The organism is Enterobacter cloacae complex sp. OE43NF (genome assembly GCF_023544405.1).
Taxonomy (GTDB): domain Bacteria; phylum Pseudomonadota; class Gammaproteobacteria; order Enterobacterales; family Enterobacteriaceae; genus Enterobacter; species Enterobacter cloacae.
The window spans coordinates 56116-144110 of record NZ_JAMJFW010000003.1 but is presented as its reverse complement, the minus strand read 5'-3'; the positions used below and the strand labels follow the sequence as shown (position 1 = coordinate 144110).

The window sequence follows — 87995 nt, the reverse complement described above, 5'->3', positions numbered from 1 at the left end:
CCGGGGTGAGGGCACCAGACCGCACCTAACCCTTAATCGGTGAGTTGCGGCGCTTGCGCGGTGGGTGGAAGTGCCGCCAGTGTGGATCCTGCGCTGCGGCCAGCAGTTCGTGGTCGCCACGGGTATCCCCCCAGGCGCGCAGGTGGTACTCGTTCAGATTGCCATACACCTTTTCCAGTCTGGCGACTTTCTGGGCGCAGCGGCAGTTGTTGCCGGTAATGCGCCCGGTCAGCTTACCGTCTTTCACTTCCAGTTGTGTGCCAATCAGCTTGATGCCAAGCTTGTCAGCCCACGGCTGGAGCACCAGTGCCGGAGAGGCGGAACAGATGGTCACTTCCGCGCCAGAGTTCACCTCCGCCGCCACCGCCAGCACCCCCTCGGGGCGCATCAGCTTGTTCCAGTATTTTTCGCAAAACGCTTCCGCCTGCTGACGTAACCAGTGTTCATCCACCCCCGTCAGGAACGTTTTGATCAGCACCTCTTTTAGCTCATCACGCGTTAGCTTGCGGCGTACGCAGTGGAGCGTCGGCAATGCCATACGCACCAGTCGTCCCGCGAAGTAACGTTTCCCGAAGGCAAAACGCAGGAAAGGGATGAAGCTGTCGTGGTGTGTTAACGTTCCATCAAAGTCGAAGACAGAGAGCACGTTAGATTTGGCCACGGTCTCGTCGGCAATCATATTGGTCATAAATACGTCTTAGCTGAAATACACATTCTGCTCGTTAGTTTACCTGCTTTGGCGCCACAGTCCTTAAACCTCACGCTTTTTTTCTCATTCTTGCGGCCTGAGCCACTCAGATAATGTCATCCACCACGCCACCGTCAACGCGCAACGCCGCGCCAGACGTGGCGGAGGCCTGCGCTGAGCAGACATAGACCACCATATTGGCGACCTCTTCAACCGTGGCCGCTCGCTGGATCACCGAGCTGGGGCGGTTGGCCATCACAAACTCTTTTGCCAGCTGTTCCAGCGACTTACCGGTCTTCTCGATCTCGTCTTTCATCATCTCTGCGAATCCGTCAGACATCGTCGGCCCCGGCAATACGCTGTTGACCGTCACGCCGCTACCCGCCACGAACTTCGCCAGTCCGCGTGCCAGCGAGAGCTGTGCCGTTTTGGTCACGCCGTAGTGGATCATGTCCGCCGGGATATTGCAGGCCGACTCGGAGGAGATAAATACCACGCGGCCCCAGCCTTTCTTCACCATGCCGGGAAGCAGCGCGCGGGAGAGACGCACGCCGGACATCACGTTGGTCTGCCAGTAACGTTCCCAGGTGTCATCGTCGGTGGCATAGAAATCCTGCGGCCCGTAAATCCCGGCATTGTTGACCAGAATGTCCACGTTATTCGCCACCTTCAGCAGCGACTCGACCCCTTCCGGCGTGCTGAGATCGGCTATCGCGGCACGCACCTGCACGCCCGGCACTACCTGCTGCAGCTGCTGAATACCTTTATTCACCGACTCGGTACTGCGGCCATTGACGATCACTTCCGCACCGCTTTCTGCCAGCCCTCTGGCAATGGCGAAGCCAATTCCACCCGTTGAGGCGGTGACCAGCGCCACTTTCCCCGTAAAGTCGATTTTCATCATCTGCTCCTTATCGTTTTAACGTTCGGACCTTAAAGCGTAGCAGGTGACGATGACGGCTCCTGGCTAAAAAGGCGCAATAGCGACTCAACCTGTTCGTCCAGCGGGCTAAGCGAGCGCTTCACAATCAGGTGCAGCGGCGTGGCTCGCCGCACGCCATGGCTGAGCGGCAGCATCTTCAGTACCCCTTGTTCCAGCTGAGTCTGAATGCGCTCCTCCGGCAGCCAGCCGTAACCCACCTGCGACATCACCGCCTCAATGGCCGCGTCAATGGTGGAAAAGGTCCACGAGCCACTGGCGGAGTGCGCCGCGGTCTGGTTGTCCGCAATTTTAATCAGCGGCCACGGGCGGAGCATGTCGTCGTTCAGCGGCGCGTCGAGCTGAAAGAGCGGATGCTGATGATGGGCCACGGCAACAAAGTCGATATTCATCAGCCATTCGCCAAGCCCGGTCATATCCTGGCGGCGGGTTAAGACCATCACATCGGCTTCATCATTGATGGCATCGGCGCGGGTATTTTCCAGCACTTCGGTGAGACGGACCTGAGTCTGCGGATACTGCTGCTGGAACTGACGCAGGATGGCAAACAGACGACGGCGGGGAAAGATATTGTCCACCACCAGATCCAGTCGCGTGCGCATTCCGTTACGCAGGGTAAGCGCGCGTGTCTCAACGTACGCGAAGGCTTTCAGCAGCGGTTTGACCTGGTTGAGCAGCAGTTCCCCGGCAGGGGTCAACACCGCCCGACGGCCTTCCTGCACCAGAAGCGCCACCCCCAGCCGTTCCTGCAGTAGCGCCAGGTTATAGCTGACGGAAGACTGGCTGCGGTGCGTCTCTTCCGCGGCTCTGGCAAAACTGCCTGCATCCACTACCTTCTCCAGCAAGGACCATTGTTCGAGCGTCGTCTTGTGCATAATCAATCTAAAATTTGGATGAATTTGATTCAAACATAGCGTTATTCATTCATTTTTTGAAGGGGTAGGATCGTCTCATCAAAACAAAGGAGACATTATATGAGCACCTTCGACAAACACGACTTAAGCGGCTTCATCGGCAAACATCTGGTTTATACCTACGATAATGGCTGGAACTACGAGATTTATATCAAAAATGAAAATACCATCGACTACCGTATTCACAGCGGCCTGGTGGGGAATCGTTGGGTAAAAGATCAGCAGGTGTATGTTGTTCGCGTAGGTGAGAGTATTTATAAAATTTCCTGGACTGAACCCACCGGCACCGACGTTAGCCTGATTGTGAACCTTGGGGACAAACTGTTCCATGGCACTATCTTCTTCCCGCGTTGGGTCATGAACAACCCGGAAAAAACCGTCTGCTTCCAGAACGATCACATTCCACTGATGAACAGCTATCGCGATGCAGGTCCGGCCTATCCAACAGAAGTGATTGATGAATTTGCCACCATTACCTTCGTGCGCGACTGTGGGGCCAACGATGACAGCGTAATTGCGTGTGCGGCCAGTGAATTGCCCGCTGACTTCCCAAATAATTTAAAATAAGCGCGACAATTAACTAAAAAGAAAAGTTCCCGGTTATTTCTGTTTTTAAAGAAATAACCGGGATTTTTTTTGTTTGTTGAGCTTTGGTTTAAACGTTACATTTTGAAAAAATTGAGTGCTGTCACAAAATAAATAATTCATAATTTTATAACTTTATGTTTTTAAAGATATTTATATTCATGTGAAAACATTTTAATTCCCTCTCTTAATTTTTCCCTAAGAAATGAGCGCTACCTTGATATGAGTTTATGAACCGTTGAAATAAACGGTCCGCTAATTGGTTAATATCAAAAGCATGCCATTCTTATTGCAAGGAAATTAATGATGAGTGATTTTTTGCCTTTTTCCCGCCCCTCAATGGGTAATGAGGAAATCGCGGCGTTGCAGGAGGTATTAACCTCTGGCTGGATCACGACCGGGCCGAAAAATCAGGCGCTTGAAGAGGCATTTTGTCAGCTGACCGGGAATCACCACGCCATTGCCGTCAGTTCGGCAACGGCCGGGATGCACGTCACCCTGATGGCGCTGGGTATTGGCCCTGGCGATGACGTCATCACCCCCTCCCTGACCTGGGTCTCCACGCTGAATATGATCGTTCTGCTGGGGGCAAACCCGGTGATGATCGATGTGGACAAAGATACCCTGATGGTCACCCCGGACGCGGTAGACGCCGCGATTACGCCGCGTACCAAAGCGATTATCCCGGTGCATTACGCCGGTGCGCCGTGTGATATCGATGCTATCCGCGCGGTGGGGGAGCGTCACGGTATTCCGGTGATCGAAGACGCGGCACACGCCGCGGGCACGTACTACAAAGACCGCCACGTGGGCTGGCAGGGCACGGCAATTTTCTCCTTCCACGCCATTAAAAACATGACCTGCGCCGAGGGCGGTCTGGTGGTGACGGATGACGAACAGCTGGCACAAAAAATCCGCAGCCTGAAATTCCACGGTCTGGGCGTCGATGCCTATGACCGCCAGACCCACGGCCGCGCGCCGCAGGCCGAAGTGATCGTGCCCGGCTTTAAATACAACCTCGCGGATATCAACGCCGCGCTGGCGCTGGTGCAGTTGGGCAAACTGAAACAGGCCAATAAACGCCGTCAGGACATCGCCGAACGCTACCTGCGCGAGCTGGCCGACACGCCGTTCCAGCCGCTCACTATTCCATCATGGCCGCATGTGCACGCCTGGCACCTGTTTATTATTCGCGTGGATGAAGCCCGCTGCGGGATCTCCCGCGATAACCTGATGGCGGCCCTGAAGGAGAAGGGTATCGGCACTGGCCTGCATTTCCGCGCGGCACACACCCAAAAATACTACCGCGAGCGTTTTCCTGATGTATCGCTCCCGCATTCTGAATGGAACAGCGCGCGTATTTGTTCTCTCCCACTTTTCCCGGACATGACTCATGACGACACAACCCGCGTCATTACCGCGCTCCATCAGCTTGCAGGACATTGATATGTTCAGTGCGCCGCCTGTACAAAAAGTTTCTGTGGTGATCCCCGTTTATAACGAGCAGGAGAGCCTGCCCGAACTGATCCGCCGCACCACCGCCGCCTGCGAGACGCTGGGCAAAGCCTACGAAATCCTGCTGGTGGATGACGGCAGCAGCGATAACTCCGCCCTGACGTTGACCGAGGCTGCGCAGGCCGAAGGCAGCCATATCGTCGCGGTGCTGCTTAACCGCAACTATGGCCAGCACTCGGCCATTATGGCCGGGTTCAGCCACGTGACGGGGGATTTGGTCATCACGCTGGATGCCGATCTGCAAAACCCGCCGGAGGAGATCCCCCGGCTGGTCGCCAAAGCCGACGAAGGGTACGACGTGGTGGGTACGGTACGGCAGAATCGTCAGGATAGCCTGTTCCGCAAGCTGGCTTCCCGCACCATCAACCGCCTGATCCAGCGCACCACCGGCAAAGCGATGGGCGATTACGGCTGCATGCTGCGCGCCTATCGCCGCCATATTGTCGACGCCATGCTGCACTGCCATGAACGCAGCACCTTCATTCCGATTCTGGCGAATACCTTTGCCCGTAAGGCGACGGAGATCCCGGTGCTGCACGCCGAGCGTGAGCACGGGGAGTCGAAGTACAGCTTTATGCGTCTTATCAACCTGATGTACGACCTCATCACCTGCCTGACCACCACGCCGCTGCGCCTGCTGAGCGTCTTTGGCAGCATTATCGCGCTGGCCGGGTTCACGCTTTCCGTTTTGCTGGTCGTCCTGCGTCTGGTCTTTGGCCCCCAGTGGGCGGCGGAAGGGGTGTTCATGCTCTTTGCCGTGCTGTTCATGTTCATCGGCGCCCAGTTTGTCGGGATGGGCCTGCTCGGTGAGTACATTGGCCGTATCTATAACGATGTTCGCGCACGTCCGCGCTACTTTATTCAACGTGTTGTCCGCCAGGAACACAAAGTCTCTCAAGAGGAAAAACACCCATGAAAGCTGTTGTCTTTGCCTATCACGATATGGGGTGCGCGGGCCTGCTTGCCCTGCTTGAAGCGGGTTATGATATCGCTGCCATCTTCACGCATCCGGACGCCGCAGGCGAGAATAACTTCTTTGGCTCCGTGGCGCGTATCGCCGCCGAGCGCGGCATTCCGGTCTACGCGCCGGACGATATCAACCACCCGCTGTGGGTGGATCGCATTCGCGACACCGCCCCGGATGTCATCTTCTCGTTCTACTACCGCAACCTGATTTGCGACGATATTTTACGTCTGGCGACGAAAGGGGCATTTAACCTTCACGGCTCATTGCTGCCCGCCTACCGTGGCCGCGCGCCGCTGAACTGGGTGCTGGTGAATGGCGAAACTGAAACCGGCGTGACCCTGCACCGCATGGTGCACCGCGCGGATGCGGGCGCCATCATTGCGCAGCAGCGTGTTGCCATTGATGCGGATGAGACGGCGCTGCAGCTTCATCAGAAACTCTGCTCGGTGGCGCAAAGCCTGCTGCGCGATGCCCTGCCAACCATCCTGAACGGCACCTTCAGCGAGACCGCTCAGGACGAGAGCAAGGCGAGTTGTTTTGGCCGCCGCACGCCGGAAGACGGCCGTCTGGACTGGAACAAGCCCGCCCGCCAGCTGCACAACCTGGTACGCGCGGTGACCGACCCCTGGCCGGGGGCGTATAGCTTTGCCGGCGTCAGCAAATTCATCGTCTGGAAATCCCGCGTGCGCGACGATGTCCCGGCCGCGAAACCGGGCACTATCGTCTCTGTCTCTCCGCTGATTGTTAGCTGCGGCGAGCAGGCGCTGGAGATCGTGACCGGTCAGACCGACAACGGCGTTTATGTGCAGGGCGCGCAGCTGGCGCAGTCTCTGGGGCTGGTTCCCGGCGCCTTGATCACCAGCGCCCCGGTGGTGGCAATTAAGCGCCGCACCCGCGTGCTGATCCTCGGCGTGAACGGTTTTATTGGTAACCACCTGACCGAGCGTCTGCTGAAAGACGATAACTACGAAATTTATGGCCTCGACATTGGCTCCGATGCCATCAGCCGTTTCCTTGATTGCCCGCGCTTCCATTTCGTGGAAGGGGATATCAGCATCCACTCCGAGTGGATCGAGTACCACATCAAAAAATGCGACGTGGTGCTGCCGCTGGTCGCCATTGCCACGCCGATTGAGTACACCCGCAACCCGCTGCGTGTGTTCGAGCTGGACTTTGAAGAGAACCTGAAGATTATCCGCGACTGCGTGAAATACGATAAGCGCATCATCTTCCCGTCCACCTCCGAAGTGTACGGCATGTGTACCGATAAAAACTTCGATGAAGATACCTCTAACCTGGTGGTCGGGCCGATCAACAAGCAGCGCTGGATTTACTCCGTCTCTAAACAGCTGCTGGACCGCGTAATTTGGGCCTACGGCGAGAAAGAAGGGCTGCGCTTTACCCTGTTCCGGCCGTTCAACTGGATGGGGCCACGTCTGGATAACCTGAACGCGGCGCGCATTGGTAGCTCCCGCGCCATTACCCAGCTGATCCTGAACCTGGTGGAAGGCTCGCCCATTAAGCTCATTGAAGGCGGTAAACAAAAACGCTGCTTCACCGACATCAGCGACGGCATCGAAGCCCTGTTCCGCATCATTGAAAACAAGGATGGCCGCTGCAACGGGGAGATCATCAACATCGGCAACCCGGATAACGAAGCGAGCATTCGTGAACTGGCCGAAATGCTGTTGGCAAGCTTCGAGCGCCATCCGCTGCGTAACCAGTTCCCGCCGTTTGCAGGATTCCGCGAAGTGGAAAGCAGCAGCTACTATGGCAAAGGCTACCAGGACGTTGAGCACCGCAAGCCGAGCATTCGCAATGCGAAGCGCTGCCTGAACTGGACGCCAACGGTGAAGATGGAGCAGACCATTGATGAGACGCTCGATTTCTTCCTGCGCACCGTGGAGCTGTCGGAACAGGCCTCATGAAAAAAGTCGGTTTACGCATTGATGTCGATACCTTCAGGGGAACGCGTGACGGCGTTCCCGGACTGCTGAGGCTGCTGAGCAAGCACGATGTGCGTGCCAGCATCTTCTTCAGCGTGGGGCCAGACAACATGGGACGTCATTTATGGCGTCTGGTTAAACCGGCATTTCTGTTCAAAATGCTGCGCTCGCGCGCAGCATCGCTCTACGGCTGGGATATTTTGCTGGCCGGTACCGCATGGCCCGGCAGGCGTATCGGCGCGGGTAACGAAGCCATCATCCGTGAAGCGGCGCAGCACCATGAGGTCGGCCTGCATGCCTGGGATCACCATGCCTGGCAGGCCCGGGCGGGCGTCTGGGACATTCCTCGCCTGGCCCGGGAAATCGAGCGTGGTCTGCGGGAGCTGGAGGCCATTATCGGTCAGTCGGTGCGCTGCTCCGCCGTGGCCGGATGGCGTGCGGATCAACGCGTCGTGAAAGCCAAAGAGCCGTTCGCGTTTCGCTACAACAGCGATTGCCGGGGCAGCGGACCATTTTTACCGCAGCTCGGTGAAAACCGCGTTGGCACGGTGCAAATCCCGGTCACACTGCCCACCTGGGATGAAGTGGTGGGGCGCGAGGTGACCGCCGACGGCTTCAACCGCTACATTCTGGACCGTATACATCGCGACACTGGCACGCCGGTCTACACCATCCACGCCGAGGTGGAAGGGATTGCGTATCAGCATGATTTCGATGCGCTGTTGACGCTGGCGGCGCAGGAGGGGATTCAGTTCTGCCCGTTGATCGACCTGCTGCCAGACGATCTCAGTACGCTGCCCGTCGGCAAAATTGTGCGAAGTGAAATGGCTGGCCGGGAAGGCTGGCTTGGCTATCAACAAACCGTGAGTCCGGTACCATGAAAGTCGCCCGTTATGGCTTAGGGCTTTTCGCCCTGTTTATTGTTTACTATCTCATTCCGGTTGATATCCGTCTGTTATGGCAGCCTGATGAAACGCGCTATGCGGAAATCAGCCGTGAAATGCTCGCCTCCGGCAACTGGATTGTGCCGCATTTTCTGGGGCTGCGTTACTTTGAAAAGCCGATTGCTGGCTACTGGGTCAACAGCCTCGGGCAACTGCTGTTTGGCCATACAAACTTTGCCGTGCGCGCCGGGGCCATCTTTTCCACCGGCCTGACGGCGCTACTGGTTATCTGGATGGCCTGGCAACTCTGGCGCGATAAACGCGTTGCCCTGTTCTCCGGCCTTATCTTCCTGACGCTGTTTCTGGTCTATGGCATTGGCACCTATGCCGTGCTCGACCCCATCATCTCCCTGTGGCTGGCGGCGGCGATGTGCAGTTTCTGGCTGGCCTCGCAGGCGCAGACCCTGGCTGGCAAAGCGGGGGGCTACATCATGTTGGGGCTGGCCTGCGGCATGGGGGTGATGACCAAAGGCTTTCTCGCTCTGGCGGTGCCGGTCCTTGGCGTCCTGCCGTGGGTGATTGCCCAAAAGCGCTGGAAAGAGGTGCTGATTTTTGGCGGGCTTGCGATCCTGAGCTGCGTGCTTATTGTCTTGCCCTGGGGGCTGGCGATTGCCCAGCGTGAACCCGATTTCTGGCGCTACTTCTTCTGGGTTGAACACATTCAGCGTTTTGCCCAGAGCGACGCCCAGCACAAAGCCCCGTTCTGGTATTACCTGCCATTCCTGGTCGCGGGCAGTCTGCCTTGGCTGGCGCTGTTGCCCGGTGCGCTGCGTCTGGGCTGGCGTGAAAAACATCCGGCAGGCGGCGGGCTTTATCTGCTCGGTTGGGTGGTGATGCCGCTTTTATTCTTCAGCATTGCCAAAGGCAAGCTGCCTACCTACATCCTGCCGTGTTTTGCCCCGCTGGCGATCCTGATGGCGCGCTATGCCTGCCTCGCTGCGGAAAAGGGGGCCAGCGTGTTACGTATCAATGCCGGGATCAACCTGGCGTTCGGTACCCTCGGTGTCATCGCGGCGTTAGTCGTGTCGCCGTGGGGGCTGGCTAAGCACCCGGTCTGGACGTCGGTCGAGCTGTATAAAGTCTTCTGCGCGGTGGTGGCCTTCCTCGTCTGGGCCGTGGTGGGCTGGTTTAGCTTCAGACGGAGCCAGCAGCGCTGGTGGATGGCGGCGCTGTGCCCTGCCGGGCTGGCGTTGCTGATTGGTTTTGCCATTCCCAACCTGGTGGTGGACTCCAAACAGCCACAGTCGCTGGTGGATACCGTGCGCGACCCGCTCCAGCAGAGCCGGTTCGTGCTGGCCGATAACGTCGGCGTGGCGGCAGGGCTGGCGTGGGAGCTTAAACGTAATGACATCATCATGTTTGGTCAGAGCGGTGAGCTGCGTTACGGGCTGGATTATCCGGACGTGAAAGACCGCTTTATCACTAAAGATGACTTTGCGCAGTGGCTGGCGAGGCATCGCCAGCAGGGGAGCGTGTCGCTGGTGATCCTGCTGTCGAAGAACGACGATCTGAACCGGGATAACCTGCCAAAGCCGGACTACCTGTATATCCAGGGGCGGCTGGCTTACCTGCAGTATTTGCCGCAATGATGACCTGGCTTTGGCTGGTGCTGGCAAGCCTGCTGACCTGCGCGGGACAGCTCTGTCAGAAGCAAGCGACCCGTCCGGTGAAAACCGGGCGGCGTGGCGCGCATATTGTGCTCTGGCTGGGGCTCGCCTTGCTGGCGCTGGGCTGCGGCATGCTGGTCTGGCTGGTGGTATTGCAGCGTCTTCCCGTCGGGGTCGCCTATCCCATGCTGAGCCTTAATTTTGTCTGGGTGACGCTGGCGGCGAAATGGCTCTGGCATGAGAAGGTGGCCCGACATCACTGGCTGGGCGTAGGGTTGATTATGATCGGGATTGTTCTGCTGGGAGGAAGCCTGTGAAAGGGGCGTGCTGGGCGTTATGCAGCGTGGCGTTAGTCAGTGCCGCGCAGCTGCTGCTGCGCAGCGCCATGCAGGCGCTTCCGCCCGTCGGCGAGGCGCTGGCATTTTTCAGGGCTCTCTGGCATTTTTCGTCCGGTACCGGCGCGCTGCTGCTGGGGCTGATGGGCTATGTGGCCTCTATGGGCTGCTGGTATCTGGCGCTGCATCGCATGGCGCTCAGCAAAGCGTACGCCTTGCTGAGCCTCAGTTATATTCTGGTGTGGGGCGCGGCGATCCTGCTGCCCGGCTGGGATGAGTCGTTCTCGTGGCAGGGGCTGGCGGGTGTCGGGTTGATTATGCTGGGCGTGCTGGTTATTTTTCGGCCAGCTCAGCGTGTACAGAATGGATCAGAGACGCCGTAATCTCAAAGGGCGTGGTGGTGCAAACGGCGAGGCTCAGCAAACCTGTCCGGCACTGGCTCGTTGAGTGCAGCGCGGCACTGCTGTCAATGCTGACCATTTGCCAGGAATGACCACCGCGTTGTTTAAGGATGGCCTTTTTTAGGGTCCAGATACGCCAGAATGTGCTGAGTTTGTTTTCGAATGTTTCCTTTTCCAGCGCGTCATGCTCGGCATTGCTAAATACGGCATTGGCGAGCGTAGGCCAGTTTTCCTGCGGACGGATATGCTCCAGCGAACAGCCTACGTCACCTTCATCGCTGATAATTAACGCAATATCATCTTCCGAGTGACTCACGCTGAACCACAGAGGATACTCGTCGGCAAACACGGGTTTGCCCTGTTCACGGTAGACAATCTCCGGTAAAGGCTGTGGCGCCAGCACACGCGACAGTAGCCCTCGACCCGCCAGCCAACGGGCGCGTTGAGCACCCTGCGGAGCGTATTGGGAGAGGGCTTGCGCCCACTGGTCTGTGCTCAGCGAGGAGATTTTTCCCAGCAAAACCTGGTACATATAACGTCTGGCCTTCAGTCAAAAACGCGATAGCTGTAAAGTTGCGCGGCGAAACCATTACTATAATCCATTGACCTCAACAATGGCTAATCAGTAACGGAAAATCACCCGGGAAGCCGACTCTTGGGTCGGCCCGGCCCCAGCAGTATCGCCAGTTTGCTGCCGCCTTTGGTGGTCTCCATCCAGATTTTACAGACGCTGGTGAGCGGTACCGACAGCAGCATCCCAACCGGGCCCAGCAGCCATCCCCAAATCAGTAAGGATAAGAACACCACCAGCGTCGACATGCCCAGCCGGTGGCCCATCATCCGTGGTTCAAGAATATTCCCCAGCACCATATGCACCACGAGGAACAGCGCCCCCACCAGCATGCACTCATAGAAGCCATTAAACAGAAACGCCTGAATCATGGGCGGCACGGCGGAGAGTACCGCGCCAATGTTGGGCACGTATAGTTCAGCAAAAACGCCAGCACTCCCCACATCAGCGCGAACTGCACGCCCATCAGCATCAGCCCCAGCCAGACAATCACGCCGGTCCAGACGCTCAACAGGGTTTTTAAGGCCAGATATTTGGAGACGCCCTTTAACGCGCGGTGTAAACCGGCGATGTGAATTTGCGGATTATTCAGCGCGAAACGCAGCTTATAGGGCACGTGGCGCACTTCGAACAGCATAAACACCACCGTCATGACCAGCAGCAAAATGCTGGCCATGGCGCCGGACAGGCCGGTCATCAGCGTGGTGGCGTAGGTCATGATTTTTTCGGAATCCATCCGGCGCAACATCCGTTCCGGCGAAATATGCAGATTCAGAAACGGCATCATCTCCTGAAGCGCCACGATCTTGCGCGTCAGCTCTTTGTTGTATTGCGGCAGCATCGTGGAGAATTCGCTCAGCGAGGCGGCCAGCACGCCGAAAAGGGCGGTGAGGGCAATCAGCATCACGATAACCACAATGGTTATGGCCACCGGGCGGCTGATACCCCGGCGCAAAAACCAGGTCACCAGCGGGTTAAGCACAATGGCAAAAAAGAGCGCCAGCAGAAGCTGGACAATAATATCGGCGGCAGCATGGATACCGGCGAGGATCACCACCAGAGAGGCGAGTTTTAACAGGATGTGGAGTCCTGCTTTGTCGGGCGGGTTAGGGGTCATTCGTGTTCCTTAATGTGATTGCCCGTTAAGTGTAGTGCGCGGGTTCCGCTTCGTCTGGCACCGTTAATCTGAAAGTCGCTGCTGATTTTCTGCTGGCGTCGTGGTAATAGTGAAACACTGTTGCAAAAATCCAGGTAAAACCTCATGCCCGAACCCGCCGCCGAACCGGCATTAAGCGGATTACGCCTTAATCTGCGCATTGTCTCCGTTGTGATTTTTAACTTTGCCAGTTATCTGACGATTGGCCTGCCGCTGGCGGTGTTGCCGGGCTACGTTCATGACGTGATGGGGTTTAGCGCATTCTGGGCGGGGCTGGTGATTAGCCTGCAGTACTTCGCCACGCTGTTGAGTCGCCCGCATGCGGGTCGCTACGCGGATCTGTTCGGGCCGAAGAGCATTGTGATCACAGGATTATGCGGCTGTTTTCTCAGTGGCCTGAGTTACCTGCTGGCGGCAACGACCAGCCACTGGCCGTTGGTCAGCCTGGTGCTGCTGTGCCTGGGCCGGGTGATCCTCGGTATTGGGCAAAGCCTGGCAGGAACCGGCTCGTCGCTGTGGGGCGTAGGCGTGGTCGGGGCACCGCACATTGGCCGGGTGATCTCCTGGAACGGCATTGTCACCTACGGGGCAATGGCGCTTGGCGCCCCGCTTGGGGTGATGTGCTATGCGTATGGCGGACTGTACGGGCTGGCGGGCACCATTATGGTGGTCGCGCTGGTGGCGATCCTGTTTGCCCTGCCGCGCCCGAAAGTGAAGGCCAGCAAAGGTAAACCGCTGCCGTTCCGGGCAGTGCTGGGGCGCGTCTGGCCGTATGGTATGGCACTGGCGCTGGCAACTACCGGCTTTGGGGTGATCGCCACCTTTATCACGCTGTTTTATGACGCCAAAGGCTGGGATGGGGCGGCCTTTGCGTTAACCCTGTTCAGCTGTGCGTTTGTGGGTGCCCGTTTGCTCTTCCCGAACGGTATTAACCGCCTGGGCGGGCTGAATGTGGCGATGATCTGCTTTGCGGTTGAGATTGTCGGGCTGCTGCTGACCGGTATAGCGACCGCGCCGTGGATGGCAAAAGTTGGCGTGTTCTTCGCCGGAGCCGGTTTTTCGCTGGTCTTCCCGGCGCTGGGTGTGGTGGCGGTGAAAGCCGTGCCGCCGCAGAATCAGGGGGCGGCGCTGGCAACCTACACGGTGTTTATGGATATGTCGTTGGGCATTACCGGGCCGCTGGCAGGGCTGGTCATGGCCTGGGCAGGCGTGCCGGTTATCTATCTTGCGGCTGCGGGTCTGGTGGTGATGGCCCTGATGCTCACGTGGCGGCTAAAAAAATGGCCCCCGGTGCAGGCACCGGAGGCCACGTCATCATCCTGACGTGTTACTGAATCACGATGGTGTTGATGATGTTTTCAGCGGCAGTCTGCGCTTTCTGCTGATCTTCCGCTGGCAGGGTGATCTGCAGGGTCAGCAGTTTGTTATCAACCTTACCCAGCACCACGGAAGAGTAAGCTGTCTGACCTTTTGCAGAGATAATGCTGTCCAGCTGCTGCAGCGTGTGGCCTTTCAGTTCGATGGACTTGTTCGTCACCACCTGCAGCTGCGGGTCGCGGCTGCGCTGCTGATCTTCCAGACGTTTGGACAGCACGGCCAGGTCTTCGCTGGTGTCGTCGCCCACAATCACAATCACCGCTTTCTGCCCGGTTGCATCGGAATAGACGTGCATGTTGTTCGCCTGGGTACCCAGCTTGCCGCTCTGGTCAGTCATATCCGCTGGCAGAGAAAAGCTGAGTTTACCGTCCAGCAGGTTCACCGGCTGACCGGTTGCGTTGCTCTCTGCAGACGCGCCCTGAGCAGGCGTTTTCGTGTCGCTGTTATCACAGGCTGCAAGGCCGACAACCAGCAGGCCAATCCCGACATATTTAACCAGATTGCGCATTGACTTCTTCCTTTCGATAAACGGCCATAACGGCTCATTTGTCCATCTTATCACAACTGATAAAGCGAACCCTTAACCAGCCTGCAATGCTGTGATTTCAGATTTATCTGCCAGTCTTTTCAGCAGCATATTCAGCAGCACGCCGTACATCGGCAGGAAGAAGACAATGCTGATAAGCACCTTGAAGCAGTAGTCCACCAGCGCAATTTCCATCCAGTGTTCGGCCATAAACGCATCCGGGCTGTGCCAGAAGGCAATGAAGAAGAAGGCCAGCGTATCGCTGACGTTGCCGAATAGCGTCGAGGCGGTGGGGGCCATCCACCAGCGGTGATTCTGACGCAGGCGGTTAAATACGTGCACGTCGAGGATCTGCCCCAGCGCATAGGCCATAAAGCTTGCAGTAGCGATTCGGGCAACAAACAGGTTGAAGTGGGTTAACGCCTCAAAGCCCTGCCAGCTTCCCATGTAAAACAGGGAGGAAATAACGTACGACACGAACAGCGCCGGCAGCATGACCGCAAAAATAATGCGGCGAGCCAGCGGTGCGCCAAAAATACGCACGGTCAGATCGGTGGCGAGAAAAATAAACGGGAAGCTGAACGCGCCCCAGGTGGTATGGAAACCAAAGATGGCAATCGGCAGCTGCACCAGATAGTTACTGGAGGTGATCACCAGCAGATGAAAAAGCGAAAGCCAGAACAACGCTTTTACGCGCTGCGATTCAGAAAACGGCGTCATATTGTGACCTTTTTATACGTTGGGGTGAGGGAACCCAATAAAAACCGCAGCATGATACTGCTTTGGCAGGACAATGCAATGGTTAGTTTTTACGCAACCGTTAACCTGGTTTGCATTGCTGGCTACGGGGCGTAAACTACAGCCGTTTTTATCTGACCGAGAACACTATGACCGATCTGTTTTCCACTCCAGACCACACCCTTGATGCGCAGGGCCTCCGCTGCCCTGAGCCGGTAATGATGGTGCGCAAAACCGTGCGCAATATGCAAACCGGCGAAACGCTGCTGATCATCGCTGACGATCCGGCAACCACCCGCGATATCCCCGGTTTTTGTACCTTTATGGAGCATGAACTGGTGGCACAGCAGACCGAAGCGCTGCCGTACCGGTATTTGATCCGCAAGGGGTAACCCCCTTACTGCATGCCTAACAATCCCGGCAGCCACAGCGAAATCGCCGGGATGTACGTTATCATTCCCAGCACCAGCAGCAGCATGCCGTAAAACGGTAGCATCGCGCGCACCACATGTTCGATTTTCTGCTTGCTTACCGCACTGGCCACAAACAGCACCGAACCCACTGGCGGCGTGATAAGCCCGATCCCCAGATTCACCATCATGATCATCCCGAAATGGACCGGGTCGATCCCAAGCGACTGGGTCACCGGCAACAGCACCGGCGTCAGGATCAGAATGATCGGCGCCATATCCATCAGGGTGCCAATCAGCAGCAGCATGATGTTGAGGTACATCAGGATCACGTACTTGTTATCCGAGAGCGAGGTGAAGAACGCCGTGATGCGCACAGGTAACTGCATGTAGGTCATCACCGCGCCAAACGCCGCCGCAAAACCAATCAAGATCATCACGATAGTGACCATTTTGACCGTCCGGCACATCAGCTTCGGCAGTTCGCTCCACGTGTAGTCGCGATAGATGAACATGGTGACAAAGAATGCCCACAGACAGGCGACCGCCGCGGATTCGGTGGCGGTGAATATCCCGGACATGATCCCGCCGAGGATAATTACCACCGTCATCAGCCCCCAGAGAGCGTCCAGCAAAATCTTCAGCGCCTGTTTAAAGGGGATCTTTTCGCCTTTTGGATAGCCGCGCTTATGGGCAAAGCACAGACACAGCGTCATCAGGCACAGTCCCAGCAGCAGCCCCGGCAGCACGCCTGCGATAAACAGCGTGGCAATGGAGACCGTACCGCCTGCGGCCAGCGAGTAGATCACCGAGTTGTGGCTGGGCGGGATTAAAATCGCCTGCACCGACCCGCTGGCGGTGACCGCCGCCGCATACTCGCGGGGATACCCCTTTCTCTCCATCTCCGGGATCATCACGCTGCCGATGGAGGCCGTATCCGCCACCGATGAACCGGAAATCGCGCCGAAAAAGGTGGAGGCCACGATATTCACCAGCGACAGTCCGCCGCGAATAAAACCGACAAAAACATACGCGAAATTCACCAGCCGTCGGGCGATGCCGCCTTCCGCCATGATCGCCCCCGCCAGGATGAAAAACGGGATCGCCAGCAGGGTAAATTTGTTAACCCCGCTGGTGATCTGGATCATCAGCGCTTCGAGCGGCAACTCGATCCACAACGCGCCCGCGACGGCGCTTAAGCCGACGGCAAACGCCACCGGCATACCCAGCGCCAGCAAAATGGCGAGGGTGAATAACAAAACGAATGCATCCATTGTTCACCCCTTAACTGTGGTTGCCGATCAGCACCACAGGACGGTTTTCCTGTGAGCCAAACAGCAGACGTTCAATGACAAACAGGATCAGCACCGCAGAACCAATCGGCAGCGGCAGATAACTCTCCCCTGACGTCAGGATCGGAAACTCGGCGACCGGCTGCTCCCAGAGCTCGACACACAGCCAGTAGCTGTACCAGAACATAATCAGCGAGGTCAGCAGCATCAGCAGATCCACCACGCGCGCACACGCTGTTTTCAGCATGTCTGGCAGTCGGTCGGTCAGCATGTTCACCGCGATGTGTGACCCGGCACGGTAGCTCACCGCCGCGCCGATAAACGTAAAGGTCACCATGCAGATGATGGCAATCGGCTCCGGCCAGGATTCACCGCGATTCAGCACATAGCGCGAGAAGATGCCAATCGGGATCACCACCGTCATGACCAGCAGCGCGCATCCCGCTACGCCCATGGCGAGCAGATACAGCCGGTCCATCCACTTCAGGTAGAGTTCGGACATACGTTCTCCGTTTACTGAACGTCAGCAATGGCTTTCATCAGGTCCTGATGCTTTTCGCCATACTGCGCGCGCACCGGCTCTGTGGCTTTGATAAATACCGATTTGTCGATCTCGTGGAACTGCACGCCACCGGCTTTCATCTTCGCCAGCGCCTCGGCGTTATAGGCCTGCCACAGCTTGCGCTGTTCGAACTGCGCTTCGCGCGCCAGGGTCAGGATTTTCTGCTGTTCGTCTGCGCTGAGCTTGTCCCATTTCACTTTTGAGTAGAGCAGCATTTCCGGGGTAATGAAGTGGCCGCTGAGGGTATAGTTTTTGGCGATCGGCATATAGTTATGGGCGATGAAGGTCGGCGGATTATTCTCAGCGCCATCGATTACGCCGGTCTGCATGCCGCTGTAAACCTCACTGACCCCCATCGCCACCGAGTTAGCCCCCATGTCTTTCAGTGTCGCCAGCGCCACCGGGCTTCCCTGAACGCGGATTTTTTTGCCTTTCAGATCCTCCGGTTTGACGATCGGCGTTTTGGTGATCAGGTTGCGGGTGCCGGAATCCATCCAGCCGAGAAACACCAGCCGCGATTTGGGGTTGGCGGTCAGTTTGTCGCCAATCTGCTTGCCGATATCGCCGTCGATGACTTTGTGCATGTGGTCTTCATCGCGGAACACATAGGGCAGGGTAAAGACTTCGATATCGGGCAGGATCGCCGCCACCGGAGCCATGGAGACACGGATCATGTCGATCGCCCCCATCTGCGCCTGTTCAATCATTTGCTTTTCATCCCCGAGCACGCCGCCGGGAAAGACCTTGATCTCCAGCTTGCCGTCGGTTTGTTGTTTGAGTTTCTCCCCCATGTGCTGTACGGCTACCACGTTCGGGTAGCCTTCAGGATGCACATCGGCGGCTTTAATGGTTTGCGCAGAAACGGAGCAGGCAAAAGCAGACAGACACAGAGCGGCCAGTAACGGCTTGAGGGTCGTTTTCATCAAGTCAACTCCAGGGTAGTGAGGTAAGTGTTAAAACGGTGTTTTAGTTTTGTACGTTTAAAAATTACACTATGGCCTGGAAAACGGAGGTGAAGCGCCTCACAAAAGCGTGAATTTCTGAAACGCTGGTTTAGATTTTTGAGAAGGGAAGGCCGGGTTGCCGTTACGCTTTACCCGGCCAGGCGTGCATTGCGTGTTATTTGCGTCGCAGTAAGCGGAGCGCGTTGGCCGTCACCAGCACCGTCGCGCCGGTATCCGCCAGCACCGCCAGCCACAGCCCGGTGATGCCGAGCAGGGTGGTGACGAGGAAAATCCCTTTCAGCCCCAGGGCGATGCTGATGTTCTGGCGAATATTGGCGCGCGTGGCGCGTGCCAGGGAAATCATCTGCGCCAGCCCGGTCAGGCGGTTATGGGTGAGCGCGGCATCGGCGGTTTCCAGCGCCACGTCGGTACCGCTGCCCATGGCAATCCCGATGGTGGATGCTTTCATCGCTGGCGCATCGTTGATTCCGTCGCCGATCATCGCCAGCGGAGCATGGCTGTTCAGCTCCGTCACGGCACTGACCTTGTCCGCAGGCAGTAATCCGGCCTTAAAGTCCAGCCCCAGCTCTCCGGCAATCGCGGCGGCGGCACGCGGGTTATCGCCGGTGAGGATCACACCCTGGATGCCCAGCTGATGGAGCGCTGCGACGGCCTCTTTCGCATCATCACGCAGGGTATCGCGCAGTGCCAGCATGCCTTTGGCGACGCCGTCCTGCATGACGGTTACCACAGTTTGTCCGGTCTGTTCTAACGCCTCAACCTCTGAGTTAGAAGACTTACCCGCCGCGACAATCAGCACCTTTTTACCGTCGATGTCGGCCTCAATCCCGGACCCAACCAGCGCCCGCTGCGCCGTTGCCGCCGGAATGGCCAGCCCGCGCGACTGCGCTTCACGCACAATCGCCTGCGCCAGCGGGTGAGTGGAACCCTGCTCTACGGCGGCGGCCAGCGTAAGCAGTTCATCTTCACCGATATCCTGCGGATACACGCCGGTGACCTGCGGCTTGCCGACGGTCAGCGTGCCGGTTTTATCGAACGCCACCTGCTGCACCTGGCTTAACTGTTCCAGCGCCGCGCCGCCTTTTATCAGGGCACCACGACGCGCCGCTGCCGCCAGACCGGAGGTAATGGCCGCCGGGGTGGAGATCACCAGCGCACACGGACAGCCAATCAGCAGCAGGGTCAGACCTTTGTAAATCCAGCCTTCCCACGGCGCACCAAAGAACAGCGGCGGAACGATAGTGACCAGCAGGGCAACCAGCATGATGGCGGGGGTGTAAATCCGGCTGAAGCGGTCAATAAATCGCTCGACGGGGGCGCGACGCTCCTCGGCCTCTTCGATCAGCTTCAGGATACGGTCGATGGCGCTGTCACCGGGTTCGGAAAGTACCGTGAGCTGGACCAGACGGTCGACGCTGGTGGCGCCCGCAGGTACTTTTTCACCGGCCGCGCGTTCAACCGGAATTGACTCGCCGGTGAGGGCGCTTTCGTCGAAGCTCGCGGTGGCGGTGAGCAGGGTACCGTCCGCAGGCAGGCGCCCTCCGGCTGCGACTTCAATCACATCGCCCGGACGCAGCGCGTTAATGGCCACCGTCTGGCGTTCGTTTCCGGTTACTCGTGTGGCGGTTTCGGGCTTAAGCGCCATCAGGGCGCTGACCCCTTTACGCGCCCGGCTTGCCGCCCAGCCTTCAAGACGTTCGCCAATTAAGAACAGCAGCAGCACCATGGCCGCTTCCGCTGTGGCACCAATGAACAGCGCGCCGATAGCTGCCACGCTCATCAGCGTTTCGATGGCGAACCAGCTGCCGCTTTTCATCAGCCGCAGCGCCTGACGGGCAATGGGATACAACCCGACAAGCGTGGTGGCGATAAACGCCAGATTGCCAAACGGGTGGTTGATCTGCTCCAGACCCCAGCTCAGGGCCATCATCATCACGAGCGCGATAAGGGGCAGATTTTCTCGCAGCGGAGCGGTTTTTTCGGCGGGGGCCGTTTCGCTACGCAGGGAATAACCGGCCTGGCTGACCGCGGACACAACCTGCTCGCTAACGTCACTCTCGGCGCTGACCAGCAGTTTTTCGGTCGCAAAGCGCACCTGCACGTGGCTGACGCCGGGGATCTGTTTTACCGCATTTTCGACTTTGCGGGCGCAGGCCGCGCAATCCATGCCGTCAACCACCCAGCTGTAATGGTTTCCGCTTTCAGGCAGCGGCTGCGCGTTTTGCGTTTCGCATGCCCCGTCACAGCAGCAGTCATCTTTCGCTGGCACCGGGCTGAGCTTAAATGCTGAAAATTGTGGGGCTTTTTTAGGTGTTTCTGGAGTCGACATGGCACTCTCCGGTAATGATAATTTTCTCATTAACCGCAGCATACACTCTGGAGTCGACTCCAGAGTCAAGGCTTATTTAGATATACAGCGAACGCACAATCAGGAAGTGCCCCGCAAAGTAACAGGCGGAGGCAATCGCGTTATCAGCCCGGAAACGACGGCGATAGTGGCTGCCCAGCCAGACGATATTGCCGATTAACAGCAGCGCCGCGCCAAAGAAAGCGGACATCGCCTGTGAGGTTGGGCGGAAGAACCACAGTTCACCGGCCAGCCACACCATCACCAGCGTCATGGCAATAAACGTGCAGACGGGCAGACGCATCTCTTCCAGGCGTGACCAGATCACCGCGATCAGCAGCGCGCCGATCACCAGCAGCACCAGCGGGAGCGGCCAGAAGAAGGATAGCGTCATCTGGCTGGCAAAGTAGATGGTGTAAAGCAGATGCGACAGGAAGAACGCCCCCACGGCATACAGCAGACGCTGACGCGGCAACAGGGTTAAGGCATCGCCAATCAGGGAAGCACACAGCCCGGCGAGGACCAGGTAGCTGATGGCGTTAAACATCGGCGCTTGCCAGGCAAGCAGCAGGAGCAGCAACAGCGTGACGGGTTTAAACAACCAGCGCTGCCAGGCCGGACCGCGGTATGACGCATCGACATAAAGCCATGCGGAAAAACAGACAGCGATAAATGACCAAAGCATATTAACTCCCTGTATCTGTTAAGGCTGAATAATCAGTTTCATCTTCAGTGTAGTGATGCGGGCAGGCGTTTGGCAATGCCGGGGGAGTCAGGGTATCCTGAATTCCGCATAATCTTATGGGATTGTTGAATGAGCAAGATGCCGCTGTTTTTCATTATCGTGGTGGCGATTATCGTCATTGCCGCCTCGTTCCGTTTTGTGCAGCAGCGCCGCGAGAAAGCGGATAACGACGCCGCGCCGTTGATGCAAAAGCGCGTGGTGGTGAGCAATAAACGCGAAAAACCCCTTAATGACCGGCGCTCGCGCCAGCAACAGGTTACCCCTGCGGGAACGACCATGCGCTATGAAGCGAGCTTTAAGCCGGAAACGGGCGGCCTGGAGATGACCTTCCGCCTGGAGGCGCAGCAGTACCATCAACTGACGGTAGGTGAGAAAGGGATGCTGAGTTACAAAGGGTCGCGGTTTGAGGGGTTCAGGGCTGAATAATACGGTCCCCTCTCCCAGTGGGAGAGGGTTAGGGTGAGGGCATCAGACCGCACCTTACTTCTTCACCTGCGCCTTAAACTTCTTCATCCACACCAGCAGTTCAAACACGCCGAAAATAAACACGCGCAGCTGCTGCCAGCCGGTCATCTGCGGGCCGTCTTTTGGCAGGCCATTTTTCAGCATCACCATCTGCAGGGCATGCATGAAGGTGGTAAAGATAAACGCCACGTTCACAAAGATATTCATCGGGCGCGGGAACGGATGCACCAGATTGAGCAGTAAAAACGCCCAGACGCACAGCATCAGCAAACGTCCCAGATTAATCAGTACTGGCATTGGATTCTCCTTGTGCCTGACGATGATACAGACGATAAGCGACCTGACCCGCCACTTTTTCGCGGTGTAAATCCCAGTGAACCGGCACTGGCGGTAGCCCGTTTTCCACTTCGCTTTCAACGTAAATCAGCGCGTCATCCGCCAGCCAACCGTTGCTTTCCAGCAGGGATAACGTCTCTTCCAGCAGCCCCTTACGGAACGGCGGATCGACAAACACCACGTTGTGCGGCGTGCCTGGCTGTGCGAGGAAACTGAGCGTATTGGTGTTCACCACTTTGGCGTTGGTGGCTTTCAGCGTCGCCAGATTTTGCTGCAGCGTCTGCGCGACGCCGCGCTCCATCTCCAGCAGCGTGGCGCTGGCGGCGTAGCGCGAGAGGGCTTCCAGCCCTAATGCGCCGCTGCCCGCAAAGCAGTCGAGGCAGTGGGCGTCTACCATTGACGGGGCCAGCCAGTTAAACAGCGTTTCACGCACGCGGTCGGTGGTTGGGCGTAAACCGGGGCTGTCCGGCACCGGGAGTTTCCGGCCTCGCCACTGGCCACCGATAATACGAATTTGACCGGCTGGGGCGCGGTTGGGTTTCTTCATCTCAGGAAAGCTCTGTTAACAATTGGCCTGCGATTGCGGGCGGTGATGTCAATTAAGTAAAGTGTTAGACTATTTCATCATTTTTTTAGCTTCCATGTATATAGCGCCGCGAGGAGTGTAGTCGCAGATGGCAAAACAAAAAAAACGTGGCTTCTTTTCCTGGCTGGGTTTCGGTGAAAAAGAGCAAGAAACAGAACAGAAAACCGAAGAACAACAAGCCGTTGAAGAGCAGTCTCAGCCTGAAACGCCTGTAGAAACCGCCGCGGTTGTCGAAGCGGAAGAGCATGCGCACAGCAAAGAAGAGACTGAAGCCTTTGCTGAAGAGGTGGTTGAGGTCACCGAACAGGTTCAGGAGAGCGAAAAGCCAGAACCTGTTGTTGAAGCGGTTACTGAAGCGCCGCAGGCCGTTATCGAACATGAAGAGTTGCCGCTGCCGGAAGAGGTAAAAGCGGAGGACGTTTCCCCTGAAGAGTGGCAGGCCGAAGCGGAAACCGTGGAAATTGTCGACGCGGTGGAAGAAGAAGCGGCACATGAGCCGGCGCTGACCGACGAAGAGCTGGAAGCCCAGGCGCTGGCCGCTCAGGCGGCTGAAGAAGCGGTTATCGTCGTGCCGGTGGAAGAGCAGGCCGAAGAGGAGATCGTTCAGGAGCAGGAAAAACCGACCAAAGAAGGTTTCTTTGCCCGCCTGAAACGCAGCCTGTTAAAAACCAAAGAAAATTTAGGTTCCGGATTTATCAGTCTGTTCCGCGGCAAAAAGATCGACGACGATCTGTTTGAAGAGCTGGAAGAGCAGTTGCTGATTGCGGACGTTGGGGTGGAAACCACCCGTAAGATCATCGCCAACCTGACCGAAGGGGCGAGCCGCAAACAGCTGCGCGACGCCGAAGCGCTGTACGGCCTGCTGAAAGACGAGATGGGTGAAATTCTCGCAAAAGTTGACGAACCGCTTAATATTGAAGGCAAAACGCCATTTGTTATTCTGATGGTTGGCGTTAACGGTGTCGGGAAGACCACCACCATCGGCAAACTGGCGCGTCAGTTCGAGCAGCAGGGTAAAACGGTGATGCTGGCGGCGGGTGATACCTTCCGCGCGGCGGCGGTTGAACAGCTGCAGGTGTGGGGCCAGCGCAACAACATTCCGGTGATTGCGCAGCACACCGGTGCGGATTCCGCGTCCGTGATCTTTGACGCCATCCAGGCGGCGAAGTCGCGAAATGTGGATGTCCTGATTGCCGATACCGCAGGGCGTTTGCAGAACAAATCGCACCTGATGGAAGAGTTGAAGAAAATCGTCCGCGTCATGAAGAAGCTGGACGAAGACGCACCGCATGAAATTATGCTGACCATCGATGCCAGCACCGGACAGAACGCCGTCAGCCAGGCGAAGCTGTTCCATGAAGCGGTAGGACTGACCGGGATCACGCTGACCAAACTGGACGGCACCGCGAAAGGCGGGGTGATCTTCTCCGTGGCCGATCAGTTCGGCATTCCTATTCGTTACATCGGTGTGGGCGAGCGTATTGAGGATTTGCGTCCGTTTAAGGCGGACGACTTTATTGAGGCATTATTTGCCCGAGAGGACTAACAATGATTCGCTTTGAACACGTCAGCAAGGCCTATCTCGGTGGGAGACAAGCGCTGCAGGGGGTGACCTTCCACCTGCAGCCAGGCGAGATGGCATTCCTGACCGGCCATTCCGGCGCGGGGAAAAGTACCCTGCTCAAGCTTATCTGTGGGATTGAACGGCCAAGCGCCGGGAAAATCTGGTTCAGCGGCCATGAGATTAGCCGTCTTAAGAACCGCGAAGTGCCGTTCCTGCGTCGCCAGATCGGGATGATTTTCCAGGATCACCACCTGCTGATGGATCGCACCGTTTTCGATAACGTGGCGATCCCGCTGATTATTGCCGGTGCCAGCTATGATGATATCCGCCGTCGCGTCTCTGCGGCGCTGGATAAGGTCGGGCTGCTGGACAAAGCGAAGAACTTCCCGATCCAGCTCTCCGGCGGTGAACAGCAGCGTGTGGGCATTGCCCGTGCGGTGGTGAACAAGCCTGCGGTATTGCTGGCGGATGAACCGACCGGTAACCTGGACGACGCCCTTTCTGAAGGGATTTTGCGTCTGTTTGAGGAATTCAACCGCGTTGGGGTGACGGTATTGATGGCGACGCACGACATCGGGCTCATTTCCCGCCGTTCGTACCGCATGCTGACCCTGAGCGACGGGCATTTGCACGGAGGCCACGGTGAACAAGCGTGATGCAATGAACCAGATTCGGCAGTTCGGGAACCGGTTTGACCGTTTCCGTAAGCCGCAGGGTGGCGGTGACGGTAACCGTAATGCGCCGAAGCGGGCGAAAGCCGCGCCGAAGCCAAACTCCCGCAAAACCAACGTGTTCAATGAACAGGTACGCTACGCCTTCCACGGCGCGTTGCAGGATCTGAAAAGTAAACCGCTGGCGACGTTCCTGACGGTGATGGTTATCGCCATTTCGCTGACGCTGCCAAGCGTCTGCTATATGGTCTATAAGAACGTGAATCAGGCGGCGTCGCAGTACTATCCGTCTCCGCAGATCACGGTCTATCTGGACAAAGCGCTCGACGATAACGCCGCGGCGCAGGTGGTGGGGCAAATCCAGGCCGAGAAGGGCGTGGAGAAGGTGAACTACCTTTCCCGCGAAGAAGCGCTGGGTGAGTTCCGTAACTGGTCAGGCTTTGGCGGCGCGCTGGATATGCTCGAAGAGAACCCGCTGCCGGCCGTGGCGGTGGTGATCCCGAAGCTCGACTTCCAGGGAACGGATTCACTTAATACGCTGCGCGACCGCATCTCTACCATTAAAGGCATTGATGAAGTGCGTATGGACGACAGCTGGTTTGCGCGTCTTGCCGCACTGACCGGGCTGGTGGGGCGCGTGTCGGCGATGATTGGCGTGCTGATGGTGGCGGCGGTGTTCCTCGTCATCGGTAACAGCGTGCGCCTGAGCATTTTCGCTCGCCGTGATACCATCAACGTGCAAAAGCTGATTGGTGCGACGGATGGCTTCATCCTGCGTCCGTTCCTTTACGGCGGCGCATTGCTCGGTTTTTCCGGCGCATTTCTTTCACTGATATTGTCAGAAATTTTGGTGATGCGGCTCTCCTCCGCCGTGACCGAGGTGGCGCAGGTCTTCGGAACTAAGTTTGATATCAGTGGCTTAGGGTTCGATGAGTGCCTTCTTCTGCTGCTCGTCTGCTCCATGATTGGCTGGGTGGCAGCATGGCTGGCGACGGTTCAACATTTACGCCACTTTACTCCCGACTAAGAAAAGCGTGATATAATCTTTCCCTGCACCGAGATGTTCGCTCTGCAGGGAAAGCGTCCCTGTTGTCTCTTCCCCTGTTATCATCTCCATGTCACATTTTATGCGTAATTTATTCACCGTTGCACCTGGAACTTGTGGATAAAATCACTGTCTGATAAAAGAGTGAATGCTAATCTCGTTGCTCAAACGCTTTGGCATGGTTGTTGCCTGATGGGGACAACCTGGACCAGAAGAAACATTGAGAGGAATGAATGACCAAAGAAATGCAAACTTTAGCTTTAGCCCCTGTTGGTAACCTGGAATCGTATATCCGGGCTGCGAACACCTGGCCGATGTTAACGGCCGAGGAAGAAAAGGAGCTTGCTGAAAAGCTGCATTACCAGGGCGATCTGGAAGCAGCGAAAAAGCTGATCCTGTCTCACCTGCGCTTTGTTGTTCACATTGCTCGTAATTATGCGGGCTATGGCCTGCCGCAGGCGGACTTGATTCAGGAAGGTAACATCGGCCTGATGAAGGCTGTACGTCGCTTTAACCCGGAAGTGGGTGTACGACTGGTCTCCTTCGCTGTGCACTGGATCAAAGCAGAGATTCACGAATACGTGCTGCGCAACTGGCGTATCGTGAAAGTCGCCACGACAAAAGCGCAACGCAAACTCTTCTTCAACCTGCGTAAAACCAAGCAGCGTCTGGGCTGGTTCAATCAGGATGAAGTAGAAATGGTGGCGCGCGAGCTGGGTGTTTCCAGCAAAGATGTGCGTGAGATGGAATCCCGTATGGCCGCGCAGGACATGACTTTTGACATGTCTTCCGATGACGATGCGTCCGACAGCCAGCCAATGGCGCCGGTACTGTATCTGCAGGATAAGACCTCTAACTTTGCTGACGGCATTGAAGAGGACAACTGGGAAGATCAGGCCGCGAACAAGCTGAGCTATGCGATGGAAGGCCTTGACGAGCGTAGCCAGGATATTATCCGTGCCCGCTGGCTGGACGAAGACAACAAGTCCACGCTGCAGGAGCTGGCCGACCGCTACGGCGTGTCCGCTGAACGTGTGCGTCAGCTTGAAAAAAACGCCATGAAAAAACTTCGCGCCGCGATTGAAGCGTAATTTCCGCGAAGTATGACGAGAGCCCCTGGATGCGAATCCGGGGGTTTTGTTTTTTTAGCGCCCGCTCTGGCGAATTTCTCCCCCCTGGCAAACACTTACTGATGCGCTAAGCAGGCGACTTTTTCAGGGGGACAGGGTGAAAAATAACGAACTGAACGACCGGCGTTTACAGGCGACGCCGCGCGGCATCGGCGTGATGTGTAACTTCTATGCCGAAAAAGCTGAAAACGCCACGGTGTGGGACGTCGAGGGCAACGAGTATATCGACTTCGCCGCCGGAATAGCGGTGCTGAACACCGGGCATCGCCATCCAAAAATCATTTCCGCCATTGAAAAACAACTTCATGCCTTCACCCACACGGCGTACCAGATTGTGCCGTACGAGGGCTATGTGTCGCTTGCCGAGCGAATCAACGCGCGTGTGCCGATTGACGGCCCGGCCAAAACCGCCTTCTTCTCAACGGGGGCAGAAGCCGTCGAAAACGCGGTAAAAATTGCCCGCGCATACACCAGACGCCCAGGCCTGATCGCCTTTGGCGGTGCTTTTCATGGACGCACCTCGATGACCATGGCGCTGACGGGGAAAATTGCCCCTTACAAGCTGGGTTTCGGGCCGTTTCCTGGCTCGGTATATCACGCCCAATACCCCAATGAACTGCACGGTGTCAGTACGGCGGAGGCATTAAAAAGCCTGGAGCGTATCTTCAAAGCGGACATTGCCCCGGACCAGGTCGCGGCCATTATTCTTGAACCGGTTCAGGGTGAGGGCGGTTTCAATATCGCACCGGCGGATTTTATGCAGGCCTTGCGCGCCCTGTGCGATACCCATGGTATTTTGCTGATCGCCGACGAGGTGCAAAGCGGTTTTGCGCGTACCGGAAAACTGTTCTCGATGGAACACCACTGCGTGAAACCGGATCTGGTCACCATGGCGAAAAGCCTGGCGGGTGGCATGCCGCTCTCGGCGGTGTCGGGCCGCGCCGAGGTGATGGACGCGCCTGCGCCTGGCGGACTGGGCGGTACCTATGCCGGTAACCCACTGGCGATCGCCGCCGCACATGCCGTGCTGGACGTGATTGATGAAGACGACCTTTGCACGCGCTCGGCGCACCTGGGTCATCATCTGGTGGAAGTACTGAACAAAGCGAAGGAACACTGTCCGTATATCGCGGATATCCGCGCACAAGGCTCAATGGTGGCGGTGGAGTTTAACGATCCGCAATCCGGGCTGCCGTCACCGGAATTCACCCGTCAGGTTCAGGAGCGAGCCCTGCAGGAAGGCCTTCTGCTTCTGAGTTGCGGCGTGTACGGTAACGTCATCCGTTTCCTCTATCCGCTCACAATCCCTGAAGTGCAGTTCCGTAAAGCGCTGGACATTATTTCTGCGTCGCTGACTCGTTAAAGCCAGAAGCCCGGTGAAATTCCTGCCGGGCTTATCATATATTCATTTCAAATTTGCTATTCCAAAATCATAAAAATGGGGTATGTTTTAGCAGAGTATGCTGAAAAAGCGCGACTGGTATACCTATAACTGAAATAAAGCGCTACACAACAACATCACAACAATCGTAATAACCATAATAATGGGGAATCTCAGGATGAACATGAAGGGTAAAGCGTTACTGGCAGGATGTATCGCGTTGGCATTCAGCACCATGGCGCAGGCCGATATTAAAGTGGCCGTGGTGGGCGCGATGTCCGGTCCGGTAGCACAGTATGGCGACCAGGAATTTACGGGCGCAGAACAGGCGGTTGCCGACATTAATGCGAAGGGCGGTATCAAAGGCGAAAAACTGCAGATCGTAAAATATGATGATGCCTGTGACCCCAAACAAGCGGTTGCCGTGGCGAACAAAGTGGTGAACGACGGCATCAAATACGTTATCGGTCACCTGTGCTCCTCTTCCACCCAGCCTGCGTCTGATATCTACGAAGACGAAGGCATCCTGATGATCACCCCGGCGGCAACGGCACCGGAGCTGACGTCGCGCGGCTATAAGCTGATCCTGCGCACCACCGGTCTGGACTCCGATCAGGGCCCAACGGCCGCCAAATACATTGTCGAAAAAGTGAAGCCGAAGCGTATCGCGATCGTTCATGACAAACAGCAGTACGGTGAAGGTCTGGCGCGCTCCGTGCAGGACAACCTGAAGAAAGCGAATGCTGACGTCGTCTTCTTTGATGGTATCACCGCCGGTGAGAAAGACTTCTCTACCCTGGTGGCGCGTCTGAAGAAAGAGAATATCGACTTCGTTTACTACGGTGGCTACCACCCGGAAATGGGGCAGATCCTGCGTCAGGCTCGTGCAGCGGGTCTGAAAACCCAGTTCATGGGGCCGGAAGGGGTGGCGAACGTTTCCCTGTCTAACATTGCCGGTGAGTCTGCGGAAGGCCTGCTGGTGACCAAGCCGAAGAACTACGACCAGGTCCCTGCGAACAAACCGATTGTAGATGCCATTAAGGCGAAGAAACAGGATCCAAGCGGCGCGTTCGTCTGGACAACCTACGCAGCACTGCAGTCTCTGCAGGCGGGTCTGAACCAGTCAGCCGATCCGGCTGAGATTGCCACCTGGCTGAAAGCGAACTCTGTTGATACCGTGATGGGGCCGCTCTCCTGGGATGAGAAGGGCGATCTGAAGGGCTTCGAGTTCGGCGTGTTTGACTGGCATGCCAACGGTACTGCTACTGACGCAAAATAATGCTGGTGCGGGTTGATACCCCCCTCACCCCGGCCCTCTCCCACAGGGAGAGGGAGAAAACCGGGCAATGCCCTCTCCCTGTGGGAGAGGGTTAGGGTGAGGGCATCAGGCCGCACAAATCTAGCGCTTCTCCCACCCATTTTTCTGCGCCGTAAACCCTAACGCCTGCATAAACGCCGCCATCACGCTACGGTCCTCCACGCCTACGTCGGCCATCCACCAGGAGTTAATGCTCGGGTTTTCACGGATCACTTCTTCAATCAGGTACTGTCCTACGCCGCGACGACGGGTGACGTCACGCACGCGCAGAGAGTCCAGCGCCCCTTCCGTGCCGCTCAGCGTCACGCGCACAGCAGCCAGCAGACGCTCGTTGAAGCGCGCGGCATAAATACGGTGGGTTTCGTCAACGCTCAGCGATGAAGGGGAATATTCCGGCCAGATCTTGCCCAGGTCGATATGATCCTGGTCGCTAAAGGTCACCAGACGAACGATAGTCAGTTTCATTAGCTGCTTGTCCAAATCAAATTGAGTAGAGGCAGTGTACTCAATTTATTCGCTCAGCGGCTTCCTCTTTTTATTCCCCGTTACCAGGTGATTAGTTTTTTGCCAGGACGAAGTGCAGTCTGAAAACACATGGATCGAAAAATAAGCAGAATTTTAACCTGAATGGCAGTGATTTATTCGGCGCTTTGTGCCGTTATTTTATGCTGCAAACTGCACTTTTATTTGTTTATCTCTGCCTGATTTCAGAATATTATCTTTGCTTAATCGCCTGAAAAATAGAGATTTTAGTCTGGTTTTTGATAAAAACCTGCGCTAAACCATTAAAGGCACTGGTAAAAATAGCGTTGTGCATTAAAAGTACAGAATGCTTTTTAACCATAATAAAACAAAATATATACACGACATCACGAATGGGGATTCAGAGATGAAAAGGAACGCGAAGACGTTAATCGCGGGCATGGTTGCATTGTCTCTCTCGCATGCAGCCATGGCGGAAGAGATTAAAGTTGCGGTGGTCGGTGCCATGTCCGGGCCTGTTGCCCAGTGGGGTGACATGGAGTTCAACGGCGCACGTCAGGCAATTAAAGACATCAACGCCAAAGGTGGCATCAAAGGCGACAAGCTGGTGGGCGTGGAATACGACGACGCCTGCGATCCAAAACAGGCCGTCGCGGTGGCGAACAAAATCGTGAACGATGGCATCCAGTATGTGATCGGCCATCTGTGCTCATCGTCCACTCAGCCTGCGTCTGATATCTACGAAGACGAAGGTATTCTGATGATTACCCCTGGTGCCACCAACCCGGAGCTGACCCAGCGCGGCTACCAGCACATTATGCGTACCGCCGGTCTGGACTCCTCCCAGGGGCCAACCGCGGCGAAATATATCCTCGACACCGTTAAGCCAAAGCGCATTGCCATCATTCATGACAAGCAGCAGTACGGCGAAGGTCTGGCGCGCTCCGTGCAGGACGGCCTGAAAAAAGGCGGCGCGAACATCGTCTTCTTCGACGGCATTACCGCCGGTGAGAAAGACTTCTCCGCACTGATCGCCCGTCTGCAAAAAGAGAACATCGACTTCGTCTACTACGGCGGCTACTACCCGGAAATGGGCCAGATGCTGCGCCAGGCGCGCGCCACCGGTCTGAAAACCCAGTTTATGGGGCCAGAGGGCGTGGGCAACGCCTCCCTGTCCAACATCGCAGGGGATTCTGCCGAAGGCATGCTGGTCACCATGCCAAAACGCTATGACCAGGATCCGGCCAACAAGGCTATCGTGGATGCGCTTAAGGCGCAGAAGAAAGATCCGAGTGGTCCATACGTCTGGATCACCTACGCGGCCGTGCAGTCTCTGGCAACGGCAATGGACCGTACCGGCAGCAAAGAGCCGCTGGATCTGGTGAAAGATTTAAAAGCACACGGGGCGAACACCGTGATTGGGCCGCTGAACTGGGATGAGAAAGGCGATCTGAAGGGATTTGAATTTGGTGTCTTTAAGTGGCACGCCGACGGTTCGTCTTCGGCCGCCAAATAATTATCCCGCCGCCCGGACCGCCGGGCGGGTATAAAAAGGTTTGCATATGTCCGAGCAGTTTCTCTATTTCCTGCAGCAGATGTTTAACGGCGTCACGCTGGGAAGCACCTACGCGCTGATTGCCATCGGCTATACGATGGTGTACGGCATTATCGGCATGATCAACTTCGCCCACGGCGAGGTGTACATGATCGGTAGCTACGTCTCCTTTATGATTATCGCCGCCCTGATGATGATGGGTATCGACAGCAGCTGGCTGCTGGTCGCCGCCGGGTTTGTCGGCGCGATTGTGATTGCCAGCGCCTACGGCTGGAGCATCGAGCGGGTGGCCTACCGGCCGGTACGCAGCTCCAAGCGCCTGATTGCCCTGATCTCCGCGATTGGGATGTCTATCTTCCTGCAAAACTACGTCAGCCTGACCGAAGGCTCGCGCGATGTGGCGCTGCCAAGCCTGTTCAACGGCCAGTGGATTGTCGGCGCCAGCGAAAACTTCTCTGCCTCTATCACCACCATGCAACTGGTGATCTGGGTGGTGACCTTTATTGCGATGCTCGCTCTGACGCTCTTCATCCGCTACTCCCGCATGGGACGCGCCTGCCGCGCCTGCGCGGAAGATTTGAAGATGGCGAGCCTGCTCGGCATCAACACTGACCGCGTGATTGCGCTCACTTTTGTGATCGGCGCGGCGATGGCGGCCGTCGCAGGCGTCCTGCTCGGCCAGTTCTACGGCGTAATTAACCCGTACATCGGTTTTATGGCCGGGATGAAAGCCTTTACCGCGGCGGTACTGGGCGGTATCGGCAGTATTCCAGGCGCGATGATTGGCGGCCTGATTCTGGGCGTGGCAGAAGCGCTCTCCTCAGCGTATCTGAGTACCGAGTATAAAGACGTGGTGTCGTTTGCCCTGCTGATTCTGGTTCTGCTGGTGATGCCTACCGGTATTCTGGGTCGTCCGGAGGTAGAGAAAGTATGAAACCGATGCATTTTGCAATGGCGCTGCTCTCTGCCGCCATGTTCTTCGTGCTGGCGGGCGTCTTTATGGGCGTTCAGTTAGAGCTGAACGGCACAAAGCTTGTGGTGGACACCGCCGCAGACATTCGCTGGCAGTGGGTCTTTATCGGCACCGCCGTGGTGTTCCTGTTCCAGCTGCTGCGTCCGCTGTTCCAGAAAACGCTGAAAGGCGTCTCAGGACCGAAGTTTGTCCTGCCGGCTATCGACGGCTCCACCGTTAAGCAGAAGCTGTTCCTCGTGGCGCTGCTGGTGGCTGCGGTGGCGTGGCCGTTCGTGGTCTCGCGCGGCACGGTAGATATCGCCACCCTGACCATGATCTACGTTATTCTGGGTCTGGGCCTGAACGTGGTGGTGGGGCTCTCTGGCCTGCTGGTACTGGGCTACGGCGGTTTCTACGCCATTGGCGCGTATACCTTTGCGCTACTGAACCACTATTACGGTCTCGGCTTCTGGACGTGCCTGCCGCTGGCGGGGCTGGTTTCTGCCGCGGCAGGTTTCCTGCTTGGCTTCCCGGTGCTGCGCCTGCGCGGTGACTACCTGGCGATTGTGACCTTAGGCTTCGGCGAAATCGTCCGTATCCTGCTGCTCAACAATACCGAGGTGACCGGCGGCCCGAACGGGATTAGCCAGATCCCGAAACCAACCTTCTTTGGTCTGGAGTTCAGCCGTACCGCCCGTGAAGGCGGCTGGGATACCTTCAGCAACTTCTTCGGCGTGAAGTATGATCCGTCCGATCGCGTGATTTGGCTCTATCTGGTGGCGCTGCTGCTGGTGGTCATCACGCTGTTCGTGATTAACCGCCTGCTGCGTATGCCGCTGGGCCGCGCGTGGGAAGCGCTGCGTGAAGATGAAATCGCCTGCCGCTCCCTGGGCCTCAACCCGACCCGCATTAAGCTGACTGCGTTCACCATCAGCGCCGCGTTCGCCGGTTTTGCCGGCACGCTGTTTGCCGCGCGTCAGGGCTTTGTCAGCCCGGAATCGTTCACCTTTGCCGAATCCGCCTTTGTGCTGGCGATTGTGGTGCTCGGCGGGATGGGGTCGCAGTTTGCCGTTATCCTCGCCGCCATTCTGCTGGTGGTTTCACGCGAGCTGATGCGTGACTTTAACGAATACAGCATGCTGATGCTGGGTGGTTTGATGGTGCTGATGATGATCTGGCGTCCGCAGGGTCTGCTGCCGATGACCCGTCCACAGCTGAAGCTGAAGAACGGGCAAGCAAAAGGAGAGCAGGCATGAGTCAGCCATTATTATCCGTTAACGGTCTGATGATGCGTTTTGGCGGCCTGCTGGCGGTCAACAATGTGAATCTGGATCTGCACAAGAAAGAGATCGTCTCCCTGATTGGCCCGAACGGTGCGGGAAAAACCACGGTGTTTAACTGCCTGACCGGTTTCTACAAGCCGACGGGCGGCACCATCATGCTGCGCGACCAGCATCTGGAAGGGCTGCCGGGCCAGCAGATTGCCCGCATGGGCGTGGTGCGTACTTTCCAGCACGTGCGTCTGTTCCGCGAGATGACGGTGATTGAGAACCTGCTGGTGGCACAGCATCAGCAGCTGAAAACCGGTCTGTTCTCCGGCCTGCTGAAGACGCCAGCCTTTCGCCGGGCGCAGAGCGAAGCGCTGGATCGTGCGGCAACATGGCTTGACCGTATCGGTCTGCTGCCGCATGCCAACCGCCAGGCAAGTAACCTTGCGTACGGTGATCAGCGTCGCCTTGAGATTGTGCGCTGCATGGTAACGCAGCCGGAAATCCTGATGCTTGATGAACCCGCTGCGGGCCTCAACCCGAAAGAGACCAAAGAGCTGGACGAGCTGATTGCTGAGCTTCGCGATCATCACGACACCACTATCCTGCTGATTGAGCACGATATGAAGCTGGTAATGGGGATCTCTGACCGTATCTACGTGGTGAACCAGGGGACGCCGCTGGCAAACGGCACGCCGGATGAGATCCGCAACAACCCGGACGTGATCCGCGCATACCTGGGTGAGGCATAAGATGGAAAAAGCGATGTTAACGTTCGACAAGGTCAACGCGCACTACGGCAAGATCCAGGCGCTGCACGACGTCAGCCTGCATATCAATCAGGGCGAAATCGTCACCCTGATTGGGGCTAACGGCGCGGGCAAAACCACGCTGCTTGGTACCCTGTGCGGCGACCCGCGCGCCACCAGCGGGCGGATTGTGTTTGATGGCAAAGACATCACCGACTGGCAGACCGCCAGAATCATGCGTGAAGCGGTGGCGATAGTCCCTGAAGGGCGTCGCGTCTTCTCGCGCATGACGGTGGAAGAGAACCTGGCGATGGGCGGCTTCTTCGCTGATCGCGACCAGTATCAGTCCCGTATCAAGTGGGTGTACGAACTCTTCCCGCGCCTGTGGGAGCGTCGTATTCAGCGTGCGGGGACCATGTCCGGCGGTGAGCAGCAGATGCTGGCGATCGGCCGCGCCCTGATGAGCCAGCCGCGCCTGCTGCTGCTGGATGAACCGTCGCTGGGTCTTGCGCCAATTATCATTCAGCAGATCTTCGACACCATTGAACAGCTGCGTAAAGAGGGGATGACCATCTTCCTCGTCGAGCAGAACGCCAACCAGGCGCTGAAGCTTGCCGACCGCGGTTACGTGCTGGAGAACGGCCACGTGGTGCTTGAGGATACCGGCGATGCGCTGCTGGCCAATGAAGCGGTGCGGAGTGCGTATTTAGGTGGCTGAGCCGTCTGTATTGCCCGGTGGCGCTTACGCTTACCGGGCCTACGGGATCGAGTAGGCCGGGTAAGGCGAAGCCGCCACCCGGCTTTTTCACATAAACCCCTTCACACAACCATCATCCCGCTGACCTTTTGTTGTCACTTATCTGTAAGCAAACAGTTATTTTTCTGTCATTCGAGCATGTCATGTTACCTCGCGAGCATAAAACGCGTGATATCGCGCATCCGGCACAATAAGAGAGATGACAATGACATCGTTACGACACACAGCTTTGGGTCTGGCACTGGGTCTGGCTTTTGCGACGAACGCAATGGCTGTGACGACCATTCCGTTCTGGCATTCCATGGAAGGGGAGTTGGGTAAAGAGGTTGACTCCCTGGCGCAGCGTTTCAACGACTCCCATCCGGATTACAAAATTGTGCCGGTGTACAAAGGTAACTACGAGCAGAGCCTGAGCGCGGGCATTGCCGCCTTCCGTACCGGTAATGCGCCTGCCATTTTGCAGGTGTACGAAGTAGGCACCGCGACCATGATGGCCTCCAAAGCCATCAAACCGGTCTACGAAGTGTTCAAAGAGGCGGGGATCAACTTCGACGAATCCCAGTTTGTGCCGACCGTAGCGGGTTACTACACCGATTCTAAAACCGGCCATCTGCTGTCTCAGCCGTTTAACAGCTCGACGCCGGTGCTGTACTACAACAAAGACGCCTTTAAGAAAGCCGGTTTAGACCCGGAGCAGCCGCCAAAAACCTGGCAGGATCTGGCGGAGTACACCGCGAAGCTGAAAGCGGCGGGGATGAAGTGCGGCTACGCCAGCGGCTGGCAGGGCTGGATCCAGATTGAAAACTTCAGCGCCTGGCACGGCTTGCCGGTAGCCACCAAAAACAACGGTTTCGATGGCACCGACGCGGTACTGGAGTTCAACAAGCCAGAGCAGGTGAAGCACATCGCGCTGCTGGAAGAGTTGAACAAGAAGGGTGATTTCAGCTACTTCGGACGTAAAGACGAATCCACCGAGAAGTTCTACAACGGTGACTGCGCCATTACCACCGCCTCGTCCGGCTCGCTGGCGGATATTCGTCACTACGCCAAATTCAACTATGGCGTGGGCATGATGCCGTACGACGCAGACGTGAAAGGCGCGCCGCAGAACGCCATCATCGGCGGAGCAAGCCTGTGGGTGATGCAGGGTAAAGACGCCGGCACCTACAAAGGAGTGGCCGAGTTCCTCGACTTCCTGGCGAAACCTGAAAACGCGGCCGAATGGCACCAGAAAACCGGCTACCTGCCGATCACCAAAGCTGCCTATGACCTGACCCGCGAGCAGGGCTTCTACAGCAAGAATCCGGGTGCGGATATCGCGACGCGTCAGATGCTGAACAAGCCGCCGTTGCCGTTCACCAAAGGCCTGCGTCTGGGCAACATGCCGCAGATCCGCACCATTGTCGACGAAGAGCTGGAAAGCGTCTGGACCGGCAAGAAAACGCCACAGCAGGCGCTGGATTCAGCGGTAGAGCGCGGGAATCAGCTGCTGCGCCGCTTTGAGCAGTCCACCAAATCGTAAAAAAATGCCCGGTGGCGCTGCGCTTACCGGGCCTACGACGTGCCATATGTAGGCCGGGTAAGGCGTAGCCGCCACCCGGCACTGTTCAGGAACCAAATCTCAATGTCATCATCCCGTCCGGTGTTTCGTTCCCGCTGGCTGGCGTATCTGCTGGTCGCGCCTCAGCTGGTCATCACCGTTATCTTCTTTATCTGGCCTGCGGGCGAAGCGCTCTGGTACTCGGTGCAAAGCGTTGATCCGTTTGGGCTTTCCAGCCAGTTTGTTGGCCTGGACAACTTCACCGCGCTGTTCCACGACAGCTACTACCTGGATTCTTTCTGGACGACGATCAAATTCAGCGCGCTGGTCACCGTGAGCGGCCTTGTTGCCTCGCTGTTCTTCGCCGCGCTGGTGGATTATGTGGTGCGTGGCAGCCGTCTGTATCAGACCCTGATGCTGCTGCCCTACGCCGTGGCACCAGCGGTCGCCGCCGTGCTGTGGATCTTCCTGTTTAACCCCGGACGCGGGTTAATTACCCATTTTCTGGCGGAATTCGGATACGACTGGAACCACGCCCAGAATAGCGGCCAGGCGATGTTCCTGGTGGTGTTCGCCTCGGTGTGGAAGCAGATCAGCTACAACTTCATGTTCTTCTTTGCCGCGCTACAGTCCATTCCGCGTTCGCTGGTGGAAGCCGCCGCCATTGACGGCGCAGGCCCGATCCGCCGCTTCTTCAGGCTGTCGCTGCCGCTGATTGCCCCGGTGAGTTTCTTCCTGCTGGTGGTGAATCTGGTGTATGCCTTTTTCGACACCTTCCCGGTCATCGACGCGGCCACCGCCGGTGGCCCGGTGCAGGCCACGACGACGCTGATTTATAAAATCTACCGCGAAGGGTTTGCCGGGCTGGATCTCTCGGCCTCCGCCGCGCAGTCGGTGGTGCTGATGTTCCTCGTCATCATCCTCACGGTGGTGCAGTTCCGCTATGTCGAAAGTAAGGTGCGCTACCAATGATTGAGAACCGTCGCGGGCTGACGATTTTCAGCCATACCATGCTGATTTTAGGGATTATCGTCATCCTGTTCCCGCTGTACGTGGCGTTTGTCGCCGCCACGCTGGACACCAAAGCGGTGTTCGACACGCCGATGACGCTGATCCCAGGCACGCATCTTTTCGAGAACATGAAAACCATCTGGACCCAGGGCGTGGGGGCCAACAGCGCGCCGTTCTGGCTGATGATGCTCAACAGCTTCATCATGGCGTTCGGCATTACGGTGGGCAAAATCACGGTGTCGATGCTCTCGGCCTTCGCCATCGTCTGGTTCCGCTTTCCGCTGCGTAACCTCTTCTTCTGGATGATTTTTATCACCCTGATGCTGCCGGTGGAGGTACGTATCTTCCCGACGGTGGAAGTGATCGCCAACCTGAAGATGCTCGACAGCTACGCGGGCTTAACCCTGCCGCTGATGGCATCTGCGACCGCCACCTTCCTGTTCCGCCAGTTCTTTATGACGCTGCCGGACGAGCTGATTGAAGCCGCGCGCATTGACGGCGCCTCACCGATGCACTTTTTCCGCGACATCGTGCTGCCGCTGTCGAAAACCAACCTCGCGGCGCTGTTTGTGATCACCTTTATCTACGGCTGGAACCAGTACCTGTGGCCGCTGCTGATTATTCAGGACGTCAACCTCGGCACCGCCGTGGCGGGCATCAAGGGCATGATCGCCACCGGCGAAGGCACCACCCTCTGGAACCAGGTGATGGCGGCGATGCTGCTCACCCTTATCCCCCCGGTCGTTATCGTTTTAGCCATGCAGCGTGCGTTTGTGCGTGGTTTAGTGGACAGTGAGAAATAAGATGGCAGGTTTAAAACTTCAGGCAGTGACCAAAAGCTGGGATGGCAAAACCCAGGTGATTCAGCCGCTCACCCTCGACGTGGCGGACGGGGAGTTCATCGTGATGGTCGGCCCGTCCGGTTGCGGCAAATCCACGCTGCTGCGCATGGTGGCCGGGCTTGAGCGCGTCTCCTCCGGCGATATCTGGATTGACCGCCAGCGCGTGACCGAGATGGAGCCCAAAGATCGCGGCATCGCGATGGTGTTCCAGAACTACGCCCTCTATCCGCACATGAGCGTGGAAGAGAATATGGCCTGGGGGCTGAAAATCCGCGGCATGGGCAAGGGGCATATCGAGGAGCGGGTGAAAGAGGCGGCGCGCATTCTGGAGCTGGATGGCCTGCTTAAGCGCCGTCCGCGCGAGCTCTCCGGCGGCCAGCGCCAGCGCGTGGCGATGGGGCGTGCCATCGTGCGCGATCCGGCGGTGTTCCTGTTCGATGAACCGCTCTCTAACCTCGACGCCAAGCTGCGCGTGCAGATGCGTCTGGAACTGCAGCAACTGCATCGCCGTCTTAAAACCACCTCCCTGTACGTGACGCACGATCAGGTCGAAGCCATGACCCTTGCCCAGCGGGTGATGGTGATGAACAAAGGCGTTGCCGAGCAGATTGGCACGCCGGTGGAGGTGTACGAAAAACCGGCCAGCCGCTTTGTGGCGAGCTTTATCGGCAGCCCGGCAATGAACCTGCTGGAAGGGCGGATCAGCAGCGCGGGCACCCACTTTGAGCTGGAAAGCGGGATGGCATTGCCCATCAACTGGTACTATCGTGGCTACGCCGGGCGTAAGATGACGCTCGGTATTCGCCCGGAGCATATTGGTTTAACCTCTCAGGCGGACGGCGGCGTGCCGTTGGTGATGGACACGCTGGAGATGTTGGGTGCAGATAACCTGGCGCATGGACGCTGGGGCAAGCAAAAAATGGTGGTGCGTCTGCCGCATCAGGAACGCCCGAAAGCAGGCAGCACGCTGTGGCTGCATCTGCCGGAAAATCACCTGCACTTATTTGACGGTGAAACAGGACAACGAGTATGAGCAACTGGCCTTATCCCCACATCGTCGCCCACCGCGGCGGCGGTAAACTGGCGCCGGAAAATACCCTGGCGGCAATTGATGTTGGTGCACGCTACGGCCACACGATGATTGAGTTCGACGCCAAGCTGTCGAAAGACGGCGAAATTTTCCTGCTGCATGATGACAATCTCGAACGCACCAGCAACGGCTGGGGCGTGGCGGGGGAACTGCCGTGGCGCGATCTGCTGAAGGTGGATGCCGGAAGCTGGTTCAGCGGCGAGTACAAAGGCGAACCGTTGCCGCTGCTGGCGGAAGTGGCCGACCGTTGTCGTCAACACGGGATGATGGCCAACATCGAAATCAAACCGACGACCGGTACCGGGCCGCTCACGGGCAACGTGATTGCGCTGGCCGCACGCGAGCTGTGGGAAGGCATGACGCCACCGCTGCTGTCGTCATTTGAAATTGATGCCCTTGAAGCGGCACAGGCTGCGGTGCCGGAGCTGCCGCGCGGGCTGCTGCTGGACGAGTGGCGCGAGGACTGGCGTGAGCTGACCACCCGCTTAGCGTGCGTGTCGATCCATCTCAATCATAAGCTGCTGGATGAGGCGAGGGTTAAGATGCTGAAAGCGGCAGGGCTGCATATTCTGGTGTATACCGTCAACAAACCCCAGCGTGCGGCTGAGCTGCTGCGCTGGGGTGTGGACAGCATCTGTACCGATGCGATTGACCTGATCGGCCCGGACTTTAGTTCTGCGGATTAAGCATACTGCCATTCGACTGCGACGGCAGCATATGCTGCTGTCCGCTGCCTGACGAACTCATCCCTCCCAGCATCCCGCCGTTTTTATTCGGCAGCGGTTGCTCGCGCATTTGTCCCTGCTGCACGCGCTGGGTGTTAGTGTTCATCTGATTTTGCAGGCTCTGCTGCTGCATTCGGGTCTGCGTGTTCAACTGCTGGTTCAGCATCCCTTTTTGCTGTTGCTGCTGACTCATCATCTCCGTCTGCATACGCTGCTGGCTCGGAATGACATAGCCCGGCTGGTTAGGGTTATTCATCGTATTGAGTGGCTGTGCAAGTGCGGCAAACGGGAGCAACGCCGTAAGGATCAGGAAGCGTTTCATGATCTTCTCCTTCTTTGAGGTTTCTCTTAAGTTTACCCCGAATTCACCATGACGATGATTTTTTAGGAGTTGTGAACCAGGCTTAAGCGGGGAATATGGCTCCCTTCACCTGGAGAACAATAATGATGAAACCAACCCTTTTGCGCTGGGTCGCCATCGCTGCGCTGATGGCAGGCGTTACATTTAGCGTGGCGGCTAACCCGCCTGCGGCTCCTCCGGTCTCTTATGGCGTGGAGGAAGATGTGTTTCATCCCGTGCGGGCCACGCACGGGATGGTGGCCTCGGTGGATGCGCTGGCAACGAAAGTGGGCGTCGATATTCTCAAACAGGGCGGTAATGCGGTGGATGCCGCGGTGGCGGTCGGCTATGCGCTGGCGGTAACACACCCGCAGGCGGGGAATCTGGGCGGCGGCGGCTTTATGATGCTGCGCACCAAAGACGGGAAGACGACGGCTATCGACTTCCGCGAAATGGCGCCTGCTCAGGCCTCCCGCGATATGTTCCTTGACGATCAGGGCAACCCGGACAGTAAAAAATCGCTGACCTCGCACCTTGCGTCCGGCACGCCGGGCACCGTCGCAGGCTTCTCGCTGGCGCTGGAAAAATACGGCACGATGCCGCTGAACAAAGTGGTCCAGCCTGCCATTAAGCTGGCGCGCGACGGCTTTGTGGTGAACGACGCCCTGGCCGATGACCTTAAAACCTACGGCAGCGAAGTCATTCCGAACCATGAAAACAGTAAGGCGATCTTCTGGAAAGACGGAGAGCCGCTGAATAAGGGCGATAAGCTGGTGCAGAAGAACCTTGCCAAAAGCCTGGAGCTGATTGCGGAGCATGGCCCGGACGCCTTCTACAAAGGGGCGATTGCCGACCAGATTGCCGAAGAGATGCAAAAGAACGGCGGGCTCATCACCAAAGCGGATCTGGCGGAGTATAAGGCGGTGGAGCGCGAGCCAATTAGCGGCACCTACCGTGGCTATGAGGTCTTCTCCATGCCGCCGCCGTCCTCCGGCGGGATCCACATCGTGCAGATCCTCAATATTCTGGAAAACTTCGATATGCACAAGTTTGGCTTCGGCAGTGCCGATGCCATGCAGGTGATGGCCGAGGCGGAAAAACGCGCCTATGCCGACCGCTCGGAATACCTTGGCGACCCGGACTTTGTGAAGGTGCCGTGGCAGGCGCTGACCAACAAAGCGTATGCCAAATCCATTGCCGATCAGATCGACATCAATAAGGCTAAGCCGTCGAGCGAGATCCGCCCCGGCAAGCTGGCACCGTATGAAAGTAACCAGACCACCCACTTCTCGGTGGTGGATAAAGACGGTAACGCGGTGGCGGTGACCTATACGCTCAATACCACCTTTGGAACCGGTATTGTGGCGGGCAACAGCGGCATTCTGCTGAACAACGAGATGGATGACTTCTCTGCCAAACCGGGCGTACCGAACGTCTACGGGCTGGTCGGTGGGGATGCCAACGCGGTGGGGCCGAAGAAACGTCCGCTGTCGTCGATGTCACCAACCATTGTGGTGAAAGACGGCAAAACCTGGCTGGTAACCGGCAGCCCGGGCGGCAGCCGAATTATCACCACCGTGCTGCAGATGGTGGTGAACAGTATCGACTTTGGTATGAACGTGGCGGAGGCGACCAACGCCCCACGCTTTCATCACCAGTGGCTGCCGGATGAACTGCGCGTCGAGAAGGGCTTTAGCCCGGACACCCTCAAACTGCTGGAGCAGCGCGGACAGAAGGTAGCGGTGAAAGAGGCGATGGGCAGCACCCAGAGCATTATGGTGGGGCCGGACGGGGCGCTGTTTGGCGCGTCAGACCCGCGGTCGGTGGATGATTTAACGGCGGGGTATTAATCTGTTGTGTAATTCCCTCTCCCGGTGGGAGAGGGTTAGGGTGAGGGCAACAAACTACTTCATTCGCGCCATATAATACGCATCCACATACTCGCCGTTGCGCAGGGCATAACGCTTGCCTGTGCCTTCAATCTCAAATCCGTGTTTTTTGTACACCGCAATCGCCGGCTCGTTATCGACAAACACCGTCAGCTCAATGCGGTCAACGCGCAGCCAGTTATCGCACATATCAATCATGGTGCGCATCAGTGCGCTGGCAACGCCCCGGTTTTGCCACTGCGCGCCTACACAGATCCCAAAATCAGCCACATGGCTGCGGCGCGGGCGTTGCGCAACGGCGATGCACAGGTGTCCGGCAACGGTGCCGTCGATACATGCGACCAGCTGTTTAATGCCCGGCTGGTCGGATAGCCGCTCTTGCCACATCTGCTCGGAGGGATGAGGAACCTGTAGCGTGTTGTGGTACACCTCCGGCTGGGCGTGGATCTGACGAATGGCGTCATAATCTTTCGGTTCCGCATGGCGTATCACTATCTCACTCATTCCTTATTCCTCAGTCAGTTAAACATCCTTTCCAACATCAGTGACTTTGAAATTTGAGTCAACCGCTATTTTTTGCAAAAAGTATTGGACAAGTGCGAATGAGAATGATTATTATTGCTCTGCATTCAGGAAGACCACTACGGGAACCTGAAAGCACGACATTGCTCACATTGCTTCCAGTATTACTTTAGCCAGCTTTTAGCTGGCTTTTTTTTGCCCGTTTTCACCCTCTCCCCGTGGGAGAGTGCTGGGGTGAGGGCAAAACATGCGCTATGGTAAAACCCAGTAACCTTCCAAAAGGACTGAGCTATGACCTTACATTGCGCATTTATTGGATTTGGTAAAAGTACGACCCGCTATCATCTTCCGTATGTTCTCAACCGTAAAGACAGCTGGCATGTGGCGCATATCTACCGCCGCAGCGCGAAGCCGGAAGAGCAGTCTCCGCAGTATTCCCATATTCATTTCACCAGCGATCTCAATGAAGTCCTGGGCGACCCGCAGGTTAAACTGGTCATCGTCTGTACCCATGCCGACAGCCATTTCGACTATGCGAAACGCGCGCTCGAGGCGGGTAAAAACGTGCTGGTAGAAAAACCCTTCACCCCGACCATCGCTGAAGCGAAAACCCTCTTCGCACTGGCGAAAAGCAAAGGGCTGACCGTCACGCCGTATCAGAACCGTCGCTTCGACAGCTGCTTCCTGACGGCGAAAAAGGCGATTGAGAGCGGCAAGCTTGGCGACATCGTCGAAATGGAAAGCCATTTTGACTATTACCGCCCGGTGGCGGAGACCAAACCCGGCCTGCCGCAGGACGGTTCCTTCTACGGTCTTGGCGTCCATACCATGGACCAAATCATCTCCCTGTTTGGCCGCCCGGACCACGTGGCGTATGACATTCGCAGCCTGCGTAATAAAGCCAACCCGGACGATACTTTTGAAGCGCAGCTGTTCTACGGCGACCTGAAAGCCATCGTTAAAACCAGCCATCTGGTGAAAATCGACTACCCGAAATTTATCGTTCACGGCACGAAAGGTTCGTTTATCAAGTACGGTATCGATCAGCAGGAGACCAGCCTGAAGGCCAATATCATGCCGGGTGAACCGGGCTTTGCGGCGGATGATTCGGTTGGCGTACTGGAGTATGTGAACGCAGAAGGTGTGACGGTCAGAGAAGAGCTGACGCCTGAAACCGGCGACTATGGTCGCGTCTACGACGCGCTGCATGCAACCCTGACCCGCGGCGTGGCGAATTACGTCAAGGAATCTGACGTTCTGACCAACCTCGAAATCCTCGAACGGGCCTTCGAACAGGCTTCTCCTGCCACGGTAACCCTTGCGAAATAAGCAAAAATGGCTCCTCTGCACTTGTTCATAATTTTTGAACAGAGGAGTCAATTTTCACCCTCTATGATCCCAGGCGGTTTGCGTCCACACTTACTCCATCGAAACGAACTGAGGGTGAAAACAATGATCTACTTACGCAAAGCAAACGAACGTGGTCACGCGAATCATGGCTGGCTGGACTCATGGCATTCATTCTCGTTTGCCGACTACTACGACCCGAACTTCATGGGCTTCTCCGCACTGCGCGTGATTAACGATGACGTGATTGATGCAGGCCAGGGCTTCGGTACCCACCCGCATAAAGACATGGAAATCCTGACCTATGTGCTTGAAGGGGCGGTTGAGCACCAGGACAGCATGGGCAACAAAGAGCAGGTTCCGGCGGGCGAGTTCCAGATCATGAGTGCGGGTACCGGTGTTCGTCACTCGGAGTACAACCCGAGCAAAACGGAAAAACTGCACCTGTATCAAATCTGGATCATTCCAGAAGAAACCGGCATCAAGCCGCGCTACGAGCAGCGCCGCTTCGACGCCAAACAGGGCAAACAGCTGGTGCTCTCCCCGGATGCGCGTGAAGGTTCGCTGAAAGTGCATCAGGATATGGAACTGTACCGCTGGGCGCTGGCGAAAGACGAACAGTCTGTACACCAGATCGCCGCGAACCGCCGCGTCTGGATCCAGGTGGTGAAAGGTGAAGTGTCCATCAACGGCACCAAAGCGACAACGGCGGATGGTCTGGCCATCTGGGATGAGCAAGCGCTCTCCGTGCATGCCGACAGCGAAAGTGAAATTCTGCTGTTTGATCTGCCACCGGTGTAATAAATCATAAATAAATGCCCATCCTTCCCTTTGACAGGGGAAGGATGGGCTTTGTCCGTGATAAACTGAGCAAATCTCTCTCTTCAAGATTTCTCAGGACGATGAAAAAGAAACGCCCCGTACTTCAGGATGTCGCCGATCGTGTTGGTGTGACCAAAATGACGGTCAGCCGTTTTTTACGTAACCCGGAACAGGTTTCCGTAGCGTTGCGTGGCAAGATTGCCGCTGCTCTCGATGAACTGGGTTATATCCCTAACCGCGCACCCGATATTCTCTCCAATGCCACCAGTCGTGCGGTGGGCGTCCTCCTGCCTTCTTTAACTAACCAGGTCTTTGCCGAAGTGTTGCGCGGTATTGAAAGCGTCACGGATGCGTTTGGTTACCAGACCATGCTGGCACACTACGGCTACAAACCGGAACTGGAAGAAGAACGTCTTGAATCGATGCTTTCCTGGAACATCGATGGCCTGATTTTAACTGAACGTACTCACACCCCCCGTACGCTGAAGATGATTGAAGTGGCCGGGATCCCGGTGGTGGAACTGATGGACAGCCAGTCGCCGTGCCTTGATATTGCCGTGGGTTTTGACAATTTCGAAGCGGCGCGGCAGATGACGGCGGCGATCATCGCGCGCGGTCATCGTCATATCGCCTACCTGGGTGCGCGTCTTGATGAACGTACTATCATCAAACAGAAGGGATACGAGCAGGCGATGCTTGACGCAAATTTGACCCCGTACAGCGTGATGGTGGAGCAGTCCTCTTCCTATACGTCGGGTATTGAGCTGATGCGGCAGGCACGGCGCGAGTATCCACAACTGGACGGTATTTTCTGTACCAACGATGACCTTGCGGTCGGTGCAGCGTTCGAATGCCAGCGTCTGGGGCTGAAGATCCCCGATGATATGGCTATAGCCGGTTTCCACGGCCATGACATCGGCCAGGTGATGGAGCCGCGTCTGGCGAGCGTCCTGACACCGCGTGAACGCATGGGTCGCATTGGCGCAGAACGCCTGCTGGCGCGCATTCGCGGTGAAGCGGTTACGCCAAAAATGTTAGATTTAGGTTTCACCTTGTCACCGGGTGGATCTATTTAATCCGACAAATTTGAAGTAGCTCACACTTATTCACATCGCGCACGTTTGGATATTGCTTCTCTTTTGCCCCAGCAGGACAATGTTACCGATAACTGTTACCCGTAACAATTGACTGAGGGACACCCTTTGAGCACGACTAATCATGATCACCACGTTTACGTCCTGATGGGCGTTTCCGGTAGCGGTAAATCTGCCGTGGCAAGCGAAGTGGCGCATCAACTTAATGCGGCGTTTCTTGATGGCGACTTCCTCCATCCGCGCAGCAACATCATGAAGATGGCCTCCGGCGAGCCGCTGAACGACGACGACCGTAAACCGTGGTTACAGGCGCTGAACGATGCCGCGTTTGCCATGCAGCGCACCAATAAAGTTTCCCTGATCGTCTGCTCTGCGCTGAAAAAAACCTACCGCGATCTGCTGCGTGACGGCAACCCGAACCTCTCTTTCATCTACCTGAAAGGCGATTTCGACGTCATCGAAAGCCGTCTCAAGGCGCGCAAAGGCCACTTCTTCAAAACCCAGATGCTGGTCACACAGTTCGAAGCGCTGCAGGAGCCAGGTGAAGATGAAAAAGACGTCTTAGTGGTTGATATCGATCAGTCACTGGAGGGTGTTGTTGCCAGCACCATCGAGGTCATTAATAAAAGGCAGTAAGTTTTGAGTACATTAACGCTAGTTTTGACAGCAGTGGGTTCGGTATTGCTGCTGCTGTTTTTAGTGATGAAAGCGCGTATGCATGCTTTTGTTGCTTTGATGGTGGTTTCTATTGGTGCAGGTCTCTTTTCCGGTATGCCGCTCGACAAGATCGCTGCGACGATGGAAAAAGGGATGGGGGGCACACTGGGCTTCCTGGCTATTGTGGTCGCGCTGGGCGCGATGTTTGGCAAGATCCTGCATGAGACGGGCGCGGTCGACCAGATTGCCGTCAAGATGCTGAAATCGTTTGGTCACAGTCGTGCACACTATGCAATTGGCCTGGCCGGTCTGATCTGCGCGCTGCCGTTGTTCTTTGAAGTGGCCGTGGTGCTGCTGATTAGCGTGGCGTTCTCCATGGCGCGCCATACCGGTACTAACCTTGTGAAGCTGGTTATTCCGCTGTTTGCGGGTGTGGCCGCGGCGGCGGCGTTTCTGCTGCCGGGGCCTGCGCCGATGCTGCTGGCTTCCCAGATGCACGCCGACTTTGGCTGGATGATCCTGATTGGCCTGTGCGCGGCAATCCCGGGAATGATTATCGCCGGTCCGCTGTGGGGCAACTTCATCAGCCGCTACGTTGAACTGCATATTCCTGATGATATTACCGAGCCGCACCTGGGCGAAGGTAAAATGCCGTCCTTCGGCTTCAGCCTGTCTCTGATCCTGCTGCCGCTGGTGCTGGTGGGTCTGAAAACCATTGCCGCGCGCTTTGTACCGGTGGGATCTACCGCGTACGAATGGTTCGAATTTATCGGTCACCCGTTCACGGCAATTCTGGTGGCGTGTCTGGTGGCGATTTATGGCCTGGCGATGCGTCAGGGGATGCCGAAAGACCGCGTGATGGAAATCTGCGGTGCTGCGCTGCAGCCAGCGGGCATTATCCTGCTGGTGATCGGTGCGGGTGGCGTGTTCAAGCAGGTGCTGGTGGATTCAGGCGTCGGTCCGGCGCTGGGTGAAGCGCTGACCGGAATGGGACTGCCCATCGCGGTCACCTGCTTTGTGCTGGCGGCGGCGGTGCGTATCATTCAGGGCTCCGCGACCGTTGCCTGTTTAACGGCTGTTGGCCTGGTGATGCCGGTGATTGAACAGCTGAACTACTCCGGTGCGCAGATGGCGGCGCTGTCTATCTGTATCGCAGGCGGTTCGATTGTGGTGTCACACGTGAACGATGCGGGCTTCTGGCTGTTCGGTAAATTTACCGGTGCGACCGAAGCGCAAACCTTGAAAACCTGGACGCTGATGGAAACTATCCTCGGCACTACGGGTGCGATTGTCGGGATGATTGCGTTTACGCTGCTGAGCTAACCCCGGTTTTCTCCCTCTCCCTGTGGGAGAGGGTTGGGGTGAGGGCATCAGGCCGCAGAGATCTTATTTTGTCGGGTGGCGGCTTCGCCTTACCCGACCTACAAAAAACTCAGTTCCCGTAGGCCGGGTAAGCGCAAGCGCCACCCGGCTTTTTTACAGCAGCACTGTGCCTTCCGTTGTGCGCAGCCAGCGCGGCGCTTTTAGCGTATCGCTGTAAAATCGCACCAACTCCTGCAACAGATCTCCCGCCACTCTCTCATCGCTTTCTGACAGCGAATGCGCTAAGAGCATTTGCGTTAACAGCTGGCAATATCGCCCTAACTGATCAACTTCCGGTTCGAATACCGGCACGTCCAACGGCAGGTCATCCACCGTCAGGCTGGCTTTTAAATATTCTGGTACAGGTTCAAGCAGCGTGGGCTGAAGCAGGGTGAGGCAGGCGGAAAGTCGTCCACACAGCGCCATCTTCTGGGTTGGATCGTCACATTCAACCAGCACGTCGACAAACCGCGCGCAGTTGTCTGCCAGCTCGGTGAAGTCGGTGGTGTGATCGAACGGTGTGGTAAATAAGGAGTGAGAAAAGCTAAGGGTAGTAGTCATAAGACCGCCTCTGATGCGTAATGTATATCCACCACTGGAGAGGCTAATCTCACGGGTGGTGGAACCAGACAGGGTTAGCCTTACCGGCCTCATCAGCTACCGGCGCGTCTTGCGACGCCCCCGCCTGGCCCACCATTGGAGTGTAGCTAAGCGCGCGACACGATAACACTCGTGTCGCTGATGAGGAAGTTCAGGAGGCTAATCCCGACGCCTGATTTTGCAGGCGCGGCAAGAAGATACTGCGTGGGGGGCGGGGTGGCAAGTGAGGCTCTGGAAGGCGGCTCGCAAAACGAAATATTATTTTTGAGGAGTGCGGCCTGTTGCCCTCACCCCGGCCCTCTCCCACGGGGAGAGGGAGCAAACACTAAAAACGGCAATCTAAGATTGCCGTTTTGCTTTTACCTTGCTATCCCTTCATCCACGCCCGTATCCCGTCCAGGAACATCTGCGTCGCCATCATCACCAGAATCAGCCCCATCAAGCGTTCCAGCGCATTGACCCCTTTCTCGCCCAGCAGGCGCAGGAACAGCGACGACTGCAGCAGAATGATGAACGTTCCGCCCCAGGCAATCAGCAAAGCAATCACCAGATGGCTCATCTGGTTGGGATACTGATGCGACAGCAGCATCAATGTGGCCAGAATGGTCGGCCCGGCGACCAGCGGGATCGCCAGCGGTACGATAAACGGCTCTTCACCCGCAGGCAGGCCGCTGCTGCTGCCTTCCGCGCTCGGGAAAATCATCTTAATGGCAATCAGGAACAGAATAATTCCGCCGGAAATGGAGACCGTTTCGGCACGCAGATTCAGGAAAGCGAGAATTTTTTCGCCGGCAAACAGGAAGATAAACATCACCAGCAGGGCGATGAGCAGCTCGCGGATCATGATCGCCCGGCGGCGCTTGGGTTCGGTGTGCTTCAGCACCGACATGAAAATCGGCAGGTTTCCCAGTGGATCCATTATCAGGATCAATAAAACCGCCGCAGAAATGATTTCACTCATGTAAATTAGTCCTGAATTTCTCTATGGTTATTAGGATGATTAGCTCTTTTTCTGATTGCCGGGCAATCATCGATTAATTTCGCTTGCGACTTTGGCAGCATTTTGTAATGTGAAGCATATCCCAGTTCAATACTGGCTTGCACAAACAGCACACACCCTCTGCAGGAAACAAATGCTATGAAAAACGTTGGTTTTATCGGCTGGCGCGGTATGGTCGGCTCTGTACTCATGCAACGCATGGTTGAAGAGCGCGATTTCGACGCTATCCGCCCGGTCTTCTTCTCCACTTCCCAGCTCGGCCAGGCTGCACCGTCCTTTGGTGGTACCACAGGGACGTTGCAGGATGCTTACGATCTGGAAGCGCTGAAGGCACTCGACATTATTGTGACCTGCCAGGGCGGCGATTATACCAACGAAATCTATCCAAAGCTGCGTGAAAGCGGCTGGCAGGGCTACTGGATTGACGCGGCCTCTTCGCTGCGTATGAAAGACGATGCCATCATCATCCTCGACCCGGTGAACCAGGGCGTGATCACCGACGGCCTGAACAACGGCGTGAAAACCTTTGTCGGCGGTAACTGCACCGTCAGCCTGATGCTGATGTCCCTCGGTGGCCTGTTCGCGCAGGACCTGGTTGAGTGGGTCTCCGTGGCGACCTACCAGGCCGCATCCGGCGGCGGTGCGCGTCATATGCGTGAACTGCTGACCCAGATGGGCCAGCTGCACCAGAGCGTTGCGACCGAGCTGGCAAATCCGGCGTCCGCGATCCTCGATATCGAGCGTAAGGTCACCGAACTGACCCGCAGCGGCGAACTGCCGGTCGATAACTTTGGCGTACCGCTGGCCGGTGGCCTGATCCCGTGGATCGACAAACAGCTGGATAACGGCCAGACCCGTGAAGAGTGGAAGGGTCAGGCGGAGACCAACAAAATCCTCGCTACCGCGAACACCATTCCGGTTGACGGTCTGTGCGTGCGTATCGGCGCGCTGCGCTGCCACAGCCAGGCCTTCACCATTAAACTGAAAAAAGATGTGTCTATTCCAACCGTGGAAGAGCTGCTTGCCGCACACAACCCGTGGGCGAAAGTGGTGCCAAACGATCGCGATATCACCATGCGCGAACTGACGCCTGCGGCCGTTACCGGCACGCTGACCACGCCGGTTGGCCGTCTGCGTAAGCTGAACATGGGGCCAGAGTACCTCTCCGCGTTCACCGTGGGTGACCAGCTGCTGTGGGGTGCCGCAGAGCCGCTGCGCCGCATGCTGCGCCAGCTGGCGTAATAATTTGTTAACTACCGGGGGTGATTTTCACCCCCTTTTTTTGCGTACTACATGGAGTAAAACGCAGATGTCTTATTTTTTATCAGGAGGAACCTCGTCGTTGGCTATGCTTTAAGGAAGATTTATTTCTCACCTGAGGGTAGGGCGGAGCAGAGAGGATGAGCTGCACCGTTTAGGTCACATTAAAAGTCGTCCCGGAGCGAATAAAAAGGGCGACATAAAAAAACAGGATGAATACCATGTCCGATCGTATTTCGAGAGACGTGATTAATGCGCTTATTGCGGGTCATTTTGCCGACCCCTTTTCTGTGCTAGGGATGCACCGTACAGAGGCCGGGCTGGAAGTTCGCGCGCTGTTACCGGATGCCACAGAAGTGTGGGTCATCGAACCCAAAACCGGCCGCAAGGTGGGTAATCTGGAATGCCTCGACTCACGTGGCTTCTTCTCGGGCGTCATGCCCCGTCGTAAAAATCCCTTTCGTTATCAGCTTGCCGTCATCTGGCACGGTCAGCAAAACCTGATTGACGATCCCTATAGCTTTGGCCCGCTCTTAAAAGAGATGGATGCCTGGCTGCTGTCCGAAGGTACCCATCTGCGGCCTTATGAAACGCTGGGTGCCCATGCGGATACCATGGATGGTATTACCGGCACGCGGTTTGCCGTGTGGGCGCCAAACGCCCAGCGCGTCTCCGTCGTCGGGCAGTTCAACTACTGGGACGGTCGTCGTCACCCCATGCGCCTGCGTCGGGAAACCGGCATCTGGGAGTTGTTCATCCCCGGCGCGCATAACGGTCAGCTCTATAAGTTTGAGATGATCGATGCCAACGGCAAGCTGCGCATTAAGGCTGACCCGTACGCCTTTGAAGCGGAGCTGCGCCCGAATACTGCCTCGCTTATTTGCGGCCTGCCGGAGAAGGTGGTCCAGACGGAAGAGCGCAAGCAGGCTAACCGCTTCGACGCGCCAATCTCCGTTTATGAGGTGCATCTCGGCTCCTGGCGTCGCCACACCGATGACAATTTCTGGCTGAGCTATCGTGAGCTGGCTGACCAGCTGGTACCGTACGCCAAATGGATGGGCTTTACCCATCTGGAGCTGCTGCCGGTTAACGAGCACCCGTTCGACGGAAGCTGGGGCTATCAGCCCACCGGGTTATACGCACCGACGCGCCGCTTTGGCACGCGCGACGACTTCCGCTATTTCGTTGATGCCGCACACGCCGCCGGGCTGAACGTCATTCTTGACTGGGTGCCGGGCCACTTCCCGTCGGATGATTTTGCGCTGGCCGAGTTCGACGGCACAAAACTGTACGAGCACAGCGACCCGCGCGAAGGCTATCACCAGGACTGGAATACGCTGATCTACAACTACGGTCGTCGTGAAGTCGCGAACTACCTGGTCGGGAACGCGCTTTACTGGATCGAGCGTTTCGGCATTGATGCCCTGCGCGTGGATGCGGTGGCGTCGATGATCTATCGCGACTATAGCCGCAAAGAGGGCGAGTGGATCCCGAACGAGTATGGCGGTCGCGAGAATCTGGAAGCGATTGAGTTTCTGCGCAACACCAACCGCATTATTGGCGAGCAGGTCGAGGGCGCGGTGACGATGGCGGAAGAGTCCACCGACTTCCCGGGCGTTTCCCGTCCGCCGTCAATGGGTGGCCTGGGCTTCTGGTACAAGTGGAACCTGGGCTGGATGCACGACACGCTCGATTACATGAAGCTCGACCCGGTTTATCGTCAGTATCATCACGATAAGCTTACCTTCGGGCTGCTCTACAACTACACCGAAAACTTCATGCTGCCGCTGTCGCACGATGAAGTGGTGCACGGTAAAAAATCCATTCTCGACCGCATGCCGGGCGACGCGTGGCAGAAGTTTGCCAACCTGCGCGCCTACTACGGCTGGATGTTCGCCTTCCCGGGCAAAAAACTGCTGTTTATGGGCAACGAGTTCGCCCAGGGGCGCGAGTGGAACCACGATACCAGCCTCGACTGGCATCTGCTGGAGGGCGCTGACAACTGGCACCACGGCGTGCAGCGGCTGGTCCGCGATCTGAACCTGACCTACCGCCACCATAAAGCACTGCACGAGCTGGACTTCGATCCGTACGGTTTTGAGTGGCTGGTGGTGGACGACCATGAGCGCTCGGTATTTGTCTTTGTGCGCCGGGATAAAGCGGGCAACGAGATTATCGTTGCCAGCAACTTTACGCCGGTTCCACGTCATCATTACCGCTTTGGCATTAATCAGGCCGGTAAATGGCGCGAAATCCTCAACACCGATTCCATGCATTACCACGGCAGTAACGCCGGTAATGGCGGACTGGTCCAGAGTGATGCCATCGAAAGCCACGGGCGCCCCAACTCCCTGAGCCTGACGCTGCCGCCGCTCGGTACCATCTGGCTGGTGCGGGAGGGCGAATGACGCAGCTTACGGCAGGTAAACCCGAACCGCTCGGGGCGAGCTTTGACGGAAAGGGTGTGAATTTCACCCTCTTTTCTGCTCACGCGGAGCGGGTCGAACTCTGTGTGTTTGATGGGGAAGGTAACGAACATCGTTACGATTTACCGGCGCGCACCGGGGATACCTGGCACGGTTACCTGGCCGGTGGGCGACCAGGGATGCATTACGGTTTTCGCGTTCACGGTCCCTGGGCGCCTGCTCAGGGGCACTGGTTTAACCCGGCAAAGCTGCTGATTGACCCCTGCGCCCACCGCGTGGAAGGCGAGTTTAAAGACGACCCGCTGTTCCACGTCGGCTACGGGGAACCCGACCACCGCGACAGCGCCCACGTGGCCCCAAAAAGCGTGGTGGTGGGCGATCGCTACGACTGGGAAGACGATGCCCCGCCGGGCACGCCGTGGGGCAACACCGTGATTTACGAGGCCCATGTAAAAGGGCTGACCTATCTCCATCCGTCTATCCCCAAAGAGATGCGCGGCACCTATAAGGCGCTCGGCCATCCGACCATGATCGCCTATCTGAAACATCTCGGGATCACCGCGCTGGAGTTGTTGCCCATCGCCCATTTCGCCAGCGAGCCTCGCCTGCAGCGACTGGGGCTGAGCAACTACTGGGGCTACAACCCGCTGGCGATGTTTGCGCTCGACCCCCGCTACGCCGCCCACCCGGACAAGGCGCGGGACGAGTTTCGTGATGCGGTGAAAGCGCTTCATGCGGCCGGTATCGAAGTGATTCTGGACGTGGTGCTGAACCACAGCGCGGAAAGCGATCTCGACGGTCCGACGCTCTCCATGCGCGGAATTGATAACCGTAGCTATTATTGGATCAGAGAGGATGGTGATTACCACAACTGGACCGGTTGCGGTAACACGCTCAACCTCAGCCATCCGGCGGTGACGCATTTTGCGTATGAATGCCTGAAATATTGGGTGGAAACGTTCCACGTCGACGGTTTTCGTTTTGACCTGGCGCCGGTGATGGGCCGCACGCCGGGGTTCAGCCAGCAGGCGCCGCTGTTTGAGGCGATCAAAAACTGCCCGGTGCTCTCGCGGGTGAAGCTGATTGCCGAGCCGTGGGACATTGGTGAAGGCGGCTACCAGGTGGGGAACTTCCCGCCACTGTTTGCTGAATGGAACGACCACTATCGCGATGCCGTACGCCGCTTCTGGCTGGAGAGAAGCCTGTCGCTGGGAGAGTTCGCCGGACGCTTTGCCGCTTCCAGCGATCTGTTTAAACGTGATGGCAAACGACCGTCTGCAACCGTCAACCTGGTGACCGCGCATGACGGTTTTACGCTCCGGGACTGCGTTTGTTTCAATCAGAAACACAATGAGGCAAATGGCGAGGAGAATCGCGATGGCACTAACAATAACCATAGCTTTAATCATGGTATAGAAGGGTTAGGCGGAAGTCTGGATGTTATTGAGCGGCGACGCGCCAGCGTGCATGCGCTGCTGACGACGCTTTTGTTGTCGCAGGGCACGCCGATGCTGCTGGCAGGGGATGAACATGGCCACAGCCAGCACGGTAACAACAACGCCTATTGCCAGGACAACACCTTAACCTGGCTCGACTGGGGAGAAGCGAACAGCGGCCTGATCCACTTTACCGCGGCGCTGATCCACCTTCGTCAGCAGATCCCCGCGCTCACCGCCAACCGCTGGTGGGAGGAGGGCGACGGCAACGTTCGCTGGCTGAATAAAGACGCGCAACCGTTAAGCGCGCAAGAGTGGCAACACGGCGTACCGCGCCTGCAGATCCTGCTTTCGGATCGCTGGCTGGTTACGCTGAACGCGACGGATGACGTCGCTGAGATTGTTTTACCTGACGGGGAATGGCGCGCCGTTCCCCCCTTTGCCGGAGCGGATAATCCGGTAGTAATGGCTGTCTGGCACGGGCCTGCGCACGGAGTGTGCGTATTCCAAGATGATAAAAAAGGAGTTAGTCATGGTTAGATTAGAGAAGAACGATCCCTTAATGTTGGCACGCCAGCTCCCCTTAAAAACGGTTGCCCTGATCCTCGCTGGCGGGCGCGGAACCCGTCTTAAAGATTTGACCATCAAGCGCGCCAAGCCGGCTGTTCACTTTGGTGGTAAGTTCCGAATTATCGATTTTGCACTGTCCAACTGCCTGAACTCAGGTATTCGCCGCATTGGCGTCATTACGCAGTATCAGTCGCACACCCTGGTGCAGCATATTCAGCGCGGCTGGTCATTCTTCAGCGAAGAGATGAATGAGTTTGTCGATCTCCTGCCTGCCCAGCAGCGTGTTCACGGTGAAAACTGGTACCGCGGCACCGCTGATGCGGTGACCCAGAACCTCGATATCATTCGCCGCTACAACGCGGAGTACATCGTGATCCTCGCCGGGGATCACATCTACAAGCAAGACTACTCCCACATGCTCATCGACCACGTCGAGAAAGGGGCGCGCTGCACCGTGGCGTGTCTGCCGGTGCCCGTTGCCGAGGCGACGGCGTTTGGCGTGATGCACGTGGACGCGGACGATAAAATTATCGACTTCGTTGAAAAACCGGCCAACCCACCAACCATGCCAGGAGATGACACCAAATCGCTCGCCAGCATGGGGATCTATGTCTTTGATGCAGATTACCTTTATGAGCTGCTGGAAGAAGACGACAAAGACGAACACTCCAGCCACGACTTCGGTAAAGACATCATTCCGAAAATTACCAAAGCTGGCATGGCCTATGCACATCCTTTCCCGCTGTCCTGCGTGCAGTCAGATCCGAATGCGGAACCTTACTGGCGCGATGTGGGAACCCTGGAAGCGTACTGGAAAGCCAACCTCGATCTGGCCTCCGTCACGCCTGAGCTGGATATGTATGACCAGAACTGGCCGATCCGTACCCATATGGAATCCCTGCCGCCAGCGAAATTCGTTCAGGACCGCTCCGGCAGCCACGGCATGACGCTGAACTCGCTGGTCTCTGGCGGGTGCATTATCTCCGGCTCGGTGGTGGTGCAGTCGGTGCTGTTCCCGCGCGTGCGTATAAACTCATTCTGTAATATCGATTCGGCGGTGCTGCTGCCGGATGTCTGGGTCGGGCGTTCGTGTCGTCTGCGTCGCTGCGTGATCGACCGTGCCTGCGTCATTCCTGAAGGAATGGTGATTGGTGAAAACGCGGAAGAAGATGCACGTCGCTTCTACCGTTCTGAAGAGGGGATCGTGTTAGTCACACGGGAAATGTTGCGGAAGCTGCAGATCAAACAGGAGCGATGATGCAGGTTTTACACGTATGTTCTGAGATGTTCCCGTTGTTAAAAACGGGCGGCCTGGCGGATGTTCTTGGTGCATTACCCGCGGCGCAGATCGCCGGCGGAGTAGATACCCGAGTTCTGCTGCCTGCCTTCCCGGATATCCGGCGCGGCATTCCCGATGCAAAGGTGGTGACGCGCCGTGACACCTTCGCCGGACGCATTACCCTGTTGTATGGACATTACAATGGCGTGGGCATCTACCTGATCGACGCGCCGCACTTATATGACCGACCAGGTAGCCCGTATCACGATACGAACCTGTTTGCCTATACCGACAACGTGCTGCGTTTTGCGCTGCTCGGCTGGGTTGGGGCTGAAATGGCGGTAGGGCTGGATCCGTTCTGGCGCCCGGACATTGTGCACGCACACGACTGGCACGCGGGGCTCGCTCCGGCATATCTGGCGGCGCGCGGCCATCCGGCGAAATCGGTCTTTACGGTGCATAACCTGGCGTATCAGGGCATGTACTACGCCCATCACATGAATGACATCGATCTGCCATGGTCGTTCTATAACATGCACGGGCTGGAGTTTAACGGGCAGATCTCGTTCCTGAAGGCCGGGCTTTACTATGCCGACCACATCACGGCCGTGAGCCCGACCTACGCCCGTGAAATTACGCAGCCGGAGTTCGGCTACGGCCTGGAAGGGTTGCTCCGTCAGCGCCATCGTGAAGGGCGTTTGTCGGGGATCCTTAACGGCGTCGATGAACAGATCTGGAACCCGGAGACCGACCTGCTGCTCGCGGCCCGCTATGGCCGTGATTCCGTGGAAGACAAAGCGGAAAACAAACGCCAGTTACAAATTGCGATGGGGCTGAAGGTCAACGACAAAGTGCCGCTGTTTGCGGTGGTGAGCCGTCTGACCAGCCAGAAAGGGCTGGACCTGGTGCTGGAGGCCCTGCCGGGTCTGCTGGAGCAGGGCGGACAGCTGGCGCTGCTCGGCGCGGGCGACCCGGTATTGCAGGAAGGCTTCCTGGCGGCAGCGGCGGAACACCCGGGGCAGGTGGGCGTGCAGATTGGCTATCACGAAGCGTTCTCGCACCGGATCATGGGCGGCGCGGACGTCATTCTGGTGCCGAGCCGTTTTGAACCTTGCGGCCTGACGCAGCTCTACGGCCTGAAGTACGGCACCCTGCCGCTGGTGCGACGCACGGGCGGGCTGGCGGATACGGTATCTGACAGCTCACTGGAAAACCTGGCGGACGGTATCGCCAGCGGGTTTGTCTTTGAGGACAGTAATGCCTGGTCGCTGCTTCGGGCGATTCGGCGTGCTTTCGTCTTGTGGTCCCGTCCGTCGCTGTGGCGTTACGTTCAACGTCAGGCGATGTCCATGGACTTTAGCTGGCACGTTGCGGCGCAGTCATACCGCGATCTCTATCAACGCTTGATGTAACGAGGCGAAGTTACTGATATGAACGCTCCTTTTAGCTACTCTTCCCCCACGCTCAGCGTTGAGGCGTTGAAGCACTCTATCGCCTATAAGCTGATGTTTACCATCGGGAAAGATCCGGTCATCGCCAACAAGCACGAGTGGCTCAACGCCACCCTGTTTGCGGTGCGTGACCGCATGGTTGAACGCTGGCTGCGCTCCAACCGCGCCCAGCTATCGCAGGAAACGCGTCAGGTTTACTACCTGTCGATGGAATTTTTGATTGGCCGCACCCTCTCTAACGCGCTGTTATCGCTCGGTATTTACGATGACGTTAAAACCGCGCTGGAAGAGATGGGGCTGGACTTAGAAGAGCTGATTGACGAAGAGAACGACCCGGGGCTCGGTAACGGTGGCCTGGGGCGACTTGCCGCCTGCTTCCTCGACTCGCTGGCGACGCTGGCCCTGCCGGGGCGTGGCTACGGTATTCGCTACGACTACGGGATGTTCAAGCAGAACATCGTGGACGGACGTCAGAAAGAGTCCCCGGACTACTGGCTGGAATACGGCAACCCGTGGGAGTTTAAACGTCACAATACGCGCTATAAGGTGCGGTTTGGCGGACGTATTCAGCAGGAAGGGAAAAAGTCCCGCTGGGTGGAAACCGAAGAGATCCTTGCCGTCGCCTATGACCAGATTGTCCCGGGCTACGACACCGATGCGACCAATACGCTGCGTCTGTGGAACGCGCAGGCCAGTAGCGAGATTAACCTGGGTAAATTTAACCAGGGCGACTACTTCGCGGCGGTGGAAGATAAAAACCACTCCGAGAACGTCTCCCGCGTGCTCTACCCGGACGACTCGACCTATTCCGGGCGCGAGCTGCGCCTGCGTCAGGAGTATTTCCTCGTCTCCGCGACGATTCAGGATATCCTCAGCCGTCACTATCAGCTGCACAAGACCTACGCCAATCTGGCGGAAAAAACCGCCATTCACCTCAACGATACCCATCCTGTGCTGTCGATCCCGGAGCTGATGCGTTTGCTTATCGACGAGCATAAGTTCAGCTGGGACGATGCGTTTGAGGTGACCTGTCAGGTCTTCTCTTACACTAACCACACGCTGATGAGCGAAGCGCTGGAAACCTGGCCGGTGGATATGCTCGGCAAAATTTTGCCGCGCCATCTGCAGATCATCTTTGAAATTAATGACTACTTCCTCAAGACGCTGCAGGAGCAGTATCCGAACGATACCGGCCTGCTGAGCCGCGCTTCTATCATTGATGAATCGAACGGTCGTCGCGTACGCATGGCCTGGCTGGCGGTGGTGATCAGCCACAAGGTGAACGGGGTTTCAGAGCTGCACTCGAACCTGATGGTGCAGTCGCTGTTTGCGGACTTTGCGAAGATCTTCCCGACGCGTTTCTGCAACGTGACCAATGGCGTCACGCCGCGTCGCTGGCTGGCGCTGGCAAACCAGCCGCTTTCTGAGGTGCTGGATGAGCACATTGGCCGCACCTGGCGAACCGATCTCAGCCAGCTGAGCGAGCTTGAACAGCACATTGATTTTCCGGCGGTGAACAAAGCCGTACGAGAAGCCAAGCTGCTGAACAAGAAACGTCTGTCAGTCTGGCTGGCGTTACATCTGAACGTGGTGGCGAACCCGAAAGCGCTGTTCGACGTACAGATCAAGCGTATTCATGAGTACAAGCGCCAGCTGATGAACGTGCTGCATGTGATCACCCACTATAACCGCATCAAGGCCGATCCGACGGCGGAGTGGGTGCCGCGTGTGAAGATCTTTGCCGGTAAGGCGGCGTCCGCTTACTACATGGCGAAGCACATCATTCACCTCATCAACGATGTGGCGAAGGTGGTCAACAACGATCCGGATATCGGCGACAAGCTGAAGGTGGTCTTTGTTCCTAACTACAGCGTCAGCCTGGCGCAGCTGATCATTCCGGCGGCCGATCTCTCTGAGCAGATCTCCACCGCCGGGACGGAAGCGTCCGGCACCAGTAACATGAAGTTTGCGCTTAACGGCGCGCTGACCATCGGCACGCTGGACGGGGCCAATGTCGAAATGCTGGAGCACGTGGGGGCGGAAAATATCTTTATCTTCGGGAATACCACGGAAGAGGTGGAGGCGCTGCGCAAGAAAGGCTACTCGCCGCGTGAGTATTACGAAGAGGATGAGGAGCTACGTCAGGTGCTGACGCAAATCGCCACCGGGGTGTTTAGCCCAGACGAGCCAGGGCGCTATCGGGACCTGGTGGATTCGCTGATTAACTTTGGCGACCACTATCAGGTGCTGGCGGATTACCGCAGCTACGTGGATTGTCAGGACAGGGTGGACGAGCTTTATCGTCAGCAGGAGAAGTGGACCTGCGTCGCGATGCATAACATCGCCAATATGGGGTATTTCTCGTCCGACAGGACCATTAAGGAGTATGCCGAGAATATCTGGCATATTGATCCGGTGCGGTTGTAAAAACAAAGCCCGGTGGCGCTGCGCTTACCGGGCCTACGGGATCAAGTAGGCCGGGTAAGGCGGAGCCGCCACCCGGCTTTTTTACATCACGATGCCAACGACAGCTCACGCTTCCCCGCATGCTGCAGCAACCACTGCGCAACACGCGACTGTTGTTCGGCATTCAGCCACATACCCTCTTTGGTACGACGCCAGATGGCATCATCCAGACGGCGAACCCACTCATGTTCCACCAGATAGCGCAGTTCGGCTTCGTACAGCTCGTGACCAAAATGTTCGCCCAGGTCGGCAATCTCTTTCGCGTCACTCAGGATCAATTCCGTGTTGCTGCCGTAGGTACGGGCATAGTGGCGCGCCATGCCTTCCGTGATGAATGGATAGCGACGACGCAGCTTCGCGGCGTAATCATCGCGGTTGTCGCCGATATCACCGCCAGGCAGTACCGCGCCTTTGGTCCATGCCGGGCCAATGCCTTTGTAGTACGGCGCCAGTTTTTCCAGCGCGTGCTCGGCCAGCTTACGGTAGGTGGTGAGCTTGCCACCAAACACGGAGAGCAGCGGTGCCTGACCGTCCACGTCGTGAATATCGAGCGTATAGTCACGGGTAATCGCCTGCGGTGAGTCAGATTCGTCATCGCACAGCGGACGCACGCCGGAGTAAGTCCAGACCACGTCATCACGGGACAGCTGTTTCTTGAAGTGCGCGTTATACACCTTCAGCAGGTAGTTCACTTCGCTCTCGTCGATCTCGACGTTTTTCGGATCGCCTTTGTACTCCACGTCGGTGGTGCCGATGATGGAGAATTCGTCCATCCACGGGATCACAAACACAATGCGCTTGTCTTCGTTCTGCAGAATGTAGGCCTGCTTCTGGGTGTGCACGCGTGGTACCACAATGTGGCTGCCTTTGATCAGGCGGATACCGTACGGAGATGGCAGATGCATCCCCTCGTCGAAGAACTGTTTCACCCATGGGCCGGTGGCGTTCACCAGACCGCGCGCTTTCCAGCTGAACTTCTCGCCGGTATCTACGTCTTCCGCTTCGACGATCCACAGACCGTTTTCACGGCGCGCAGCGGTGGCGCGGGTGCGGGTTTTCACTTCGCCGCCTTTCTTCTCAACCATCTGTGCGTTAGCCAGCACCAGACGCGCATCGTCCACCCAGCAGTCGGAATATTCGAAACCGCGCACGATTTCAGGCTTAAGGACCGATTCTGAGCCAAAACGCAAACCGTTTGAACCCGGCAGGCTGGTGCGTTTACCCAGATGATCGTACATAAACAGACCGATTCGAATCATCCACGCCGGACGCAGATGCGGGCGATGGGGCAGGCGGAAGCGCATCGGGATGGCCAGGTGCGGTGCCATCTTCAGCAGCACTTCACGTTCGGCCAGCGCTTCACTGACCAGACGGAATTCATAGTGTTCCAGGTAGCGCAGGCCACCGTGAATCAGTTTGGAGCTGGCGGACGACGTCGCGCAGGCGAGGTCGTTAGCTTCCAGCATCAGTACGGATAATCCGCGTCCTGCGGCGTCTGCCGCAATACCGGCACCGTTGATGCCACCGCCTATCACAATCAGATCTTTGGTTTCCATAACACCCTCACGCACTTTCGTTAAAGCTCAGAAATGTTCGATATCGCTCATAATAGCAAAGGAACGCGCTTTTGGTAACATCAAAAAAACAATTTAGAGTGATATGGATAACATAATGGCGTTTACCCGCCGCCAGGACGTACACTACGGGGTAAAATAGTGCGACTAACTTTTCTCCCTCTCCCCGTGGGAGAGGGCTGGGGTGAGGGCATCAGAGCGCACCCAACCTGAACAACAGAAAGAGAACACCATGGATCAGTTTGAATGTATTAACGTAGAAGAAGCCCACCAGAAGATGCACCAGGGAACGGCGGTGCTGGTGGATATCCGCGATCCGCAGAGTTTTGCGATGGGCCACACCCCGGGTGCGTTCCACCTCACCAACGATACGCTGGGCGCGTTTATGCGCGATAACGACTTCGATACGCCGGTGATGGTGATGTGTTATCACGGCAACAGCAGCAAAGGTGCGGCGCAGTACCTTATTCAGCAGGGCTATGATGCGGTCTACAGCGTCGACGGCGGTTTCGATGCCTGGCATCGTCATTTCCCGGCAGAAGTGGAATACGCTTTTGAGCGCTGATCCCGCTATACTGTCCCCTTTTGTGTGGAAATAAGCGACCGCCGCCCATGTTGATGATCACCTCTTTTACCAATCCGCGCGTCGCCCAGGCGTTTGTCGACTATATGGCAACCCAGGGCATCATCCTGACCGTTCAGCAGCACACGAAAACCGATGTCTGGCTGGCGGATGAAAGCCAGGCCGATCGCGTGAATGCTGAACTGGCCCGCTTTCTTGAAAATCCCGGCGACCCCCGCTATCTGGCCGCGAGCTGGCAGTCGGGGCAGACGGGGAGCGGACTGCACTATCGGCGCTTCCCCTTCCTTGCCACCATTCGCGAGCGCGCAGGTCCGTTTACGCTGCTACTGATGGCGGCCTGCATTATCGTCTTCATCATTATGAACGTGGTGGGCGACCAGAGCGTGATGATCGCGCTTGCGTGGCCGTACGACCCGTCTCTCGATTTTGACGTCTGGCGCTATTTCACCCACGCGCTGATGCACTTCTCGGTGATGCATATTCTCTTTAACCTGCTGTGGTGGTGGTATCTCGGTGGCGCGGTGGAGAAGCGTCTGGGCAGCGGCAAGCTGATTGTTATCACCCTTATCAGCGCCCTGCTGAGCGGCTATGTGCAGCATAAATTCAGCGGCCCGTGGTTCGGTGGTTTATCCGGCGTGGTGTATGCCCTGATGGGCTATGTCTGGCTCAGAGGCGAGCGCGACCCCGAAAGTGGCATCTATCTGCAGCGCGGATTGATAACCTTTGCGTTAATATGGCTAATTGCCGGATGGTTTGATCTGTTTGGTATGTCTATCGCCAATGGTGCACACGTCACCGGGCTTGCCGTCGGGCTGGCAATGGCGTTTGCCGACACGCTCCATGCGCGAAAACGAACATAATTCCCAGGGATATTTCATGAAACAAACACAACGTCATGACGCCATTATCGAACTGGTAAAAAAACAGGGATACGTCAGCACCGAAGAGCTGGTGGAACAGTTTGCCGTCAGCCCACAAACCATCCGCCGCGACCTGAACGATCTTGCCGATCAAAACCGTATTTTGCGCCATCACGGCGGGGCGGCGCTGCCGTCCAGTTCGGTTAACACCTCGTGGCATGACCGCAAAGCCACGCAGACGGCAGAGAAAGAGCGCATTGCCCGTAAAGTGGCGAGCCAAATCCCCAACGGGGCGACGCTGTTTATTGATATCGGCACCACGCCTGAAGCGGTCGCCCATGCGCTGCTGGATCACGAAAACCTGCGCATCGTGACCAACAACCTGAACGTGGCCAATACCCTGATGCAGAAAGATGATTTCCGCATCATCCTCGCCGGGGGCGAACTGCGCAGCCGCGACGGCGGCATCATTGGTGAAGCGACGCTCGATTTTATCTCTCAGTTCCGTCTCGACTTCGGCATTCTGGGGATCAGCGGCATCGACAGCGACGGCTCACTGCTGGAGTTTGATTATCACGAGGTGCGCACCAAGCGCGCGATCATTGAAAACTCACGTCACGTGATGCTGGTGGTGGACCACTCCAAATTTGGCCGTAACGCGATGGTCAACATGGGCAGCATCAGCATGGTAAATGCGGTTTATACCGATGTGATGCCACCGGCGGGCGTGATGCAGGTGATTAAAGATAATAATGTGCAGTTAGAGTTATGTTGAGACGCCTTTCTCCCTCTCCCTGTGGGAGAGGGCCGGGGTGAGGGCATCAGCCCGCACAAACCTACACCCCATACCCCATCATCTTCAACAACTGCTGCGCATGCTGCACCGCATCCTGACGGTGCGCCACGCCCAGCTTCTGATACAGATTGCGGATATGCGTTTTGATGGTGGTTGCCGCCACCGCCAGCTCACCGGCAATCTGCTCATTGCTGTAGCCTGAATAGATAAGCCCCAGCACCTGCCATTCGCGCTGCGTCAGCGGGCTGGTGCGAATAAGTTCAGGCACTTCCGGATGGTTCAGCAGGCGTTCAACGAAGTTCTCGTCGAAGTGGGCGAACTTGTGGCGATAGTGCTGGTTAATCTCGCGCAGGATACGCTGGGCGCGGTGCTGATCCAGCTCCGGCAGCGTGTTGAGCTGAATAAGCTGACGCAGCTGTTGAGCCATCACTTCGCCCTCAATCACAAAGTGACTGATAAACCCGGTACGGTTCGCCAGCTGCAACGCCTCCAGCAGCACGCGCTGGGCATCATTTTTACGCCCGGCCTGCCAGTAGAGCTGGTTAAGCAGCAGCAGGTTACGGTTGAGATCGCTCATCAGACGCAGGCTGCGGGCGTTCTCGTTCAGCTCTTCCAGCACAATCTCAGCCGGTTCAAACTCACCGAGCAGGATCTGCGCGCGGGCAATGTTTCGCCACTGGCTTTGCAGGAAGTGGTTATTTGCAAATTCAGGTTTTGGCGTCTGGCGCAGCCAGTTGGCGGCGGATTTCTTATCACTCGTCATCTGCCAGTAAATCACCCGCACCTTATCGGCGTTCGAAACCCAGTCGCTGTGATACTGACCATTGCCGAGCAGGTTCTCCAGACGGTTCAGGTGGTTGCGGGCATTATCCAGATCCCCACGCGCCAGCGAGCATTGCACCAGCAGGGCCAGGCACTGCAGTTGCTGCTGCGGCTGGAAGCCGGAAAGCACCTCTACGCCCTGACGGGCACAGCTCTCTGCTTCATCCAGGCGTGACCACGCCCACAGAAGCTGGGCGCGAATACGCAACAGGAACTCGTGCATTGGCAGCTGTTCAAGATGCTGTTCGCGAATCAGCTGGAACGCCTTTTCCTGATTCTCCCAGGCCGCCTGCAGGAATCCCTGAGCAAATAAAATTTCGCTTTGCTGGATCAGGCTCCACAGCGCGTAATGCCAGACATCATGACGGCGGGCCATCTGTTCGGTTTGTTGCATCAGCGACAGGGAGCGCGTCAGCTCACCCTTGCAGTGCAGTACCTCGCCGTGTACCGACGTCGCCACAATGCGGCTGTAGAAATTGGCCAGCGGCAGCTCATCCAGCGCGACCATCGCCAGCCGCTCTGCTTCTTCCGGATCGCCATCGTTGATTGCTACCTGGGCCCGCAAGGCGTTAAATTCGCCGTGCAGGGTGGTATCCATATCGCTTTCCATCTCCTGCTCGGCACGCGCCAGCAGGGTATTCACTTCGCTGTAGCGGTGCTGGCTCTGCATCAGCCAGGCCTGCAGCAGCACCAGACGCGGGTTCTCCAGCAGGCTCTCCCACGGCAACGCTTTCAGCGACTCTTCCAGCAGCGTCAGTTCGCTGTGGTTAAACAACCCCCACGCGTGGTTGAGGAGGATATCGCGCAGCATGCCGGCATCACCTGCGGCGAGCGCATGATGGATAGCCTCGCTCGGGAAGCCTTGCGCCATCCAGCTCTCAGCGGCAGCCCGGTGGATGTCCGGCAATTCTGTCGCCAGCTCCCACTGGCAACGCTGGCGCAGGAAACTGCCAAACAGCGGGTGATAGCTGAACCATTCACCGGGATCGTCCATCCGCGTCAGGAACAGCCCCTGGCGTTCAATCTCTTCAAGCTGCAGCTGACCGTTTTCGCAGCCGGTCACGCGCACAATCAACGCGTCGTTCATGGAACGCAGCAGGGAGCTCTTCAGCAGGAAATGGCGGGTCGAAGGATCGACGCTGTTCAGCACCTCATCCACCAGGTAATCGGAAAGATGGCTGGCGTTGATCCCCGCCAGGCGACGCGCGGACTGATGCGTCGGGCTGTTATTTTGCCGGGCGGAGAGGGCAATCAGCTGCAGCGCTGTCGCCCAACCGGCGACATCGTCGCACAGGCGGCTGCTTTCAGCGGCCTCAATCGGTGAGTTCAGGCGGCAGTCGAAGAACTGTTTGGCTTCCTGATGGGTAAAGGCCAGCTGTTGGCTACCCACTTCCAGCAGTTGATCGCGCACGCGCAGATTGGCAATGCCCAGCTGCGGCAGGTTACGCGACAGCACCACCAGGGTCAGGTTTTCCGGCTGATGGCGCAGGAAGAAGCGCATGGACTCATGGATCACCGGGTTAGTGATCAGATGATAATCATCAATGACCACGTAAAGTGGGCGGTGCCACTCAGCCAGTTCAATAAACAGCTGAGAGAAAAGGGAGGACAGGCTGGCGTACTGGCGCTTTTGCACCATCACTTCGCTGGCCACGCAGTGCCCGTTGGTGGCCTGCTGAATGGCGGCAATCAGATAGCTGGCAAAACGTTCTTGCTGGTTATCGCCCTCATCAAGGGAGTACCAGCCAAGATCGCTTTTACCTGCGGCCCATTGCGAAATGAGCGTTGTTTTTCCATAACCTGCAGGGCTCGTAACCAGCGCCAGTCGGAAATTATGCGCGCCGGAAAGTTTAACCAACAGACGCTCGCGGACCACTGTATGGTCAAGACGAACCGGGCGACTTAATTTAGACGGAATCAACATAGGTTTCACTTCACTGTGGGGAACGAGAGAATTTATTTTTTTTGCGCTTCGTAATTAATAGATATAAGGTCGGCCAGAAAGAGAACTATTGCAAGTTATGTCTGGTTTTGGTGGCTCTGAATTTGCACTCTGTCACAAAACATTCAGAGAGATGATGGAACTTTCTGGAAAGGGCTGTGATGCCGCGTCAATGCTGGCTTGTATGGCTGTGCTGCGGCTGCGCTGAAACTGGTTTCAGAAAGGTATAGTGACGTCAAATTTAATAAACGCGGGGTAAAGTTTAGTGAAATTAATAATCTTCTTCGTTCTGACCCGGTTGCAGAAATATTATTCTACGTAAGTAATCATTTCAGCGCGTTTTAATTTCACCCGAAACTGCATTTCATTTTCCTGACACGCTTCCCGGTTATCTTTTTATCTTCCTGACACACTCCGACTATGCTCTCAGAGTGGCCTCGATCACACTTTTATGCTCATCCCCGCTACTCCTCCCTGCCTAATCCCCTGCGGGAGGAGGAAGAGGAGAAATGAGCCAGGCACACTAGCGCCAACTTGTGTTTTCTTTCTAAAGGATGCCGATCCCCTATGTCACAGCCTACCTTCAACAAAGCTCAATTCCAGGCTGCCCTGACGCGTCAGTGGCAGCGTTTTGGCCTTCATGCTGCAAACGAAATGACGCCTCACCAGTGGTGGCAGGCGGTGAGCGGTGCGCTCGCAGAGCAGCTGGATGCTCAACCTCTGGCAAAACCGGTAAAAGGTCAGCGCCACGTCAACTACATCTCGATGGAATTCCTGATCGGTCGTCTGACCGGCAACAACCTGCTGAACCTCGGCTGGTATCAGGAGGTTGGGGATGTGCTGAAAGAACACGACATTAACCTGACCGACCTGCTGGAAGAAGAGATTGACCCGGCGCTGGGCAACGGTGGTCTGGGACGTCTGGCGGCCTGTTTCCTCGATTCGATGGCAACGGTTGGGCAGTCGGCCATTGGTTACGGCCTGAACTATCAATACGGTCTGTTCCGTCAGTCATTTGCAGACGGGCATCAGATGGAAGCGCCGGACGACTGGCACCGTAACACCTACCCGTGGTTCCGCCACAACGCGCAGCTGGATGTGCAGGTGAACATTGGCGGTAAAGTATCAAAACAGGGTCTCTGGGAACCGGCATTTACGTTTATCGGCGAAGCCTGGGACCTGCCGGTGCTCGGTTACCGTAACGGCGTGGCGCAACCGCTGCGTCTGTGGCAGGCGAAGCATGCGCATCCGTTTAACCTGACCAAATTTAACGACGGCGATTTCCTGCGTGCCGAACAGCAGGGCATCGACGCCGAGAAGCTGACCAAAGTGCTCTACCCGAACGACAACCATCTGGCGGGCAAGAAACTGCGTCTGATGCAGCAGTACTTCCAGTGCGCCTGCTCCGTGGCGGATATTCTGCGTCGTCACCACCTGGCGGGCCGCAAGCTGGCACAGCTGCCTGACTTTGAAGTGATTCAACTTAACGACACGCACCCGACCATCGCTATTCCTGAACTGCTGCGTGTGCTGATCGACGAGCACCAGCTGAGCTGGGATGATGCCTGGGCGATCACCAGCCGCACCTTTGCTTACACCAACCACACCCTGATGCCTGAAGCGCTGGAGTGCTGGGACGAGAAGCTGGTGAAAACGCTGCTGCCGCGCCATATGCAGATCATCAACAAGATTAACGACCAGTTTAAAACGCTGGTGGATAAAACCTGGCCGGGCAACAAAGCGGTCTGGGCGAAGCTGGCCGTGGTGCATGACAAACAGGTGCGCATGGCAAATATGTGCGTGGTGAGCGGCTTTGCGGTGAACGGTGTGGCGGCGCTGCACTCGGATCTGGTGGTGAAAGACCTGTTCCCGGAATATCACCAGCTGTGGCCGACCAAATTCCATAACGTGACCAACGGCATCACGCCGCGTCGCTGGATCAAACAGTGCAACCCGCTGCTGGCCGGTCTGCTGGACAAAACGCTGAAGAAAGAGTGGGCCAACGATCTGGACCAGCTGATCAACCTGGAAAAATACGCGGACGACGCGAAATTCCGCGAACAATACCGCGCCATCAAGCGGGATAACAAAGTGCGTCTGGCGGCGTTTGTGAAAGCGCGTACCGGTATCGAGATTAACCCGAACGCCATTTTCGACATCCAGATTAAGCGTCTGCACGAATATAAACGTCAGCATCTGAACCTGCTGCATATCCTCGCGCTGTACAAAGAGATCCGCGAGAATCCGCAGGCTGACCGCGTGCCGCGCGTGTTCCTGTTCGGCGCGAAGGCGGCACCGGGCTACTACCTGGCGAAAAACATTATCCTCGCCATCAATAAAGTGGCGGCGGCTATCAACAACGATCCGAAAGTGGGCGACAAGCTGAAAGTGGTGTTCCTGCCGGACTACTGCGTCTCTGCTGCAGAGATGCTGATCCCGGCGGCGGATATCTCCGAGCAGATCTCGACCGCGGGTAAAGAAGCGTCCGGTACCGGCAACATGAAGCTGGCGCTGAACGGCGCGCTGACTGTTGGTACGCTAGACGGTGCGAACGTAGAGATTGCCGAGAAGGTTGGAGAAGAGAACATCTTTATCTTTGGTCATACGGTTGAAGAAGTGAAAGCCCTCAAGGCCAAAGGCTACGATCCGGTGAAATGGCGTAAGAAGGACAAAGTGCTGGATGCGGTGCTGAAAGAGCTGGAAAGCGGTAAATACAGCGATGGCGATAAGCACGCGTTTGACCAGATGATGCACAGTATGGACAAACACGGCGGCGACCCGTATCTGGTGATGGCGGACTTCACGGCCTACGTGGAAGCGCAAAAACAGGTCGACGTGCTGTACCGTGACCAGGAAGCGTGGACCCGGGCGTGCATTCTGAACACCGCCCGCTGCGGAATGTTCAGCTCTGACCGTTCAATCCGTGATTATCAGGCTCGTATCTGGCAGGCAAAACGCTAAGGAAGCGCGATGGAGAGTAAACGTCTGGACAGTGCCGCGCAGGCGGCGGGGATCAGCCTCAGTTACATTAATGCTCACGGCAAACCACAGTCTATTGGCGCCGACACCAAAAGACGTTTGCTGGATGCCATGCACAAAACCGACGCGAAAGCGTCGGCCACGCCGGTACCGAACGTTAAAGTCTTCACCGCGGGCAAAAAGATGTCGCTGGCGGTGGAAGGACGCGGCGAGTTTACCTGGCTGCTGACCACCGAAGAGGGACATCAGCACAAGGGTCACGCCACTGGCGGCAAAGCATTCACCCTTCCGGCGAAGCTGCCGGAGGGTTACCACACCCTAACGCTCACCCAGGACGAGCTGCGCTTTCACTGCCGGTTGATCGTGGCGCCAAAACGTTGTTATGAGCCGCAGGCGTTGCTCGAAGGCAAAAAGCTGTGGGGTGCCTGCGTGCAACTCTACACCCTGCGCTCTGACAGCAACTGGGGCATCGGCGATTTTGGTGACCTGAAAAAGATGCTGGCATCGGTGGGGGAGCGCGGCGGCGCGTTTATCGGCCTCAACCCGATCCACGCCCTCTATCCGGCTAACCCGGAGAGTGCCAGCCCGTACAGCCCGTCGTCCCGTCGCTGGCTGAACGTGATTTACATCGACGTGAATGCGTTAGACGATTTCAAAAACAGCCCGGAAGCGCAGGCGTGGTGGGCACTTAGCACCACTCAGCAGGCGCTGAAGCAGGCGCGCGAAGCAGACTGGGTGGACTATTCCACCGTGACGGCGCTGAAGATGGCTGCCCTGCGTCTGGCGTGGAAAGGCTTTTCTCAGCGTGATGACGAGGAGATGGCCGCCTTCCGTCAGTTTGTGGCGCAGGAGGGCGAGAGCCTCTACTGGCAGGCGGCGTTCGATGCGCTGCATGCGTATCAGGTGAAAGAGGACGAAATGCGCTGGGGCTGGCCGGTCTGGCCGGAGGCGTATCAATCCGTCGACACGCCTGAAGTCAAAGCGTTCTGTAAAAAATACGCCGATGAAGTGGACTTCTACCTGTGGCTGCAGTGGCTGGCGTACAGCCAGTTTGCCGACTGCTGGCAGGTGAGCCAGGGCTATAAGATGCCGATCGGCCTGTATCGCGACCTGGCCGTTGGCGTGGCAGAAGGCGGGGCGGAAACCTGGTGTGACCGTGAGCTGTACTGCCTGAAGGCCTCCGTAGGCGCACCACCGGATATTCTGGGCCCGCTCGGCCAGAACTGGGGCCTGCCGCCGATGGATCCGCACGTGATGGCGGCGCGTGCCTACGAGCCGTTTATCGACCTGCTGCGCGCCAACATGCAGAACTGCGGCGCGCTGCGTATCGACCACGTGATGTCGGTGCTGCGCCTGTGGTGGATCCCCTACGGTGAGACGGCCGATCATGGGGCGTATGTTCAGTATCCGGTTGACGATCTGCTGTCGATCCTGGCGCTGGAAAGCAAGCGCCATCAGTGCATGGTGATCGGCGAAGATCTCGGTACCGTGCCGGTAGAAATCGTCAGTAAGCTTCGCGACAGCGGCGTTTACTCCTATAAAGTGCTCTATTTTGAAAACGACCATGAGAAAACCTTCCGCGCGCCGCAAGCGTACCCTGAACAGTCAATGGCAGTCGCGACGACGCATGACCTTCCTACGCTTCGTGGCTATTGGGAAAGCGGCGATCTGACGCTCGGTAAAACCCTGGGTCTCTATCCGGATGAAGATGTCCTTCGCGGCCTGTATCAGGATCGCGAGCTGGCGAAGCAGGGTCTGCTGGATGCACTGCATAAGCACGGCTGTCTGCCGAAACGCGCCGGGCATAAAGCGTCGCTGATGTCGATGACGCCGACGCTCAACCGCGGATTGCAGCGCTACATTGCCGACAGCAACAGCGCCCTGCTGGGCCTGCAGCCGGAAGACTGGATTGATATGGCGGAGCCGGTGAACATCCCGGGCACCAGCTATCAGTACAAGAACTGGCGCCGCAAGTTATCCACCACGCTTGAGACGATGTTTGCCGATGACGGGGTGAACAGGCTGATTAAAGATTTGGACAAGCGGCGAAAAGCAGTCGCGAAGAAGTGATAAAAAACCCCGCCAGTGGCGGGTTTTTTATTGCCCGGTGGCGCTACGCTTACCGGGCCTACATGGAGCGAGTAGGTCGGGTAAGGCGAAGCCGCCACCCGACTTATGGCATCAGACCACCATATTCAACAGCAGCACCCCGACCAGACCGCACACCGAAATAATGGTTTCCAGCGCGGACCAGGACTTGATGGTTTCACCGATAGTCAGGTTGAAGTACTCCTTGAACAGCCAGAAGCCCGGATCGTTCACGTGTGAGAAAATCACGCTACCGGAACCGACGGCAATAACCATCAGCTCAGGGCTGACGCCCGTGGTGGCAATCAGTGGCGCAACGATACCGCCCGCGGTGATTGCCGCAACGGTTGCAGAACCCAGCGCGATACGCAGAACTGCGGCGATAGACCAGGCCATCAGAAGCGGCGACACGTTGGTTTCATGCATCATGGCCGCGATGTATTTATCCACACCGCTATCGACCAGAACCTGCTTGAACGCACCGCCACCGCCGATGATCAACAGCATCATGGCAATGATTTTGATGGAAGAGGTCAGCGTGTCGTTGATCTGATCCATGGAACGACCGCGGTTCAGGCCGAAGGTGAACATCGCGATCAACACCGCAATCAGCGTGGCCATCACCGGGTCGCCGAGGAACTCAGCAACGGACAGGAACGCGTGACCTTTCGGCAGAACCATCTCAGCCACGGCGCGCATCGCCATCAGGATCACCGGGACCAGAGAGGTCCAGACGCTGACGCCAAAGCCAGGCATTTCTTCTTCGGTGAAGGTTTTCGCGCTGTACAGACCTTCCGGAATCGGCTTATCAATGCCTTTCAGGAAGCGGGCATAAACAGGGCCTGCCAGAATCACGGTTGGGATGGCCAGAATCGTACCGAACAGCAGGGTTTTACCCATATCGGCGTGGAAAATGGTGGCGATAGCGGTTGGGCCCGGGTGCGGTGGCAGGAAGCCGTGCGTCACGGACAGCGCTGCTGCCATTGGTACACCGACATACAGCAGCGGAATGCTCGCCGCCGCCGCAATGGTGAAGACCAGCGGCAGCATCAGCACGAAGCCCACTTCATAGAACAGTGCGAAACCGACGGTAAAACCGGTTAACACAACTGCCCACTGGATGTTCTTCTTACCAAACTTGTCGATAAGCGTGGTGGCAATACGCTGTGCGCCACCGCAGTCCGCCAGCATTTTGCCGAGCATGGCGCCAAAGCCCATGATCAACGCCAGGCTGCCGAGCGTGCCGCCGACACCCGCTTTAATGGAGCTAATAACTTTGACCAGCGGCATCCCTTGCATCAGACCGACTGCAAGTGCCACCAGAACCAGAGCGATAAACCCGTTCATTTTGAAACGGATCATCAAGAGCAGTAATAACACAACACCGATAGCAACGATGACTAATGGCATGATTTACCTGGCCTTTGAATTGTTATGGGTAACGTCATTGTTTCAACGACACGTTCCGGTTGTCCCAACTGGGAACAGAGTGGTTAACGGCACTAATACTGATACCTTGGAAACTATTTAGTTTAGTCGGCTGTTATGAGTGTGTTTAGTGCCCATGAGAATGATACGGGTAACATGACGTGATTGAGAATCACCCTGGAGGGCAAAATTTAAATTATGAGACGCAGGTCAACATATGGAGGTAAACGCAAAACGGTAACCGCAAGGTTACCGTTTTTAATGTTTTCACCCTCTCCCAGGGAGAGGGGCGGGGTGAGGGCATCAGACCGCACTATTTTTGTAGGCCCGGTAAGCGCAGCGCCACCGGGCAATACAGACGGGCAATGAATCAGTAGTAAGAGTGCTCGCCGCGCTGGTGTTCGGTCAGGTCACGCACGCCTTTCAGTTCCGGGAACTCGTTCAGCAGCTGCTTCTCGATCCCTTCTTTCAGGGTCACATCGACCATGGAGCAACCGTTACAGCCGCCGCCAAACTGCAGAATTGCGTAGCCTTCGTCGGTGATTTCCATCAGGGAAACGCGACCACCGTGACCGGCCAGCTGCGGGTTGATCTGGGATTGCAGCAGATACTCTACGCGCTCCATCAGCGGGGCATCGTCAGATACTTTACGCATTTTGGCGTTTGGCGCTTTCAGCGTCAGCTGCGAGCCCAGCTGGTCGGTGACGAAGTCGATCTCCGCATCTTCAAGATACGGCGCGCTCAGCTCATCAACATATGCCGTGAGCTGGTCAAAGTTAAGGGCAGTGTCGGTTGCTTCCACCGCGTCTGGCGGACAATAAGAGACACCACATTCTGCATTCGGAGTGCCTGGATTGATCACAAACACGCGGATCTGCGTCCCTTCTTCCTGATTTGCCAGCAGTTTGGCAAAGTGCGCTTGTGCAGAATCGGAAATACGGATCATAGCTTTGGCCTAATAGTTGACTAAATTACCTGGGTATAATCATACGCCCATTGGAGAAGGGCTACAAGGTACGGCACAGACACCATACCTGAACCGACGCGGCGCCGCTTTGCAAAAGCAGTCGGGAAAGTTCAGCAACGGTACTGCCTGTGGTGACGACATCATCCACAATCGCGATATGGAGCCCTTTGACGGCGAATTCAAGGCGAAAGGCGTTTTTGAGGTTCCTTTTGCGAAGCCGGGCGCTCAGCTGATGCTGAATGGCAGTGGCATGGCGGCGCGTCAGCGCAGCGGCTGGGTACTGACAGCCGAGCCACCGGGCGAGCGGGCGACAGAGCAGGTCGCTCTGGTTGTAGCCGCGTCGCCAGTGACGGCGCCGGTATAAGGGCACATTCAGCACCATATCCACTTTCGGCAGCGCGCGCGTGCGTCGTGCCTGCAACACCGCCAGCAATAACAGGCGGGCGAGAGGGCGAGCCAGCGCAATCTGGCCGGAAAACTTCAGCGCGTGGATAAGCCTGCTTAACGGTGGAACGTAATCATCGACCGCCACCAGGGCGCTCCACGGTGGTGGCTTTTTCAGGCAGCGACCGCAGGGAAACTGTGGACTGTACGCCGGTAAACCGCACTGCGGGCAGGTCGTGATGCGGCTTGCCAGCGAACGCGTGCAGACGGAACAGACTCCCCACGCGCTCAGCGCAAGTGGCATTCGACATAGCCAGCACAAGCCGGGCACTGTTAGCATAGACAACCTCCATGTAAAAAAGAGAACAGTAACTGATGAAGACGCTGTGGTGGCAGACCGTAGGGACGGGAAATCGCCATCTTGTGCTGCTGCACGGATGGGGATTGAATGCGGAAGTATGGCATTGCGTAAATGAGGAACTTGCCTCGCATTTCACGCTGCATCTGGTGGATTTACCCGGTTTTGGCCGCAGCCGCGGCTATGGGGCGATGTCGCTTGACGAAATGGCGCAGCAGGTTCTGGCCGCCGCACCGCAACAGGCTATCTGGCTCGGCTGGAGTCTGGGCGGGCTGGTGGCAAGTGAGGTTGCATTAACGAATCCTGAACGCGTGCAGGCGCTGGTAACGGTGGCCTCGTCGCCGAACTTCAGTGCGCAGGAGGAGTGGCCGGGTATTAAGCCGGACGTACTGAGCAACTTCCAGCGGCAGTTGAGCGAAGATTACCAGCGAACGGTAGAACGCTTCCTGGCCCTGCAGACGATGGGGACAGAGAGCGCCCGTAAGGATGCTCGTCTGCTGAAGCAGACCGTGCTGTCGCTGCCGATGCCGGATGTGGAGGTACTGAACGGGGGACTCGAATTACTGAAAACGGTCGACCTGCGTGAGCCACTGACCGCGCTGGCGGTGCCGCACCTGCGCATTTATGGTTATCTGGATGGGCTGGTTCCACGCAAAGTGGTGCCACTGCTGGATGAACTGTGGCCAGAGAGTCAATCGCTGACAATCGCCAAAGCGGCCCATGCGCCGTTTATCTCGCATCCTGCCGAGTTTTGTTCAGCGTTGATCGCCTTCAGTCACGAAGTGCCCACCACTCCCTGAGACAGGCTTTCCCTTCCGGGCAATGTTTACAACTGCCGGACAGACAACCGTCCGGCTCTTCCTGAATACGTATGGCTTTCCCCATCGCTTCCAGTCTTTCCAGCATGGCATCGATCATCGGCTGCGGCGTATGCAGGCTGAGGCTTAGCTGTTTTGCCTCCATACGCCCCTGCAACGCCAGTAAATCACGAACCTGAATCAACGATGCCATGGCTCCCCCTAGTGACAGTCGCCCGCCGGGCTGTTGCAGCAGGTCGCGGCGGTTTTACGGTTTGCCAGCAGGTTGATATCGACGCGGCTGCGTGCCCGGCGTAGCAGACCGAGAACGAGCACGTTAAACAGCACAACCGCCAGGATGCAGACCAGGCTGTAGCGCGGATGCTGGCTGAAGTTAACGGTCTGGTAAAAGAGCGTCGCCAGCGAGTAGGCGATGTTTAAGCCCCACAGGATGGAGAACCCCATCCAGCCGCGGCTGGACTCACGGGCTATCGCCCCCATCACCGAGATGCACGGAATATAGAGCAGGACAAAGATGAGGTAGCTGTAGGCTGCTGACGCGCTGCCAAATTTCTCGCTCATCACGCCCATGGCACCGGTGGCCATTTCGCCGTCGCCTTTGCTGGCTTCAATCGGGTTCGCCAGTACGCTCAGGCTGAAAGTGTCTTTCAGGCTCTGCCAGGTCTCTTCCACCGCGCCGAGCAGTTCATCACCGAGGTGGAATGCCGCCGGGTTAAACTCTTCTTCCTGGATATTCTCAGCGGTGTAAAGCGTGTTCAGGGTGCCGACCACCACCTCTTTTGCCATCGCGCCGGTGAACAGGCCAACGGTCGCCTGCCAGTTGTCTTCATGCACGCCAATCGGTTTAAACACCGGGGTAATGACGCGGCTCACGGAGGCGAGGGCGGAGTCGTTGATGTTATCCGCCGCCTGCCCGCTCAGGGTGAAGCTGTTCAGCGCGCTCAGGAAGATGCTGACGATAACAATCACTTTACCGGCGCGCAGCACAAAACCTTTCAGGCGCTGCCAGGTCTGGATCGCCAGGCTTTTCAGATGCGGCACGTGATACACCGGCAGTTCCATCACAAACGGCGACGCTTCCCCGCGCATGATGGTGTGTTTAAGCATGAGCCCGGTCAGGATCGCCATCACGATGCCCAGCACATACAGCGAGAAGACCGCCAGCGCCCCTTCCTGCCCAAAGAAGGCCGCGGCGAAGACCGCAAAGATAGCCAGTCGCGCCCCGCAGGACATAAATGGCGCCATCATGATGGTCATCAGACGTTCGCGAGGGGCATCAAGCGTGCGCGCACCCATTACCGACGGCACGTTACAGCCGAAGCCGACAATCAGCGGGACGAAGGATTTACCCGGCAGACCCAGGGCCTGCATCAGACGATCCATCACGAAAGCCGCACGCGCCATGTAACCGGAGTCCTCAAGGAACGAGAGGAACAGGTACATCATGCCGATTTGCGGTACCAGCGGCAGAACGGTGTTGATACCACCACCGATCCCCTGGGCGAGGAAAATGGTCAGCCATTCCGGGAAGTGCAGGGTGTAGCCCAGCCACTGAATACCGTGGACAAATATCGCCACAGAACCAGCATCGAAAATAGGCTGTAGCGCGCCACCGATGTTAATGGCGAGCAGGAACATCAGGTACATGACCAGTAAAAAGATCGGCAAACCGAGGAAGCGGTTAAGCACAATCTTGTCCACGGCGGCCGTAAAGCGGCTTGGCTCAGCCGTCAGGGCATTACTGACCACGTCGCAAATGGCGGCGATGGCCTGATAGCGCGCGTCGGCGATGTGCAGGGCCGGGTCATCGAGCTCATCGCTCAGACGCGCCAGCGCCACGTCCAGTTTGTCTGCGGCATGGCCCGCATAGGCGCGGCTGTAGATATCGCCTTCCAGCATCTGCAGGCCGAGCCACAGGCGCTGTCTGGCGGGCATGCTGTTGTCCATTTCCTGCGCCAGCAGACCGGCTTCGCGCAGAAGCGGTTGCGCATAGTGCACCAGCTCAACGTCGGCGTTGCCCGCGTGGCGGTCAATGGCCAGCTTCAGTGCGTCAATTCCGCGGGCACGGGTAGAAACCAGCGGCACTACCGGGCAGCCCAGACGCGCGGAGAGGGCGTCGACGTCGATACGCAGCTTTTGTTTCTCTGCGATGTCGAGCATGTTGAGCGCCACAATGCAGGGGATCCCCAGCTCAAGCAATTGCAGCGTCAGATAGAGGTTACGTTCCAGGTTAGATGCATCGACCACGTTGATTAACAGGTCCGCATCGCCACTCAGAATATAGTGACAGGCAATCTGCTCATCGAGCGAGGTTTGTGACGAAATGGTGGTTAAGGAGTAGGTGCCGGGCAGATCCACCAGGGTGACCTGATTGTCTGTCGTGGTGAACTGGCCTTCTTTACGTTCAACCGTTACGCCCGCCCAGTTACCCACACGCTGGCGTGCACCGGTGAGCTGGTTAAATAACGTTGTCTTGCCGGAATTAGGATTGCCAATTAAGCCAATAGTTAATTTTTTCATTGTTTTCGACTCACTGAAACCGCTGGCTTGTTATTGGGATAAGGCTTCGACTTCAATTAATGCGAGGTCTTTTTTACGCAGTACCAGATTCACGCGCCGGGTTTCAATATGAACGGGATCACCTAACGGGGCCACGCGCACCACCTGGAATGACGAGCCGGGGAGCATGCCCAGCGACAGCAGCTTTTGCCGATAGGCCGGGCTAATTTCGCGGGTAAAACCGGTAATTTTCCATGCACTGTCTGGAGTGAATTGCATAATGCCTGATTCCACGAAAGGTTAAATTATCTACTATGGGATGATAATGAGAATAGTTTTTATCAGCAATATGAAAACTGTGACGGAATGTTGTTAAGCGTATTAATTTACGGCCTGTTTGACCTTGCTCAATATTTGCTGAAATGACGGGAAAACGAAAAGGGGATTATTTGTTAACGGGGTGATAAATGGTGGTTTAAATATGGATATGCAATCGGTTTCATCTCTTGCGATATAATTTGTCCCCTCACCCCGGCCCTCTCCCCAAGGGAGAGGGCCGGGGTGAGGGGCATTTACAACCTTAGCGTTTCTTACCCATCGCGGCCGCCAGCGCATCCATCATTGCGCTGTTACCCGCTGGCTGCGCATCACGCCCGCGCGGCTTCGCGCCTTTAGCGGCAGGGCGTTGCTGCTCACGGCTACCGCCGTTACTGCCGCGGCGCGCGTTGGTTTCACCTGGCTGCTCGTCCAGACGCATGGTCAGGGCGATTCGCTTGCGCTGCAGGTCCACTTCCAGCACTTTCACCTTCACGATATCGCCCGCTTTGACCACCGTATGTGGATCTTCAACGAACTTATCGGCGAGCGATGAGATATGCACCAGGCCATCCTGATGCACGCCGATATCGACAAAAGCGCCAAAATTAGTGACGTTGGTGACGGCGCCTTCCAGCACCATGCCCGGCAGCAGGTCGTTCATGGTCTCGATGCCGTCGGCAAAGGTCGCGGTTTTGAACTCAGGACGCGGATCGCGGCCCGGTTTTTCCAGCTCTTTGATGATGTCGGTCACGGTCGGCACGCCGAACTGCTCGTCGGTGAAATCGACCGCTTTCAGGTTGCGCAGCGCGTTGCTGTCGCCCATCAGGTCTTTGAGTGCCTGCTGGGTCGCTGCCAGTATGCGCTCAACCACCGGGTAGGCTTCCGGGTGAACGGTTGACGCATCCAGCGGGTTATCGCCGTGGTTGATGCGCAGGAAGCCCGCACACTGCTCAAACGCTTTCGGCCCCAGACGGCTTACCTTCAGCAACTGCTGGCGGTTCTGGAACTGACCGTTCTCATCACGCCAGGCAACGATGTTCTGCGCCATCATGCGGGTTAAGCCTGCAACGCGGGTCAGCAGAGGAACGGAGGCGGTGTTCAGGTCCACGCCCACGGCGTTTACGCAATCTTCCACCACCGCATCCAGCTTACGCGCCAGCTGCGTCTGGCTCACGTCGTGCTGATACTGGCCCACACCGATGGATTTCGGGTCGATCTTCACCAGTTCCGCCAGCGGATCCTGCAGACGACGGGCGATAGAGACCGCACCACGCAGGGAGACGTCCAGGTCCGGGAACTCCTGGGCCGCCAGCTCTGACGCAGAATAGACGGACGCCCCGGCCTCGCTGACGATAACTTTCTGCGCCGTCACTTTCGGGAACTGTTTCTGCACGTCGAGGTAGAAACGTTCGGTTTCGCGGGAGGCCGTACCGTTGCCGATAGCCACCAGCTCAACGTTATATTTCTCGCACAGTGCGGCCACCACTACAGCGGCCTTCGCCGCCTGACCGGTATGCGGGTAAATGGTGTCGGTTGCCACCAGCTTGCCGGTGCCGTCAACCACCGCCACTTTTACGCCGGTACGCAGACCCGGATCGAGACCCATGGTCGCACGCAGGCCAGCAGGTGCGGCCATCAGCAGATCATGCAGGTTACGGGCAAAAACGTTAATTGCTTCGTCTTCCGCACGCTCGCGCACGGTGCCCATCAGTTCGGTTTCGAGGTGCATCAGCACCTTAATGCGCCATGTCCAGCTCACCACGCCTTTACGCCAGCTGTCCGCCGGGGCGTTATTCAGGCGCAGGCCGAGGTGATCGGTGATGATCTGCTCGCAGTGGCTCTCTTTTGGCGGCTCATCAAACTGCGGGTCGGCGTTGAGAGAGAGCTGCAGCACGCCTTCATTACGGCCGCGGAACATGGCCAGCGCACGGTGAGAAGGCACAGTTGAAATCGGTTCGTGGTGATCGAAGTAGTCGCGGAATTTCGCGCCTTCCTCTTCTTTGCCTGCCACCACGGTAGAGACGATGTGGGCGTTCTTCCACAGATAATCACGCACACGGGAGAGCAGGGCGGCATCCTCGGAGAAGCGCTCCATCAGAATGTAGCGTGCGCCATCAAGGGCCGCTTTGGTGTCTGCCACGCCTTTGTCAGCGTCGATAAATTTGGCCGCTTCGGTTTCCGGGTCGTGTGACGGTTCGTTCCACAGCAGCTCGGCCAGCGGCTCCAGACCTGCTTCAATTGCAATCTGCCCGCGCGTACGGCGCTTCGGTTTGTAGGGCAGATAGAGGTCTTCGAGTTCAGTTTTGCTCAGGGTGCCGTTAATGGCCTTTTCCAGATCGCTGGTCAGTTTGCCCTGTTCGCCGATGGATTTGAGGATTGCCTGACGGCGGTCTTCCAGTTCACGGAGGTAGCCCAGACGGGTCTCCAGGTTACGCAGCTGCGTGTCATCCAGACCGCCGGTGACTTCCTTACGATAACGTGCAATAAACGGCACGGTGTTCCCTTCATCAAGCAGGCGAACGGCAGCTTCTACCTGTTCGGCTCTGGCCTGAAGTTCACCCGCAATAATGCGGCAGAGCGAATCTTTCATCATGGCTTTATCATCTTGTGGGTCAAAAATCAGGGGATAGTTATACGGGCTGACACGGTAAAATGCCAGCCGTGGAGGGCGCTCTCGGACTATTTTACGTAGGTGATCTCATTGACGTACCAGCTCGCTTCTCCGGCAGGCGTCTGGACGACGGCTAAATCACCCACCTCCTTTTTCAGCAGCGCGCGGGCCATCGGCGAGTCGATGGAGATGTAATCCTTACGGCCAAAAATTTCGTCGTACCCGACAATGCGAAAGCGCAGGGTATTGCCATCATCATTCTCGATCTCTACCCACGCGCCGAAGAAGACTTTGCCCTCCTGCTGCGGTGAATAATCGACAATTTTAAGATTCTCGAGACATTTGGTCAGATAGCGTACCCGACGGTCGATCTCACGCAGCCGCTTTTTGTTGTACTGGTAGTCAGCATTTTCGCTGCGGTCGCCCAGGCTTGCCGCCCAGGTAACTTTTTTGGTCACTTCCGGACGCTCTTCGCGCCACAGGTAATCCATCTCTTTTTTGAGTTTTTCGTACCCTTCGCGGGTGATCAGGGGCGTTTTCATACTGTGACCTTCAGACTCGACTTCATTGCAAACATTGCGCACATTACGTATCACGTAGTCTATCAGACAGCGTTAATAATCATTTATGTGATGAATTGTGCAGATAAGCTGCTGTTAAATATGCTTTGTAACAATTTCGACTAGAATTTATACCAGAATTCGCTGGTCGAACCCGTGCACTTTTTTAGAATACGCTGTTATTAGACTATCCGAACCTTTGGGAGTACACACAATGCAAGAGAACTACAAAATTCTGGTCGTGGATGACGACATGCGCCTGCGTGCGCTGCTGGAACGTTATCTGACCGAGCAGGGCTTCCAGGTTCGTAGCGTCGCGAACGCTGAGCAGATGGACCGCCTGCTGACCCGTGAATCTTTTCATCTGATGGTCCTCGACCTGATGCTGCCGGGCGAAGACGGGCTCTCTATCTGTCGCCGTCTGCGCAGCCAGAGCAACCCCATGCCAATCATTATGGTGACGGCGAAAGGGGAAGAGGTCGACCGTATCGTGGGCCTCGAAATTGGCGCTGACGACTACATTCCTAAACCGTTTAACCCGCGTGAACTGCTGGCGCGTATTCGGGCCGTGCTGCGCCGTCAGGCGAACGAACTGCCAGGCGCACCGTCGCAGGAAGAAGCGGTGATTGCGTTCGGGAAGTTCAAGCTGAACCTCGGCACGCGTGAGATGTTCCGTGAAGACGAGCCAATGCCGCTCACCAGCGGCGAGTTCGCGGTACTGAAAGCGCTGGTCAGCCACCCGCGTGAGCCGCTCTCCCGTGACAAGCTGATGAACCTGGCGCGCGGCCGTGAATACTCGGCAATGGAACGTTCCATCGACGTGCAGATCTCTCGTCTGCGCCGCATGGTGGAAGAAGATCCGGCGCATCCTCGTTATATTCAGACCGTGTGGGGTCTGGGCTACGTGTTCGTCCCGGACGGCGCTAAAGCATGAGGCGAATGCGCTTCTCACCGCGAAGCTCGTTTGCCCGTACCCTGCTTTTGATTGTCACCCTGCTGTTTGTCAGCCTGGTGACAACCTACCTGGTGGTGCTGAACTTTGCGATCCTGCCGAGCCTTCAGCAGTTTAATAAGGTCCTGGCGTACGAAGTACGTATGCTGATGACCGATAAACTGCAGCTGGAGGACGGCACGCAGTTAGTGGTTCCTCCGGCGTTTCGCCGTGAAATCTACCGTGAACTGGGCATTTCGCTCTATTCGAATGAAGCGGCGGAAGACGCGGGTCTGCGCTGGGCACAGCACTATGAATTCCTCAGCCAGCAGATGGCGCAGCAGCTGGGGGGCCCGACGGAGGTGCGTGTTGAGGTCAACAAAAGCTCGCCGGTCGTCTGGCTGAAAACCTGGCTGTCGCCCAATATCTGGGTGCGCGTTCCGCTGACCGAAATCCACCAGGGCGACTTCTCGCCGCTGTTCCGCTACACCCTTGCCATCATGCTGTTAGCGATAGGCGGCGCGTGGCTGTTTATCCGTATACAGAACCGACCGCTGGTCGACCTGGAACACGCTGCGCTCCAGGTCGGTAAAGGGATCATTCCGCCGCCGCTGCGTGAATATGGCGCATCGGAGGTGCGTTCGGTGACGCGCGCGTTTAATCATATGGCGGCTGGCGTCAAACAGCTGGCGGATGACCGTACGCTGCTGATGGCGGGCGTCAGCCATGATCTGCGTACGCCACTCACGCGTATCCGACTGGCGACGGAGATGATGGGCGAAGAGGACGGTTATCTCGCCGAGTCCATCAACAAGGATATCGAAGAGTGTAACGCCATCATTGAGCAGTTTATTGACTACCTGCGTACCGGGCAGGAGATGCCGATGGAGATGGCTGACCTGAACGCGGTGCTGGGCGAAGTGGTGGCGGCTGAAAGCGGCTACGAGCGTGAGATTGATACCGACCTTCAGGCCGGTGAAATTCAGGTTCGTATGCACCCGCTCTCCATCAAGCGCGCGGTGGCAAACATGGTGGTGAATGCGGCTCGCTACGGTAATGGCTGGATTAAAGTCAGCAGCGGATCGGAACTCAACCGCGCCTGGTTCCAGGTGGAAGATGACGGTCCGGGTATCAAGCCCGAGCAGCGTAAGCATCTGTTCCAGCCGTTTGTGCGCGGCGACAGCGCGCGCAGCACCAGCGGAACCGGTTTAGGCCTGGCGATTGTGCAGCGTATTGTTGATAACCATAACGGGTTGCTGGAGATTGGTACCAGCGAGCGGGGTGGGTTGAGCATTCGCGCCTGGTTGCCGGTGCCGGTGACGCGGGGGCAGGTGAAAGAGGGGTAATCGGGGTGCGGCCTGATGCCCTCACCCCGGCCCTCTCCCACGGGGAGAGGGAGAAACCATTAAAAAAGGCAACTTTCGTTGCCTTTTTGCTTTTACCTACAGCTTCGGTCCCGCACTCACCAGCGCTTCACCCGCCGGGGTATCGGTATACTTCTCGAAGTTCTCAATAAACAGCTTCGCCAGCGTTTCCGCTTTCTCACGCCACTGTTCCGGGGATCCGTAGGTGTTACGCGGGTCAAGGATATGCGTATCCACGCCCGGCAGCGCCGTTGGAATAGCCAGATCAAACATCGGCAGGGTGAAGGTTTCAGCGTTATCCAGAGAACCATCCAGAATGGCGTCGATAATGGCGCGGGTATCTTTGATGGAGATACGCTTGCCGGTACCGTTCCAGCCGGTGTTAACCAGGTACGCCTGCGCCCCGGAGGCCTGCATGCGTTTTACCAGCACTTCTGCGTACTGCGTCGGGTGCAGCGACAGGAAGGCCGCGCCGAAGCAGGCAGAGAACGTTGGGGTTGGCTCCGTCACGCCCCGCTCGGTGCCCGCCAGTTTGGCGGTAAAACCGGAGAGGAAGTGATACTGCGTCTGGCTGGCAGTCAGGCGGGAAACCGGCGGCAGCACGCCGAACGCATCCGCCGTCAGGAAAATCACCTTCGTCGCATGACCCGCTTTCGACACCGGCTTCACAATGTTGTCGATGTGATAGATCGGGTAGGAAACGCGGGTGTTTTCGGTTTTGGATGCGTCGTCGAAGTCGATAGAGCCGTCGGCACGTACGGTGACGTTTTCCAGCAGCGCATCGCGGCGGATGGCATGGAAGATATCCGGCTCAGCTTCTTCAGACAGACGAATGGTCTTCGCGTAGCAACCGCCTTCGAAGTTAAACACGCCGTCGTCATCCCAGCCGTGTTCGTCATCCCCAATCAGACGACGTTTTGGATCGGTAGACAGGGTGGTTTTACCGGTGCCGGACAGGCCAAAGAACACCGCCACATCCCCTTTTTCACCGACGTTCGCTGAGCAGTGCATAGAGGCGATACCGCGCAGCGGCAGCAGGTAGTTCATGACCGAGAACATGCCTTTCTTCATCTCGCCGCCGTACCAGGTACCGCCAATCAGCTGGATACGCTCGGTCAGGTTAAAGGCGATAAAGTTCTCGGAGTTCAGGCCCTGCTCTTGCCACTGTGGGTTGGTGCATTTGGCACCGTTCATCACGATGAAATCGGGTTTGAACGTCTGCAGCTCTTCGTCGGTTGGACGAATAAACATGTTTTTCACGAAATGTGCCTGCCAGGCCACTTCGGTGATAAAACGCACGGAAAGACGGGTGTCGGCGTTAGCGCCGCAGAAAGCGTCGACAATGAACAGACGCTTGCCGGAAAGTTGTTGGGTGACGAGCCCTTTCAGATGCTGCCAGGTTTCCGGGGAGAGCGGTTTGTTATCGTTCTTCCCTTTGCCCTTGTCAGCCCACCACAGCGTGTCGCGGGTGGTTTCGTCTCGGACGATATACTTATCTTTCGGCGAACGACCGGTAAAGATACCGGTATCGACGGCGATAGCACCAAGGTTAGTCAACACACCTCGCTCGTATCCTTCCAGTGCTGGATTGAGCTCTTCCTGATACAGCGTATCGTAATCGGGGTTGTAGACGATTTCCTGGACGTCGTGAATACCATAAGCCTTGAGATCTTGCGGGGTTAAACCAGTAACACGCATATCACTGCTCCTTAGCCAATATGTACTGCCTGAAATTGTAGGGTTTTTCTGAGGTTGTTAACCGCGACGGGGCTCATAGATTTACGTATCTGGTCAAAACCCTTACTAACGGAAAACGCTGCGACTCCAGTCACAGGGCAGGCGGATTATCGCAGGAATCGCTTTTTTGTTGGGGAAAATGTTCCGAAAAGGTTAATGGCTGGTGATTTTATCGGAAAGAATGTGAATGTAATCGCATACACGTAAGAAAATTACGTAAGGGTTACAGTATGAAAACGATTCATGTCGTCCGCGGATTGATGAAACAATACGCTTTTCTGGAAAAGGGATGAGAGATGGAAAACAGTGAAACGTTATCCCCTTCAACGCGCCTGGCCATCGTGCTGGCGGGCGCTTTACAGGGGCTGATTTGCTATGGGATCAGCGAGTACATTGCGTATGCGAAATTGCCATCCGATACGGTGTGGTCTTTGTGCGTGATGCCTGCAACGGTGGCGATGACCGCCACTGTCGCGCTTTCCGTGACGTCATTCAGAAAACCGTTACTCTGGCTGGCGCTCGCGATCGTTGGCGTTGTTGTCGCCGGTATGGGGGCCTGGCTTAAGTGGAGCGTGTCCGGGCTTGAACACTGGCAAATTAAAGAGGCCGTGCTCGTCTGGGGCTTTCATCTTCTGTTGATGATGCTATTGATGTTGCCATGGCTGCAAAGGCGTCTGTCGCCTGCGACGACGGCCTCGTTCTACAGTGATTTTTACGATAAGCACTGGCACAACGCGCTGACTATACTCACTATTTTTATCTCTAACGGCCTCTTCTGGCTGGTGCTTTTCCTCTGGGCTGAACTCTTCAAACTCATTGGCATTCAGTTTTTTGATCGCCTTTTCTTCCAGTCTGA

The 87995-nt window shown here is 56.9% G+C and carries 76 protein-coding genes and 2 pseudogenes (1 of these 78 running past the window's edge); 48 read left to right on the top strand and 30 right to left on the bottom strand.

Features of this window, described 5'->3' with window-relative positions; genetic code table 11:
- Nucleotides 1-25 precede the first annotated feature (25 nt).
- From M8370_RS03040 to M8370_RS03030, 3 genes are all read right to left on the bottom strand, one after another.
- Nucleotides 26-688, bottom strand: coding sequence for an HAD family hydrolase (locus M8370_RS03040; RefSeq protein WP_013099181.1), 663 nt, complete (start codon nucleotides 686-688; stop codon nucleotides 26-28).
- Between the two features lie 106 nt (nucleotides 689-794).
- A complete protein-coding gene (locus M8370_RS03035; RefSeq protein WP_020687718.1) occupies nucleotides 795-1589 on the bottom strand; it encodes an SDR family NAD(P)-dependent oxidoreductase in 795 nt (264 codons plus the stop codon).
- 32 nt (nucleotides 1590-1621) lie between these two features.
- Nucleotides 1622-2503 carry a LysR family transcriptional regulator gene (locus tag M8370_RS03030; RefSeq protein WP_029883624.1) on the bottom strand — a complete coding sequence of 294 codons (882 nt, stop codon included), beginning with the start codon at nucleotides 2501-2503 and terminating at the stop codon, nucleotides 1622-1624.
- A 99-nt stretch (nucleotides 2504-2602) separates the two neighbouring features.
- Here M8370_RS03030 and M8370_RS03025 point away from each other — a divergent pair, with 99 nt between their 5' ends.
- The 8 genes from M8370_RS03025 to arnF all read left to right on the top strand — a co-directional run bounded on the left by M8370_RS03025 (nucleotide 2603) and on the right by arnF (nucleotide 10824).
- A complete protein-coding gene (locus tag M8370_RS03025) occupies nucleotides 2603-3109 on the top strand; it encodes a phenolic acid decarboxylase (protein WP_029883623.1) in 507 nt (168 codons plus the stop codon).
- Nucleotides 3110-3433: 324 nt separating this feature from the next.
- Nucleotides 3434-4573: a UDP-4-amino-4-deoxy-L-arabinose aminotransferase gene (gene arnB / locus M8370_RS03020; protein ID WP_038985084.1), complete on the top strand. Its 1140-nt coding sequence runs from the start codon at nucleotides 3434-3436 to the stop codon at nucleotides 4571-4573.
- A gap of 1 nt (nucleotide 4574) precedes the next feature.
- Nucleotides 4575-5558, top strand: coding sequence for an undecaprenyl-phosphate 4-deoxy-4-formamido-L-arabinose transferase (arnC, locus tag M8370_RS03015; protein ID WP_250020471.1), 984 nt, complete (start codon nucleotides 4575-4577; stop codon nucleotides 5556-5558).
- Nucleotides 5555-7537, top strand: a complete 1983-nt coding sequence (gene arnA / locus M8370_RS03010; protein WP_013099175.1) for a bifunctional UDP-4-amino-4-deoxy-L-arabinose formyltransferase/UDP-glucuronic acid oxidase ArnA — start codon at nucleotides 5555-5557, stop codon at nucleotides 7535-7537. The genes arnC and arnA overlap by 4 nt, the downstream gene beginning before the upstream one ends.
- Entirely contained in the window at nucleotides 7534-8436 is a 903-nt protein-coding gene (gene arnD / locus M8370_RS03005; protein WP_250020468.1) for a 4-deoxy-4-formamido-L-arabinose-phosphoundecaprenol deformylase, read from the top strand. Before arnA ends, arnD begins: the two co-directional genes overlap by 4 nt.
- Entirely contained in the window at nucleotides 8433-10088 is a 1656-nt protein-coding gene (gene arnT / locus M8370_RS03000) for a lipid IV(A) 4-amino-4-deoxy-L-arabinosyltransferase (RefSeq protein WP_250020467.1), read from the top strand. The genes arnD and arnT overlap by 4 nt, the downstream gene beginning before the upstream one ends.
- Complete coding sequence (gene arnE / locus M8370_RS02995; RefSeq protein WP_250020466.1) at nucleotides 10085-10423, top strand: 4-amino-4-deoxy-L-arabinose-phosphoundecaprenol flippase subunit ArnE; 339 nt, start codon at nucleotides 10085-10087, stop codon at nucleotides 10421-10423. Before arnT ends, arnE begins: the two co-directional genes overlap by 4 nt.
- Nucleotides 10420-10824, top strand: a complete 405-nt coding sequence (arnF, locus tag M8370_RS02990) for a 4-amino-4-deoxy-L-arabinose-phosphoundecaprenol flippase subunit ArnF (RefSeq protein ID WP_250020465.1) — start codon at nucleotides 10420-10422, stop codon at nucleotides 10822-10824. Before arnE ends, arnF begins: the two co-directional genes overlap by 4 nt.
- Here the strand turns inward: arnF and acpT are convergent.
- The gene (gene acpT / locus M8370_RS02985) at nucleotides 10775-11374 is read right to left on the bottom strand and encodes a 4'-phosphopantetheinyl transferase AcpT (RefSeq protein WP_250020464.1); all 600 of its coding nucleotides are present in this window, start codon (nucleotides 11372-11374) and stop codon (nucleotides 10775-10777) included. The two genes, arnF and acpT, sit on opposite strands and share 50 nt — an antisense overlap.
- Before the next feature lie 104 nt (nucleotides 11375-11478).
- Nucleotides 11479-12530 (bottom strand): annotated as a pseudogene (locus M8370_RS02980) (AI-2E family transporter).
- 109 nt (nucleotides 12531-12639) lie between these two features.
- Here M8370_RS02980 and M8370_RS02975 point away from each other — a divergent pair.
- Nucleotides 12640-13892: pseudogene (locus M8370_RS02975) on the top strand (MFS transporter).
- A gap of 4 nt (nucleotides 13893-13896) precedes the next feature.
- Here the strand turns inward: M8370_RS02975 and M8370_RS02970 are convergent.
- On the bottom strand, nucleotides 13897-14454 hold the full coding sequence (locus tag M8370_RS02970; RefSeq protein WP_013099152.1) for a DcrB family lipoprotein: 558 nt from the start codon (nucleotides 14452-14454) through the stop codon (nucleotides 13897-13899).
- A gap of 72 nt (nucleotides 14455-14526) precedes the next feature.
- Nucleotides 14527-15192: a 7-cyano-7-deazaguanine/7-aminomethyl-7-deazaguanine transporter gene (locus M8370_RS02965; protein WP_013099151.1), complete on the bottom strand. Its 666-nt coding sequence runs from the start codon at nucleotides 15190-15192 to the stop codon at nucleotides 14527-14529.
- A gap of 167 nt (nucleotides 15193-15359) precedes the next feature.
- On the opposite strand from M8370_RS02965, the gene tusA reads away from it, so the two are divergent.
- Nucleotides 15360-15602, top strand: coding sequence for a sulfurtransferase TusA (tusA, locus tag M8370_RS02960; protein WP_014833603.1), 243 nt, complete (start codon nucleotides 15360-15362; stop codon nucleotides 15600-15602).
- A 5-nt stretch (nucleotides 15603-15607) separates the two neighbouring features.
- On the opposite strand, the gene M8370_RS02955 is transcribed toward tusA, so the two are convergent.
- The 5 genes from M8370_RS02955 to M8370_RS02935 all read right to left on the bottom strand — a co-directional run bounded on the left by M8370_RS02955 (nucleotide 15608) and on the right by M8370_RS02935 (nucleotide 21471).
- The gene (locus M8370_RS02955; protein WP_250020462.1) at nucleotides 15608-16894 is read right to left on the bottom strand and encodes a TRAP transporter large permease; all 1287 of its coding nucleotides are present in this window, start codon (nucleotides 16892-16894) and stop codon (nucleotides 15608-15610) included.
- A 10-nt stretch (nucleotides 16895-16904) separates the two neighbouring features.
- The gene (locus M8370_RS02950; RefSeq protein WP_023621484.1) at nucleotides 16905-17414 is read right to left on the bottom strand and encodes a TRAP transporter small permease; all 510 of its coding nucleotides are present in this window, start codon (nucleotides 17412-17414) and stop codon (nucleotides 16905-16907) included.
- Between the two features lie 11 nt (nucleotides 17415-17425).
- The gene (locus M8370_RS02945) at nucleotides 17426-18397 is read right to left on the bottom strand and encodes a TRAP transporter substrate-binding protein (RefSeq protein ID WP_013099147.1); all 972 of its coding nucleotides are present in this window, start codon (nucleotides 18395-18397) and stop codon (nucleotides 17426-17428) included.
- A gap of 196 nt (nucleotides 18398-18593) precedes the next feature.
- The gene (zntA, locus tag M8370_RS02940; protein WP_250020461.1) at nucleotides 18594-20768 is read right to left on the bottom strand and encodes a Zn(II)/Cd(II)/Pb(II) translocating P-type ATPase ZntA; all 2175 of its coding nucleotides are present in this window, start codon (nucleotides 20766-20768) and stop codon (nucleotides 18594-18596) included.
- A gap of 76 nt (nucleotides 20769-20844) precedes the next feature.
- Complete coding sequence (locus tag M8370_RS02935; protein WP_013099145.1) at nucleotides 20845-21471, bottom strand: lysoplasmalogenase; 627 nt, start codon at nucleotides 21469-21471, stop codon at nucleotides 20845-20847.
- A gap of 129 nt (nucleotides 21472-21600) precedes the next feature.
- Between M8370_RS02935 and M8370_RS02930 the strand changes: the two genes are divergently transcribed.
- Nucleotides 21601-21957: a DUF2500 domain-containing protein gene (locus M8370_RS02930; protein WP_029883607.1), complete on the top strand. Its 357-nt coding sequence runs from the start codon at nucleotides 21601-21603 to the stop codon at nucleotides 21955-21957.
- 54 nt (nucleotides 21958-22011) lie between these two features.
- Here M8370_RS02930 and M8370_RS02925 read toward each other — a convergent pair whose 3' ends face one another.
- Entirely contained in the window at nucleotides 22012-22293 is a 282-nt protein-coding gene (locus M8370_RS02925; RefSeq protein WP_013099143.1) for a DUF1145 family protein, read from the bottom strand.
- Nucleotides 22277-22879: a 16S rRNA (guanine(966)-N(2))-methyltransferase gene (gene rsmD / locus M8370_RS02920; RefSeq protein ID WP_029883606.1), complete on the bottom strand. Its 603-nt coding sequence runs from the start codon at nucleotides 22877-22879 to the stop codon at nucleotides 22277-22279. The genes M8370_RS02925 and rsmD overlap by 17 nt, the downstream gene beginning before the upstream one ends.
- A gap of 127 nt (nucleotides 22880-23006) precedes the next feature.
- Between rsmD and ftsY the strand changes: the two genes are divergently transcribed.
- The 6 genes from ftsY to livJ all read left to right on the top strand — a co-directional run bounded on the left by ftsY (nucleotide 23007) and on the right by livJ (nucleotide 29988).
- Complete coding sequence (gene ftsY / locus M8370_RS02915) at nucleotides 23007-24464, top strand: signal recognition particle-docking protein FtsY (RefSeq protein ID WP_023621804.1); 1458 nt, start codon at nucleotides 23007-23009, stop codon at nucleotides 24462-24464.
- Nucleotides 24465-24466: 2 nt separating this feature from the next.
- Nucleotides 24467-25138: a cell division ATP-binding protein FtsE gene (ftsE, locus tag M8370_RS02910; protein ID WP_013099140.1), complete on the top strand. Its 672-nt coding sequence runs from the start codon at nucleotides 24467-24469 to the stop codon at nucleotides 25136-25138.
- Complete coding sequence (gene ftsX, locus M8370_RS02905) at nucleotides 25125-26180, top strand: permease-like cell division protein FtsX (RefSeq protein WP_013099139.1); 1056 nt, start codon at nucleotides 25125-25127, stop codon at nucleotides 26178-26180. Before ftsE ends, ftsX begins: the two co-directional genes overlap by 14 nt.
- Before the next feature lie 251 nt (nucleotides 26181-26431).
- Nucleotides 26432-27289 carry an RNA polymerase sigma factor RpoH gene (rpoH, locus tag M8370_RS02900; RefSeq protein ID WP_008500093.1) on the top strand — a complete coding sequence of 286 codons (858 nt, stop codon included), beginning with the start codon at nucleotides 26432-26434 and terminating at the stop codon, nucleotides 27287-27289.
- Between the two features lie 136 nt (nucleotides 27290-27425).
- A complete protein-coding gene (locus M8370_RS02895; protein ID WP_250020460.1) occupies nucleotides 27426-28691 on the top strand; it encodes a 4-aminobutyrate--2-oxoglutarate transaminase in 1266 nt (421 codons plus the stop codon).
- Between the two features lie 196 nt (nucleotides 28692-28887).
- The gene (gene livJ, locus M8370_RS02890; RefSeq protein WP_014833593.1) at nucleotides 28888-29988 is read left to right on the top strand and encodes a branched chain amino acid ABC transporter substrate-binding protein LivJ; all 1101 of its coding nucleotides are present in this window, start codon (nucleotides 28888-28890) and stop codon (nucleotides 29986-29988) included.
- Between the two features lie 120 nt (nucleotides 29989-30108).
- Here livJ and panM read toward each other — a convergent pair whose 3' ends face one another.
- The gene (panM, locus tag M8370_RS02885; protein WP_057072388.1) at nucleotides 30109-30492 is read right to left on the bottom strand and encodes an aspartate 1-decarboxylase autocleavage activator PanM; all 384 of its coding nucleotides are present in this window, start codon (nucleotides 30490-30492) and stop codon (nucleotides 30109-30111) included.
- 424 nt (nucleotides 30493-30916) lie between these two features.
- Here panM and livK point away from each other — a divergent pair, with 424 nt between their 5' ends.
- The 10 genes from livK (at nucleotide 30917) to ugpQ (ending at nucleotide 40960) form a co-directional block, all read left to right on the top strand.
- Complete coding sequence (gene livK / locus M8370_RS02880) at nucleotides 30917-32026, top strand: high-affinity branched-chain amino acid ABC transporter substrate-binding protein LivK (RefSeq protein ID WP_250020459.1); 1110 nt, start codon at nucleotides 30917-30919, stop codon at nucleotides 32024-32026.
- 46 nt (nucleotides 32027-32072) lie between these two features.
- Entirely contained in the window at nucleotides 32073-32999 is a 927-nt protein-coding gene (gene livH, locus M8370_RS02875) for a high-affinity branched-chain amino acid ABC transporter permease LivH (protein ID WP_013099131.1), read from the top strand.
- Complete coding sequence (livM, locus tag M8370_RS02870; RefSeq protein WP_013099130.1) at nucleotides 32996-34273, top strand: branched chain amino acid ABC transporter permease LivM; 1278 nt, start codon at nucleotides 32996-32998, stop codon at nucleotides 34271-34273. Before livH ends, livM begins: the two co-directional genes overlap by 4 nt.
- A complete protein-coding gene (gene livG, locus M8370_RS02865; RefSeq protein ID WP_013099129.1) occupies nucleotides 34270-35037 on the top strand; it encodes a high-affinity branched-chain amino acid ABC transporter ATP-binding protein LivG in 768 nt (255 codons plus the stop codon). The genes livM and livG overlap by 4 nt, the downstream gene beginning before the upstream one ends.
- Nucleotide 35038: 1 nt before the next feature.
- Nucleotides 35039-35752, top strand: a complete 714-nt coding sequence (gene livF, locus M8370_RS02860) for a high-affinity branched-chain amino acid ABC transporter ATP-binding protein LivF (protein ID WP_043951706.1) — start codon at nucleotides 35039-35041, stop codon at nucleotides 35750-35752.
- Nucleotides 35753-35996: 244 nt separating this feature from the next.
- Entirely contained in the window at nucleotides 35997-37313 is a 1317-nt protein-coding gene (ugpB, locus tag M8370_RS02855) for a sn-glycerol-3-phosphate ABC transporter substrate-binding protein UgpB (protein ID WP_029883603.1), read from the top strand.
- Between the two features lie 102 nt (nucleotides 37314-37415).
- Nucleotides 37416-38303 (top strand): sn-glycerol-3-phosphate ABC transporter permease UgpA, encoded by an 888-nt coding sequence (gene ugpA / locus M8370_RS02850; RefSeq protein WP_250020458.1) that lies wholly within the window; start codon nucleotides 37416-37418, stop codon nucleotides 38301-38303.
- Nucleotides 38300-39145, top strand: coding sequence for a sn-glycerol-3-phosphate ABC transporter permease UgpE (ugpE, locus tag M8370_RS02845; RefSeq protein WP_250020457.1), 846 nt, complete (start codon nucleotides 38300-38302; stop codon nucleotides 39143-39145). The genes ugpA and ugpE overlap by 4 nt, the downstream gene beginning before the upstream one ends.
- 1 nt (nucleotide 39146) lies before the next feature.
- Nucleotides 39147-40217 carry a sn-glycerol-3-phosphate import ATP-binding protein UgpC gene (locus tag M8370_RS02840; RefSeq protein WP_038985049.1) on the top strand — a complete coding sequence of 357 codons (1071 nt, stop codon included), beginning with the start codon at nucleotides 39147-39149 and terminating at the stop codon, nucleotides 40215-40217.
- The gene (gene ugpQ, locus M8370_RS02835) at nucleotides 40214-40960 is read left to right on the top strand and encodes a glycerophosphodiester phosphodiesterase (RefSeq protein ID WP_013099123.1); all 747 of its coding nucleotides are present in this window, start codon (nucleotides 40214-40216) and stop codon (nucleotides 40958-40960) included. The genes M8370_RS02840 and ugpQ overlap by 4 nt, the downstream gene beginning before the upstream one ends.
- Here the strand turns inward: ugpQ and M8370_RS02830 are convergent.
- Nucleotides 40944-41321, bottom strand: coding sequence for a DUF2756 family protein (locus tag M8370_RS02830; protein WP_013099122.1), 378 nt, complete (start codon nucleotides 41319-41321; stop codon nucleotides 40944-40946). The two genes, ugpQ and M8370_RS02830, sit on opposite strands and share 17 nt — an antisense overlap.
- A 122-nt stretch (nucleotides 41322-41443) precedes the next feature.
- On the opposite strand from M8370_RS02830, the gene ggt reads away from it, so the two are divergent.
- Complete coding sequence (ggt, locus tag M8370_RS02825; RefSeq protein WP_250020456.1) at nucleotides 41444-43189, top strand: gamma-glutamyltransferase; 1746 nt, start codon at nucleotides 41444-41446, stop codon at nucleotides 43187-43189.
- A 54-nt stretch (nucleotides 43190-43243) separates the two neighbouring features.
- Here ggt and yhhY read toward each other — a convergent pair whose 3' ends face one another.
- Nucleotides 43244-43732, bottom strand: a complete 489-nt coding sequence (gene yhhY, locus M8370_RS02820; protein WP_013099120.1) for an N-acetyltransferase — start codon at nucleotides 43730-43732, stop codon at nucleotides 43244-43246.
- Between the two features lie 309 nt (nucleotides 43733-44041).
- Between yhhY and M8370_RS02815 the strand changes: the two genes are divergently transcribed.
- The 5 genes from M8370_RS02815 (at nucleotide 44042) to gntU (ending at nucleotide 48993) form a co-directional block, all read left to right on the top strand.
- A complete protein-coding gene (locus M8370_RS02815) occupies nucleotides 44042-45079 on the top strand; it encodes an oxidoreductase (protein ID WP_023621444.1) in 1038 nt (345 codons plus the stop codon).
- Nucleotides 45080-45202: 123 nt separating this feature from the next.
- On the top strand, nucleotides 45203-45898 hold the full coding sequence (locus M8370_RS02810; protein WP_048972508.1) for a pirin family protein: 696 nt from the start codon (nucleotides 45203-45205) through the stop codon (nucleotides 45896-45898).
- A gap of 101 nt (nucleotides 45899-45999) precedes the next feature.
- Nucleotides 46000-46995 carry a gluconate operon transcriptional repressor GntR gene (gene gntR, locus M8370_RS02805; RefSeq protein ID WP_014833579.1) on the top strand — a complete coding sequence of 332 codons (996 nt, stop codon included), beginning with the start codon at nucleotides 46000-46002 and terminating at the stop codon, nucleotides 46993-46995.
- 126 nt (nucleotides 46996-47121) lie between these two features.
- Nucleotides 47122-47649 carry a gluconokinase gene (gntK, locus tag M8370_RS02800; protein WP_038420757.1) on the top strand — a complete coding sequence of 176 codons (528 nt, stop codon included), beginning with the start codon at nucleotides 47122-47124 and terminating at the stop codon, nucleotides 47647-47649.
- A 3-nt stretch (nucleotides 47650-47652) separates the two neighbouring features.
- Entirely contained in the window at nucleotides 47653-48993 is a 1341-nt protein-coding gene (gene gntU / locus M8370_RS02795) for a gluconate transporter (protein ID WP_014833577.1), read from the top strand.
- Nucleotides 48994-49146: 153 nt separating this feature from the next.
- Here the strand turns inward: gntU and M8370_RS02790 are convergent, their stop codons facing one another.
- Nucleotides 49147-49593: a hypothetical protein gene (locus tag M8370_RS02790; protein ID WP_058650518.1), complete on the bottom strand. Its 447-nt coding sequence runs from the start codon at nucleotides 49591-49593 to the stop codon at nucleotides 49147-49149.
- A gap of 406 nt (nucleotides 49594-49999) precedes the next feature.
- A complete protein-coding gene (gene yhgN, locus M8370_RS02785) occupies nucleotides 50000-50593 on the bottom strand; it encodes an NAAT family transporter YhgN (protein WP_003861574.1) in 594 nt (197 codons plus the stop codon).
- A gap of 177 nt (nucleotides 50594-50770) precedes the next feature.
- On the opposite strand from yhgN, the gene asd reads away from it, so the two are divergent.
- The 6 genes from asd (at nucleotide 50771) to glgP (ending at nucleotide 61481) form a co-directional block, all read left to right on the top strand.
- Nucleotides 50771-51874, top strand: a complete 1104-nt coding sequence (gene asd / locus M8370_RS02780; RefSeq protein ID WP_029883894.1) for an aspartate-semialdehyde dehydrogenase — start codon at nucleotides 50771-50773, stop codon at nucleotides 51872-51874.
- Between the two features lie 239 nt (nucleotides 51875-52113).
- On the top strand, nucleotides 52114-54300 hold the full coding sequence (gene glgB / locus M8370_RS02775) for a 1,4-alpha-glucan branching enzyme (RefSeq protein ID WP_023621440.1): 2187 nt from the start codon (nucleotides 52114-52116) through the stop codon (nucleotides 54298-54300).
- A complete protein-coding gene (gene glgX / locus M8370_RS02770; protein ID WP_047351998.1) occupies nucleotides 54297-56294 on the top strand; it encodes a glycogen debranching protein GlgX in 1998 nt (665 codons plus the stop codon). Before glgB ends, glgX begins: the two co-directional genes overlap by 4 nt.
- A complete protein-coding gene (gene glgC / locus M8370_RS02765; RefSeq protein WP_013099110.1) occupies nucleotides 56287-57582 on the top strand; it encodes a glucose-1-phosphate adenylyltransferase in 1296 nt (431 codons plus the stop codon). The genes glgX and glgC overlap by 8 nt, the downstream gene beginning before the upstream one ends.
- Nucleotides 57582-59015: a glycogen synthase GlgA gene (gene glgA / locus M8370_RS02760; RefSeq protein ID WP_013099109.1), complete on the top strand. Its 1434-nt coding sequence runs from the start codon at nucleotides 57582-57584 to the stop codon at nucleotides 59013-59015. Before glgC ends, glgA begins: the two co-directional genes overlap by 1 nt.
- Before the next feature lie 18 nt (nucleotides 59016-59033).
- A complete protein-coding gene (gene glgP, locus M8370_RS02755) occupies nucleotides 59034-61481 on the top strand; it encodes a glycogen phosphorylase (protein WP_013099108.1) in 2448 nt (815 codons plus the stop codon).
- 86 nt (nucleotides 61482-61567) lie between these two features.
- On the opposite strand, the gene glpD is transcribed toward glgP, so the two are convergent.
- Complete coding sequence (gene glpD / locus M8370_RS02750) at nucleotides 61568-63076, bottom strand: glycerol-3-phosphate dehydrogenase (protein ID WP_040020737.1); 1509 nt, start codon at nucleotides 63074-63076, stop codon at nucleotides 61568-61570.
- A 250-nt stretch (nucleotides 63077-63326) separates the two neighbouring features.
- Here glpD and glpE point away from each other — a divergent pair, with 250 nt between their 5' ends.
- The 3 genes from glpE to M8370_RS02735 are packed head-to-tail and all read left to right on the top strand — an operon-like array spanning nucleotide 63327 to nucleotide 65312.
- Entirely contained in the window at nucleotides 63327-63659 is a 333-nt protein-coding gene (glpE, locus tag M8370_RS02745) for a thiosulfate sulfurtransferase GlpE (protein ID WP_014833569.1), read from the top strand.
- 47 nt (nucleotides 63660-63706) lie between these two features.
- Nucleotides 63707-64537, top strand: coding sequence for a rhomboid family intramembrane serine protease GlpG (gene glpG / locus M8370_RS02740; RefSeq protein ID WP_013099104.1), 831 nt, complete (start codon nucleotides 63707-63709; stop codon nucleotides 64535-64537).
- A gap of 16 nt (nucleotides 64538-64553) precedes the next feature.
- Complete coding sequence (locus tag M8370_RS02735) at nucleotides 64554-65312, top strand: DeoR/GlpR family transcriptional regulator (protein WP_013099103.1); 759 nt, start codon at nucleotides 64554-64556, stop codon at nucleotides 65310-65312.
- Nucleotides 65313-65373: 61 nt separating this feature from the next.
- Here M8370_RS02735 and malT read toward each other — a convergent pair whose 3' ends face one another.
- Nucleotides 65374-68079, bottom strand: a complete 2706-nt coding sequence (gene malT / locus M8370_RS02730; protein ID WP_250020455.1) for an HTH-type transcriptional regulator MalT — start codon at nucleotides 68077-68079, stop codon at nucleotides 65374-65376.
- Between the two features lie 585 nt (nucleotides 68080-68664).
- Here malT and malP point away from each other — a divergent pair.
- Nucleotides 68665-71058, top strand: a complete 2394-nt coding sequence (malP, locus tag M8370_RS02725; RefSeq protein ID WP_250020454.1) for a maltodextrin phosphorylase — start codon at nucleotides 68665-68667, stop codon at nucleotides 71056-71058.
- 9 nt (nucleotides 71059-71067) lie between these two features.
- Entirely contained in the window at nucleotides 71068-73146 is a 2079-nt protein-coding gene (malQ, locus tag M8370_RS02720) for a 4-alpha-glucanotransferase (protein ID WP_038420752.1), read from the top strand.
- Nucleotides 73147-73257: 111 nt separating this feature from the next.
- Here malQ and gntT read toward each other — a convergent pair whose 3' ends face one another.
- The 3 genes from gntT to gntX form a co-directional block, all read right to left on the bottom strand.
- A complete protein-coding gene (gene gntT / locus M8370_RS02715) occupies nucleotides 73258-74574 on the bottom strand; it encodes a gluconate transporter (protein WP_013099097.1) in 1317 nt (438 codons plus the stop codon).
- A gap of 388 nt (nucleotides 74575-74962) precedes the next feature.
- Nucleotides 74963-75538: a Fe-S biogenesis protein NfuA gene (gene nfuA, locus M8370_RS02710; RefSeq protein ID WP_248032348.1), complete on the bottom strand. Its 576-nt coding sequence runs from the start codon at nucleotides 75536-75538 to the stop codon at nucleotides 74963-74965.
- Between the two features lie 61 nt (nucleotides 75539-75599).
- Nucleotides 75600-76283, bottom strand: coding sequence for a DNA utilization protein GntX (gene gntX / locus M8370_RS02705; protein WP_044157723.1), 684 nt, complete (start codon nucleotides 76281-76283; stop codon nucleotides 75600-75602).
- A gap of 35 nt (nucleotides 76284-76318) precedes the next feature.
- Here gntX and bioH point away from each other — a divergent pair, with 35 nt between their 5' ends.
- Nucleotides 76319-77101 (top strand): pimeloyl-ACP methyl ester esterase BioH, encoded by a 783-nt coding sequence (gene bioH, locus M8370_RS02700; RefSeq protein ID WP_038420750.1) that lies wholly within the window; start codon nucleotides 76319-76321, stop codon nucleotides 77099-77101.
- Here bioH and feoC read toward each other — a convergent pair.
- The 5 genes from feoC to greB all read right to left on the bottom strand — a co-directional run bounded on the left by feoC (nucleotide 77073) and on the right by greB (nucleotide 83089).
- A complete protein-coding gene (gene feoC / locus M8370_RS02695; RefSeq protein ID WP_013099093.1) occupies nucleotides 77073-77312 on the bottom strand; it encodes a [Fe-S]-dependent transcriptional repressor FeoC in 240 nt (79 codons plus the stop codon). The two genes, bioH and feoC, sit on opposite strands and share 29 nt — an antisense overlap.
- 8 nt (nucleotides 77313-77320) lie before the next feature.
- Nucleotides 77321-79639: a Fe(2+) transporter permease subunit FeoB gene (gene feoB, locus M8370_RS02690; protein WP_029882174.1), complete on the bottom strand. Its 2319-nt coding sequence runs from the start codon at nucleotides 79637-79639 to the stop codon at nucleotides 77321-77323.
- Nucleotides 79640-79669: 30 nt separating this feature from the next.
- Nucleotides 79670-79897, bottom strand: a complete 228-nt coding sequence (gene feoA, locus M8370_RS02685; RefSeq protein WP_010436417.1) for a ferrous iron transporter A — start codon at nucleotides 79895-79897, stop codon at nucleotides 79670-79672.
- Nucleotides 79898-80198: 301 nt separating this feature from the next.
- Nucleotides 80199-82529, bottom strand: a complete 2331-nt coding sequence (locus M8370_RS02680; RefSeq protein WP_013099091.1) for a Tex family protein — start codon at nucleotides 82527-82529, stop codon at nucleotides 80199-80201.
- A gap of 86 nt (nucleotides 82530-82615) precedes the next feature.
- On the bottom strand, nucleotides 82616-83089 hold the full coding sequence (gene greB / locus M8370_RS02675) for a transcription elongation factor GreB (RefSeq protein ID WP_013099090.1): 474 nt from the start codon (nucleotides 83087-83089) through the stop codon (nucleotides 82616-82618).
- A 232-nt stretch (nucleotides 83090-83321) separates the two neighbouring features.
- Here greB and ompR point away from each other — a divergent pair, with 232 nt between their 5' ends.
- Complete coding sequence (ompR, locus tag M8370_RS02670; RefSeq protein WP_006177890.1) at nucleotides 83322-84041, top strand: osmolarity response regulator transcription factor OmpR; 720 nt, start codon at nucleotides 83322-83324, stop codon at nucleotides 84039-84041.
- A complete protein-coding gene (gene envZ / locus M8370_RS02665) occupies nucleotides 84038-85384 on the top strand; it encodes a two-component system sensor histidine kinase EnvZ (RefSeq protein ID WP_029882169.1) in 1347 nt (448 codons plus the stop codon). Before ompR ends, envZ begins: the two co-directional genes overlap by 4 nt.
- 96 nt (nucleotides 85385-85480) lie before the next feature.
- Here envZ and pckA read toward each other — a convergent pair whose 3' ends face one another.
- Nucleotides 85481-87100 carry a phosphoenolpyruvate carboxykinase (ATP) gene (gene pckA, locus M8370_RS02660; protein ID WP_014833557.1) on the bottom strand — a complete coding sequence of 540 codons (1620 nt, stop codon included), beginning with the start codon at nucleotides 87098-87100 and terminating at the stop codon, nucleotides 85481-85483.
- A 335-nt stretch (nucleotides 87101-87435) separates the two neighbouring features.
- Between pckA and M8370_RS02655 the strand changes: the two genes are divergently transcribed.
- Nucleotides 87436-87995 carry the start of a DUF4153 domain-containing protein gene (locus M8370_RS02655; RefSeq protein ID WP_248048827.1) on the top strand. The gene runs 1189 nt beyond the window's last position, so the window shows 560 of its 1749 coding nt (coding positions 1-560); the start codon lies at nucleotides 87436-87438; its stop codon lies beyond the right edge, outside the window.

Bases quoted from the DNA above. Each gene is read 5' to 3' on its own strand.
- M8370_RS03040 (WP_013099181.1), bottom strand. From the start codon at position 688: ATGACCAATATGATTGCCGACGAGACCGTGGCCAAATCTAACGTGCTC.
- M8370_RS03035 (WP_020687718.1), bottom strand. From the start codon at position 1,589: ATGAAAATCGACTTTACGGGGAAAGTGGCGCTGGTCACCGCCTCAACG.
- M8370_RS03030 (WP_029883624.1), bottom strand. From the start codon at position 2,503: ATGCACAAGACGACGCTCGAACAATGGTCCTTGCTGGAGAAGGTAGTG.
- M8370_RS03025 (WP_029883623.1), top strand. From the start codon at position 2,603: ATGAGCACCTTCGACAAACACGACTTAAGCGGCTTCATCGGCAAACAT.
- arnB (WP_038985084.1), top strand. From the start codon at position 3,434: ATGAGTGATTTTTTGCCTTTTTCCCGCCCCTCAATGGGTAATGAGGAA.
- arnC (WP_250020471.1), top strand. From the start codon at position 4,575: ATGTTCAGTGCGCCGCCTGTACAAAAAGTTTCTGTGGTGATCCCCGTT.
- arnA (WP_013099175.1), top strand. From the start codon at position 5,555: ATGAAAGCTGTTGTCTTTGCCTATCACGATATGGGGTGCGCGGGCCTG.
- arnD (WP_250020468.1), top strand. From the start codon at position 7,534: ATGAAAAAAGTCGGTTTACGCATTGATGTCGATACCTTCAGGGGAACG.
- arnT (WP_250020467.1), top strand. From the start codon at position 8,433: ATGAAAGTCGCCCGTTATGGCTTAGGGCTTTTCGCCCTGTTTATTGTT.
- arnE (WP_250020466.1), top strand. From the start codon at position 10,085: ATGATGACCTGGCTTTGGCTGGTGCTGGCAAGCCTGCTGACCTGCGCG.
- acpT (WP_250020464.1), bottom strand. From the start codon at position 11,374: ATGTACCAGGTTTTGCTGGGAAAAATCTCCTCGCTGAGCACAGACCAG.
- M8370_RS02970 (WP_013099152.1), bottom strand. From the start codon at position 14,454: ATGCGCAATCTGGTTAAATATGTCGGGATTGGCCTGCTGGTTGTCGGC.
- M8370_RS02965 (WP_013099151.1), bottom strand. From the start codon at position 15,192: ATGACGCCGTTTTCTGAATCGCAGCGCGTAAAAGCGTTGTTCTGGCTT.
- tusA (WP_014833603.1), top strand. From the start codon at position 15,360: ATGACCGATCTGTTTTCCACTCCAGACCACACCCTTGATGCGCAGGGC.
- M8370_RS02955 (WP_250020462.1), bottom strand. From the start codon at position 16,894: ATGGATGCATTCGTTTTGTTATTCACCCTCGCCATTTTGCTGGCGCTG.
- M8370_RS02950 (WP_023621484.1), bottom strand. From the start codon at position 17,414: ATGTCCGAACTCTACCTGAAGTGGATGGACCGGCTGTATCTGCTCGCC.
- M8370_RS02945 (WP_013099147.1), bottom strand. From the start codon at position 18,397: ATGAAAACGACCCTCAAGCCGTTACTGGCCGCTCTGTGTCTGTCTGCT.
- zntA (WP_250020461.1), bottom strand. From the start codon at position 20,768: ATGTCGACTCCAGAAACACCTAAAAAAGCCCCACAATTTTCAGCATTT.
- M8370_RS02935 (WP_013099145.1), bottom strand. From the start codon at position 21,471: ATGCTTTGGTCATTTATCGCTGTCTGTTTTTCCGCATGGCTTTATGTC.
- M8370_RS02930 (WP_029883607.1), top strand. From the start codon at position 21,601: ATGAGCAAGATGCCGCTGTTTTTCATTATCGTGGTGGCGATTATCGTC.
- M8370_RS02925 (WP_013099143.1), bottom strand. From the start codon at position 22,293: ATGCCAGTACTGATTAATCTGGGACGTTTGCTGATGCTGTGCGTCTGG.
- rsmD (WP_029883606.1), bottom strand. From the start codon at position 22,879: ATGAAGAAACCCAACCGCGCCCCAGCCGGTCAAATTCGTATTATCGGT.
- ftsY (WP_023621804.1), top strand. From the start codon at position 23,007: ATGGCAAAACAAAAAAAACGTGGCTTCTTTTCCTGGCTGGGTTTCGGT.
- ftsE (WP_013099140.1), top strand. From the start codon at position 24,467: ATGATTCGCTTTGAACACGTCAGCAAGGCCTATCTCGGTGGGAGACAA.
- rpoH (WP_008500093.1), top strand. From the start codon at position 26,432: ATGACCAAAGAAATGCAAACTTTAGCTTTAGCCCCTGTTGGTAACCTG.
- livJ (WP_014833593.1), top strand. From the start codon at position 28,888: ATGAACATGAAGGGTAAAGCGTTACTGGCAGGATGTATCGCGTTGGCA.
- panM (WP_057072388.1), bottom strand. From the start codon at position 30,492: ATGAAACTGACTATCGTTCGTCTGGTGACCTTTAGCGACCAGGATCAT.
- livK (WP_250020459.1), top strand. From the start codon at position 30,917: ATGAAAAGGAACGCGAAGACGTTAATCGCGGGCATGGTTGCATTGTCT.
- livH (WP_013099131.1), top strand. From the start codon at position 32,073: ATGTCCGAGCAGTTTCTCTATTTCCTGCAGCAGATGTTTAACGGCGTC.
- livM (WP_013099130.1), top strand. From the start codon at position 32,996: ATGAAACCGATGCATTTTGCAATGGCGCTGCTCTCTGCCGCCATGTTC.
- livG (WP_013099129.1), top strand. From the start codon at position 34,270: ATGAGTCAGCCATTATTATCCGTTAACGGTCTGATGATGCGTTTTGGC.
- livF (WP_043951706.1), top strand. From the start codon at position 35,039: ATGGAAAAAGCGATGTTAACGTTCGACAAGGTCAACGCGCACTACGGC.
- ugpB (WP_029883603.1), top strand. From the start codon at position 35,997: ATGACATCGTTACGACACACAGCTTTGGGTCTGGCACTGGGTCTGGCT.
- ugpA (WP_250020458.1), top strand. From the start codon at position 37,416: ATGTCATCATCCCGTCCGGTGTTTCGTTCCCGCTGGCTGGCGTATCTG.
- ugpE (WP_250020457.1), top strand. From the start codon at position 38,300: ATGATTGAGAACCGTCGCGGGCTGACGATTTTCAGCCATACCATGCTG.
- M8370_RS02840 (WP_038985049.1), top strand. From the start codon at position 39,147: ATGGCAGGTTTAAAACTTCAGGCAGTGACCAAAAGCTGGGATGGCAAA.
- ugpQ (WP_013099123.1), top strand. From the start codon at position 40,214: ATGAGCAACTGGCCTTATCCCCACATCGTCGCCCACCGCGGCGGCGGT.
- M8370_RS02830 (WP_013099122.1), bottom strand. From the start codon at position 41,321: ATGAAACGCTTCCTGATCCTTACGGCGTTGCTCCCGTTTGCCGCACTT.
- ggt (WP_250020456.1), top strand. From the start codon at position 41,444: ATGATGAAACCAACCCTTTTGCGCTGGGTCGCCATCGCTGCGCTGATG.
- yhhY (WP_013099120.1), bottom strand. From the start codon at position 43,732: ATGAGTGAGATAGTGATACGCCATGCGGAACCGAAAGATTATGACGCC.
- M8370_RS02815 (WP_023621444.1), top strand. From the start codon at position 44,042: ATGACCTTACATTGCGCATTTATTGGATTTGGTAAAAGTACGACCCGC.
- M8370_RS02810 (WP_048972508.1), top strand. From the start codon at position 45,203: ATGATCTACTTACGCAAAGCAAACGAACGTGGTCACGCGAATCATGGC.
- gntR (WP_014833579.1), top strand. From the start codon at position 46,000: ATGAAAAAGAAACGCCCCGTACTTCAGGATGTCGCCGATCGTGTTGGT.
- M8370_RS02790 (WP_058650518.1), bottom strand. From the start codon at position 49,593: ATGACTACTACCCTTAGCTTTTCTCACTCCTTATTTACCACACCGTTC.
- yhgN (WP_003861574.1), bottom strand. From the start codon at position 50,593: ATGAGTGAAATCATTTCTGCGGCGGTTTTATTGATCCTGATAATGGAT.
- asd (WP_029883894.1), top strand. From the start codon at position 50,771: ATGAAAAACGTTGGTTTTATCGGCTGGCGCGGTATGGTCGGCTCTGTA.
- glgB (WP_023621440.1), top strand. From the start codon at position 52,114: ATGTCCGATCGTATTTCGAGAGACGTGATTAATGCGCTTATTGCGGGT.
- glgX (WP_047351998.1), top strand. From the start codon at position 54,297: ATGACGCAGCTTACGGCAGGTAAACCCGAACCGCTCGGGGCGAGCTTT.
- glgC (WP_013099110.1), top strand. From the start codon at position 56,287: ATGGTTAGATTAGAGAAGAACGATCCCTTAATGTTGGCACGCCAGCTC.
- glgA (WP_013099109.1), top strand. From the start codon at position 57,582: ATGCAGGTTTTACACGTATGTTCTGAGATGTTCCCGTTGTTAAAAACG.
- glgP (WP_013099108.1), top strand. From the start codon at position 59,034: ATGAACGCTCCTTTTAGCTACTCTTCCCCCACGCTCAGCGTTGAGGCG.
- glpD (WP_040020737.1), bottom strand. From the start codon at position 63,076: ATGGAAACCAAAGATCTGATTGTGATAGGCGGTGGCATCAACGGTGCC.
- glpE (WP_014833569.1), top strand. From the start codon at position 63,327: ATGGATCAGTTTGAATGTATTAACGTAGAAGAAGCCCACCAGAAGATG.
- glpG (WP_013099104.1), top strand. From the start codon at position 63,707: ATGTTGATGATCACCTCTTTTACCAATCCGCGCGTCGCCCAGGCGTTT.
- M8370_RS02735 (WP_013099103.1), top strand. From the start codon at position 64,554: ATGAAACAAACACAACGTCATGACGCCATTATCGAACTGGTAAAAAAA.
- malT (WP_250020455.1), bottom strand. From the start codon at position 68,079: ATGTTGATTCCGTCTAAATTAAGTCGCCCGGTTCGTCTTGACCATACA.
- malP (WP_250020454.1), top strand. From the start codon at position 68,665: ATGTCACAGCCTACCTTCAACAAAGCTCAATTCCAGGCTGCCCTGACG.
- malQ (WP_038420752.1), top strand. From the start codon at position 71,068: ATGGAGAGTAAACGTCTGGACAGTGCCGCGCAGGCGGCGGGGATCAGC.
- gntT (WP_013099097.1), bottom strand. From the start codon at position 74,574: ATGCCATTAGTCATCGTTGCTATCGGTGTTGTGTTATTACTGCTCTTG.
- nfuA (WP_248032348.1), bottom strand. From the start codon at position 75,538: ATGATCCGTATTTCCGATTCTGCACAAGCGCACTTTGCCAAACTGCTG.
- gntX (WP_044157723.1), bottom strand. From the start codon at position 76,283: ATGCTAACAGTGCCCGGCTTGTGCTGGCTATGTCGAATGCCACTTGCG.
- bioH (WP_038420750.1), top strand. From the start codon at position 76,319: ATGAAGACGCTGTGGTGGCAGACCGTAGGGACGGGAAATCGCCATCTT.
- feoC (WP_013099093.1), bottom strand. From the start codon at position 77,312: ATGGCATCGTTGATTCAGGTTCGTGATTTACTGGCGTTGCAGGGGCGT.
- feoB (WP_029882174.1), bottom strand. From the start codon at position 79,639: ATGAAAAAATTAACTATTGGCTTAATTGGCAATCCTAATTCCGGCAAG.
- feoA (WP_010436417.1), bottom strand. From the start codon at position 79,897: ATGCAATTCACTCCAGACAGTGCATGGAAAATTACCGGTTTTACCCGC.
- M8370_RS02680 (WP_013099091.1), bottom strand. From the start codon at position 82,529: ATGATGAAAGATTCGCTCTGCCGCATTATTGCGGGTGAACTTCAGGCC.
- greB (WP_013099090.1), bottom strand. From the start codon at position 83,089: ATGAAAACGCCCCTGATCACCCGCGAAGGGTACGAAAAACTCAAAAAA.
- ompR (WP_006177890.1), top strand. From the start codon at position 83,322: ATGCAAGAGAACTACAAAATTCTGGTCGTGGATGACGACATGCGCCTG.
- envZ (WP_029882169.1), top strand. From the start codon at position 84,038: ATGAGGCGAATGCGCTTCTCACCGCGAAGCTCGTTTGCCCGTACCCTG.
- pckA (WP_014833557.1), bottom strand. From the start codon at position 87,100: ATGCGTGTTACTGGTTTAACCCCGCAAGATCTCAAGGCTTATGGTATT.